Consider the following 112,538-nt stretch of genomic DNA (forward strand, 5'->3'; position numbering starts at 1 on the left):
ACGATGAGGGCGTTGGGCTATCCAGGTCGTGGAACTTTGACAGCATGGGTTCGAGAAGCGTTTCCAGAGACGAGGACTTCGATGGTCGGTCGCTCCTGGCGTCCGACCTATCCCGAGGCGTTGAAGCAAGTCGCGGTCATTGCTCTTTGCAGTGGAGAGGAAAGCGCCCAGCAAGTGGCCGAGCGGCTAGGCGTATGCCGGCCGACGTTGCACGCTTGGAAGAATGAGTTACTCGGTCATGAGGCTGCCTCATCCATGAAACGCCGCAAAGCCTATGCGCCAGCGCCCGAGCGTGAAGAACTCGAGCGACAGCTTGAAGCCCTCCAGCGCGATATCCGCCAATTGCAACTCGAACACGATCTGCTGAAGAAGGCCAATGAACTGCTAAAAAAAGGCCTGGGCGTCGATCTGCAACTCCTGAGTAATCGGGAGAAGACACAGCTGGTTGACGCCCTCAAAGATACCTATCGATTGTCAGAACTGCTTTTGCAGCTGGGGATTGCGCGAAGCTCGTACTTCTACCATCGCACCCGAGTGAACTTGGAAGACAAGTACGTCACCATCCGTCGCAACCTGACGGAAATATTCGAAAGCAACCATCGCTGCTACGGCTATCGCAGACTGCAGGCGTTGCTTGCCAGGCAGAGTGTGACAATATCGGAAAAGGTTGTGCAGCGATTGATGAAACAAGAGCGTTTGGTCGTAGTCAGACCACGGCGACGGCGTTTTGGCTCGTACCTGGGAGAAATCAGTCCTGCGCCCGAGAACCTGATCAACCGCGATTTCCGTGCGAAAACACCGAACGAGAAATGGCTCACGGACATCACTGAATTCCAAATTCCCGCCGGCAAAGTGTATCTGTCGCCGATCATAGATTGCTTCGATGGCATGGTGATCAGTTGGTCAATTGGAACACAATCCGATGCGAGGCTGGTCAATAGCATGTTGGACGCCGCCATCGAGACAGTTACCGACGGCGAACGCGGGACAATCGTCCATTCTGACCGTGGAGCCCACTATCGCTGGCCGGGTTGGCTTACCCGGATCAGCGATGCGAAGATGGTTCGTTCAATGTCCCGCAAGGGCTGTTCGCAGGATAATGCCGCGTGCGAGGGCTTCTTCGGTCGATTGAAAACGGAACTCTTCTATCCCCGAGACTGGAAGACMGTCACGATCGAACAGTTTGTCCACGAGGTTGATGCCTACATCCAATGGTACAATGAGAAGCGCATCAAATTATCACTGGGGTCGCTCAGCCCGATTGAGTATCGAAGAAGTCTCGGCCTTAACGTATAACTCAGTCCAAGTTTTTATCCGCACCCCCAGGTGTTCGATTTTCGTCGCAAAGCTCCCATATGATGACAGGAAGCCAAAGGGAGATCGGATTATGTCGAACAAAAACACCTTTTTTGCTGCGCGTCCCGTCATCCGCAGTCTGGCGGCGGTGGCTCTGGTTGCGCCGGTTCTGGCCACATCCGGAGCAGTGGCGCAGGAAAGTGGCCGCTATCGTCTCGAACAGACCGAAACCGGCTATGTGCGTCTCGATACCAAGACCGGCGCGATTTCTGTTTGCACTGAACAGTCGCAGGGCCAGATGATCTGCAAGATGGCGACGGAAGATCGCGAGGCTTATGAAAACGATCTGGCGGATTTGCAGGATCGCGTGAAGGTGCTGGAAGACCGGCTGGCTGCCATCGATCAGAAGGGCAGCGGCAACACGGCATCTAGCCTGCCGAGTGAGCAGGAGTTCGAACAATCCATGAGCTATATGGAGCGCTTCATGCGCCGTTTCATGGATATTGCCAAGAGTTTCGAGAGCGAGCCGGATAAGCCCGCCGAAACAACGCCGACACCGCCCGGTGGGCGAACCTGATCAGGACTGAATAGCAAAAAGGCGCCGAATGGCGCCTTTTCCGTATGTGGCTCTAGGCTGCGAAGCGCTTTGTCGCTTCGATCAGCTCATGCACGATGCCCGGCTCGGTCACGGCATGGCCGCTATCCTCGACGATCTTCAGATCAGCTTCCGGCCACAGTTTCTTAAGCTGCCATGCATTGATGAATGGCGTGCAGATATCGTAGCGACCATGCACGATCACGCCCGGAATATGCCGGATACGCTCGACATTGCGCAAAAGCTGGTCGTCGGAATCGAGGAAGCCGCGATTCTGGAAATAGTGGCATTCGATGCGCGCAAAGGCGATTGCATATTCATCCGCGCCGAAGGCATCCACGCGCGATGGGTCGGGCAGAAGCGAGATCACCGAGCCTTCCCAGCGCGCCCAGCGACGGGCGGCTTCCAGCTGCACTTTCGGGTCACGGTCCGTCAGGCGCTTGTAATAGGCGGCAATCATGTCGCCGCGCTCGGCTTCCGGAATATGGTCCTGATAGGCTTCGAAGTGATCCGGGAAAATGATGCTGGCGCCGTTGGTATACATCCAGTCGATTTCAAACCGGCGCAGCATGAAGATGCCGCGCAACACCGCTTCCGACACGCGCTCCGGGTGGGTCTGGGCATAAGCGAGGCCAAGCGTCGAACCCCAGGAGCCGCCGAACACCTGCCATTTATCAATGCCGAGATGCGCGCGGATATGCTCCATATCGGCCACGAGATCCCAGGTGGTGTTTTCGCGCAATTCGGCATGGGGGGTGGAGCGACCGCAACCGCGCTGGTCGAACAGGATGATGCGATAGCGCTCCGGATCGTGCAGGCGGCGCATGGCGGGCGTGATGCCGCCGCCGGGGCCGCCGTGAATCATGATCACCGGCTTGCCATCCGGGTTGCCGCACTGCTCAACATGGATGCGATGCAGCGGTGACACCTGCAGCATCTCTTCCTTGAAGGGTTCAATCTCGGGATAAAGCGTATTGCGCGTCATGAAATGCCTTCTGGTTCCCGCCCTCTGCTCACGTGTCTGGCGGGGCCTGTGTTTTTAATTGCCGGCGCAACCCTACCACACAATGCGGCCACATGGCGGCAATGAGAAATGCGAAAACACGTTAGCAACGTGATTTTTGGTTGCTCAGGATAAAAATAGGCATAAAAACTTGATTGGTCGCATTGGATGCACCGCACGGGGAGGAACCACTTGAAATTGGCGCGCGAGGCACATGCACTTTATCATCGCTGACGATCACCCGCTTTTCCGCGGCGCATTGAGACAGGTTCTCTCGGGACAATCCGAAAACGTGGAGATTGTCGAAGTTGGCGATTTCGATGCTGTCAGGAAACTGGTTGCCGAACGCGACGATATAGACCTTCTGTTGCTCGATCTGACGATGCCCGGCGGCGCAGGTCTTTCAGGGCTGGTCGCGCTGAAGGCGCTGCAACCGGCCCTGCCGGTGGTGATCGTATCGGCCACGGATGACGCCGCCACCATCCATCATGCGGTGGAACTGGGCGCATCGGGCTTCATTTCCAAATCGGCCAGCATGGAAACCATCGGCGAAGCGGTTCGCGCCGTGCTGGCTGGCGATATCTGGACGCCGGAAGGGATCGATCTCGATCACCCGAAAGACCCGGAAATCGAAGGGCTGATTGCGCGCCTGCGCACGCTGACGCCGCAGCAGACCCGTGTGCTGACCATGCTTGCCGAAGGTCTCCTCAACAAGCAGATCGCCTATGAGCTGAGCGTGTCGGAAGCGACCGTCAAGGCGCATGTTTCGGCTGTGTTGCAGAAGCTTGGAGTCGATAGCCGCACGCAGGCCGTCATTCTGCTGTCGCGCATCGGCAATGATGTAATCAGCAGCTGATCCAGTTTTACTGCGCAGCCGTCTGTGACGAGCTGCTATCCTGTCGCGCATGATAGAAGTGCGACAGCAGCGAGCGCAGTGCTGCCGGACGAAGCGGCTTGTTCAACAGGGTAATATTCTCTTCCTCGGCGCGCTGGCGCACTTCCTTGGATCGGTCGGCGGTCAGCAATATGGCCGGTATTTCCGTTTTGAAATGCTCACGCGTGTAGCCGATCATGTCGATCCCGTTTTCATGGATCAGGTGATAATCCGCAACGATCACATCCGGCGCGGTGCTGCGATTGGCGCAGAAAGCTCTCAACGCAGCCCCGCTGCGCAGCGTCGTCACGTTGCAGCCCCAGCCGGAAAGCAGCGTTTCCATGCCGGATAGAATATCGGCATCATTGTCGATGCACAGTACATCGAGCCCGGTCAGTTCCAGCGCGCGTGCATGGCCGCGACGGCTCCTGGTTTCCGCCACCGGAACCGGCTCGTTTGAGACGGGAATGCGCAAGGTGAAAGTGGTGCCTTTGCCCTGAACCGAGCGCACCGACAGCGGAAATGCCAGCAGCCGGGCAATGCGGTCAACAATGGACAGGCCAAGCCCCAGCCCTTCCGCCTCACGCATGCCTTCATCAAGGCGGGTGAATTCACGGAAAACGAGCTTGAGCTTGTGTTGCGGAATACCGATACCGGTGTCGAGCACCTGCAACTCCACAAAAGCGCCGCGCCGCCGGACGCCAAGCAGCATGCCGCCGCTGCGGCTATATTTGATCGAATTGGAAACAAGGTTCTGGATCAGGCGGCGCAGCATGTTGCGGTCGGTTTTCACAACGATGCTCGACGGCACCACGCGCAGTTTCAGCGCCTTTTTGCGTGCCAGCGGCGTGAAATCAGTTGCGATCTGGGTCAGCAATTTGTCCAGTCGGAACACCGAGACTTCCGGCTTCAGCGCTCCCGTATCGAGGCGCGAAATATCCAGCACCATGCCCAGAATGGCCTCGACCGCTTCCAGCGAGGAATCGATGTTGCGGGCAAATTCGCTGGTTTCAGAACGCCCCAGTTTTTCCGACAGCGCGGTGGAATAGAGGCGGGCGGCATTGAGCGGTTGCAGAATGTCGTGGCCAGCGGCAGCGAGAAAGCGCGTCTTGCCGAGATTGGCCTCTTCGGCGGCAGCCTGCGCACGCGCCAGCTCCTGGTTCACATGCGTCAGCTCCGCTGTGCGGTCGGCCACACGCTGTTCCAGCATTTCGGCGGCTTTCTGGCGCATCAGGTCCGCTTCGACAGCGGCGGTGATGTCGGTATAGGTCGCGACGATGCCGCCATCCGGCATTGGATTGGACTGGATTTCCAGGGTCTTGTCGGTGGATTTCATCTTCATGCGCAACGGCTTGCGGCTGGCCGTCAGCGAATGAATGACATTGGCGCGCATATTGAAGGCTATGTCTTCGCGACGGGTCAGATGCTCGACGATTTCCGAAACCGGTATGCCGACCTGCATCACCTCGTCGGGCAGGTTGAGCAGGGTGCGGAACTGGCGGTTCCAGAAGGCCAGCCGGAAATCCTTGTCGAACACCGTGATGCCCTGTTCCATCTGGTCGAGCGCGATCTGCAGCAGATCGCGGTTTTGTTGCAGTGCGGCGGAAGCGTCGTCAAGAAGCTGGCGCGCATCTCGCCCGGAAGCATCGTTGCGTTGCAAAAGCAGCGACAGAACAAGCCGCGCCGACGTGGTGCCGACCGCCGTGCCGAGCAATTGTTCGGCATAGCGGATCAGAGGCGTGTCCACCGTCATGCCCGGATCGAGCCTGCGCTGTTCGTGGCCTTCGAACCGCAGGAAGGCGCGCTCGACACGCTCGGAGCCGAGATAGCGCGCCATGGTGGCTTTCAGTTCGGCGACAGTGACTGTGGTGCGGAAGCGCTTCAGGGTTGGCGCGGCGATGGAATAGCGCGGCAGGAAGATGCTGGCCTGAATGCGCTCCAGCGGCGTTGAGGCACGCGACAGCGAACCGAGAACATAGAACAGCGTATTGGCGGCAAGGCTCCAGATCACGCCATTGGTCAGCGGCAGCGCATCGGTGCCGAACAGCGCTTCGGGGCGCAGCGCCGTGAAGCCGAGAAAACCGTCGCGCAAGATGGCGGCGTCTTCAGGCGCCATGGTTGGCAGCAGCAGCGTATAGGCCCAGACGAGGAAGCCCGCCGAGAGGCCAAGCATCGCGCCGCGCCCGTTGGCATTGCGCCAGAACAGGCCGCCGATGAAGGCCGGCGCAAATTGCGCAATAGCAGCAAAGGACACGAAACCGATCGAGGCGAGATGGATGTTGTTGGAGGTGAAACGATAATAGGCGAAGGCAAGCGCCAGAATGGCGATGATCGTCACGCGCCGGGTGTTCAGGATGACCTTGGTGAAGTCAGGCTGTTCGGCGGGATGGCGCTTGGCCATGCTGCGGATGAAAAGCGGCAGCACGAGATGGTTGGAAATCATGATCGAAAGCGCCACGCAGGCGACGATCACCATGGCGGTTGCAGCGGACAATCCGCCGAGGAAGGCAATAAGCGCCATCCAGTGCGCTTCGGCGGCAAGCGGTAGGGCCAGCACGTAAAGGTCGCCGCTGACCGTGTTGCCGAGCGTCATCACGCCGATCAATGCAATCGGAAAGACGAAGATATTGATCAGCACCAGATAGACCGGGAACAGCCAGGATGCGGTGCGCAACTCCTTGTCGCTGCGGCTTTCAACAACCGTGACGTGGAACTGGCGCGGCAGCATGATGATGGCCGCAGCACTGAGAGCCGTCTGGATGATCCAGGTGCCGATGGAGGTCTGGTAGTGGAAGGCCTTCAGCGCATCCGTGGATTGGGAAACCTGGCTGATGAGCTGCGAGGGCGAGCCGAACAGAAAGAAGGTGCAGGCGAGACCGACCGTCAGAAATGCACAGAGCTTGATGACGGATTCCACCGCAATGGCGAGGATCAGCCCGTTCTGGTGTTCGGTCGCATCGGTATGGCGCGTGCCAAACAGGATCGCGAAGACGGCCAGCACCGCAGCGACGGCCAGTGAAATATCGCCGAAGATGAAGGCCGGCGGGGCGAGGGTGCGGCCATAATGGTCCATCACCAGCCCGACGCTGCCCGCAACCGCTTTCAGCTGCAAGGCGATATAGGGGATCGACCCAACCGCGGCGATGCAGGTGGCAAGTGACGCCACGCCGAAACTCTTGCCGTAACGGGCGGCCAGAAAATCGGCGATGGAGGTGATGCGCTCCGCCTTGGCCAGTCGCACGATATGGCGCAGCAGCCGGTTACCGAGCGTGAAAACCAGAATGGGGCCGATATAGATGCCGAGAAACTCCAGTCCGCGCTGTGCGGACAGGCCGACCGAGCCGAAAAAGGTCCAGGACGTGCAATAGACCGCGAGGCTCAGCGCATAGACATAGGGACGCGGCGCACTGTTCCAGCGCGACGATCTGCGGTCACCGATACTGGCGACAGCAAAGAGAAGCAGCAGGTACAAGAAGGCAGCGCCGATGATTCCCCAGCCTTGCATAGGCGGTTTTATTCCTCTCCCAGGTCTTCAAGTCTGTTTGACGCAAGCACTTTCACGCCATGCACGCAAGAATATTGATGGAAAACCGGATGTTTTACCGGCGGATACACGTGTTTATCTTTTCTTTGAAGATTTTCGAATACAAACTGCGAGCACATCCTGAAAAGTGTGAAACGGTTTTCGGATGGGATGTGCGTGAAAACAAATATTTGGAGCGGCAAGCTGATTCAATCGGATCGAAATGCGCTCTGAGAGTGTGTCGGGATATGTGCGGTTTCGCAAAGATTGTGGAATCGTGCCTCTCTCGACAATTGAATGCAGTATAGTTTGATAGAACGGTTCTTCGAGCCTCCCCCAGTCAGGAGCAGTTCTATCGTTCACCGTCAGAGCTATCTGACGCCAGATTAATTCGACGAGCGCACCGCAACAACGACGGCCCGGTTATGCAGTCGCACTCGTGAGGGAGACAGGCTAATGTTGAAAGAATTCAGGGAATTCGCTCTCAAGGGCAATATGGTCGATCTGGCCATCGGTGTGATCATTGGCGGCGCTTTCGGTGGCCTCGTCAATTCCATCGTCAACGATATCATCATGCCGATCATCGGTCTGATTACCGGCGGTATCGACTTCTCGAACATGTTTATCCAGCTTGCCGGTGAGCCGAAGAGCACCTTGGCCGCCGCTCGTGAAGCCGGTGCGACCGTTGCTTATGGTAACTTCGTCACCCTGCTGATCAATTTCCTGATCATCGCCTGGGTTCTGTTCCTCGTCGTCAAGGGCATGAACCGCATGAAGAAGAAGGAAGAAGCAAAGCCTGAGCCGGAAGCCCCGCGCGAGGAAGTGCTGCTGACGGAAATCCGTGATCTGCTTTCCAAGAAGGCCTGATCGGGATTTTTTCTTTCGGGATGCAAAGCGGAGCCTGCAAAGGCTCCGTTTTCTTTTGGGCATTCATCAATACCGATGATCGGATCATCACAAAATGCCGAGTGATTTTGTGATCGGGTCTTGCTAAGGCCGATATACACATACCAAGCAGCGCAGGATCATTATGACACTTTTAGCCAGTCTCCGCCGCGAAGCAGCGCAAGCGCCAGAAAGCGGCATTGTCGCCGTTGCCAATCATGGCCGAGGCCGCGAGGGTCTCATTCCGTTGTGGGTTGGCGAGGGCGATCTGCCGACGCCGGATTTCATTCGCGATGCGGCACAGAAGAGCATCACCGACGGCGAGACCTTCTATACCTGGCAGGCCGGTATTCCCGAACTGCGCGAGGCGTTGGCCCGTTATCATGCGCGTCATTTCCCGCTGCCCCTGAAGCAGGAGAATTTCTATGTCACCGGTTCCGGCATGCATGCCATCGAAATGGCGCTGACGGCGACAGTCGGTGCGGACGAGGAAGCGATCTATCTGTCCCCGGCCTGGCCGAATTTCGTCGGCGCGGCTGGTCTCGCAGGTGCAGTGCCCGTTGCGGTCGAACTGGAATTCGGCGCGAATGGCTGGGTGCTCGACCCGGAGAAAATCGCTGCCGCCATCACGCCGCGCACGCGCGCGCTGTTCATCAATACGCCGTCCAACCCGACCGGATGGACCGCTGATCGCGAGACGCTGCGTTTCATCCTCGAACTCGCGCGCAAGCACGGGCTCTGGATCATCGCCGACGAGATCTATACGCATTTCTATTATGGCGGCGGCCATGCCCCGTCCTTCATGGAAATCATGGAGCCTGACGACCGCATCATCTTCGTCAATTCCTTCTCGAAGAATTGGGCCATGACGGGCTGGCGCGTGGGTTGGATGACCGTGCATCCTTCCGTCGGTCCTGTGATCGAAAACATGATCCAGTATTCCAATTCCGGCGTGGCGCCGTTCCTGCAGCGCGGTGCAGTGGCGGCGCTCGATCAGGGCGAACCGTTTATTGCCATGCAGGTGGAGCGCGCCCGCGCCACCCGCGACAGGCTGTGTTCGGCCTTGCAGGCAACCGGCAAGGTGCGCCTCACGCCGCCGCAAGGCGCATTTTATTTGTTCTTCGGCGTTGAAGGCGTGACGGATTCCGTCAAGGCGGCCATCGATATGATCGACCGGGCCAATGTGGGCCTCGCACCGGGCAGCGCCTTCGGACAAGGCGGAGAGGCGTTCTTCCGCCTTTGCTTCGGTCGTGCGCCGCATCAGATCGACGAGGCCGCAGCGCGGCTGGTGAAGTGGATCGAGCAGCTTTAATCTAAAATAAAAGGCCGGTGAAAACCGGCCTTTTTTCATTCAGCACTTTGCGAAGCGCTTAGCCGCCCGCCTTGGAAACCATCAGCGGCACAACGCGCTCAGAACTGGCTGCCTGCGGGGCATCGTTTTCGGCAAAGGGAATGCCAAGCGCGTTCCAGACTTCCAGCAACGCATCCTTCAACCCGTCGATCAGCGCATCGTCATGCAGCGGCGACGGCGTGATGCGCAGGCGTTCGGTGCCGCGTGGCACGGTCGGATAGTTGATTGGCTGGATATAGATGCCATGCACATCGAGCAGCCGGTCGCTGGCCTTCTTGCAAAGCTCGGGATCGCCGACCAGTACGGGCACGATATGCGTGTCCGAAGGCATGACGGGCAGGCCCGCTGCCGAAAGCACGTCCTTGGCCTGCTGCGCCTGACGCTGCTGGCCATTACGTTCGACCTGCGATGCCTTGAGATGGCGGATCGAAGCAGTTGCAGCCGCTGCTACCGATGGCGGCAGGGCGGTCGTGAAGATGAAGCCCGGCGCATAGGAGCGAACAGCGTCGATAATGGCGCGTGAGCCCGTGATATAGCCGCCCAGCGCACCGAACGCCTTGGCAAGCGTGCCTTCGATAATGTCGATGCGGTGCGCCAGACCATCGCGGTCCGTGATGCCGCCGCCGCGCGTGCCGTACATGCCGACGGCATGAACTTCATCGATATAGGTCATGGCATTATACTTGTCGGCCAGATCGGCAATCTTTTCGATTGGCGCAATATCGCCATCCATCGAATAGACGGATTCGAACACGATCAGTTTGGCGCGCGCCGGATCGGCGGCCTTCAAAAGCTGTTCCAGATGCTCGACGTCGTTGTGGCGGAAAATCTTCTTCTCCGCGCCCGAGCGGCGCACGCCTTCGATCATCGAGGCGTGGTTCAGCTCGTCGGACAGGATCAGGCAGTTTGGCAACAGGCGCGCAATGGTCGAGATCGAGGCTTCGTTGGAAATGAAACCGGAGGTGAAAACCAGACCGGCTTCCTTGCCGTGCAGATCGGCCAGTTCGGCTTCCAGCTCAACCAGCGGATGGTTGTTGCCGGAAATGTTGCGCGTGCCGCCAGCGCCGGAACCCGCATTGCTTGCGGTGTCGCACATGGCCTTGATCACGTCGGGATGGTGACCCATGCCGAGATAGTCATTGGAACACCAGACGGTGATTTCACGGGCCGTGCCGTTGTTCCGCCAGATCGCGCGGGGGAAACGTCCGACGATGCGTTCAAGATCGGCGAAAACGCGGTAACGCTTCTCGGCGTGCAACTGATCAATCGCTTCTTCGAAAAACCGGCGATAATCCATCATGCGCTCCTTAGAGGGCCGCGCGTCCTTCCGGGCGCACAAAACTCGCTCTAACTATTTGATTCGACGCACCGTGTTTCCGAAAAATCGCTCCCGATTTTTAGGCCGATGCGCTTGTCTTTGCCTTAACTAGCGCTTTTGGCCTTTGTCGTCCATGGCGCGGTTGCGGGCAATTTGCCACGTTTTATTGAAGCAGCATTGATCGAGATCAAGCAAATGCAGCCAAAAGAGCAAGGATGGCAGATATCGGTGTTCACGCATTCTTGTCGTGACATAACACAGCGTGATTCGTGCGGGCATAGATTTGCCAGCAAAAAACACCAATATGTCGCTGATTAGTTCCCCGTGAAAGACAGCCCACTTATGAAGTCCGCTTTGCCGCCCATGCACTATCCAGCGTCAAACGAGTTGGATTGGGCCGCCTATTGGCGCGCCTCGTCGGCACAGCAGTTCAAGTTGCGCTGGCGTCATGCGCGGCTGTCTGTTCCCAAAAGACGCAGCAAGGCCAATCTGATTGCGTCGTCTGGAAGTTTTGCGGCTTTGCTGCCGGACGATCTGCCGCTGATCTGCGTGGTGCGCAATGCCGCCGCTTATCTGAATTCGTTCCTGCGTTATTATCGTGCGCTGGGTGTCACGCGTTTCATCGTGGTGGATGACAAGTCGGATGACGGGACGGCTGAGATTCTCGCCAATGCCGCCGATGTCGATCTGTTCGTTTCCGATGTTCGCTATGCGGAGGCCAATCGCGGGCGGGCCTGGCGCGATGCGATATTCAATATTTACGGCCGCCGCCGCTGGTATTTTTCGGTGGATGCCGACGAGTTCTTCGTCTTTCCACGCATGGAACAGCGCAGCCTGCGCGACTTCATTCAGGAACTGGAAGCGAGCGGAATCCGGCGCTGTCTGGCGCCGATGATCGACATGTATCCCGCCGGTCTGCTGCGCGACGGCGTATTTGTTGATGACGGAACGCAATATCCGTTTGAAGTGTCGTCACATTTCGATGGCGATGGTTACACGGTGCAGCAGGAGCGCTTCGGCGTCGCCGTGCGCGGCGGTCCGCGCCAGCGCCTTTTTGGACGCAGCATGCGCCTGTCCAAGTTTCCGTTGATCTGGGTCGACCATAAGACCGACTACCGCCGGGGCAGTATTCACGGGCCGGGCCCTTGCTTCCGCAACTATTTGCCTGTCACCGGCGCGCTGCTGCACTACCGGTTTTCGTCGCGCTCGGTTGAAGAGTTCCAGCGGATTGCGTCGGAAGGAAGCCACGCAGGCGGATCGGAGCATTACAAAGCTATCGTCGGAAGCGGCCGGTTTTCCGACGACCTGTCGCTGGTCTATTCCGGCTCCGTTCAATATACGGGACCGGAATGTCTGGTCGAACGCGGCTTTATGGTGGATTTGCAGAAGCGGTTAGCTAATCATCCTGCGATGAAAGCTTCGGTTTGATTGCTAATCTGAGTTTGATCATGGGATTGGCTTCGCTTTGACAGAATCTAAATTCAATGATCGCGATCACCTTGGTTACGGACGCTGGCGAGCGTGATTGTTCGCCATAACGCGCGAACGCCTCTTTTTATTATAGTGCGATTGTGAACGGCGAGATGTGAACCAGCCCAGCGCAAGGGCTGAGTGACACGCCAAGACGAGCTGGATCTAAGCGAATTTAACTCGCCTTGGGCTGCTGCAAGCGCCGCCTGCAGATTTAACACCTTGCTTTCGGTCTCATTGCGCAAGGCGGTTTCCTGCGTAAGCGCATTTTGCAAAGCCGCCGCCGTGTTTTCAAGGCGCCCCATTTCAACATGAGGAATTCTCAGGACATTGGACAATTGTCCCCGCGTCACATTGGTCTTGCGTTCGCGACTGACGGGCCACTGATGCTTGTCCGTTTGGAACAGGTCCATGTCTATACCGTGCGCTGGGAGACCAGTGACGGAAAGAGCATAGTTGAGCGATAATTGGTCTCTTCGTGAATAGCGAAGTATCTGTTCGTACCATAGGCGCATTGCTTCGCGTAGGTGGGCGGTGTGTCGGCGCGCCATAAAATTGGTCGCGTATGGCTTTTCTTCCAGTACGGCAGGACGTACTGCTGCATAGGTGATCATCTGTTCGTAAATGCGTGATGGATCGTCGTAGCCAGCGGCGTCGACGGCGTCGAATTCGCCTGCGACGCTCTCGCGATAACCATGCAACGGAAGTGTAAAATCCGCATCGGCGAGCCACTCATCAAGAATAGACTCAGGCGTTGCGCGAAGAACTATGGAATTGTCGATCCATAAGGACTCATCATATTCGCCCAATATGTCCGGTCCCATAACCTTCAGATACCGAGCGCTGCGAATAGTGTCCCTCGGGAATCTTGGTTCAATCAACCGAATTTCCCAACTTTCGCTGACAAGAGCCGGGTCATCTGTGAAGCAGATGAAATCGATTTTGCTGCTGTCTGCGACGGGTTGTTCGTTGAGAAGTTCATATGCACCAATGAGTGCCGTGTACACCACACGTCTCGGAGCCGTCTCCGTTGAATTTGGGTGATCAAGTTTGTGCGTCTGGAGTCCGCCGTTATCGGCTGGCATCTGAAACAGTACTGTATCGTTGATGATCGTATCGGAACTAACCAAGAGAGCATCTTGTAAATATAGTGAAAGGTCAGAAATTTGATGTTCCAGGCGGCTGGGGTTAGCACCGTCTAGTTTGACGATTTTCTCCGAATGCTTTTCCAGAACATAGAGTGAATAATCTTTTGCAAGTTTCGATATTTCTGTGGGGCGCATATGTAGAATTTCGAGTACGACTGCCCAATTTGCGGCTTGCTCGAAGAGCTTCTTTGCACCTGCCAGCACGGAAAACTCGTGGCCCTCGACATCAATTTTGATGCAGATATTCGTTGGCTGGATATCCAGAAATTCATGATCCAGCGTAGTTACGGCGACGGAAATATCGGAATGCCTATGATTATGACCAAAAACCGTCTCGTCTGTCTCTTTCGGTAGACCGGAAGTTCCAGACCAGTCTTCATCGACCACAAAAATGGTCGATTCCTTAACAGCCTCGGCGACAGCCCGTTCGATGAGTCGGACGGGTGTTCCACTCTCGGATAGCGTCTTCCTCAAATAAGGAAGTATGCGTGGGTTCGGTTCAAATGCAACGATTTCTGCTTTAACGGGTAAATCAGCTGAAACCAGCATCTCCCCATAATTGCACCCGACATCAACCACGTAGTCCCACGGACACAGCTTCAACGCGACATTCCAAAGGGCCAAAGAATACGGGGCCAATGTCCCATCGGAACCCGCAAGTTGTTCACCGCGCTTATCGGTGGGATCAAAGTAAATCCGTTTCCCAGATCTATTGATAATGCTTTGGTCGATTTGCATCGGTGAATTACCTAAATTGTTGTCACTGCGATTCTGTAAATTCCGATTGTCTAAATTAGACATTACGCAGTTAGATCGGGCACGAATCAGTAGGGCGGACTCACATTTTATGAGCCCAACGCAGACTAAGAATATCTAAAGCTAACCCAGCAGGCACTTCCGCAGGAACTGTAGCCATATATCATTACGCCGGATCGTCAGGCGCGGGATGCCGAATGGATCGTCTGTTGGTTTTGCGCGGCGTCTTTCCGTCGTGGTCGCATATTTATAGCCTGCCTGCTCGACGATCTTGCGCGTTCTGTCATTTTCGCCGCCATAGGGATAGGCGAAGGAGATCACTTCCTGCCCGAGCATATCCTCGATCTTTTCGCGGGATTGCCGGATCTGCACTTGCGCCTCTGCATCGCTGGCCTCACGCAGATTGATATGGTCGAGCGTGTGGGAACCCACCTCGTGACCGAGCGCGGCCCATTCCCGCATTTCGGTGGCGCTCATGCAATTGGCCCGCGCCACGCCGATTTTCTGATCCCAGAGGTTGAAGCCGCCGATCTGGTTGGCGACGAAGTAGTTCGTGGCGGTGAAGCCATGCTCCTGCAAGACAGGCAGTGCGTTACGGAACACATTTTCAAAGCCGTCATCGAAGGTGATGACCGCGACTTTGCCCTTTCTGCCGCCATAGATGTAGGGCAGCGCATCCTTGAACGACAATCCCTGGTAACCGAGGCGTTTCAGCCAGGTCATCTGGCTGCGAAAGCGGTCGGGATGCACGGTCATGCTGCGAAAAGGCGCCTTGTGCCGGGGCGGAACATCAATCTGGTGATAAAGAAGAATTGGAACTGACAAGGCAATCCTCACGAGAATATTCCAGCAAAGCTGCGCGGTTTCGCGGGTCGCGACATGCGCAAGACAAATAGCTAGGGCAGTTCTATTTCAAAGGAAACCGCTTTATCCTTTAAGAGAGCGGGATTTGATTTTCCAGCGATAGAGCGGACGCAGGATTTCCCGCTTCAGCTTATCAGGCAGTGAACGGGATTTCTGGATAGTGCTGCCACCTAATCGCACTGACACTTCGCGTACGCCACCGGGCAGGACGGAAAGCGGCTTCAGCCCCGTCACCCAGTTCATCTGCGCCGTGGTGTCCACCGGCCGGTCAAACGTCTCGGTCGCGGCCAGCAGCCGTCTTGCAGCCTCGCGCCCGACAAGCTGGGCGACCATGCCAAGGCCAACCGGTACAGGCAGGATAACACGGACGCCATCGATATTCAGCACTTCCCGGCCCGTTTCCCGTTCGCGGAAGGGGAAGCGGATGAAACTGTCATGGTCGACGAGTTGCAAAGCAGCTTGAAAAGCCGCTGCAAATTCCGGCGTCAGCTCGACATCGTCTTCCAGCACGAAACCAGCGTCGATCTTCTGATCGACAATGGCTTGCCATGCCTTGCGATGCGACAGAAAGCAGGCAATCTCATTGGTGCTGAGGGGGAAGGGGTAGTGCGGCTTGTGCACCGAGCGACGATAGACGCGCTGGATGGTGTCTTCATCAAGCACGCGCCCGTCAATGGCGTCGATCACTTCCGCCCGCATTGGCAGGCTTTCAATGAGCTGCGCCACCTGCGGCTGACGATCGCTCGCCCGCTTCAGATGGATGATGAAAGCCTTGACGGCCCTCTTCGGGCCGTCTTCCAATGCCACAGAACCGGCCCTCTTTGGGCCGTCTGGTTTTTGCTGCGCAGCAGGCTGTTGTGATCCGCCTTGCGCTGGAGATTCATGACGCGTTTCGTTCATGGCATCTATGTAGCGTGGAGCCGGTTAAAAAGCTGTAGGATTTTCGCGCGATCAAGGCTGGCGATCAGATCGGCTTCCAGCCCGGTTCAACAATGTCTGCCTCGGCGCGCCAGAGATCGGCATAATCGACATTCTGCCAGTCCTTGAACCACGGACCACCGCTCGTGTAATGCACGACTTTCGGCAGGCCGTGTTCCGGCTTTTCGTTCCAGCCTTCAAGCCAGTTATATTCGGTCGGCAATGCGCCGATTTCATCGTCGGCAGCCCATTGCATGCGATGCAGGAAAGCGCCCGTTTCGCGGTTGACGAGTTCCGGCGTCAGCTGGCGCGTCGAAGGATGTTCGCAGTTGAACAACATGCAGGACGACCAGTTCTTGCGCGGATAGGTGGTCTGCACCTTGCCGTCCATCTTGACGCTGTCTTTCGGCTGATAGTCGTGCTGAACGCAATAAACCGCCTTGGACGGGTCGTTATAGGCCTGCAATCCGGCAATATCGCCGAGAAACAGGAAGTCGCAATCGCAGAACAGCGCCCAGCCCTTATAGCCCGCAAGCCACGGGGTGAAGAAGCGAGAATAGGTGAATTCCGTGGAGGCCAGCGGATCGATGTCGCGCGTATAAACGCCCTGATCAACCAGATCCTGCAGCTTGATCGGTACAATCTCGAGCGGAATGGAAGAATGCTTCAGCGCCGAGGCCTTGGCGACTTCATAAGCGATCGGTTCGCGGGAATCCCAGCCAATAAAAATGCGTAACGGTTCAGTCATTCAAATACTCCTTTAACGAGATCTGCTGCCAAGACCCGAGCTAATCGGGTTATTCGATGATACTGATGCGTCCGGAGGCAACTTTCTTTTCGACCCAGCCGCGTTCGTCGCCCCATGTGTGTCGCTTCCAGCCTTCCCAGGTGAAACCACACAGCTTCACGTCCCAGCTTTCGGCTGGGCATTCGCCCAGCATGTGCCAGATGCCGAAAAAGCCGGTGCTCGGAAACACCTTGCTCAAGTTCTCTTCGCCGACACCCAGTTCCTTGCAGCCGTCAATGTAGAACTGCGGTGGCATGAGGCGGATTTCCTTGCCAGCGCCGCCCACGACCTCGATGGTCTCGACGGTCCAGTCGGAACGCCGTCCCTTGAGGCGCGAGAGAATGTTCGGCTTGGGGTGGTAAAGGCGCATGATGCTCGGGTGATAAGCGAGCATCACTTCCTTCGCGGCCTTGAATGTCGGGGTCTGCACAAAGCCCGGATCGCGCAGGCGGCGCTGCATCGGTTTGCTGGAGGTCGCCAGTATCAGAAGGTCGGTCCGGGAGCCGCTCATGCCGATAGACTGCTTGGGCTCGTTGAAACGAACCACGAAATCCGCCGCATCGACCTCGCGCGACAGGTCGCGGGGGAGGGGAGCGTTACCGACTATAATGAGCGTTTTTTTCATTCTTACCGGCTTGCATCGACTTTAGAAGGCACTCGACCTCCCGTCTAACCGGAAAAGTTTCACTTTAAAAGAGTAACCTAAATTAGAAGAAAAATTATTTGAGCTAAATTTGTAGGATTTCGCCAATCACATTGCAGCCATGCAGTAACTGCACTTCTCAAAGAAGCGGGAAAAGCGGAAGCTCAATTTTGGGAGGAAGATAAAAACAAGGGGAATATCGCCATGAGCCTTCCAATCAATCTTCGTACCCAATTCAATCGCTGGATGCAGTATTGCGAAAACCTGCGTGAGCTTGAAAGCTGCAGCGACCGCGAACTGAGCGATCTCGGCCTCAGCCGCAACGACATTCGCCGTGTGGCGCGCGAAGCTGCCTACGCAGCCGCCTGATCATGCCGACAGAAGGAGCCGCACGCGTTCGGCTCTATACCGGACGCGCGCTCCAATCGCGATTGATTAAGTCAGCCGTTAAACATCTCCGGGCTTCTTGAAGCGGACGTGAATATCGTCGCCCGCAAGGTCGAAGCCGGCATAGTTGCGCTGGAAGGCGATCAAGGCGTCATTGACGCCCTTGGAATAGTCGTCGTCCTGCACTTCGATATGATGCCGGTAAAGGATCCTGTCGCCTTTGTAGAATATAACCTGACCGTCCATCATAGCCTCCTTCTTAGTTGATAAGGGTCAAGACGGAACGCCGCCGGATGGCGCGTAGCGTAGGCGTCTATTTGAGATAGGCGCTGCTTCGCGCGCTTCAAGGTTTTTTTGAAGTTCCACTACTAGCAAGTGTGAGCCAAGCTCGCGCCGCATGGGACAGAAACGCGCCTTTGCGCCAGATCAGAGCCATGTTCCAGTTCATGTCCGCATCGGTGATTCTCTGAATGCGGACGCCGGAATGATGGCGTTGCTCGGCGATCATCAGGGGCAAAAAGCCGACGCCCATGCCCGCCGCCACCAGTTCGACGATGAAATCGATCTGACTGGAGCGGACCGCGACATTCGGGGCAAAGCCATGCTGCTGGCAGGCATCGAGGATAATATGATTGAGTGCGAAGCCGCTTTCAAAAAGAATGAAGGGCAAGCCTGCGATCTGGTCCAGCGTGACGCCGTCGCCGGAAGCCGCCTCATGGGTCGCTGGGAGCAGGGCCACGACAGGTTCGCAACGCACGTCCTGCCACTCGAAACTGTCTTCGACCGGCAGAAGCGATGCGGCAAGCTCGACATCACCCGCCAGCAGAAGCTCTTCCAGACGGCGGCTGCCATGCTCGACCAGCTGAATGTCGATATCCGGGTAAAGTTTGGTATAGGCGGCGAAGACCGGCGCGAACAACATGCTGGAGCCGATGGGCGGCAGTCCGAGACGCAGGAGGCCGCGTTTCAGGCCGCGCAATTCACCAAGCTCCGCCAGCAGATCGTCTTTCTCGGCCAGCATGGCCAGGGCGCGGCGATAAACGATATCGCCCGCCGCAGTCAGGCGCGGCGGGGTGGCGTCGCGGTCGAGCAGGGCAAGGCCCAGCTCTTCCTCCAGCTGCTTCACCGCTTTGCTGACCGTGGACTGGGTCGCGTGAATAGCTCTGGCCGCAGCGGAAAACCCGCCCTGGCGCACCACCTCCACAAATGCCTGAAAGCTCCTCAAGTTCATGAGCTATTCTATATCGGAATAGCTGCAATGAAATCAATTCATTTCTAGAATAAGCCAAGACAGCCTATATTGATCCTCAACAACAGACCGAATGCAAACGGGCAACGGCCCGGGAAGAAGCCCATGAACGCCTCCAGAAATGCTCATACTCTTGCTGTCCGCTTCCGCTATGCGCTGCACCACAGCCGCATGATGCAGATTGCGACGCTGGTCGGCTTCTGGCTGGCAGGTGAAGCCTTCGTGCGCGCGGTCGGTCTGCCCCTGCCGGGTGGTATCATCGGCATGGGACTGGTGCTGGCGCTGCTGTTGAGCGGTCGCGTCAGCCTGTTCAGCATGAAGCGTGGCGCGGAATGGTTTCTCGCCGAGATGCTGCTGTTCTTCGTGCCTGCGGTTCTGGCGATCCTTGAGCACCGCGAACTGATCGGCGTGCTCGGTCTCAAGATCATGGCTGTCATCCTGCTTGGCACGCTGACGGTGATGAGCGTCACCGCATTGACGGTAGACCTCTGCTATCGCTGGAGCCTTCGTTATGCTGCCAAGTAACCCCTTCGTGGCAACGCTGTTCTGGTCAGCGGCCACGATCCTGCTTTATCTTGCGGCAAAGCGCGTTTATCGCCGCTTTCCCATGTGGTGGCTGACGCCTTTGGCCGTCACGCCGCTTCTGCTGATGGGGTTGGTCGTTGCGCTCAACGAAAATTATCGCGGCTATTTCGGCGCCACGCATTGGCTGGTGGCGCTACTCGGCCCTGCAACGGTTGCCTTCGCAATTCCCATCTATCAGCAGCGCGCGACGATCCGCCGGTACTGGCCGGTTCTGCTGGCTGGTGTGCTGGTTGGCAGTTCGTCGGCCATGGCTTCGGCCTGGGGATTGGCGCATCTGCTCGGTCTCAACGAGGCGATCAGCCTCAGCCTGATGCCGCGTTCGATGAGCACGCCTTTTGCGATGACTGTTTCGGGTGATATTGGCGGCACGCCGGACCTGACCGCCATCTTCGTGGTGCTGACCGGCGTTTTCGGTGCGGCGCTCGGTGAAATGATGCTCAACTGGCTGCCGCTGCGTTCGACGCTGGCGCGCGGCGCACTGTTCGGCATGGGCGCGCATGGCGCTGGCGTGGCGAAGGCCCACCAGATCGGCAGCGAGGAAGGTTCCATCGCCGGTCTCGTCATGGTGCTGGTTGGACTGGTGAATGTGCTGGCTGCGCCACTGATCGCGCAATTCCTGTAAGTTTCTGTTATATCAAGATAAAACAACCTGAACAGGCGCCCGTTTTGCGGGCGCCTGTGCAATTTTGGCGACTGCCTGTTTCTTGAGCATTGTCGAATTTGCATAACTGACATGCATTATTAACCGTTGTTGAAAAATGAGCCACCGGTTAGAACTTGGACATCGAGTTCACTCCTCCTCCCAGAACTCGATACCGGAATACGGCACTCCTCCTCCCAGCCGTATTCGAAGATCAGGCCGCGCATCCTCCTCCCGCGCGGCCTTTTTCTTTTTCTGAACCTCCCCAGACAAGCACTGTTCCCGTACCGCCGCTTTGACCGTATGCGTTGACAATCCGTCACCGCATAGCCCCATGGGCAATCCGCGCTGGCTATACTATCTCTCCTGCAACGCATGAGGCGTTGGATAATGCGTGAAAACAAACAGATAGAGCGGTTCCGATGATTCCCTTAAAACAGGGACCGCTCTCGGGAGATCGCAATCATGACCAGTGGCATCCATCATCTCACGCTGATCACGCGCAAGGTGCAGGCGAATGTCGATTTCTATGCGGGCTTTCTGGGTCTGCGTATCGTCAAGCGGACGGGCGGCTTCGAGGATGCGGAGCAGCTGCATCTGTTCTATGGCGACCGCTCCGGCACGCCGGGCTCCCTGATCACCTTTCTGGTCTGGGAAGACGGTTCAAAAGGCCGCGTCGGTCACGGACAGGTCAGCGAAATTGCGCTTTCCATCGACCGCACGGCCATTGGCTTCTGGCTGGAACGCGCCTTGCGTTATCACGTACAGTCCGAGGGGCCGGTGCAGGAATTCGGCGAGCCGGTTCTGCGGTTGCGCGATCCCGATGGTGTAATCGTCAAGCTGGTCGGCACCGATCTGGCAGCCAATGATCCGTGGTCCGGTGAGGGTATTCCGGCTGAATTCGCCATTCGCCGGATACGTTCCGCGACCATCCTTTCGGAACAGCCAGAACAGACTGCCGCTTTCATTGAGCGCTATTTCGGCTTTCACCGTCGGGGGAAAGAAGAAACCATCGACCGGCTTGTGTCGGATTCCGGCGACGCCATCGATGTGCGCGATGCGAGCGGCTTCTGGCCCGGCATTCCGGGGACCGGCATTGCCGATCATGTGGCCTTTCGCGCCAGCGCAACCGACGATGTGACAATGCTGGAAAAGGAGCTGTCGAAGCTCAATTCCAGCGAGGTCAACGTGCATGACCGCAAATATTTCACCTCGCTCTATGTTCGGGAACCGGGCGGAACCCTGTTCGAATTTGCCACCGACGCCCCCGGTTTCACCGTGGACGAGCCGGTGGAAACATTGGGGCAGCTTCTGTTCGTGCCGCCGGGCAATGAGAAGCAGGCCCAAGCGATCCGCGCCCGCATGCCGCAATTCGGCCTGCCGGGTGAGGAGCGGGTGATCTATCGCGATCTGCCCTTCGTCCATCGTGTTCATCTGCCGGAAGACCCGGATGGCAGCACGCTGATTCTGCTGCATGGTTCGGGCGGTAATGAGAATGATCTCATGCCGCTTGCCCGTCTTGCCGCGCCGCGCGCTAGGCTTATCGGTGTTCGCGGTCGCAGCACGGAGGAAGGTATTCAGCGCTGGTTCCGCCGTTTCGATCAGAAGCGGTTCGACCAGAAGGACATCCGGTTCGAAGCGGAAGCCTTTGAGGCTTTCGTTGAGGGTGCGATTGCGGCCTATGACATCGATGGGGACCGGCTGGCCTTTATCGGCAATTCCAACGGGGCAAATCTGCTCGCGGCCTTCATGCGGCTTCATCCGCATATCGTCCACAAGGCGGTTTTGCTGCGTGCTTCGGAAGTGCTGGAGGAACAGCCGGATGCCGATCTGTCCGATGCTTCCGTTCTTCAGTTGAACGGCGCAGCCGATCCCTTCGGCGATGCTTCGGGCGCATTGGCAAAGGCGCTGCGGGACGATGGTGCCGATATCGATGTTCGCGCAATCGAGGGCTGGCATGGTCTGACCGACGACGATATTCGGGTCACAGCTGAATGGCTGAAACAGAAACTCTGAGTGCTTGTCGATCAAATAACGAAAAGGGCCGCCGGATCTCTCCGGCGGCCCTTTTTACTTTTTAGTCTAATGGCTTGAGGCCCTTTTCGATGGCTGCGCGCTTGCTTTCCAGAAAAGGCGGCAGCGACAGGCTTTCGCCGAGGCTCTCCAGCGGTTCGTCGACGGCAAAGCCCGGACCGTCGGTGGCGATCTCGAACAGGATGCCATTCGGTTCGCGGAAGTAGAGCGAACGGAAATAGTAGCGCTCGACTTCCCCGCTGGACGGCACCCGCAGCGACCGCAGGCGTTCGACCCATTCCTGCATGCTTTCCTGATCGGGCGTGCGGAAGGCGACGTGGTGCACGGCACCCGCACCCTGCCATGCTGTTGGCAGGTTTGGCTGTACGGCGACATGCAGTTCGGCGGCCGCACCGCCCGGTCCCATGGAGAAGACATGGACATGGCCTTCGCCATCGGGCGAGGCATAGTCGCCGGTCTCGCTCATGTTCATCAGCTTTTCGAGCACGATCTTGGTTGGCGCGAGGTCTGGAACGCTGAGCGTGATCGGGCCGAGGCCGCGAATCTGCCTATCGGCTGGAACAGGGCTTCTGTCCCAGCTATGGGCATCGCCCGCGCCGCCATCGTCGGTCAGCCGTAAACGCTGGCCTTCCGGATCTTCGAAATCGAGCACGGCGCGGCCGGCCACTTCAAAAATATCACCGGTTTCGATGCCTTGTTCGTTCAGGCGCTTGCGCCACCAGTCGAGACTTTCGACGCCATTTACACGCAGACCCGTGCGGGCCACGCTGTTGGTGCCGCGGCGTTCGCGCTCAACCGGCCAGTCGAAGAAGGTGATGTCGGTGCCCGGCGATGCCAGACCATCGGCATAGAACAGATGGTAGGCGCTGGTATCGTCCTGATTGACGGTCTTCTTGACGAGCCGCAGCCCGAGCGTATCGGTATAGAAGCGACGGTTGCCCGGCGCATTGGCGGTGATAGCCGTCAGGTGGTGCAGTCCGGTAAGTTCCAAAGCCATGATTGCCTCCTTTGTTCAGGGAGTTACGTTTGCTGTTGGTCCCTATATCGGCGGTCAGGGTGTTCGCGAAAAGTGTTAGTTGCTGAACAGTGTGTAACCGATAAGTCGCAGCCGGCCTGCGATCGTTCTGCGGGTGATAAAAGGGGCTTGGCAGATCTTTTCCGGTAAAGAATATGTTAACCTGCAAAATTCGCAGTGTAAAAGAAACTCGGGTTTATTGACGTGGCGCGTCTTGGCTTCCAGAAATCGGTTCTGATTTTTGGTTGAAGCGGTGGCGTAAAGGGAGCTTGGTTTTGCAGAGCATGTTTCGTCGGGCTGTGCCTGCATTGCTTGTTTTGATGACACTGCTCGCAGGCTGCGCCGGCCGCCCTGAAGGCGTGCTTCTGCCTGTCGGCGACGTGACCACGCCCGGAGCGACCAAGGTCGACCTCCTCGTCGCGACCACCCGTCGCCCATCCGACAATCCCGGTATTCTCTTCTCCGGCGAGCGCGACAAGCTGGTCTCGATCAATGATATCGTCGTGTCCATTCCGCCGGAAAAGAACCGCAAGGCGGGTGAGGTGCAATGGCCGAAGAAGCTGCCGCCCAATCCGCAGACCGATTTTACCACCGTCAGCGTGACGCCGATCAAGACCGATGTTGAAGTGGCGGGCTGGGTTCGCCCGCATCTCACCAAGAGCCGTCGCGTGATGGTGTTCGTGCACGGCTTCAACAATACGTTCGAGGATTCCGTCTATCGCTTTGCGCAGATCGTGCACGATTCCGGAGCCGATGTTGCGCCGGTGATTTTCACCTGGCCATCGCGCGCCAGCGTGTTCGACTATAATTACGACAAGGAAAGCACCAATTATTCCCGCGATGCGCTGGAACAGGTGCTGCGCGCCATTGCCCGCGAGCCGGAGGTGAAGGACATCACCGTCATGGCCCATTCCATGGGCAGCTGGCTGACGGTTGAAGCGCTGCGCCAGATGGCCATCCGCGACGGACGTGTGAATGCCAAGGTCACAGACGTCATTCTGGCATCGCCCGATCTGGACGTGGACGTGTTTGCCAAGCAGTTTTTGGCGATGGGCAAGGATCATCCGCGCTTCACGCTGTTCACCTCGCGCGACGACCGCGCGCTTGCGCTGTCGCGGCGCATTTCGGGCAATATCGACCGTCTGGGCCAGATCGATCCGTCCATCGAGCCTTACCGTTCGGGGCTTGAGCAGGCGGGCATTACCGTCATCGATCTCACCAAGCTCAAATCGGGCGATAGGCTCAACCACGGCAAATTTGCCTCCAGTCCCGAGGTCGTGCAGCTGATCGGCCAGCGTCTTGTCGCGGGGCAGACCATCACGGATTCGCAGATCGGCCTCGGCGACCGTCTGGGTGCGGTGGCGATTGGCACGGCGCAGGGCGTCGGTACGGCGGCCTCCCTTGTGGTCACAGCGCCGATTGCCGTGTTCGATCCGAACACGCGCAAGACCTATGACGAGCAGATCGACCGTTTCGGTCGTGCTGTCGGCAATACGGTGGGGGCCGTGGCGACGCCCCAATAAGCAGCTAAATACGCCCTGCCTTCTCTGTTGTCATATCTGAGCTGACACGGTAGGACTCGCGGCCAAGCATTTTGAGCCGCATTAATGCAACGCCAGATGTCTCATTTGGCTGCATAATGCGCTGGCCGCGAGGAGGAACGCGCATGCAGATTATCCGCACCATCGAGGAGTTGCGGCAGGTTCTGGCGCCTGCGCGTCGTGCGGGCAAGCGCATCGGCTTCGTGCCGACCATGGGCTATCTTCACGAAGGCCATCTGGAACTTGTTCACCGGTCGCGTGCCGACAATGACGTGACTGTCGTGTCGATCTTCGTCAATCCGCTGCAATTCGGCGCGAATGAAGATCTCGACAAATATCCGCGTGATCTGGAGCGCGATGCCACTCTGTTGCGCGGAGCAGAGGTCGATTACCTCTTCGCGCCAGCAGTCAGCGACATGTATCCGCGCCCGATGCAGACCGTGGTGGATGTGCCCACCCTTGGCAACCAGATGGAAGGCGAGGCGCGTCCCGGCCACTTCGCCGGTGTCGCAACGGTAGTCAGCAAGCTCTTCAATATCGTTGGTCCCGATGCTGCCTATTTCGGCGAAAAGGACTTTCAGCAGCTCGTCATCATCCGCCGTATGGTGGACGACATGGCCATTCCCGTGCGTGTGGTTGGCGTCAAGACCGTGCGGGAGGATGACGGGCTCGCCTGTTCGTCCCGCAACGTTTATCTGTCGCCGGAGCAACGCGCTGCCGCCATTATCGTCCCGAAAGCGCTCGACGAAGCCGAGCGGCTTTATCGGTCCGGTGTGGACGATCCTGACGCGCTGGAAGCGGCAATTCGTGCGTTTATCGCCACAGAACCGCTGGCGACGCCGGAAGTTGTGGCGCTGCGAGACCCCGAAACGCTGGAACGCCTGACGGCGGTGCAAGGGCGGCCCGTGCTGATTGCGCTGTTCGTGCGGCTTGGCACAACGCGACTTCTCGACAATCGCGTCATTGCGCATGTCGCACAGGAAGAGGCGGCCTGAGATGAGCGCACCCGTCAAACAGAAGCGACTGACGCCGAAGGCCATTTCGGCCCTGAAGGGCGAACGCCCGATTGTCAGTCTCACCGCCTATACGACGCCGATTGCGCGGCTGCTCGATCCGCATTGCGACCTGCTGCTGGTGGGGGACTCGCTCGGCATGGTGCTTTACGGCATGGATTCCACCCTTGCTGTCACGCTCGATATGATGATCGCCCATGGGCAGGCGGTGATGCGCGGGGCCGAGACGGCTTGCGTCATCGTCGATATGCCGTTTGGTTCCTATCAGGAATCGAAGGAACAGGCGTTCCGCAATGCCGCCCGCGTGATGCAGGAAACCGGCTGCGACGGCGTCAAGCTCGAAGGCGGCGAGGAAATGGCCGAAACGGTCGATTTTCTGGTCCGGCGGGGCATTCCGGTGTTCGGTCATGTCGGCCTGATGCCGCAACAGGTTAATACGGTCGGCGGTTTCCGTTCGCTCGGACGTGATGACGATGAGGCCGACCGCATTCGCCGCGATGCGCAGGCTGTCGCCGATGCCGGTGTGTTTGCGCTGGTCATTGAGGGCACAGTAGAGCCGCTGGCGCGCGAGATTACCGCATCGCTTTCCGTCCCGACGGTTGGCATAGGCGCGTCGGCTGCCTGCGACGGGCAGATATTGGTTTCTGACGATATGCTGGGGCTGTTTCAGGATTTCACACCGCGCTTCGTGAAGCGCTTTGCGCAATTGGCGCCGCAAGTGTCCGATGCGGCGAAAGCCTATGCCGAGGAGGTGCGGGCGCGCACATTCCCGGGGCCGGAGCATGTTTTCGGCGCTAAACCGAAAACTTAACCCTTAAATTCTGTGCCGTATGGCGGTAGCGCCTTGTAATTATTCGTCAATCGCGTTCAATGTCGGAAGTGTTTTCCGGAGTTGCTGTGACCGACGATATTGCCCATACCGAACTGATTGCCGTGCTGGCCGCCGTAACTAGCGAACAGCCGCGCGTCATGACTGTGCGACAGGGGCAGGCTCTGCCATCCGGCCCGTTCGAAAGCGAACACCGTTCGTTGCAATCCGGTCTGCGCGCCTGGGTGCAGTCGGAAACCGCGCATCCGGTCGGTTATCTGGAGCAGCTCTACACTTTTGCCGACCGTGACCGTCACGCACAGGGCGAACGCATCATCTCGATCAGCTATCTCGGTCTCGTGCGCGAAAGCGATGCGGCGGCAGGGCAGGCGGGCTGGCGCGGCTGGTATGATTATCTGCCGTGGGAAGATCACCGTCAGGGTGAACCGGCCATCATGGAGCATCTCAACAATGCGCTCCTTGTCTGGGCTTATCGGGCCGAAACGCCGGAATTGACGGCGCAGCGCATGCGGCGCATCTCGTTCACCTTCGGCTTTGACAATGGAGAGTGGGGTGGGCGCTGGAACGAAGACCTTGTGCTGCAACGCTATGAGCTGCTGTTCGAGGCAGGACTGGTGGCGGAAGCCGGGATGAAGGAAGACGAGAACGGTCGCTCCATGTTTGCCGATCATCGCCGCATCCTTGCCACGGCGATTGCGCGGCTGCGCGCCAAGATCAAATATCGCCCGGTGGTGTTTGAATTAATGCCGGACAGTTTTACGCTTTTACAACTCCAACGGACTGTCGAAGCGCTGGCGGGCCTGCGCCTGCATAAGCAGAATTTCCGCCGCCTGATCGAGCAGCAGGATCTCGTCGAGGAAACCGGCGAAAGCGACAGCGAAACCGGCGGTCGCCCGGCGAAACTGTTCCGTTTCCGCTACTCGATTGTCGAGGAACGCGCCCTTTCCGAGCGCCATCTGGCCGGAGCCAAGCTGCCAATCTCCCGCGATTGACAATATACTCGAATCGAGTATAAGTTCGTAAACATGAAATACTCAAATTGAGTATAAATGGGCATGCCAGCGTATTTCCAGCAAAGGCGCAAAACGCTCGCGCGTGACGCTGATGCGTAAACGCATGCCGAAGAGCTGGGAGGCTCGCACATGAACGATCATGTTTCCGTTTCGCAACTCTATGACCGCGTGGCCAAGGTACTGCCCAAAGCGGAGTGGCTGGGCTTCGAAGACGATGTCGCGGCCATTCTCGAGCTGAAGAAAAAGCGCAATGCCGTCATCCTTGCGCATAATTACCAGACGCCGGAAATCTTCCACTGCGTGGCCGATATTGTCGGCGACAGTCTGGCGCTGGCGCGCAAGGCTGCGGAGGTCGATGCCGATGTGATCGTGCTGGCGGGTGTGCATTTCATGGCCGAGACGGCCAAGCTGCTCAATCCAGGCAAGACAGTGCTGATCCCCGATATGGCAGCTGGCTGTTCGCTGGCCGACAGCATCACGCCGGAAGATGTGGCGCTGCTGCGCGAGGCGCATCCCGGTGTGCCGATCATCACCTATGTCAACACATCTGCTGCCGTGAAGGCGGCATCCGATATTTGCTGCACCTCCGGCAATGCCAAAAAGGTGGTGGAATCGCTTGGCGTGCCGCGCGTGCTGATGATCCCCGACGAGTTTCTGGCGCAGAATGTGGCGCGCGAAACCGATGTCGAAATTCTCGCCTGGCATGGCCATTGCGAGGTGCATGAGCGGTTCACTCCAGACGATATCCGCGAATTGCGCGAAAGCCACCCCGGCGTGGTGGTTCTGGCGCATCCCGAATGCCCGCCGGAAGTGGTGGCGGTCGCCGATTTCGCCGGTTCCACGGCGGTTATGTCGGACTATGTTGGCGAGAAGAAGCCGCAGCGTGTCGTGCTGTTGACCGAATGCTCGATGAGCGACAATGTTGCCGTTGATCACCCGGATGTCGAGTTCATCCGCCCGTGCAATCTCTGCCCGCATATGAAGCGGATCACGCTCGCCAATATTCGCGATGCGCTGGAAAACAATCGCCATGAAGTGACTGTCGATGCCGCACTGATGGAGCCTGCCCGACGCGCCGTCGAGCGGATGCTGGCGGTATGACTACGACTCCGGTCCTTGTCATTGGCAGCGGTCTTGCCGGTCTGATGACGGCGCTCACGCTGTCTCCGCAGCCGGTGTTGCTGGTGACAGCGGGAAGCCTCGGCCTGTCCGGTTCCAGCACGCTGGCGCAAGGCGGTATTGCCGCAAGCGTTGGCGCGGATGACAGCGCGGCACTGCATCTGGCCGATACGATTGCGGCTGGCGACGGCCTGTGTGACCGGGGCGTGGCTGCCGAAATCATAGCAGCAGGCGCAGACGTCGTTGCCGCGCTGGAAGCCCATGGCGTGCACTTCGACCGCAAGGCGGACGGTTTATTTTCGCTCGGTCTGGAAGCTGCCCACAGCCGCCATCGCATTGTGCATGTGGATGGCGATGCGACGGGCGCGGGCATCATGCATGCTCTGACTGCCAAGGTTCTGGCGACGCCTTCGATCACCGTCATGGAAAACACCCGCGCCCTACGCCTCATCCGGCAGGATGGTCGTGTCGTCGGTGCTTGTCTTGAAAATGTCGGCCCGGTTGCAGCAATTGCCGTGGTTCTGGCGACGGGCGGGATCGGCGGACTTTATAACGCAACAACCACGCCGCTCGGCAACCTAGGACAGGGGGCCGCTTTGGCAGGTCGCGCAGGCGCTGTGCTTGCCGATATGGAATTCGTGCAATTCCACCCGACCGCGCTAGCCGTTTCCGCGCCGCGTCTGCCGCTGATCAGCGAGGCGGTGCGCGGGGAGGGCGCTCAACTTGTCAATGATCGCGGCGAGCGCTTCATGGCGGATGTTCCGGGCCGCGAGCTTGCGCCCCGTGATGTGGTGGCGCGCGCCATCGGCAGCGAGATTGCACAAGGGCGCAAGGTCTATCTCGATGCACGCACGGCTCTGGGTGCGCGTTTTGCAACGCGGTTTCCCGGTATCGATGCGCTTTGCAAACAGTATGGCATCGATCCGTCCCGCGATCTGATCCCGGTCAGACCGGCTACGCATTACCATATGGGCGGCATCAGGACCGACGCCGACGGGCGCAGCAGCCTGCCGGGTCTCTGGGCCGTGGGCGAAGCGGCCTGCACCGGCCTGCACGGCGCCAACCGGCTTGCCAGCAACTCGCTGCTTGAAGCCGCCGCCATGGGGCTGCGCGCCGCCCGCGCGCTCGGCGATGAAGAGGCGGTCGCCGTGCGGCATCCCGTGCCAGTCAGCCTGCCGCAGAGTGCTGATCCCGAACCGGTACGGCGCATTGTTTCCAGCCATCTTGGCCTGCTGCGTGATGAAGAAGGTTTGCGTTCTGCAATCACCACCCTTCTCCCCCTCGCGGAGACCGACGATGCCGCAGCCGTGGCGCTGGTCGCTGCGGTTGCGGCATTTGAACGGCGCGAGTCGCGCGGCAGCCATGCCCGCACCGACCACCCGCAGAAACACGCGGAGGCCAAGCGTCGCTTCCACACTTTCGAGACGGCATTCGCGCTTGCCCGCGACATCGCCGCCCCCGAACGCTTACTTCAACGAATTCCAAGGACTGCATGATGAACCTGCCGCGCTTGTCTCCGCTTGTCGTCGAACCGCTGGTGCGCGCCGCACTTCTGGAAGATCTGGGGCTCGCTGGCGATATTACCAGCAATGCGGTGGTGCCGGAGGATCACCGCTCGGCCATGCTGTTCAGCCTGCGCCAGCCGGGCGTCATAGCCGGGCTGGATGTGGCTGAAATGGCGTTTCGTCTGGTCGATCCGGATGTCACATTTGAACGTCTGGCGCGGGACGGTCAGTCACTTGAAAAGGGTGCTGATGTCGCCCGCGTTTCCGGCTCCTCCCGCTCCATTCTGGCGGGTGAGCGGACCGCGCTCAATTTTCTCGGTCACCTCTCCGGCATTGCCACGGCCACGGCCAATCTGGTCAAGGCGGTTCAGGGCGCCAAGGCTACCATCGTCTGCACGCGCAAGACGACGCCGGGGCTGCGTGCCTTGCAGAAATATGCGGTGAGGGCAGGCGGCGGCATGAACCACCGTTTCGCGCTTTATGATGCGGTGCTGATCAAGGACAATCACATCGCGGTCGCCGGTGGCGTGCGTGAGGCCATCGAACGTGCCAAGGCCGGTGCCGGTCACATGGTCAAGATCGAGGTCGAAGTCGATACGCTGCAACAGCTCGACGAAGCCATGGCGACGGGCGTGGATGCGGTGCTGCTCGACAATATGTCGCCAGCGCAATTGCGCGAGGCGGTATCGGTGATCGATGGACGCGCTATTTCGGAAGCTTCCGGCGGCATCACGCCGGAAACAGTGGCGGCGGTCGCTGCCAGCGGGGTCGATCTGATCTCGGTTGGCTGGACCACGCACAGCGCGCCGAACCTCGATATCGGGCTCGATTTCGAAGAGCTGAAATGAAAAAAGGGAGGCGATTGCCTCCCTTTTCTATTTGCAGAACTGCAAAACTTATTTTTCGACGAAAGCCTTTTCGATCACGAAATGACCGGCTTCGCTCTGGCTGCCTTCCTTGAAACCGCGCTCTTCCAGAAGCTGCTTGGTTTCAGCCAGCATTTCCGGGCTGCCGCACAGCATCACACGATCGTCTTCCAGATTGAGTTCCGGCATGTCGATATCGGTGAAAATCTGGCCGGAGCGAATGAGGTCGGTCAGGCGTCCGCGGTTCTTGTAAGGCTCGCGGGTGACGGTCGGGTAATAGATGAGCTGCTTTGCGGCCATCTCGCCGAGGAATTCGTCCTGCGGCAATTCGTTGGAAATGAAATCCGTATAGGCCAATTCTGCTACCTGACGCACGCCATGAACGAGAATGATCTTCTCATAGCGCTCATAGGCTTCCAGATCGCGAATGATCGACAGGAACGGCGCGAGGCCAGTGCCGGTCGAGAGCAGCCACAGGTTCTTGCCGGGCTTCAGATTGTCATAGAGCAGCGTGCCGACCGGCTTCTTGGACAGGATGATCTGGTCGCCAACTTTCAGATGCTGGAGCTTGGAGGTCAGCGGACCGTTCGGCACCTTGATCGAGAAGAATTCCAGCCCGTCTTCGTAGAGGCTCGAGGCAATGGAATAGGCGCGGGTGAGCGGCTTGCCGTTCACTTCGAGGCCCATCATGATGAACTGGCCGCTCTGGAAGCGGAAGCCCGGATCACGCGTCGTACGGAAGGAAAACAGCGTGTCGGTCCAGTGATGGATGTCGGTGACGGTTTCCTGATTAAAGTTGCTGCTCATCTTCGGAACTGTCTCTGTTGTTCTCCGGCGCCACGCTTGGGAGGACGGCGCCTTATGGATTGGGTCGGTTGGTTTGGTCTTTATCGGTCATTGCTGCGGCCCGCCCGCATAGATGCAACTCCGTGGAGTTTGCATCCTGAGCAGGCGGGCCGCTTTGATCGCAATCAATATAAGCGCGTCAGGCTGCCTTCAGGGTGGCTTCCGCGAATTCGTAGTTGGCCAGCTTGTCGAGGAAGTTCGTTACATAGTCAGGCCGACGATTACGGAAATCGAGATAATAGCTATGCTCCCAGACATCAAGCCCTAATAGCGCCTTGCCTTCGCCGGTTGCCAGCGGATTGGAGCCATTTGGCGTCTTGGTGACCTTCAACTTGCCGTCATTGGCCAGAACCAGCCACGCCCAGCCCGAGCCGAACTGGCCGACAGCCGCCGTCTTGAAGGCTTCCTTGAACTGGTCGACGCCGCCGAAATCCTCGACGATCTTCTTTTCCAGCGCGCCCGGAAGGCGTCCGCCGTTTGCCGACAGGTTCTGCCAGAACAGATCGTGGTTCCAATGCTGGCCGGCATTGTTGAAGACCGGAGCGAGATCGGCCTTGTCTTTCGCAAAGAGCACGATTTCCTCAAGCGACTTGCCCTTGAGCGCATCGTTCTTCTCGACGAAGCCATTCAGCGCCGTTACGTAGGCCTGATGGTGCTTGCCATGGTGCAGCTCAAGTGTTTCGGTGCCCATGCCGACGCCTTCAAGAGCGTTGGTCGCATAGGGAAGCGGAGGCAAGGTGAAGCTCATTTTAGACTCCTTGATATACAACTATCTTGATAATTCAGTTCGGATCGCTTAATTTAACAAGATAATGCTTCTTTAAATCGAAAACAGGCAATATGTCAAGGAATGACTTTCTAAATACGGACCTTTCGGGAGCACGTTCGCCCGCAGAACGCATCATGCTGGCGCTCAAGATGCGCGGTGCGCAGACGGCTGCCGCAATCGGCGACCATCTCGGCACGACCGGCGAGGCGGTGCGCCAGCAACTGGTGCGGCTGGCCGAGGAAGGTCTCGTCGCGCCGCATTCCGTTTCGCAGGGCGTTGGTCGCCCCTCGCAGTTCTGGGATCTGACGGAAACCGGCAATAAGCGCTTTCCCGATACCCATGCCGATCTGACCGTGCAGCTGCTGCATTCCGTGCGCACCATCCTTGGTGAAGACGCGCTGGAAACGCTGGTTGCGCATCGCGAGACGGAAACCCGCCGCCAGTATCATGCGCGCCTCAAGGACATGGAGTTCGACGAGCGCGTCAAGGCGCTTGCAGATATCCGCTCGACCGAAGGCTATATGGCCGATGCCGAGCGGCAGGAGGACGGTTCGTGGCTTTTTGTCGAGAACCATTGTCCCATCTGTGCCGCTGCCGATGCCTGCCAGGGTTTTTGCCGGGCCGAGCTTCAGGTTTTTGAAGCGGTTCTCGGCCCGGATGTGTCTGTTGCCCGCACCGAGCATATTCTGGCCGGGGCGCGGCGCTGCGCCTATGTTTTTACCCCGGCCAGTCCTTCCTGATCAGCACGATGCCGCTTGCGGCTGTCTTGCGCTGCGCACCAAAGCCAGCGCGGACAGGAATGCGAGCGTCGACATGACGGCAAAGCCGGAGAACAGCCACATGGCGGCATTGGCGGTGCCTGCAAATCCGCCCGGATTGCTGAGCCCTGCCATATTGGCGATCATGCCTGCCAGCGATGCGCCGAGCGCAGTGGTGAAAAGCTGCACGGTGGTGACGGAGGCCGATGCCAGATTCTGGTCGTCCGCATCGGCGCGTTTGAAAATACGCGTCAGAAGATGCGGCCATGTCATGCCCACGCCAAAGCCGATGACCGCCAGCGCCAGACAGATCGGCAGCAGGCTGACCCAGTGACCGTCGCTGCCGACGGGGACCAAAGCGGCAAGCGTGACCATGCCTGCTATACCCATCAGCGGCGCGGCGATGATCACCCGGTCGACGCGACCGGAGGAAACACCTGAAGAACCGATGGAGCCGAGGGTCCAGCTTCCGCCCATGATGGCGGCCAGATAACCGGCGACCAGGGGCGACTGGTTGTGCAGCACCTGGAAGAACAGCGGCACGAACACTTCCGCGCTCGTTACCGAAGCGCTGAGGAAGGCGAGCGTGAGATAAAGCGCGCCGAGGCGGTGAAGGCTGAACGATCCTTTGGGAAGAATACGCCGTGACGAATTGCGCTCGATGATGAAGAGCAGGAGCAACAGCACGACAGCCAGCGCGACGCCTGCGGCATTCATGACGGCATTGACCGAAATGCTGGCGGCTGAAACGGCAAGCACTGCCGCCGTCAGCAGAATGAGCTGTGGCCAGGCCAGTGGTGCGCGGCTGCCAGCATCGCCTGAGGCGCGTGGCAGCACAACCATGGCCATGATGGCGAAGATGCCGATCACCGGCGCCAGCGACCAGAAGGCGGCGCGCCAGATGCCAAGTTCGGCGAAGATGCCGCCGATCGCCGGACCAACGAGGGTTGCAACGCCCCACATGCCGGAAACAAGGCCAATCGCGCGGGGCCACAGGTTTTCGGGGAAGACGATGCGGATCATCGCATAGGAAAGGGCCAGCATCATGCCGCCGCCAAGGCCCTGCACGGAGCGCCCGGCCAGCATGACCGGCATAGATGGCGCGAGCCCGCAAGCCAGCGTACCGGCTGCAAAAATAATTGCCGCCATCAGATAGGCGCTACGCGGACCCGCTTGCGATAGCAGGCGTGGAACGAGCGCTGAACCGAGAATAGATGCCGTCACGAACAGGGCCGTGTTCCAGGCATAATAGTCCATGCCGCCAATATCGGCGACGACCGTTGGGAGGATGGTCGTCGCGATGAAGACATTGATGGCGTGCAATGCGACGCCGCCGACAAGGGTGAGCGACCGGATGGCATTCTTACCGGCAAACAGGTCTCCCCAACCGGCGGGCTGGCCGCTAGCGGATGTTTGGTCCTGCATGATTTTTTCCTTACACATCTGAATAACCGGACATTGAGGGCCAAAAATGCCCCTCGATCCGAACTGCATGCCAATCGCTACGCCTGCCCCTGTAATTTGTCAAGCAAATGCTTGTTTAATTATCCGGGCGACTTTTCAGGCAATGATAGAGCCGTCAATCGGGCGCAGGAAGCAGGGCCTGTGCACAAAGACTTTCAATCAAAACAAGGGAGAAGCTTGTAAGGGGTTCAAATTCTGGCGAAAAGCTCTATATCAGGGCCAACCGTTGAAGGCAGGGCAGCCAAAACAGAAGTGATCCGCGACAGCTTATGGGGAAATTTTTCTCGATGGCGCTGTGGCGGATTTGTGTTTCTGTCACAAGCTTCCTATAAGCCTTTGAATAATTCCAGAAGAAGCGTCTGACGTTTCTTCCCAACGTGGCGACCAGCCTTGCTGGACAGGCCAGATTTCCCCATTGGACGACCCGAAGAGCCATGATCCAGACGCCTTATTACCTGATCGACAAGACCAAGCTGAAGCGCAACATGGAAAAGATCGCCCATGTGCGCGAGAAATCCGGTGCGAAGGCGCTTTTGGCGCTGAAATGCTTCGCGACATGGTCGGTGTTCGATTTCATGAGCCAGTATATGGACGGCACCACCTCGTCCTCGCTCAATGAAGTGCGTCTCGGCCACGAGAAATTCGGCGGCGAAACCCATGCCTATAGCGTTGCCTATGCCGATCACGAGATCGACGAAGTCATCGCCAATGCCGACAAGATCATCTTCAATTCCATTGGCCAGCTGGAACGCTTTGCCGATAAGGCGGCGCATATCAAGCGCGGCCTGCGTCTTAATCCGGGAGTGTCGTCATCGAGCTTCGATCTCGCCGATCCGGCGCGTCCGTTCAGCCGCCTTGGTGAATGGGATGTGGCGAAAGTCGAGACGGTCATGGACCGCGTCACCGGCTTCATGATTCACAACAATTGCGAAAATTCCGATTTCGGTCTGTTCGACAAGATGCTGACGGAGATCGAAGACAAGTTCGGCTCGCTTCTGCACCGGGTTGAATGGGTCAGCCTTGGCGGCGGCATTCATTTCACCGGTGAGAATTATCCGGTCGATGAATTCTGCGCGCGTCTGAAGGCGTTTTCGGAAAAGTTTGGCGTGCAGGTCTATCTGGAGCCGGGCGAAGCCTCGATCACCAAGACCACGACGCTGGAAGTGACGGTTCTCGACACGCTGTTCAACGGCAAGAACCTCGCCATCGTGGATAGCTCGATCGAAGCCCATATGCTCGATCTGCTGATCTATCGCGAAACCGCGAAGATGGAGCCGAATGAAGGCGAGCATCGTTACATGGTCTGCGGCAAGTCGTGCCTGGCGGGCGATGTGTTCGGCGAGTTCAACTTCGGTCAGGAGCTGAAGGTCGGCGACCGTCTCTCTTTTGCGGATGCGGCCGGTTATACGATGGTCAAGAAAAACTGGTTCAATGGCGTGAAAATGCCTGCGATTGCCGTGCGTGAACTTGATGGCACGGTCAATGTTGTCCGCGAATTCACCTTCGCGGATTTTGAAGGGTCGCTTTCCTAAAGATCCTGTTGCGGCTTCACGCTGCAACGAACTCATGTGTTCCGAATGAGAAGGCAATCGGGACGGTCAATAGATGGCGGGAAACCGCTGGAAGAGGAAGCATCGACAGAAAATGAAGAAGAACGTTCTCATTATCGGCGCCGGGGGCGTGGCACAGGTTGTTGCACATAAATGTGCGCAAAACTCTGACATATTGGGCGATATCCATATTGCGTCCCGCACGGTTGAGAAATGCCGCAAGATTATCGATAGCGTGCATGAAAAGAAGAGCCTCAAGACCGAGGTGAAGCTGGAAGCGCATGCGCTGGATGCTCTGGATGTTGAAGCCACCAAGGCTCTGATCCAGAAGACGGGCGTTCAGATCGTCATCAATGTCGGCTCGGCCTTCCTCAATATGTCGGTTCTTCGCGCCTGTATCGATACGGGCGTTGCCTATATGGATACGGCCATTCACGAAGATCCGAAGAAGATCTGCGAAACGCCGCCATGGTATGGCAATTATGAGTGGAAGCACCTCAAGGAATGCGAAGAGAAGGGCATCACTGCCATTCTCGGCATCGGCTTCGACCCCGGTGTGGTCAACGCCTATGCGCGTCTGGCCGCTGACGATTATCTGGATGAAGTGAAGTCCATCGATATCGTCGACATCAATGCCGGTTCGCATGGCCGCTGGTTCTCGACCAATTTCGACCCGGAAATCAATTTCCGCGAATTCACCGGCACGGTCTATTCCTGGCAGGAGGGTGCCTGGCAGTCGAACAAGATGTTCGAAGTCGGCCACACGTTCGATCTGCCCGTCGTCGGTCCGAGCAAGGCCTATATGACCGGCCATGATGAAGTGCATTCGCTGTCCAAGAACTATCCGAATGCGGATGTCCGTTTCTGGATGGGCTTTGGCGATCACTACATCAACGTCTTCACGGTTCTGAACAATCTCGGCCTCCTGTCCGAACAGCCGGTCAAGACCGCTGAAGGTCTGGAAGTCGTGCCGCTCAAGGTGGTCAAGGCTGTACTGCCCGATCCGTCGTCGCTGGCGCCGGACTATACGGGCAAGACTTGCATTGGCGATTTCGTCAAGGGCACCAAGGACGGCAAGGAGAAGGAAGTCTTTATCTACAACGTTGCCGACCATAAGGACGCTTACAACGAAGTGGGTTCGCAGGGCATTTCCTATACCGCTGGCGTTCCGCCGGTTGCGGCTGCAATTCTGATCGCTTCCGGTGAATGGGACGTGAAGAAGATGGTCAATGTGGAAGAGCTGAACCCGAAGCCTTTCCTGAACATCCTGAACCATATCGGCCTGCCATCCCGTATCAAGGATGAAAACGGCGACCGCGCGCTGGACTTCGCGTGAGGTTATAGCTTTACGCTATCGAAAAACCCCGCTTAGGCGGGGTTTTTTATTGCACACTTTGTTCTTGCTTCAACCGGCCTTCATCCTGAGGAGGCCCGCAGGGCCGTCTCGAAGGATCGAAGGAGCGAAGAAACGAGGGCGTGGGAGACCAGCGTTGCGTTGCCCGTTCCATCTGGACCTCGCCCTTCGAGGTTGCGCTTCGCTCCGCACCTCAGGGTGAGGGGTGTGGCGCTCGATAAGGAGGTCAGAAGAGCGGCGGCAAAGAAGGTGCGCCTGAATATTATTCGCCCCGGGGCCAGGTGTCCGACAGGCGATATCCGCCCGGAAACGGATCACTGGGATCGAGCATCAGCTGCGAAGTGCCTGTCACCCATCCGCGACCGGAAATGATCGGGCTGATGGCGGGTTTGCCGCCAAGCTCGGTCAGCCTGTCCAGCCGGCAGTGAAACTCTGTGCCAAGCACAGATTTGCCGACGAAGCGCTCACCCACTTTCATCTGGCCCTTGGCGTGCAGCACGGCCATGCGTGCCGAGCAGCCGGTGCCTGTCGGCGAACGGTCGAGCTTGGCCGGACGGATCGCCACCGTGTTGACGCCCGTCAGAACATCGCCTTCGCGCGTGACCGGCTCGGTGATCTGGCAAAACGAAATGTGGTTCCAGTCCTTTTCCGGGTGGCGAAAACCGAGCTGCTCATTGGCGGCCTTGGTAATCTTCACGCCGATCTCGGCCAGTTCACGCGCCTGACCCGGCTCGATCTTCATGCCGATCTGCGCGGCCTCGATAAGGACGAAACTGTCGCCGCCATAGGCCGTATCGACGGTGACTGTGCCCAGCCCTTCGACTTCAAGCGGTGCATCCAGCCGGTCGGCGAAAGACGGCACGTTGCGCACGCTGATGCGCTCGGCCTTGCCGTTGCGGCACTCGGCTTCCACCTCAATGAGGCCGCCGGGCGCTTCCAGCACCATGCGCGTCACCGGCTCCTGCATCGGGATAATGCCGCTGTCGAGCAGCACAGTTGAAACGCAGATCGAATTCGAACCGGACATTGGCGGCGTATCGGCAGGCTCCATGATAATGAAGCCCATCTGCGCACGCGGGTCTTTCGGCGGCACCAGCAGATTGATGTGACGGAACACCCCGCCGCGCGGCTCGTTCAGCACGAAATTACGCAGGGTTTCGTCACTGGCGATGAAGCGCGATTGCTCCCACACTGTTTCCCCCGGAGGCGGCGCGACACCGCCGACGATAACATCGCCGACTTCGCCCTCCGCGTGACAGCCGACAATATGGATGACCTTGGTGCTGCGCATGGGGAACCTCGCAAAATACAACAAGTATATTTGTAACTAGGTCCAGCGCCGGGTCAATCATTTATCGGGCGGTAAAGGGCGCTTTCACAGCGACTGTGAAAACTGGTTTCCCGGCGTGTCAGCTCGTTAGAATTTACGTCTCAAGATGTGTTGCTCTTTTAAGCAAGTCTGATATCCATGTGCTGCTAAATTGTGCATATCGATGCGCAGCCCGCTTGGCTCCGGATCAATTTCAGGAACATGCAAAACGTTCCCCATTGAAATTGAGCAACCCGAAAAGCTGGGGCGCCGTTGTTTTTGAAAAGCAACGCGCGGCTCTTAGCCGGCATGGGACGGTCGATGATCGTAACGCGACGCCACTCTCCTCAGATTGACCCGGTCTCTGAGTCTTTGATGTCTCGGCGCGTGGTTTTCAGGTTTTGAATCATCCGGCGGAGTGACGGCTCCCGGGGTGATTCAGGGGAGTGGAATGTGAGCAGTACAACCAATGTGGGCTTTCATGAGCCCCATCAAAACAGCGTGCAGCGTTTGCGCAGGGAACTTTCCGCGGCGCTGAAACTTGGCTGGCCGCTGATCCTGACCAATGTTTCGCAGGCCGCATTGACGGCAACCGACATTATCTTCATCGGGCGTCTGGGCAAGGATACGCTGGCCTCGGCGCTTCTGGCAACGAGCTTCTACCACACGCTGGTCATCTTCTCGATGGGACTTGTTTCGGCTGTCATGCCGATGATCGCCATCGCGCTCGGCAAGAACCGCCATTCGGTGCGCGATGTGCGCCGTACGGTCCGTCAGGGCTTCTGGACGGCGATCATCATCTCGATCCCGATCTGGGTCGTGCTGTGGCATTGCGAGGAGATATTCCTGTTCCTCGGACAGCAGCCGGATATCGCAGCGCGCTCGACCGACTTCATGCACACGCTGCAATGGGCGCTGCTGCCTTATCTCTTCTACATCGTGTTGCGCTCGTTCTTCGCGGCGATGGAAAAGCCCATGTGGACATTGCTGATTGCAGGCGCAGCGATCGGCTTCAACGCGCTGGCCGGATGGACGCTGATCTTCGGTCATTTCGGATTTCCGCGCATGGAACTGCACGGCGCTGGTATTGCAACCACGCTTTCCAGCACCATGATGTTCCTTGGCATGGCGGCGATCACGCTGCGTCATCGCCGTTTCCGCCGCTATCACCTGTTCGGCCGGTTCTGGCGTCCCGACTGGCCGCGCCTGCGCGAGCTGTGGCGCATCGGTTTTCCGATGGCGCTGACCTTCGTGTTCGAAACTTCGATCTTCTATGCCGCTGTCGTCATGATGGGCCGGATTAGCGCGACCGCCATGGCGGCCCATGCGGTGGCGATCCAGATCGCGTCGCTCAGCTTCATGGTGCCGCTCGGTTTCGGGCAGGTGGCGACCGTCCGCGTCGGACGCGCTTATGGTGCGGGCAATCCCAGGGCGGTGGCTTATGCGGGCTGGAGCGCCTATGCGCTGGGTGTTGGCTTCATGATGATCATGGGTCTCCTGATGGTGCTGATCCCGCGCCTGTTCATTGGCGTGTTTCTCGATCTGCATGATCCGGAGAATCTGGCCGTCATGGAACTGGCCGTCAGCTTCCTTGCGCTGGCCGCTCTGTTCCAGACGGTTGACGGCGCACAGGCGGTCGCTGCGGGCATGTTGCGCGGTATGCGTGACACCCGTGTTCCGATGTTTCTGGCGCTGCTTGGCTATTGGGGCGTCGGGCTGCCGCTCGGCGCGCTGCTCGCCTTCAAGTTTGGCATGGGCGGGCAGGGCATCTGGCTTGGCCTTGCTGCCGGTCTTGGCATTGTTGCCGTGATGATGACTTTGCGCTGGCGCAGGCATCTGGCCCATATTTCCAGAACGCTTGCGTAAAACAAAAATGCCGTACGGCCTGAAGGTCGTACGGCATAGTTGCATGCTGCGGATATCATACCGTATCCGCGATTACTTCGTCAGGGCAATAATGCGATCAAGCGCGCTGCCGAAGCCCTTCAGGGAAATCTTAAAGGCAACCGGCTGGCTTGGGCTGAGAGCCGTTGCCGTCACGTTAATATTGGCCCCCGCCTTGATGGCTGCAACCTGCTTCGCATCAAAGCTGATTGGCGTGAGGCAGCCCTGCGGAAGGCAGGTGGAGAATGCCAGGTTCGGCCCAGCTGCATCATCAAACTTGATGGCCGCGCCTTTGGCCATATCAAGGCCGAACGGCATCAGGATGACGCCGTCAACCTTGCCGCCCGCAACATTGCGCAGCTCGACGGTCAAGACACGCTGGCCGGTCTGGGAGCTATTTTGGTCCTGACGGATCGCGCAGACGCTGGTGTCTTTCTGCGTCTGGCAGGAGACGGTCCAGTCCTGATAGGTTTCCTGCAGGGTGCTTGCGCCGCCCGGAAGGGGGGCTGCAAAAGCAGGCGTTGCCAGAAGTGCTGCCAGCGTGCAAGCAAGGCCGAGCGCGCGATGGTTTTTCATAAATATATTTCTCTCTAAAAACGATCTTTTGAAGCCTGTTACCCAAAAGGGGACTTTGAAAATTTATTGAGCACAATTCAGCTGTGCGTTCAACTACATTCCCGTCAAATTATCTTGTTTCTGCGAATAATCGTAAAAGGTTATCGAAGTCTAATATAGTCTTCACTGCAATGTTTGCTTGAAAATAGCGGGGCGGCAGTTGTGACCGACAGGTATCCGGCGCGTTTTGGCCGGATACCCTGTTGAAACGATAGTCTATCGCGTCAGTTTCATATGGCGGTTCACGTCCTTGTACAGCAGATAGCGGAACTTGCCCGGACCGCCCGCATAGCAAGCCTGCGGGCAGAAAGCGCGCAGCCACATGAAGTCACCGGCTTCAACTTCCACCCAGTCCTGATTGAGCCGGTAGACCGCCTTGCCTTCCAGCACATAGAGGCCGTGCTCCATGACATGGGTTTCAGCAAAAGGGATCACGCCGCCCGGCTCAAGGGTAACGATGGTGACATGCATGTCGTGGCGCAGATCGTTCGGATCGACAAAGCGCGTCGTCGCCCAAACGCCATTGGTGTCCGGCATGGGCGAGGGGGCAATGTCGTTTTCATTGAGGAATAGCGGATCCGGCACATCGAGCCCGTCCACATATTCATAGGCCTTGCGGACCCAGTGGAAACGCGCGGTCTTGCTGGCGGTGTTGCGCAGGCTCCAGCCGCTCTTGGGCGGCAGATAGGCATAGCCGCCTTCGGTGAGCGTGTGGGTCTTGCCTGCAATGGTGACGGTCACTTCGCCTTCGACCACGAACAGAACGCCCTCGGCACCGTCATCAAGTTCGGCGCGGTCGCTGCCGCCGCCCGGCTGCACTTCCATGATATATTGCGAGAAAGTCTCGGCAAAACCGGACATCGGACGCGCAATCACCCACAGTCTGGTCTTTTCCCAGAAAGGCAGGAAACTGGTCACGATATCGCTGAACGTGCCTTTCGGAATGACGGCATAGGCTTCCGTGAACATGGCGCGGTCGGTCAGAAGCTGCGTCTGCGGCGGCAATCCGCCGGTCGGTGCGAAATAGGTGCGGGTCATTTTCCTGTTCCTGATCAGTAAAGTGTCTCTGGAAGGATGTCCTTCAGTCGCAAGAGCGCGATGCGCTCGACTTGCGCGCAAGCGGTAGCGAATTCGGTCTCGCGGTCATTGGCGACGCGGCGCTGGAACGTGTCGAGGATTTCCTTCTTGTTGCGCCCCTTCACGGCGATGATGAAGGGAAAGCCGAATTTCTGCGTATAGGCATCGTTCAGTTGAGTGAATGTCTGCTTTTCCGCATCGGTCAGTGCGTCCAGACCAGCACCGGCCTGTTCGGCGGTGGATTCTGCGGTCAGGCGTTTGGCCTGCGCCAGCTTGCCGGCGAGATCCGGGTGGGCATTCAAAACGCCAAGCCGCTCTTCGGGCGAGGCCGCGCGGAAGATTTTCGTCATTGCACCGGCAAGACCGGAGGCCGTGTCCTCGGCGGCGGCGAAACCTGCATCATAGGCGCGCTCGGCGATCCACGGTGAATGCTCGAAAATGCTGCCATAGCGGGTCACGAAATCGGCCTTGCTGGCCTTGGATGGCACCACATCGGCCACTTTCGGCTTGTGATGTTCGTGCCAGTGATTGGCAATGTCGATACGCTTGGCGACCCAGACCTTGTCATGGCTCTGGACATAATCGAGGAAACGTTCAAGTGCTGCTGCGCGACCCGGACGTCCGACGAGACGGCAATGCAGGCCGATGGACAGCATCTTTGGCGCGCCTTCCGCGCCTTCGCGGTAAAGCACGTCGAAGGCGTCTTTCAGATAGGTGTAGAACTGGTCGCCGGAATTGAAACCTTGCGGCGTTGCAAAACGCATATCGTTGGCGTCGAGCGTGTAGGGCACGATCAGATGCGGACCTTTGGGCCCCTTGACCCAATAGGGCAGCTCATCGGCATAGGAATCGGCGGAATAGACAAAGCCGCCTTCTTCCATCACCAGCTTCAGCGTGTTGTCGGACGGCTTGCCTTGATAAATGCCGAGCGGGCGCGAGCCGGTGACTTCGGTGTGCAGGCGCACGGCTTCGCGAATATGCTCGCGTTCCACCTCTTCCGGCACGTCCTTATATTCCCACCAGCGCAGGCCGTGGCTGGCGATTTCCCAATCGGCTTCCTTCATCGCGGCGACGGCTTCGGGATTGCGCGCCATAGCCAGCGTCACGCCATAGACGGTGACGGGCATGTTGCGTCGCGTGAAGGCGCGCCAGAGACGCCAGAAGCCGGAACGCGCGCCATATTCGTAGATGGATTCCATGTTGAGGTTGCGCTGGCCGTTCCAGGCCTGTCCGCCGACGATTTCGGACAACAGGCATTCGGACGCCGCATCGCCGTCGAGAATGCAGTTCTCGGCGCCTTCTTCGTAATTGACCACGAATTGGACGGCTATATTGGCCCCACCGGGCCAGCGCGGATCAGGTGTGTTCCGGCCATAGCCGATCAGATTGCGTGGGTAACTCATGCCATATCCCCTTGATGTCAGCGCCAGCGCGCTCCGAAAACCGTTGGACGGTATGCGGATCACGCTTTGGTTTTGCCCATGATAATAAAGATTTGCGGTGTGAATTCCCCTTCAAAATTTTGAAAGACATCCAATGAGAAAGCTCTTTCTTAATGCCGAATAAGGCGGAATACTTCACGATGGGAACAAAAGCGGGAACGCCGCCGGTCTGCCATATAAATGTGCTTTGATAGCAAAAACGGTACTGGCAAACCGAGTGAAATCAGCGACTTGCAGCGGATCCGTTTCATGAACAAGGTTCATGGGCCGGAGAATCGCGCAAGGGGTCAGGAGTGCAAATGGGTCAGGGACATCACGGCGATGAGGGCAAGACGGGTCGGTTGACGACCCATGTGCTCGATACGGTCAGCGGCAAACCGGCTGCGGGATTGCGTATCGAACTGCGCCGGATCGAGAATCACACGCCACACAGCATCAAGGAAATCCGCACCAATCAGGACGGGCGCAGCGGCGAGCCGCTGCTTGCCAATGGCGACCTGCAACGCGGCTCCTATGAACTCCTGTTTCATGTCGGCGAATATTTCGGCAAGGACGAAGACGGCGTGCCGTTCCTTGACGTCGTGCCGTTGCGCTTTGGTGTTTCCGATGAAAAGGCGCATTATCATGTGCCGCTTCTGGTTTCGCCTTTTTCCTATTCGACCTATCGCGGGAGCTGAGCAGGATGGTTCAGTCTGTGAGAAACAGAATATGTTTTCTTCTCAATGGCGAGCGGGTTGAACTCGACCGGGTTTCGCCAACGGAAACGCTGCTCGATTATTTGCGTCTGGCCTGCAAGCTGCGCGGCACCAAGGAAGGCTGCGCCGAAGGCGATTGCGGCGCTTGCACGGTGCTGGTCGGCAAGATCGTGGGCAGCGAGCTGGTTTATGAAAGCGTCAATGCCTGCATTCGCTTCGTCGGTTCGCTGGATGGCTGCCATGTCGTGACGGTCGAGCATCTGCGCGGGGCCGATGGCGGCCTGCATCCGGTGCAAAAGGCGATGATCGACTTTCACGGCTCGCAATGCGGCTTCTGTACGCCGGGCTTCGTCATGTCGCTTTACGGGCTGTGGATGCGCAATCCCAAGCCCGCCGATCCGGCCATTGAAAAGGCGCTGCAAGGCAATCTCTGCCGCTGCACTGGCTATGAGGCGATCATTCGCGCCGCTCGCGCCATTTCCGATTACGGCAACACGACGGACGATCCGCTGGCAGCAGAACGCGCTCATGTGCTCGAACAGTTGAAATCCATGCGCGACGGTTCGCGGGTCGAAGTGGGCGAGGGCAAGGACCGTCTGGTCGTACCTGCCGATCTCGATGATTTCGCAGCGCTGCTGGCCGATGAGCCGAAGGCGACCGTGGTGGCCGGTTCCACTGATGTGGGCCTCTGGGTCACGAAGATGATGCGTGATATTTCGCCGGTCGTCTTTATCGGCCATCTCACGGAATTGCGGGTCATCTCCGAGGACAACAACGTCGTCACCATTGGCGCGGGCGTGACCTATACGGAAGCGTTCTCTTTCCTCGCCAGGCGCATTCCGCAGCTCAGCGGTCTCATCAACCGCATCGGCGGGGAACAGGTGCGCAATATGGGCACCATCGGCGGCAATATCGCCAATGGTTCGCCGATTGGCGACACGCCGCCGCCGCTGATCGCGCTGAATGCACGTCTGACGCTGCGCAAGGGCGATAGCCGCCGCACCATTCCGCTTGAAGATTTCTTCATCGCCTATGGCAAGCAGGACCGTCAGCCCGGTGAATTCGTCGAGGCGGTGCATGTGCCAATCCCGGCGGAAGGCAACCACTTTGCGATCTACAAAGTGTCCAAGCGTTTCGAGGAAGATATCACCGCAGCGCTGGGAGCATTCCACATGACGCTCGATACGGCAGGCAAGGTCGCTTCCATCCGCATCGCCTATGGCGGCATGGCAGCGACACCGAAACGCGCCTTTGCGGTTGAGGCGGCGCTTTTGGGCCAGCCATGGACCGAAGAAACGGTGGATGCGGCAATCGGTGCCTATGAGCAGGACTATCAGCCGCTCAGCGATATGCGCGCCACGGCGGATTATCGTCTGATGGTCTCGAAGAATTTGTTGCGCCGTTTCTACGCCGAAACGCAAGGTCAAGCCGAACCCTTGCGCGTTCAGCATATCGAAGCGGTTTGAAGGAGGCAGGCATGAATAAACATCCTGCAAGCACGATCAAAGCCGCCGCTATCAAAGGTAGTGTCGCCACCGATCAGAGGCATGATTCCGCGCATAAGCACGTGACGGGTGATGCGGTCTATATCGACGATATTCCGGAACCGGAAGGCACGCTGCATGTCGGTGTCGGCCTTGCGTCGGTCGCCCATGCCAATATCAAGTCTGTCGACCTTTCCGCCGTGCGTGCAGCGCCCGGCGTTGTCGATGTGCTGACCTATAAGGACATTCCCGGCGAAAACGATGTCTCGCCGTCCGGCATGCATGACGATCCGATCTTCGCGGTGGATACGGTACAGTTCCACGGGCAGCCGATCTTTGCCGTCATTGCCCGCACCCGGGATCAGGCCCGCCGCGCCGCGCGTCTGGCCAAGGTTGAATATGAGGAAATGCCGGGCCTGTTTTCCATTGCAGGCCTTGATGGCGCCAAGGACCGTCTTGTCTTCACGCCGCTGACGCTCAATCGCGGCGATGCCCGCAAGGCCATCGATGATGCGCCGCGCAAGGTGAAGGGCCGCATGATGGTTGGCGGTCAGGACCATTTCTATCTCGAAGGGCAGGCTTCGCTGGCTGTTCCCGGCGAAGACGAAGATGTCACCATCTATTGCTCCACGCAGGGACCGAGCGAAACGCAGCATCTGGTCGCCCATGCGCTGGGCGTGCCGAGCCATTCGGTCACGGTTGAAGTGCGCCGCATGGGCGGTGGCTTCGGCGGCAAGGAAACGCAGGCCAATCAATGGGCTGCCATTGCCGCTATCGCTGCCAAGAAGCACAAGCGCGCGGTGAAAATCCGTCTCGACCGCGACGAGGACATGACCGCCACGGGCAAGCGTCATGACTTCATGATTGATTACGAGGTCGGTTTCGACGACGAAGGCAATATTCTGGGCGTCGATTATATGTTCGCGCTCAATGCAGGTTTCTCGGCGGACCTTTCGGGACCAGTCGGGGATCGTGCGCTGTTCCATTGCGACAATGCTTATTTCTTCCCGGCAGTGCATGCGCAATCCGCGCCGCTTTACACCAACACCGTGTCCAACACCGCTTTCCGCGGCTTTGGCGGTCCGCAGGGCATGGTCGGTGCGGAACGCGTCATCGAGGAAGTGGCCTTTGCGGTCGGCAAAGACCCGCTCGACATCCGCAAGCTCAATTTCTACGACGCGATGGGGACGGAAGGCGCGACGCGCAATATCACGCCCTATCACCAGAAGGTGGAAGATTGCATCATCCAGCGCATCGTCGCCGAACTGGAAGAGAGCGCCGATTACGCCGCGCGGCGTGAAGCTATCCGCGCATTCAACGCCAAAAGCCGCACTGTGAAGCGCGGCATGGCGCTGACGACGGTAAAATTCGGCATCTCCTTCACCAAGACCGAGTCCAATCAGGCCGGTGCGCTGGTGCATGTCTATAATGACGGCTCGGTGCATATGAACCACGGCGGCACCGAAATGGGGCAGGGACTCCATCTGAAAGTGGCGCAGGTCGTGGCGGAAGAATTCCAGATCGATCTCGACCGGGTGAAGATTACCGCGACGACAACCGCCAAGGTGCCGAACACCGCACCGACGGCGGCATCGTCGGGCGCAGATCTGAACGGCATGGCGGCGCAGGATGCCGCGCGCCAGATCAAGAAGCGGCTGATCCGTTTTGCAGCCGAGCAGCATCAGGTGCCGGAAGATCAGGTTGTCTTCCTGCCCAACCGCATTCGCGTCGGCAATCAGGAAATCAGCTTCAACGAATTGGTGAAGCAGGCCTATATCGGCCGCGTACAGCTTTCTGCTGCCGGGCATTACAAGACACCGAAAATCCACTGGGATCGCGCCAAGGGCAAAGGCCATGCCTTCTATTACTACGCCTATGGCGCGGCCTGTTCGGAAGTCTCGGTCGATACGCTGACCGGCGAATATGTGGTGGAACGCACCGATATCCTCCACGATACCGGACGGTCGCTCAACCGTGTCATCGATATCGGCCAGATCGAAGGCGGCTTTGTGCAGGGCATGGGCTGGCTCACCACCGAGGAGCTGGTCTGGGACAATAAGGGGCGGCTGCGCACCCATGCGCCGTCCACCTACAAGATTCCGCTGGCGTCCGACCGGCCCAAGATTTTCAATGTGGCGCTGACCGACTGGTCTGAAGCCTATGAACCGACCATTCATCGCTCAAAGGCGGTGGGTGAGCCGCCGCTGCCGCACGGCATGTCGGTGCTTTATGCACTGTCGGATGCGGTGGCGAGCGTTGCCGATCACAAGATCAGCCCGCGTCTCGATGCGCCAGCCACGCCTGAGCGTGTGCTGATGGCGATCGAGCGGCTGCGCACGCAAAAGGGGTAGCACCATGAGCAGCGGCACGCTGGGCAGGCGGGACGATATCCGGGCTTTCCTGAACCGTCGCCACGACAGCGTGCTGGTGGAGGTCACGGATGTGAAGGGTTCTGCGCCACGCGATGCGGGGGCCTGGATGCTCGTCGCCCGCGACATGATCTTCCGCACCATCGGTGGTGGACAGCTCGAATATATGGCTATCGACCATGCCCGGAAAATACTTGCTGGTGGTCGCGATTCACCGATGGATGTGCCTCTGGGGCCGGAGATCGGCCAATGCTGCGGTGGGCGCGTGGCCTTGAATTTCAAACGCGTCAATCGCGGCCTTGCGGATGAACTGGTCAGCAAGGTCGATGCGGAAATCGCCACCCGCCCGCATGTCTATGTCTTCGGTGCAGGCCATGTCGGCGATGCGCTGGCCTATGCGCTTTCGCTGACGCCGGTGCGGGTGGTGCTGGTGGATACGCGCGAGGCCGAGCTGATGGCTGTCGACGCGCCGGGCGTTGAAACCTGTCTCGCGGCGATGCCGGAACAAGTGGTGCGCTCCGCGCCGCCGGGCAGTGCGTTCATCATCCTGACGCATGATCACGCGCTTGATTTTCTGATCGCCGCCGAGGCGCTGCAACGCCGCGATGCGATCTATGTCGGCATGATCGGCTCGAAGACCAAGAAGGCGACTTTCAAAAATTGGTTGAAACGCGAGTTCGGCAGCGATGATCTGTTTGAAGATCTGATCTGCCCGGTCGGCGGCGCGGTCGTGAAGGACAAACGGCCCGAAGTCATCGCAGCCCTTGCGGCGGCCGAAGTGCTGACCGCCGTTTTGACCACAAGCAAGGTCTCGCAGCCTGCCTGATTTGGCAGGCCGGTTTTTTAAGCCAGCGCTTCCCGTATGAGCCGCTGGCAGCGCTCCGTCATGAAATCGATGATCAGACGCACCTTTGGGTCCTGAAAACGCTTGTGCGGATAGATCGCCGCAAGCTGGATCGGTGCCGGCGGCGTGCTTTCGAGAAGCGGTATCAGCCGACCGTCGCGGAGATATTCCTTCACCTCGAACAGCGGCTTGTTGATGATGCCGCGCCCGCCCAGCGCCCATTGCGTCAATACGTCGCCATCATCGGAATCATAAGGCCCGGTGACTTCGAATTTGCGAAGACCTTCCGATGTTTGAAGCGACCAGTAATATTCCTTCGACCCCGGAAAACGCAGCAGCAAACAGTCATGCGTGTCGCCCAGAAGCTCTTCCGGCGATTGCGGAACCCCATGTTTTTCAAGATATTGCGGCGCAGCGCAGATCACGCGCTCACAATTCAGGATGCCGCGCATGCGCAAGTTGGAGTTTTCCAGAACCCCGAGTTTGAAGGCGACATCCACGCTTTCGCTCATAATGTCGATCTCGTGGTCAGATAGTCGCAGGCGCACTTCAATGTCCGGATATTTGTCGTGAAACTCCGGAATGCCCGATGCGATGAGCCTGCGGCCAAGCCCCAAAGGCGCGGTGATGCGAATCGATCCCTTGGGATTTTTCGCAAGTTCCGCGACCGCTGCTTCCGCCTCATCCACCGCTTCGAGGATTTTCAACGCGCCGTCATAGAATATGCGGCCATGCTCGGTCGGGGTCAGCTTGCGCGTGGTACGGTTGAAGAGCCGGACGCCAAGATGCTTCTCCAACTCCTTGATTCGATTACTCGCAACCGCTGGCGAGGCGCGCTGGTCGCGCCCGGCGGCAGAAAGATTTCCCAATTCGACAACGCGCACGAAAACGCGCAGATTATCAAGATAAGACATGCGTCCCCTCCACGATTGTCTAGTTTTTTTTGAAAGTGATGGTCGTGTTGTGACGTTCCCTCGGACGCAAAGCTTTGGCACATAATAGGATAACGAACAATGGGGCGAACAATGGGAGTGCCTGATGTATGATTTTGCCGTAGCCTGGGACTGGCTGGGCTTCGCAGCGCGGTGGCTGCATGTCATTACCGCGATTGCGTGGATCGGCTCGTCTTTCTACTTCATCGCGCTTGATCTTGGTCTGCGCCAGCGTCCCGGCTTGCCGGTTGGCGCTCATGGCGAGGAATGGCAGGTCCATGGCGGCGGCTTCTATCACATCCAGAAATATCTGGTTGCGCCAGCCGAAATGCCGGAACACCTCACCTGGTTCAAATGGGAATCCTACGCCACCTGGCTGTCGGGCTTCACGCTGCTCTGCATCGTTTATTACACGGGCGCTGATCTTTACCTGATCGATCCGAATGTGCTCGATGTGTCTGTTCCGGTTGCTATCGCGATTTCCATCGGCTCGCTGGCGTTTGGCTGGGTCGCCTATAACACGATCTGCAAGCTGATGCTGGGCAAGAGCGATACGCTTCTGATGGTCATGCTCTATGTCGTGCTGGTGTTCGTGGCCTGGGGCTATACGCATCTGTTCACAAGCCGCGCGGCCTTCCTGCATCTGGGCGCTTTCACGGCAACGATCATGTCGGCCAACGTGTTCATGATCATCATCCCGAACCAGAAAATCGTGGTGGCCGATCTCATCGCCGGTCGCAAGCCGGATCCGAAATACGGCAAGATCGCCAAGCAGCGCTCGACGCATAACAACTATCTGACGCTGCCGGTTCTGTTCCTGATGCTGTCGAACCACAATCCGCTGGCTTTCGGCACGCAGTATAACTGGATCATCGCATCGCTGGTGTTCCTGATGGGCGTGACCATCCGCCATTGGTTCAACACCCAGCATGCCCGTAAAGGCAAGCCGACCTGGACCTGGCTGGTGACGGTCATCCTGTTCATCATCATCATGTGGCTTTCCACGGCCCCGAAGATTCTGACCGGTCAGCCGGAAGAGCAGAAGGTTTCGGCCTTGCAGGAAAGCTTCATTTCGGACCCGCACTTTGGCAAAGTGCGGGATACCGTTTTGGGACGCTGCGCCATGTGTCACGCGGCGCAGCCGGGCTGGGAAGGCATGATCACGCCGCCAAAAGGCGTGACGCTTGAAACGGACCGGGAAATCGCCGCCCATGCGCGCGAAATCTATTTGCAGGCCGGTCGCTCCCATGCCATGCCGCCCGCCAACGTCACCGGGGTAACGGATCAGGAGCGCCAGCTTCTCGCCTCCTGGTATGAATCCGCTACTGCTGGAGCAAAGTAACAATGACCAGACTTCTCATCCGTGGCCGCGTTCTGACCTTTCGCGATGAGCCGCAAAGTCTCGATGACAGCGCTTCCTATCTCTATATCGAAGATGGCGCCATTTTGGTCGTAGACGGACGCATTGCGCGCCTCGGCGATTACGCCGAATTAAGCGCGGAAGCGGGCAGCGATGTGAAACTGGCCGATCATCGCCCGCATCTGATCCTGCCGGGCTTCATCGATACGCATATCCATTATCCGCAGACCCAGGTGGTCGCGTCCTATGCCGCCAATCTTCTGGAATGGCTCAACACCTATACATTCGTGGCCGAACAGAAATTCGCCGATGAGCAGCACGCGGAATTCATCGCCGAGCGCTTTCTGGACGAGCTGATCCGCCATGGCACCACCACGGCTGTCGCTTACTGCTCGGTGCATCCGCAGAGCGTCGACGCCTATTTCCGCGCTTCGCAGTACCGCAACATGCGCATGCTGGGCGGCAAGGTGATGATGGACCGCAACGCGCCGCCCGCCTTGTGCGACACGGCGCAATCCGGTTACGACGACAGCAAGGAACTGATCGCGCGCTGGCATGGCAAGGACCGCCTCGACTATGTGATCACGCCACGCTTTGCCATTACCTCGACCCCGGAACAGCTCGAAGCCAGTCAGGCGCTGGCCCGTGAACATCCCGAATGCTTTATCCAGACGCACCTGTCGGAGAACCACGACGAAATCGCCTTCACCAAGTCGCTCTATCCGGATGCGCCGGATTATCTCGGCATTTACGAGCATTACGGGCTTTTGGGAAACAAGACGCTGCTTGGCCATTCCATCCATCTGGAAGAACGCGAAGTGGGCGTGATGGCGGAAACCGGCTCGGTGGCCGTGTTCTGCCCGACCTCGAACCTGTTTCTCGGTTCCGGCCTGTTCGATCGTGATCGTCTGAAGGCGTCGGGCGTGCGCATGGCTGTGGCGACCGATGTCGGCGGCGGCACCAGCTTTTCCATGCTGCGTACCATGGACGAGGGCTACAAGATTTTGCAGTTGCGCGAACAGCGTCTGAACCCGTTCCAGTCCTTCTACATGATGACGCTTGGCAATGCCCGGGCGCTGTCGATGGAAGACAAGATCGGCACGCTGGACGAAGGCACGGAGGCCGATATCGTGGTGCTGGATTCAGCCGCCACATCGCCGATGCGCTTGCGCATGGCGGCAGGTGCGACGCTGGAACAGGAGCTGTTCCTGCTGCAAACGGTCGGTGACGACCGCGCCATTGTTGAAACCTATGTGGCGGGCAAGCCGCTCAAGGCGGAACTCGCCTGATCTGCCAATCCTTGGAGGAGGATGGCCCGCGGCGGAGCGATCTGCTGCGGGTCTTTTGTTTTAAAGCTCTTCCGGCCGCTTGCCGCCAATGGCGCGGGTCAGTTGATCGGCGGTCGAGCGGATGAGCGGCCCCAGCTCTTCAAGCTTCTTCTTTGGCAGGCGCACGGCCGGGCCGGAAACGGAAATGCCTGCAATGCCCTCGCCATATTCGTTGAAAATCGGCGCGGCGATGCAGCACATGCCGAGCGTATGTTCCTCGTCATCGATGGACCAGCCGCGCATGCGTGTCGCCTGAATGTCTTTCAAAAGTGCGGGCAGGCCATCGAGCGTGCGCTGGGTGAAATGCTCCAGCATTTTTCCCGAAAGCGCGCGGGCAATTTCGCCATCCGACCACGTTGACAGAATTGCCTTGCCGATGCCCGATGCGTGGATCGGTCCGCGCCGCCCGGGACGAAAGAAGGCGCGCATCGGCGCGTGACTTTCGATCTGCGAGATGAACACGACATCGCCTTCGTCCTCGACGCCGATATTCGCGGTCTCGCCGCTGGTTTCCATGAGCTGCTTTAAATAGGGGCGCGCCAGCGTGCCCAGCTTGCGGAAACGGCGAAAGGCATTGCCAATCTCGAAAGCCTTGACGCCAATGGTCCAGTCGCCTGTTTCCACATCGTGGGAAACCATGCCGTGGTTGGCGAGCGAGGATAACAGACGGTGCACCGTGGAAGGGGCCATGCCGCTCGCGTCAGCAAGGTCCGTCAGGGTCGAGCCGTCATTATCGGCGATCAGCGCCAGAAGCTTGAGGCTGCGGTCCAGAACCTGCACGGATGAGGGCGCTGCATTCTCCGCCGCCTTGCGGCCCCGCTTTGCTTTGGCCTGTTCCATCACCCGTCTCCGAATCCCGCCTGAACTTCAGAGTTACCACTATCGCATCCATTGTCAGTCGGAAAGGCGCAGAGGGTATAGCCGATTATCTCCATTCCGTTGAAAATCTTTATTTCCATATAATGGTATGCATTTCCATTTTTAAATTATAGCTTTTGTAAATGGAGAATGTTTCCATAGGAGGATTGGCCATGGCCAGAATGCGTGCAGTCGATGCAGCCGTGCTTGTGCTGGAGAGGGAAGGGATCAATTGCGCTTTCGGCGTGCCGGGCGCGGCTATCAATCCATTTTATTCGGCGATGAAAGCGCGCGGTTCGATCCGCCATATCTTGGCGCGTCACGTTGAGGGCGCTTCGCATATGGCCGAAGGCTATACGCGGGCAAAGCATGGCAATATCGGCCTGTGCATCGGCACCTCCGGCCCGGCGGGCACGGATATGATCACCGGCTTGTATTCGGCATCTGCCGATTCCATTCCGATCCTCTGCGTGACGGGTCAGGCGCCACGCGCACGTCTCGACAAGGAAGATTTTCAGGCGGTCGATATCGCCAAGATCGCAGCGCCCGTCACCAAATGGGCGGTCACGGTCATGGAACCGGCGCTGGTGCCATTTGTCTTCCAGAAGGCGTTTCATATCATGAAGTCGGGCCGTCCCGGTCCGGTGCTGATCGATCTGCCAATCGACGTGCAGATGGCCGAAATCGAGTTCGACATCGACACCTATCAGCCGATGCAAGCCTATAAGCCAGCCGCCACGCGGGCGCAGGCCGAAAAGGCGATTGCCATGCTGAACGCAGCGGATCGTCCGTTGATTGTCGCAGGCGGCGGCATCATCAATGCCGATGCGTCGGATCTTCTGGTCGAATTCGCTGAGATCACCGGCATTCCGGTCATCCCGACCCTGATGGGATGGGGCGTCATCCCGGACGATCACCGTCTGATGGCGGGCATGTGCGGTCTTCAGACCTCGCACCGTTATGGCAATGCCAATCTGCTGGCTTCCGATGCGGTCATCGGCATCGGCAATCGCTGGGCCAACCGGCATACCGGCAATGTCGATACCTATCGCAAGGATCGCACCTTCATCCATGTCGATATCGAACCGACGCAGATCGGGCGCGTCTTTGCGCCAGATTTCGGCATCGTGTCCGATGCGGGCAAGGCGCTGAAGCAGTTGCTCGACGTCGCAACCGAATGGAAGGCGGCAGGCAAGCTACGCGACTGGTCCGGCTGGGCGAAGGAATGCGAGGGCCGCAAGCGGACCATGCTGCGCAAGACGCATTTCGACCAGACGCCGCTGAAACCCCAGCGGGTTTATGAGGAGATGAACAAGGCTTTCGGTCGTGACACCTGCTATGTCACCACCATCGGCCTCAGCCAGATTGCGGGCGCGCAGTTCCTGCATGTCTATCGCCCGCGCAACTGGATCAATTGCGGACAGGCTGGCCCGCTCGGCTGGACCTTGCCTGCGGCTCTGGGTGTCCGCGCTGCCGATCCAAATCGGCCCATCGTGGCGCTGTCGGGCGACTATGACTTCCAGTTCATGATCGAGGAACTGGCGGTCGGCGCGCAGCACAAACTGCCTTACATCCATGTCGTCGTGAACAATTCCTATCTCGGCCTGATCCGTCAGGCGCAACGTGGCTTCAACATGGATTTCGAGGTCAGCCTTGCCTTCGACAACATCAATGCGTCCGGCGATGCGGAGAAGGGGTACGGCGTCGACCATGTGGCGGTTGCCGAAGGCCTCGGTTGCAAGGCAATCCGGGTGCGCAGTCCCAACCAGTTTGCAGAAAGTTTCGAGCAGGCCAAGGCGTTGATGCAGGAGCATCAGGTGCCGGTCGTGATGGAATTCATTCTGGAACGCGTCACCAATATTTCCATGGGAACCGACATTGATCAGGTGGTCGAGTTCGAGGAACTGGCCGAACGCGGCGAGGATGCGCCGACTGCGATAGCCGCGCTTCTGGATTAGAGCGTGAAGATTTCACACCTCTCTGTCGCTTCGCTACCCCTCCGCCCCTCATCCTGAGGTGCGGAGCGAAGCGAAGCCTCGAAGGACGAGGGCAGGCGCAGTGCATTTTCCCTCGCCCTTCGAGACGCCTCCCTTCGACAAGCTCGGGAGGCTCCTCAGGATGAGGGAAAAGAACAACGTTGAGAGTTATTCCGGGAAAAGCGTGAGACGTTTCTTCGTTCGGAATTGCCTAAAAAAGGAGGCGGAAATGCCAAGATTTGCAGCCAATCTCACCATGCTTTTCACCGAAGCGCCCTTCATGGATCGCTTCGCGCTGGCCGCCAAGGCGGGGTTCACCGGGGTGGAATATCTGTTCCCCTACGAGTTCAACCGGCATGAGCTGAAGGCCGCCCTTACCCGTCACAATCTGGCGCAGGTGCTGCACAATTTGCCTGCGGGCAATTGGACGGGTGGCGAGCGCGGCATCGCGGTGCTGCCGGATCGTGTAGACGAATTCCGTCGTGGGGTGGCCGACGCCATCGATTATGCCACGACGCTCAACTGTTCGCAGGTCAACTGCCTTGCCGGTATCGCGCCGCAGGGCATCGACCCGGATGTGATGCGGGCGACTTTCGTCAGCAATCTGCGGCTGGCGGCGAAGGAACTGGGAAAGCACGGTATCCGCCTGCTGATCGAGCCGATCAACCATTACGACATTCCGGGTTTCTATCTCAACACCGTGGAGCAGGCGGTTTCGATTATCGACGAGGTGGGCAGTAATAACCTGTTCATCCAGTATGACCTTTATCACCAGCAGCGCACACGTGGCGAACTCGTCGCCACCTATGAGCGCTACAAGCCGCTGATCGCGCATGTGCAGCTTGCCGACAATCCGGGACGCAATGAGCCCGGCACCGGCGAGATTCATTATCCGAACGTCTTCGAAGCGCTTAAGGCAGCGGGCTACAAGGGCTGGATCGGCTGTGAGTACAAGCCGAAGACCACCACCGAGGAAGGTCTGGGCTGGTTCAGAGCATTTCCAGCAAAAGTGCGAAGCGGTTTTGCGTTGGATAATGCGTGAAAACAAAGACTTATATGAAGCTGAACGGCTGAGCGCTTAAATTGCATAGGGAGATATAGAATGGCCAAGATCGGCTTTATCGGACTGGGTATCATGGGCAAGCCGATGGCGCAGCATTTGCAAAATGCAGGCCACCAGCTTTTCACCTCGAAGCATAGCCAGCCGCCGCACAAGGACCTGCTGGCTGCGGGGCTGACGGTTCTCGATACGCCCAAGGCGGTGGCCGCGGAATGTGAAACGACCATCCTCATGCTGCCGGATACGCCGCAGGTGGCCGAAGTCCTTTTCGGCGAAAACGGCGCGGTTGAAGGCCTGGGCAAGGGTAAGACGCTCATCGACATGAGCTCGATTTCGCCCATCGAGACGAAGGAATTTGCGAAAAAAGTTCGTGCTGCCGGGGCTGAATATATCGACGCACCGGTATCGGGCGGCGAGGTCGGCGCGAAGAATGCCAGCCTCTCCATCATGGCTGGCGGCGCGCAGGCAAGCTTTGACGCGGCGCTGCCGCTTCTCAAGCTTATGGGCAAGAATATCACGCTGGTCGGTGATTGCGGTGATGGCCAGACCACCAAGGTCGCCAATCAGATTATCGTGGCGCTCAACATCGAAGCGGTTGCCGAAGCGCTGGTTTTTGCATCAAAAGCGGGTGCTGATCCGGCAAAGGTGCGCGAAGCGCTGATGGGTGGTTTTGCCTCCTCGCGCATTCTCGAAGTGCATGGAGAGCGCATGATCAAGCGGACCTTCGATCCGGGTTTCCGCATCTCCCTGCACCAGAAAGACCTCAATCTGGCGCTTCAGGGCGCGAAGGCTCTGGGCGTCTCGCTGCCTAACACGGCCACGGCGCAGGAACTGTTCAATTCCTGCGCGGCGCATGGTGATGACGGTCTCGACCATTCGGGTCTGGTGCGCGCGCTGGAGCGTTTGGCCAATCACGATGTCGCCTGAGCGTCAGGCCTGATCGGTTCTCTGGAGGGGAGAGCGTGGAGCTGGTTATCTGGAGGGAGATGGCCGGCTCCATTGATTTTATGTGCCGCGCGGGGAATAGTGCCGCCGTTGATTTGTGAAGCCGGGATTCTCATGACTGCCACAAGCGCCATCGCCGATCCGAAGAAATTCCTGACCAGCCTTTTCGACGCCGCCGTGGCGGCTGCCGATCCCGAACTGGTCATCCGCGCCAATTTGCCCGCCAAGCCAAAGGGGCGCACGATCGTAATCGGCGCTGGCAAAGGCTCCGCACAGATGGCGGCGGCTTTGGAAAGGGCCTGGGATGGCCCGCTCGAAGGCCTCGTGGTGACACGCTATGGCTATGGCACGCCTTGCGAACGCATCGAGATTATCGAGGCGGCGCATCCGGTTCCGGATGAAGCGGGACTTGTGGCATCCCGGCGCCTGTTCGAAGCCGTATCGGGTCTCACGGAAGACGATCTCGTGGTGGCGCTGATATCCGGTGGCGGCTCGGCGCTGCTGCCGTCGCCCCCGGAAGGGCTGACGCTGCAAGACGAAATTGCCGTCAACAAGGCATTACTGGCGTCGGGTGCGCCGATCTCGGCCATGAATGCCGTGCGCAAGCATCTTTCGACCATCAAGGGCGGACGCCTTGCCGCTGCCGCCCATCCGGCGCGGGTGTTCTCACTGGTCGTCTCGGATATTCCGGGCGACAATCCCGCATTCGTGGCCTCTGGCCCGACCGTGCCGGACAAAACCAGCCGCGATGATGCGCTCAAGATCATCGAACGCTACCGGCTGGAATTGCCGGCGGCCGCACTTGCCCATATTCGCGGCGAAGGAGCGCATGCGCCAAAGCCGGATGACGCGGTTTTCGCGCAAAACGAAGTGCGGGTGATTGCATCTGCCGCCGTATCGCTGGAAGCGGCAGCGAAAGAGGCCGCCCGGCACGGCGTTGAAGCGGTGATCCTGTCGGATGCCATGGAAGGGGAATCGCGCGAAGTGGCGCATGTCCATGCAGCAATTGCGCGGGAAGTGGTCGAACGCGACCGTCCGTTCAAAAAGCCGGTGGTCATTCTGTCAGGCGGCGAAACCACAGTCACCATTCGCGGCAAAGGCGGCAAAGGTGGGCGCAACAGCGAATTTCTGCTGTCTTTTGCGCTCGATATTGATGGCTATGCCAATATCCATGCGCTTGCCGCCGACACGGACGGGATCGACGGTTCGGAAGACAATGCCGGTGCTTTTGCCGATGGCAGCACGGTTTCACGTCTGCAAAAGGCGGGCGAGGATGGTGCGGCGCGCCTCAACAACAACGATGCATGGACGGCCTTTGACGCCATCGGCGATCTGTTCATCCCGGGTCCGACCGGCACCAATGTCAACGATCTGCGCGCGATTTTGATAACGGCGTAGTGTCGTCGTCGAGCAATATCCGGTTCGCCGCGCCGTCGAGGTCTTCATACTGGCCGTTTTTCAACGACCAGAGAAAGGCTGCCAGCCCCACCGCGCCCATCAAAAGGGCGACGGGGATGAGAAAGAGAAGCCCGCTCATTTGTGCGCTTCCTTGACCACGGTAACCGGCGTGGTGCGTGTCTGCGCCTGCTGCTTCTGCTTTCCGGCTTTCAACCGCAACGCGTTGCTGACAACCACGATGGACGACAGCGACATGGAAAGTGCTGCCACCAGCGGCGTGACATAGCCGAAAATCGCAATTGGCACGGCGATGATATTATAGCCGATGGACAGCGCGAAATTCTGGCTGATCAGCCGACCTGCCTCCTTGGAGACCGCAAAGGCCAGCGGCACGGCGGCGAGGCTCTCACGCAGAAACACGAAGTCGGCGGCATTGCGCCCGATATCGGCAGCAGTTGCCGGGGCCATGGAAACATGGGCTGCGACCAGGGCCGGCGCGTCGTTGAGGCCGTCGCCAACCATCAGCACCTTGCGACCTTCGCCGGAAAGCGCCTGCACGAGTTGCGACTTGTCGGCAGGCAGCACCGCGCCGCGATAATCATCGACATCCAGATAATCCGCGAGCTTTCGGACGGCTGGCAATCGGTCGCCGGAGATGATGCCAAGCTTCAGCCCATCCTTTTTCAGGGCAGCGATAGCGGCGGCTGCGTCTTCGCGCGGGCTGTCCTCGAAATGGAAGGTTTCGACCAGCATGCCGTCGATGGAAAGACAGGTTTCCGGGCCGTTTGAAGCGGTTGCATCGGCCATGCCGCCAGCCCATTCGGATTTGCCGAGACGATAGAGTTTACCGTCGATTTCCGCCTCGATACCCGATCCCGGAACTTCCTCGATCCGGGTGAAGGCGCTCATCGGCCCCTGACCGGAAAACTGCGCCAGCGCCCGCGACAGCGGATGGCGGGAATAGAGCGACAGCTCGGCGGCGATTTCGAGATAGTGCGTATTGATGCTTTCAAGGCCGATCAGGCGCGGCTGACCGAGTGTCAGCGTACCGGTCTTGTCGAAGATCGCGGTATCGATCTCGGCCATGCGTTCCATGGCGGAGCCGTCCTTGATCATGATGCCGTTCTCGAACAGGCGGCGCGCTGCGACCACCTGCACAATCGGCACGGCCAGCGCCAATGCGCAGGGGCAGGTGATGATCAGCGTGCAGATGGCGATATAGATCGAGCGGTACCAGTCGCCGCCGGTGTAGACCATCCAGCCTGTGAAGGCGAGGAAGGCAATAGTGTGCACCATCGGCACATAGAGTTCGGAAGCGCGGTCGGCGAGGCGGCGATAATAGGCGCGTCCGCCTTCAGCCACATCCATCAGGCGCACCATTTCGGCAAGGAAGGAATCCTTGGCTTCCGCCGTTGCCCGAATGACGAGCGGCGTGGAGAGGTTCAGCGTACCGGCGCGAATATCCGAACCGGGGCCGACCGGCACCGCATCGCTTTCGCCGGATGCAATGGCGCAATCGAGTTCGGAGCGGCCTTCCTCAATTCTGGCATCCACCGGCACGCGCTCGCCAGCCGCCAGAATGATGCGCATACCGGGGCGGATTTCATTGACCGGCAGATAGTTCCGCTCGCCATTGTCGGCGATCACCACCGCGCCACGACTACCAAGCTGCGCCAGACCACGCACGGCGGAACGGGCGCGGGCGCGCATCATATAGTCGAGCGTACGACCGATCAGCAGGAAGAACAGAAGCGTCACCGAGGCATCGAAATAGGCATGATGACCATGGTTCATGGTCTCATAGATGCTCATTGCAAAGGCAAGCGAGATGGCCAGCGCAATCGGTACGTCCATGTTCACACGCCTTGCGCGCAGCGCGTTCCATGCGGAAACATAGAAGATGCGGCCCGAGAAGATCAGCGTCGGCAGGGCGATCAGGCCGGAGACCCAGTGAAACAGGTCGCGGGTTGCTGCATCCGCGCCCGACCAGACAGCGACGGAAAGCAGCATGACATTGCTGGAGGCGAAAGCCGCGACACCAAGGGCGATCAGCAGGCGCGTGAAGGCAGGGTCCTTCTCCTGCCCCATGTCGAAAATATGCGCTTCATAACCGAGGCGACGCAGCGGATCGACGACATTGGGCGGCGTTTCGCCGTCCTTCCAGCGGATCGCGACCCGCCGCGCAGTCAGGTTGACGCGCACATAGGCAACGCCAGCGATCTGTGCCAGCGCTTCTTCTATCGTCTTGATGCACAATCCGCAGTGAACGCCCGGCACCGACAGGTCGAGCTGGCGCAGCCCGTCGCCGAGCGTGCGGCTGGCAAGCTGCATTTCATCCGGGGAAACGGTCTGGATGACCGTCGCGATCTGTGCATTCTCGACGCAGCAGCTCATAACAGCTTCCCGTTCTTGATCAGAACGCGGACGATATGGCGATAGGGGTCTTCCAGACCGGCATCGGCGTTGATTTCCATGACCCATGCGCCATCAGCAAGGTCGATGCTGGCGCCGAGCACGCCCGCTTCCCGGGTGGCAAGTGCTGCCCTGGTATCGTTCACATCGCCAACAGGACGCTTGAACTCCACCGTTCCGCCCGTCACTGCAACCGGCTTGCCGTCGCGGTCGGTGAGCCGCCAGGTAAAGACACCCCCGGCATAGGCGGGCGTCGACTGCCAGTTGAGGGCTGCCTGTTCCTTGCCGGTCTGGGCCTTTTCGTTGAATTCCTGGCTCGCGACATAGGAATTGGCGACGACCAGCCCGCTCCAGCTGTGAATGGCGAGATAGGCCATCGTCACATTGACGGCGATGATCACCCCGAAAAACGCCACCATGATGCCCAGCATATGCCAGCCGGTGAATGTGCCTGCCGAATTTGCGGATGCAGTCTCGGTTTCTGCCGACATTATCGTCCCTCCGGAGCCATGAAGGTTGCCTTGTAGCGGGCGTGTTCAGCGCCGTCCGCGTCGCGCACTTCGATTTCGTAATCCTTGCGGTGATCCGAGATGGCGCTGTGCGGCAAGGTCACAAAGACACGCAATGTCTTCAGTCGGTCGGGTTCGACGGGCACGGCATAATTGCCGTCTGTATCTGCCGTCTCGTCCTGCACGGTCAGCGTCGCGCCGGGCAATCCTTCGATGGACAAGCGGAAGGTGCGCGGCGTCGGGATCATGTTGAGCAGCTTGACCGTATAACCGTTGCGGATCGAACCGTCCGACAGAAGCACATATTGCGGGTTGCGGTCGTGCAGGACGTTGATGCCAATGCGCTGGCGCATCGACAGCGAAATGACCAGTGTAAGGCCGATCAGCGCCCAGACGATGAAATAGAACAGGCTGCGCGGACGCAGTACTTTGCCCCATGACAGGTTCTGCACCTTGTCGGAGAGCACATTGGGCGCAGCGTAAACCCGGGCAGGGGTGATGGGCATCGTCCCGTTGTTGGTGGCAAGCGCCATATTGGCGTCGTAGTCGGCCAGCGTCGCATAGGAGATGAGGCCGCGCGCCTTGCCGATCTTGTCCATCACCGAATTGCAGGCATCGATGCACAGCGCGCAGGTGATGCATTCAAGCTGCTGGCCGTCGCGAATGTCGATACCCATCGGGCAGGCGGCCACACAGGCATTGCAATCCACGCAATCACCGACGGATTCCCCGGTGGCGATTGCCTTCTTGGCATGGCGCGAACGCGGTTCGCCGCGCCAGTCATTATAGGTCACGGTCAGCGAATTCTCATCGAGCATCGCGGCCTGAATGCGCGGCCAGGGGCACATATAGGTGCAGACCTGCTCGCGCATCAGCCCGCCCAGCGTATAGGTGGTGGCGGTGAGAATGGCGACGGTGAAATAGGCAACGGGCGCTGCCTGTCCGGTCAGGAAATCGAGCAGCAGGCTTGGCGCATCGGCGAAGTAGAAAATCCACGCGCCGCCGGTCAGAACGCCGATCAGGAGCCAGACCGAATGTTTCGTCACTCGCTTCCAGATCTTGTCGAAGGTCCACGGCCCCTTGTCGAGTTTCATGCGGGCGTTGCGGTCGCCTTCGATGGCGCGTTCCACCACGAGATAGAGATCGACCCAGACAGTCTGCGGGCAGGTATAGCCGCACCATGCGCGGCCCGCGACGGAGGTGACCAGAAAAAGGCCGAGGCCCGCCATGATGAGCAGGCCCGCGACGTAATAGAATTCCTGCGGCCAGATTTCGATGAAGAAGAAATAGAAGCGGCGGTTGGCGAGGTCGATCAGCACGGCCTGATCTGGCGCATAAGGCCCGCGATCCCAGCGCAGCCATGGCGTCAGATAGTAGATGCCCAGCGTGATGAGCATGACGAGCCATTTGAAGCGCCGGAACTCACCCTGAACGCGCTTCGGAAAAATCTTGACCCGCGCCGCATAAAGCGACTGCCGCGTCTTGGGGGAATTCACTGCCTGAACGTCGATACGTTCGACTTGCTCTGACATTTTATGCTCCTAGGGAGGAGAAGGGAGTAGGGGAATAGGGGAGTAAGGGAGTATGAAAAAAGGGGAGCGACGCTGCGGGCCTTCACAACCAAAACATACCCCCCTATTCCCCTACTGCCTTACTCCCCTCTCTTCATTCTCCCCCGCCCAGCGAATGGACGAATATCGCCAGCTGCTTGACGGTTGTGTCGCCGAGGCGCGGTTCCCATGCGGGCATCACGCCGTGCTTGGGATGCGACACCTGACGGATGATTGCGTCTTCGCCGGAACCGTAGAACCAGATCGCATCGGTCAGGTTCGGCGCACCGAATTCGCGGCTGCCCTTGGCGTCGGCGCCGTGGCAGACAGCGCAGTTTTCCGAGAAGACCTTCTGGCCTGCGGGAACCATCGACGGATCGTGCGGTGTGCCGGTCAGGCTGACCACATAGGCTGCCACATCGCGGATTTGCTGCGGTTCCAGAATGTCGGCGTAAGCGGGCATCTCGGAAGCGCGCGTATCCGCGTCGTCCTTCGAACGGACGCCGTGACGGATGGTCGTCAGGATTTCGTCGATGGAACCGCCCCACAGCCAGTCATCGTCGTTGAGGTTCGGATAGCCGGGTGCACCCTGCGCGCCAGAGCCATGGCATTGCACGCAGTTGACGCGGAACGCGGCAGCGCCGCCTGCAATGGCGAACTGGCGCAGGTTTTCATCGGCCAGAATCTCATGCACATCCTTGGCCTTGATCTGGTCGAGAATGCCCTGCTTTTCCGCCGCTACCTGGCGCATGTCTTCCTGCAATGCGCCGCGGCTCGACCATTGGGTCAGCCCCGCAGTCGAGCTGGAAATCAGTGGCCATGCCGGATAGGCGATAGTGTAGCCGATCGCGAACAGGATGGTGGCGTAGAAGGTCCACAGCCACCAGCGCGGCATCGGGTTGTCGAGTTCGCGGATGCCGTCCCATTCATGGCCGGTGGTCGAAACACCGCTGACGTCGTCGATATGCTTATCAGTCATTTGCGTCATCCTTGAACGGAATGGCTTTCACCTCGTCGGCGATCTTCTTGCTGCCGGGACGGAACACATAGAAGACGGTGATAACGAAGAAGACCGTCATGCCGAGCAGGCCCCAGCTGTCGGCGAAGTGGCGCATGGCGTTGTAATCCATGGGAAGCTCCTATCGCGCTTTGGGGGATTGATCGTAGGTCGAGAAATCGACCAGCGTGCCGAGCATCTGGAGATAGGCGACCAGCGCATCCATCTCCGTCAACGCAGCCGGATTGCCGTCGAAATCGCCGAGCTTGGCCTTGGGATAACGCCCCTCGACGCCGGATGTGTCGGCTTCGGGATCGGCCTGCGCCTTCAGGTCGGCCAGCGCATTGTCGATCATGTCCTGCGTATAGGGCACGCCCACCGCGACATTGGCCTTGAGATCGGCGGCAATGTTGTTGGCGCTCAGCGGCGTATCCTTCAGGAAGCCGTAGCTCGGCATGACCGACTCCGGCACCACATCGCGTGGGCGGATCAGGTGCTGGACATGCCATTCGTTGGAATAACGGCCCCCGACGCGGGCGAGGTCCGGCCCCGTGCGCTTGGAGCCCCACTGGAACGAATGGTCATACATGGATTCCGCTGCAAGGCTGTAATGCCCGTAGCGTTCCACCTCGTCGCGGAAAGGGCGGATCATCTGGCTGTGGCACAGATAGCAACCTTCGCGCACATAGATATTGCGCCCCGCAAGCTCGAGCGGTGAATAGGGACGCATCCCCTCCACCTTCTCGATGGTGTTTTCGAGATAGAACAGTGGCGCGATTTCCACGATGCCGCCAATCAGCACCACGGTCAGCGATCCAACCAGCAGCAGCGTTGCGTTCTTTTCGATTACGGCGTGTTTTTTCAGAAAGGACATGTGTGTTCGATCCTTATTCCGCAGGCTGCATCGCTGATGCCGGCTTGGCCGGGGTTGCGCCGGCAATCGGCGCCTCATCGCGCAGGTTTCCGCGAATGGTCTGATAGACGTTCCAGGCCATGACGAGACCGCCCGTGAGGTAGAGCAGGCCGCCGGTCACGCGGATGACGTAGTAAGGGAACATCGCGGCGACCGTTTCTGCGAAGGAATAGACGAGGAAACCCTGATCGTCGTATTCACGCCACATCAGGCCCTGCTGGATACCCGCAACCCACATGGCGGCGGCGTAGAGCACGATGCCGAGAATGGCGAGCCAGAAGTGCCAGTTGACCATGCGCACCGAGTAGAGGCGCTCACGGTTCCACAGTTTCGGAGCCAGATAATAGATCGCGCCGAAGGTGATCATGCCGTTCCAGCCAAGCGCGCCGGAATGAACGTGACCGATGGTCCAGTCGGTATAGTGCGACAGAGAATTGACCGCCTTGATCGACATCAGCGGGCCTTCGAAGGTCGCCATGCCGTAGAAGGCGATGGCAGCCACCATCATGCGGATGATCGGATCGGTGCGGATCTTGTCCCATGCGCCCGAAAGCGTCATCAGGCCGTTGATCATGCCGCCCCAGGACGGCATCCACAGCATGATCGAGAACACCATGCCCAGCGTCTGCGCCCAGTCGGGCAGTGCGGTATAGTGCAGGTGGTGCGGACCGGCCCAGATATAGAGGAAGATCAGCGACCAGAAGTGGATGATCGACAGGCGATAGGAATAGACCGGACGGTTCGCCTGCTTCGGCACGAAATAATACATCATGCCGAGGAACGAAGTGGTCAGGAAGAAGCCGACGGCATTGTGGCCGTACCACCATTGCGTCAGCGCATCCTGAACACCCGAGAAGGCGGAATAGCTCTTGGTGCCCAGGAAGGAGACCGGCACGGCAAGGTTATTCACGATGTGCAGCATGGCGATGGTGATGATGAAGCCGAGGAAGAACCAGTTGGCCACATAGATATGCGGCTCCTTGCGCTTCAGCACGGTGCCGAGGAACACCACCAGATAGGCGACCCAGACGATGGTCAGCCAGATGTCGACATACCATTCCGGTTCGGCATATTCGCGGCTTTGCGTGATGCCGAGCAGATAGCCGGTGGCGGCCATGACGATGAAAAGCTGGTAGCCCCAGAACACGAACCAGGCGAGATCGCCACCGAACAGGCGGGCGCGGCAGGTGCGCTGCACCACATAGAAGGATGTGGTGATGAGCGCGGTGCCGCAGAAGGCGAAAATGACGGCGGAAGTGTGCAGCGGGCGCACGCGACCGAAGTTCAGCCATGGTTCCAGATTGAGATCGGGAAAAGCGAGCTGCGCGGCGATAACAACGCCGACGAGGAAGCCGACAACGCCCCAGAACACTGTCGCAATCAGGCCGTAGCGGATCGGACCGTCCATATAGACGGACTGATCCGTCTTTTTCGGCGTCAGACCGTAATCGGCGTTGCGCAACAGAAGAATGGTGAAAATGGCGAGCACGACGAACAGAATCCACATATGGGTTCTGAACAGCTCGTCATGGGAAAATCCGGCCAGGAGAACGGCAAAAAGCGCTCCCAGACCGGATAGGACTGTTCCAGCGGCGTAGTTCATGAAATCCCCTCGCAGCGCGTAACGAAGACCGCCCGTCAGGGGCAGTTGTAGCGACAGGATTTCTATCGGCGCTCAGTGGCGTGCTGTCATTGATCCTAATCAACGACGATTTTCTAGGGAGGGAACCGATCTCAGACGTCAGGCGATTGGCACCGTCAGCGTGGCGCGAAGACCACCATCGGGACGGTTCACCAGATCGAATGTGCCTTCCATCCGCGTGACCGCCATTTGCACAATGGCAAGGCCGAGGCCGCTGCCATTGTCCTGCCGGTGCTTGCCGCGGAAAAAGCGCTCGGTGACATGCGGCATTTCGATATCGGGAATGCCGGGGCCGCTGTCTTCAACGGTCAGGGTGAGGCGGCTGTCCGCGACGGTAAAGCCGCAGCGCACAAAACCATCCGGTGGTGAATGCAGTACTGCGTTTTCGATCAGGTTACGCGCCGCCAGCGTGAAGAGATGCGGGAAGGGCATCTGCACGAGTGGCATGCCTTCCAGCAATTCGATGGCGACGCCGCGTTGTGCGCCGAGCATACGCATATCGGTGGCGATGGTGTGCAGAAGCTTGCAGGCCGGTTCCGGCGTCGGTGTTTCGGTTTCGTCTGAAGTTTCAAGCGCTGCAAGATCGAGCAGCTGACCGACCAGCCTGCTGGTGCGGTCCACACCGGCTGCAATCTGGCGCACCGCATTGGCGCGCACGGCTTCGTCCTTTGCGCTCTCGGCGATCTGCGCCTGCGTCTTCAGACCGGCGAGCGGTGTCTTCAGCTCATGAGCGGCAAAAATCGCGAAGTTGCGCTCGCGCTCGCGTGCTTCCTCGACGCGGTGAAACAGCCCGTTCAGCGCTGTTACCGCAGGGGCGATTTCCTTGGGCAGATTCTCTTCCGGCAGCGGGCGTAAATCCTGTGCCTGTCGCTTCGACAGAACGGAGGCAAGGCTGCTCAACGGGTTGAGCCCGCGCCGCACGCAAAGCCAGATCATGCCTGCCAGCAGCGGCAGCACCAGAAGGGCAGGCACGACCAGCCCCGTCACCACATTGCGGACCAGTCTTTCGCGGACATAGAGACTGTCGCCGACCATCACGCGCAGACCAAGCTGCGTGTTTTCAACCGCAAACACCCGCCAGCGTTCGCCAGCGACAACCGTGTTGGAAAAGCCGTTCGCAACGCTCGTCAGCCTTGTAACGGGCGCGCTTTCCGAACGCCCGACCAGCTTGCCGTCCAGCGCCCAGATCTGGCAGAAAAGCTGCCGGTCATAGTCGGAAAATTCCGGCATGGGCTTGAGTGAAAGCTGGCCGCCATCGCCATCAGGGCCGACTTCCACGCGGTGATCGCTCAAAAGCGAATTGACCATGCGCGCGGCTTCCATCAGGCGCGCGTCCAGAACCTTTTCCAGTTGGGCCTGGGTGGTGGTGTGAATCCAGACCACGGCAACCAGCCAGACGATGCAGGTTACACCAATCAGAATGCCGGTCAGACGGCCACGGATCGAACTCATGCGCAGGCCCCCGCCAGACGATAGCCGACACCGCGCACGGTCTCGATGAAATCGGAGCCAAGCTTGGAACGCAGGTGGTGGACATGCACCTCCACCGCATTGCTTTCCACTTCTTCCTGCCAGCCATAAAGCGCTTCTTCCAGCGATGATTTGGAAAGCGTTGCATTGGGGCGCTCCATCAGCGCGCGCAGGATTGAGAATTCACGCCGCGTCAGCCGCAGCGGTTCGCCCTTGAAGCGCGCCGACATTTCCGCCGGATCAAGCTCGACGCCGCGCCATTCCAGCATGGCATTGGCGCGACCAGTCCCGCGTCGCGCAATGGCGCGCACCCGGGCGGCCAGTTCATGCAGGTCGAACGGTTTGCCGACATAGTCGTCGGCGCCGGCGTCCAGCCCCGCGATACGTTCGGGCACCTGATCGCGGGCGGTCAGAAGCAGCACCGGCGTGTCGTCGCGTCCGCGCCGCATGGTCTTCAGAATGTCGAGGCCGGACCCGTCCGGCAGCATGAGATCGAGCACGACAGCATTGTAATTTTGCGCTGCAAGGGCTGCTTCGGCATCGCCGCAGGTCGAGACCGCATCCACGGTGAAACCGGCAATGCCCAAACCAACGGACAACCCGTCGAGCAGGATTGCATCGTCTTCAACCACCAGAATGCGCATCGATCTTCCTGTTTTTGCCTTGTTGTCGTTTTAAATCGGCCCGGCTTGTCGCTGTCCCAGCTTAAGGCTGCCTTAAGGTGGCGGCGGCATTCGCCTTTTGCAACATAATCAATTTTCTACGAATCAGTTCGGAAAACCGGAATGCGTCTTTCTGCGAGCCTTGTGAGTTTCGCTCTCCTGATCTTCACGGCGTTCTCGTCAGCCTTTGCCGCTGGCCCCTTGCCGGTGAACGAAGCCTTTCGTCTTGGCGTGACGAAGGATGCCGATGGACGCCTTGTGCTCGGCTGGACCATTGCCGAAGGCTATTATCTCTATCGCGATCATATTGCCGCCAAGGACGACAAGGGCAATGCGCTCGATGTCGATACGCAGCCCGGCATCGCCAAGGACGACCCGAATTTCGGCAGGCTCGAAGTCTATTATCGCCATGCGAGTGCCAGCCTGAATGCGCAAACCGCGCCGGTGGAAATCACCTATCAGGGCTGTCAAGAAGACGGCATCTGCTATCGGCCTGAAACGCGGACAGTCGACCCGGTGACGCTGGCCGTTTTAAGCCAGATGGGCGCCCTGGCCAAGGCCCAAACCCAGTCTTTCGCGCAAGGCACTGCTTTCACGACTGCTACGCCCCGGATGGCTGCAAGCACCGCCAATGAAAGCAAGGCTTTTGCGCTCGCGCCTGAAAAGGGCATGGTCGAAAACCTGCTGGCTGAGGGCGGCACGGGCTTTGTCATCGCGGCCTTTCTGGCGTTCGGGGTGCTGCTGGCCTTCACGCCTTGCGTTTTCCCGATCTATCCCATCGTCGCCGGAACGCTGGCGCGCGAAGGTGAAAAGCTGACGGCAAAACGCGGCTTCGTCCTCTCCTCCATCTATGTGGTCAGTCTGGCTTTGGGCTTTGCGCTGGTGGGGGCGATCGCTGGCTGGTCGGGGCAGAACCTGCAAATGGTCCTGCAATCGAAATGGACGGCACTTGCTCTGGCGGCGCTGTTCACCTTGCTGGCCGTGTCGATGTTCGGCCTGTTCCAGATCCAGCTTCCAAGCCGGTGGGTCAGCGCGGTTTCCGCGCAGACCGGCCAGCGTACAGGCTCCAAGCGCTCCGCCGCCGTGCTCGGCTTCTCGTCGGTGCTGATTGTCGGCCCTTGCGTGACCGCACCGCTGGCGGGCGCGCTTCTCTATATTGCACAGACGGCCAATGTCGCGCTGGGTGCGGGGGCACTCTTCGCGCTGGGTATCGGCAAGGGCTTGCCGCTGATCGCTTTTGCGACCCTTGGCGCGGGCACGCTGCCGCGCGCAGGCGCATGGATGGAAACCGTGAAGCAGATTTTCGGCTTCGGTTTTCTGGCAACCGCGATCTTCATGGCTGCACCGCTTTTGCCTTCGGGCGTGGATATGGCGCTCTGGGCCATTCTGCTGTTCGGCGTGGCAAGTTTTGCCTTCCTTAAAGTGCCGGGGCATAGCGTTGTGGCTCGCACGATAGGTGCGGCAGCCTTCGTCTACGCAACCATCCTGATGCTCGGCCTTGCGTCTGGCGGCAGAGATCCGTTGCAACCGCTGGCCGTATTCGCTAACCGTGGCGACAACCAGAGTATGGCCGAGCTGCGATTCGCGCCGGTCGATACGGTTTCTTCCCTTCAGGAGAAGCTTGCGACAGTGGAAGGCTCGCGCCCGACGCTGATCTATTTCACGGCGGATTGGTGCGTGAGTTGCTCCACCGTGGAAAAGCGCGTGTTGCCGGATGCCGATGTGAAGAAAAGCCTGAACGGCTATCAGCTCATCAAGGCTGATATTTCCGATCTCACTAATGGCAATGCGGACCTGATGGCGAAGCTGAAAGTGGCTGGCCCGCCGACGATGATTTTCTTCGACAAGGCAAGCCGCGAGCGGGAGGGGACGAGACTGGTGGGCGATGTCACGTCTGCCACCATTGCCCGGTCGGCCGGTCTCACCACCGATGGCCGGATGTAATTGCAGAAACAAGGATTGAAGATGATGCCGGGGGCTTGGACTATTATGAAGCGCGGGGACGATAGATACCGTATTGCAGCGCGACTGTTGCGCATTGCCACCATCGCTGTGCTGCCGCTGGCAGCTGCCGCTTGCACGACGACTTCCGCCGAGCAGCCGGTCGCGGTCATCATGCCCCAGCCTGTTGTGGCAGAACCGCAGCCGGTGCAAGTCGCAGCCGTCGCAGAACCGGAAGTGCAGACGGCGCGCAGCGAATATGAAGTGATGTACGGCGCTGTCACCGACGGCAATAATTTCATTCCTGCGCTCGATGTGAACAAGATTGCCGAGCGCAACCTGCGCAAGCAGGTCGATTATGCGACCGATCATCCGGTCGGCACCATCATTGTCGATCCCTATGCGCGCTATCTTTATCTCGTGCAGCCGGGCGGCAAGGCCATGCGCTATTCGGTCGGTGTCGGCCGCGCCGGGCTGACCTTCAAGGGCGAAGCCAAGGTTGCTTATAAATCACAATGGCCGCGCTGGACCCCGACCGCCAACATGATCAAGCGCAATCCTGACCATTATGCGAAATACGCCAATGGTCTGGAGGGCGGTATCCGCAATCCGCTTGGCGCCCGCGCGCTCTATCTTTATCGCGACGGCAAGGACACGCTCTATCGCATCCATGGCACCAATGAGCCGTGGTCGGTCGGCAAGGCGGCGTCCTCGGGCTGTATCCGTCTTTTCAATCAGGACATTCTCGATCTCTACAAGCGCGCCCCGACGGGTGCCCGCGTTGTGGTGCTCGACAAGTCCCAATCTGGCATGGGAGCTAGTTCATGATAAACCGCCGTCAGATGCTGGCTGTTTCAGCCGGGACCATTGCGACACTCGGATTCTCGGGTGCGCAGGGTCTGGCACAGGCCGTTCCGACCGTGGCCGAGGTTCTCTACGACAAGGAAATCCCGGTTCTCGGTAATCCGCATGGCAATGTCACCATCGTCGAATATTTCGACTATCAGTGCCCCTATTGCAAAAAGGGCCATGGTGAACTGATGCGCGTCGTCAAGGATGACGGCAATGTGCGGCTGGTTCTGAAGGACTGGATCATTTTCGGCGATATGTCGGCCTATGCGGCGCGGCTTGTTCTGGCTGCGGAAAAGTCCGGCAATTACGTCAAGGCCATGGAAGCGCTGATGGCCACGCCGGGCCGTCTGACCAAGGAACAGGTTGATACGGCCATGAAGAAGGGCGGTCTCGACGCTGCCAAGCTTGAAGCGGCCTATAAGGCTGATTCCAAGCGGATCAATGGCATTCTCGAGCGCAACATGAATCAGGGTGAAGCGTTCAATTTCAGCGGCACCCCGTCTTTTGTCATCGGCACCAAGCTCTATGGCGGCGTGATGAAGCAGCAGGAACTGATCGCGGCTATCGCGGATGCGCGTAAATCCTGATCGCTGGTATCGAGCGATATTTCGGCAAAAGCGGGTCTTCGAAGGCCCGCTTTTTTCATTTCGAATTTGAAAGCAAGCAGCGGAGTGTGACCGCCCTTGTAAGGTCCTATGTCTGGTTCATATAAAGAAGGAACACGGACATGAACCTTATGACCCTCAAAACGCATGATCCCGATGAAAGCCGCTGGCAGAAGGTGCTCGGACGCGACAAGGCGTCGGACGGAGCCTTCGTTTATGCCGTGCGCACCACCGGCGTTTATTGCCGTCCATCCTGCCCGTCGCGGCGCGGAAAACGCGAAAACGTGCAGTTTTTCGATCGTTGCGAAGATGCGGAGCGGGCAGGTTTCCGCCCCTGCATGCGCTGCAAGCCGCATCTGACCGAAACGCTCGCAACGCAGAACAATGCGCGCCATGCCGAAATCGTGGCGGCTGCCTGCCGCTATATCGAGGCAGCGGAAGAAGTGCCGTCTCTGGAAGAAATCGCGGATGCGGTGAAGACTAGCCCGGCGCATTTCCATCGCATTTTCAAAGCCTTCACTGGGTTGACGCCCAAGGCCTATGCGGACGCACATCGTGCAAGGAAAATGCGTGTGGCGCTCGACGCGCCGGAAATCCGCGTGACCGATGCGATCTATGATGCCGGTTATAATTCCAGCAGTCGCTTCTATGAAGCCTCAGACCGGATTCTTGGAATGACACCAAAGGCTTACCGGCAGGGCGGCAAGGACGCCGACATTCGTTTCGCCATTGGGCAATCGGCGCTTGGCGCAGTCCTTGTGGCTGCAAGCGACAAGGGCGTCTGCGCCATCTTGATGGGCGACGATCCGGAAGCACTGATCCGCGATCTGGAAAAACGCTTTCCCAAAGCCAATCTCATCGGGGCTGATCGCGACTTTGAAGACATGATCGCGCAGGTGGTCGGCTTTGTCGAAGCGCCGGGCATCGGTCTCGACCTGCCGCTCGATCTGCGCGGAACGGCGTTCCAGCAGCGCGTCTGGCAGGCCTTACGGGAAATTCCCGCAGGAAAAACAGCGAGCTATACCGATATTGCCGAGCGGATCGGTGCACCGAAAGCCGTTCGCGCCGTTGCGCAGGCCTGCGCTGCCAACAAGATCGCCGTCGCGGTGCCATGCCATCGTGTGGTGCGCAATGATGGCGGACTGTCCGGCTATCGCTGGGGTGTCGAGCGCAAGCGCGACCTCCTGAAGCGGGAGCGTGAAGCATGAGCGGCGACGTGGAAAAGGCGGCGGCAAAAGTCGCCGTCTATGACTGGGACAAGATCGGCGCCGAACTCGACTCATTCGGTACGGCCATTCTCCCGAAACTTCTCTCCGAGAATGATTGCCACAATTTCGCCACGAAATGGCATGATTCCGCCGCATTTCGCACCACCATTTCCATGGCGCGACAAGGTTTTGGACGCGGCGAATACAAATATTACGCCAATCCGCTGCCTGCCTTAATTGGGAGCCTCCGCGCCAGCCTCTATCCGCAGCTCGCACCCATCGCCAATGCGTGGAGCCGGAGAATGTGCAGCGACACCCGCTATCCGCCGACCCATGACGCCTTTCTGGAACGCTGCCATGCAGCCGGGCAGTCGCGCCCGACACCGCTTCTTCTGCAATATGTGGAGGGGGATTATAATTGTCTGCATCAGGACCTTTATGGTGACATCGCCTTCCCGTTACAGGTGGCCATTCTCCTGTCGAAGCCGGGCGAGGATTTTATGGGCGGTGAATTCGTGCTCACCGAGCAACGCCCGCGCATGCAGAGCAGGGCAGAGGTGGTGCCGCTTCAACAGGGCGATGCGGTGATCTTCGCCGTCAACGACCGCCCGGTGCAAGGCACGCGCGGCGATTACCGGGTCAAGATGCGGCACGGCGTCAGCCGTATCCGCTCCGGCATGCGACATACGCTGGGCATAATCTTTCACGATGCGCGATAGGCCGACATAAAGGGTTGAACCGAAATGCGTATTGGCCTTTGATCGCGCAAAGCATTGAAGGAGTCGACCATGAGCGTAACCATCTACGGTATCAAAAACTGCGACACCATGAAGAAGGCGCGCACATGGCTTGAGGACCATGGCATCGACTTTGGTTTTCACGATTACAAGAAGGAAGGGCTCGATGCGGCAACGCTCGACCGCTTCCTGAAAACCGTCGCCTGGGAACAGCTTTTGAACCGCGCGGGCACGACTTTCCGCAAATTGCCGGAAGAAGTGCGCCAGAATGTCGATGCCGCCAAGGCGCGGGCGCTGATGCTGGAACAGCCATCCATGGTCAAGCGTCCGGTGCTCGACAAGGACGGCGTGCTGACGGTCGGTTTCAAGCCGGATCAGTATGAGGCCTTCTTCAAGTCTTGAGCTGCCGGGCTTCTGCCATAGATATCTGCGGATAGGTCTGCCGAAGCGGAGAAAGCCATGCATCAGCGCTTGAACAAGATCGTTCAGCAATGGTCGGTGAGCTGGCGCGATGCGCTGGTTGCTTCCATTGCGGGCGCTGTCGCCTGGCTGATCTGTCAATGGCTTCTCGGCCAGCCGCGGCCGGTCTTTGCCATGGTCACGGCGGTGATCTGCCTTGCGCCCAACCTGCCAAACCACGGCAAGCAGGCCATCGGCGTCATGGTCGGCGTAACGACAGGCGTGGTGATCGGAGAACTGTCGCTTCTGCTGCCGGAAACCATTCCCGTCATGCATATGGCGGTGGTGACCTTCATCGCCATGGTGCTGGCTACGTCGTTCGGCATGGCGCCGGCGATTGCCATCCAGTCCGGGGTTTCGGCCATTCTGGTGCTGGCCATGGGGCCGCAAGTGGCAGGTGTGACGCGCCTGATCGATGTTCTGGTGGGGGCAGGTGTCGGGCTTTTGTTCAGCCAGATTTTGCTGACGCCTGATCCGGTGCGGCTGATCGACAGGGCGGCGCGGGGCCTGCTGGACCGGCTGGCAAACGGGCTGAAACAGGCGGCTATGGCGCTTGATAAACAGGACTCGGTGCGCGCGCAAAATGCGGTCAATCAGTTCACCTCTGCCCATCGGGCTGTCATCGCGCTGGGCGACGGCATTGCACTTGCCCGAAGCAATGCGCGCTGGTCATTGCGCGGGCGGCTGGCGGCGCGCGAAGTGACCGAAATGGCCGGACGTTATGATCGTCGCGGCATTCGTCTTTATGCCTCGGCGCTATTGTTCGGCGAAGCGCTGGGCAATGCGCTGCGCAAGAAGGAGGCTCCCCCGCCGCCTTGGGTCGGCGAGGCGTTGCAGATCATCATTGCCAATTGTTCGCTCGATGAAGGCGTGGTGCCGCAGCGCATTCCGCCCGTGCCGAAGGAAATACCCTTCGGCTGGCGTGATTCCGTGCACCGGCTGGAATCGGTGCAGGATACGCTGTTGCATTTCCTGCATTCTGGAATTCCCGACAGTGTGCCGCTGCGCCCTGCAAAGGAAACGGAAAAGGAAGTCGCCGCGCCGTCAAGCCAGTAGTCACGACGGCGGGTCGTCACGCTTTTCCAGAATGTGATCGACCAGCCCCCAGCTGAGACCTTCCTGCGCGGTCATGAAATTATCGCGGTCCAGCGCGCGTTCAACCTCTTCTTCGGTGCGTCCGCAATGTTCCGCGTAAAGCCGTATCATGCGGCGTTTGGTACGCTGCACCTCCTCGGCATGGATGAAAATATCCGATGCCTGGCCCTGAAACCCGCCCGATGGCTGGTGCACCAGCAGGCTGGCATTGGGTAGCGCTGCGCGGTGGCCGGGTTCGCCCGCCATCAGCAGAAAGGAACCCATCGAGCGGGCGGTGCCCATGCAAAGCGTGTGAACGGGCGCACGGATATAGCGCATCGTATCGTAGATCGCGAAACCGCTCGTCACCACACCGCCGGGTGAGTTGATGTAGAGATTGATCGGCAGCCTGGCATTTTCGGCTTCGAGAAACAGCAACTGGGCGCAGACCAGTTCCGAAACCGTGTCGTTCACCTCACCGTTGAGGAACACGATCCGCTCGCGCAGCAGGCGGGAGTAAATGTCGAATGACCGTTCGCCGCGGCTTGATTGTTCAACGACCATAGGGACGAGTTGCATCGTTTCGCGCATGGCGAACTCCTTTCCAGATTGTCGGATGACGGTCTGTCTTGCGCTAGGCCGCGCGCATCAGCAGCGATCCATTGGCATTGGCTGCAACCGGGGCAGGGCGCTTCAGCCGTATGTCGCTCAGCACATGACTGATCTGTAAGCGCGTGCCGCCCTCACCATTGGGAGCGATGCTGAAAGTGACGGTGCTTTCGAGAAACGGCGGTTCCTTCTCGCGCATCCGATAGGTGATTTCCTCACCGGGTTTGCACGATGCGGCGCTCTGTTCGGCAAGATCGGCTGTGGGAAGCCAGTGCTCCCGGAATTCGGGCGTGCTGATTGCCCGCCAGACTTTCTGTGGCGCGGCATCCAGCTCATAGGTCTGCGCGATATCGGGCTTCGGCGTTTGGCTCTGCTGTTCGGTCATTGGTCCATATCCTTCAGCAAGTCTTTCAGGGCGTCGATACGCGCTGGCCAGTAGGCGCGATATTTCATCAGCCATTGGGCCATCAGCGCCAGACCGTCGGGGTCGACTTCGTAATTTACAAACCGCCCGCGCTTTTCTTCCCGTACCAGTCCGGCGCCGCGCAAAACCGCCAGATGCTGGGACATGGCAGGCTGGCTGATCTCCATGCCTTCGCGCAGCGCGCTGGCATTCAGACTGCCGGTCGCCAGTTTTTCATAGATTGCGCGACGGGTCGGATCGGCCAGCGCCTTGAAAATATCGTTCTCGTTCATGTCTAACACATAAGCACATACTTATGTGATTCGCAAGCCATGATTGGACGCCGCCGAGCGTTCGCGCCTATTTGTCGGGGGAGGTGAACTGCATCGTATAGACACCACCGCCGATCCCTTGCGCCAGCGCGGGAGCCAGTTGCAGCGGCGTACATTTCTGCACGGCTTCAATGGCGGTATCTGCAAAAGCCTTTCTGGCCTTTGCATCGCCCTTCATATTGATCGCCGTGGCGCGCGGCGTGCCGATCAGGCTGCCGTCGCGCTTGAAGCTGAAGCTCAGCGTGACGGATGAGTTCTTTGTACCGGCGGGCGGCGACCAGCAGGCCTGCAATGCCGCACCGACCTCTTCCATGGACTTCAGTTCCGCCGCCTGAACCGCGCCGGCAGTCAGAAAGATGGATGCACACAGACCAGTCATAGAAATGAGTTTTTGAACCGCGATCATTTTGATCTCCCCAAGCGCGATATTTCCACATTGAAGTAGGGCAGTAGGGGAATAAGGCAGTATGTTTTGGTTGCGGACGGCCGAGGCGTTGTTAATCCTATTCCCCTATTCCCCTATTCCCCTATTCCCCTATTCCCCTATTCCCCTATTCCCCTATTCCCCTATTCCCCTTGATCGCTTCCATCAGAAAAATTCAATTGTACGCCCGCGCTTGAGGGGTATTTTGCGGCGCATGACCCAGTTCTCTCCCAAGTCGAACTTTCTCAAGTCAGCTTTTTCCCGTTCGGATATTTCAATGTCATCCTCCCCCAACTCCGCTCAACACCAGACGGCGATCCGTTATGCATTGGGCGGTTTTCTCGCAATGGCGTCTGCAATGGGCATTGGCCGTTTCATCTACACGCCGATCCTCCCGGGCATGATGGCCGATCTTGGCTTCAACGCCGCTGATGCAGGCTTCATCGCTTCCTCCAATTATATCGGCTATCTGCTTGGCGCTGTGGCGGCGGGCTATGGCTGGTCGGCAGGCATTGAACGCGCCAGCGTCATCGCTGGTCTCATCATCAGCGCGGTGCTTTGCGCGGCAATGGCGCTGTTCGACGGCGTCTGGATGTTTGCAGCCATCCGCTTTGCTGCCGGTTTCATCAGCGCGGTGACGATGATCCTTTGCACGGCCATCGTGCTCAGCCATGTGACCGCAGCCGAGCGCAGCGGGCTTGGCGCGGTGCATTTCGGCGGGGTGGGCAGCGGTATTGCCATCTCGGCGGTGCTGGTCGCTGCCATCCGCTTTTCCGGCCTTGGCTGGCGTGCGGATTGGGTCGGTGCGGCGCTGCTTACGCTGGTCATGCTGGTGGGTGTGATCTTTCTGGTGCGCGAAGGGCCGCGCGGCAATGGCGGCAATACACGTGAACCGGCTTTGCCGAAAAGCTTTGCCTTCAACGCATTGGCGCTTGCCTATGGTATTTTCGGCTTCGGCTATGTCATCACCGCGACGTTTCTGATCGCCATCGTGCGCGCCAATGAAGGCGGACCGTTGATGGAAGCAGCCGTGTGGATCGTCACCGGCCTGACCGCCGCGCCATCCATCTGGCTGTGGTCTCCGGCGGCGAAAAAGTTCGGCCTGTTCAATGCTTTTGCGCTGACGGCGCTACTGGAAGCCATCGGCGTTGCTGCCAGCGTCGTCATCGCGCCGCCCGTTGGCCCGCTGGTCGGCGGCGCGCTTCTGGGCATGACCTTCATGGCGCTGACGGCTTTCGGTCTCCAGATTGCGCGGGTTCTGGCTCCGGCATCGCCAAAGCGGGCACTGGCGCGTATGACCGTGTCGTTCAGCATCGGGCAGATTGTCGGGCCGCTGGTCGCCGGTTACATGGCGCAGCGTTCCGGCTCGTTCACCTCGGCCAGTCTCGCGGCAGCGCTTTCGCTGGTGGCTGTTGCTGTCATTGGCGTGCTTGCCGGTCAAAAGGCCAAGTAGGGCGCTAAAAGCAGGAAACTAATGAGGTTTCTGGCAAAATCTTACAAAGATTTAACTGGTAAAGGCACGCTAACAGGCATTCTATGGGGGCGATAACCCCATAGAATCGGGACCCTTTTCGTGTTCGTATCTTTCTTCCCCCGCCCCAAATTGTTCTTTCCGTCTGTCGTGCTCTGGAGCCTGCTGGCTGTCCTTGGCTGGTATATGGGGGGAGAAAATCTTGGGCGCATATTCGGAATGCCGCCAGCAGCTGCGGACGCTGCGCCGATCATCGGCGCCAGCATTTTCTGGTCCGCGCCGTTCCTCTGGTTCTATATCTATTTCGCAGTGGTGACCTTTGCGTTCTACGCGTTCTGGGCAGTGTTCTCGCCGCATCCCTGGCAGCGTTGGTCGATCCTTGGTTCGGCGCTGATCCTGTTCACGACCTATTTCTCCGTGCAGGCCAGCGTAGCGGTGAATGCCTGGTATGGTCCGTTCTACGATATGGTGCAGAAGGCGCTGTCGACGCCGGGTTCAGTCACGGCCAGCGATTTCTATTGGGGCACGGTCGACTTCCTCGGCATCGCCTTCATCGCGGTCACGATCGGTGTGTTGAGCCTTTTCTTCGTCAGCCATTACATCTTCCGCTGGCGTACGGCGATGAATGATTATTACATGAGCCACTGGCCGCAATTGCGTCATATCGAAGGTGCGGCGCAGCGCGTGCAGGAAGACACGATGCGCTTTTCCTCAACGCTGGAACAGTTGGGCGTCAGTCTGGTGAAGGCCGTCATGACACTGATCGCCTTCCTGCCGGTCCTGTTCACCTTTTCAGAAAAGATCAATGAACTACCGATCGTCGGCGTCATCCCGCATGCGCTTGTCTGGGCGGCGATTTTCTGGGCGGTCTTCGGTACAGGCCTGCTGGCGCTGGTCGGCATCAAGCTGCCGGGGCTGGAATTCAACAATCAGCGCGTAGAAGCGGCCTATCGTAAGGAACTGGTCTATGGCGAGGATCATGATGATCGCGCGGGGCCGGTTACAATGCGCGAATTGTTCCGCAATGTCCGGCACAATTATTTCCGGCTCTATTTCCACTATGTCTATTTCAACGTGGCCCGCATTCTCTATCTGCAGGCGGACAATATCTTTCCGACGGTCATCCTCATTCCGTCCATCGTGGCAGGCAAGCTAACCTTGGGCCTGATGAGCCAGATCAGCAATGTGTTCTCGCAGGTGCAGGGTTCGTTCCAGTATCTCGTCAATTCATGGACGACGATCATCGAGCTTCTGTCGATCTACAAGCGTCTGCGCGCCTTCGAGGCGACCATCCATGGCGAGCCGCTGCCGTCGCTGGATCGTGAAAATCTGGAAACACCACAGGGCGTTTAAGGAAGGGCAACGGCACGCTCGTGCTTCGAGACGGCGCTTACGCGCCTCCTCAACATGAGGGTTTGGAAAACGCCGGCTACGACCTGTTCTGCGCAGCGTGGCCGGTGTTTTTGTCGAGGCTGTTCAGATAATCGCCATAGGTGGTGCATTTGACATCGGGCTTGGTGCAGACTTCCGAAACAAGCCGCTCCATGGCCCGCCAGTATGCGCCGTCATTCATCAGCACGAAATGGAAGCCCAGCTGCAAGGGAATGCGCTCGCCGTCATATTGCTTGTCGAAGGCGGTGCGAAACGCCTTATAGGCGCGGTCCTCGAAGGCTGCCGACTGTTCCGGTGCTTCCTTGGCCTTGGAATGGCGGACATAGAGATTGTAATCCATTCCGACGATCGGGCGCTGCGACGGGCCTTCCGGGATCAGCGGCAATCCGAAGGATGCGAACTGGCCTGTGATCTGGGGCAGTTCCGGCCCGCGTGTGACGGATGAGGCCTGATAGCGGAAACCATTGGCCTTCAGCGCGTCCTGCACCGGCTTCGAAGCCGCGAGATAGGGTGCGCGAAAGCCGTTGATGCCGTGCAGCGCGAGGTCGCGCCAGCCGTCCGGCTCGCCGTCGATACCGTTGTTCTTGTAGGCGTCGGCGACGATGCGGCGAAACTCGCCGACTTCCTTGTTCCAGTCCGCGGTGGACCAGCTTGTGCCGTCGAAATGGCCGCAGCCGTGGCTGGCAATCTCGTTGCCCTCCAGATGCGCCTGCCAGATATTGCCAAGCCGGGCCACGACTTCATCATGGGTCTGGGCAAAGCCGACATTGGACGCACCCGCCTTTTTGTGTGGCGGCTGATAGCTGGTGCGGCCTTTCCGGGTCATCAGAAAGACGCAGGACAGGAAATAGGTGAAATGGGCGTTGTTCTTCTTCGCGAGTTCGCGTGAGCGCGTCCAAAGTGCATTGTCATGCGCGCCGTCGAAGGAAATCAGCACATATTGCGTTTTGGCGGCAGCAGCGTCGGCTTCGGCACTCAGGTCCGGCGATGTCGCCCCGGCAGGCGCACAAAAAGCCGTCGACAGGGAAAGAGCGAGAAGGGTTTTGGGGGAGAAAACGCGCATTGCCATCAGATACCGGGAAAATCGGATGCCGGGAAGGGGGATATGACCTCGCTATCCCTTGAATATGGCGAAGGTCGGACCGAAATTCACTTTTACGCGGGGCTTGATCTGCTTATTTCGCAGACGGGTCTTACATATGGCGACAATTCCGACTAAAAGCGCCAGAACATCTATTTCGTAAACCAGATTCAAGAACAATGGCAGGTCCATGGCAGACGACAGTTTCATTCGCGAGGTAAACGAAGAACTCCGTTCGGAACGGGCGAAGCAGGTCTGGAAGAATTTCGGCCCGATCGTGATCGGTGCTGCCGTTGCCGTCGTTCTGGGCACTGCTGGCTGGGTCGGTTATCAGCATTGGACCGACAGCAAGGCGTCTGCATCCGGTGACAAGTTCCTCGCGGCGCTTGACCTTGCATCGGCAGGCAAGAACGACGAAGCGCTTGCCGCGCTCGACGATCTGGAGAAGACCGGCTACGGTTCCTATCCGGTTCTGGCGCGCCTGCGCGCGGCTTCGGTACTTGCTGGCAAGGGCGACGCAGCTGGCGCCGTGAAGGCCTTCGACGATATCGCTGCCGACAATGCCGTGCCGGGCCCTCTGCGTGATGTGGCTCGCCTGCGTGCGGGCTATCTGCTGGTCGATAGCGGTTCTTATGACGATGTCGCCAAGCGCGTCGAAACCCTGTCTGCCGATGGCAATTCGATGCGCTCCAGCGCGCGCGAAGCCCTTGGCCTTGCGGCCTGGAAGGCCGAGCGCTACGACGATGCGGCTAAGTTGTTCAAGCAGATCGCCGATGACGGTTTGGCACAGGCCAATATCCGCCAGCGCGCTAACACCATGCTGGATCTGATGCGCAGCGCAGGCGTTGCGGCACAAAGTTAAACAAAGGCTACCTTCGGGGCTGGTCTTGAACCGGCCCTGTTTCTTTCTGGAGTAATTTTCGTTCATGGGTTTCACTCTCGCTATCGTCGGGCGTCCCAATGTCGGCAAGTCCACGCTGTTCAATCGTCTCGTCGGCCGCAAGCTGGCGCTGGTGGACGACCTGCCGGGCGTCACGCGCGACAGGCGCATCCATGACGCCAAGCTCTACGACCTCAAGTTTCAGGTAATCGACACGGCTGGTCTCGAAGAGGCCGCCAACGACTCGCTGGAAGCGCGCATGCGCGCCCAGACGGAAGCCGCCATCAGCGAAGCCGATGCGGTTCTGTTCGTGGTCGATGCCAAGAACGGCCTGACGCCTGCCGACAACACCTTTGCCGAACTGGTGCGCCGTTCCGGCAAGCCGGTGGTGCTGGTGGCCAACAAGGCCGAAGCGCGCGGCGCGCAGTCGGGCCTTTACGACGCCTTCCAGCTCGGTCTTGGCGAACCGTGCCCGATTTCGGCTGAACATGGTCAGGGCATGCCCGACCTGCGTGACGCCATTGTCGAACTTCTGGGCGAAGAACGCGTCTTTGCCGATGAGAAGGAAGCCGAAACCGCAGACGAAGTCTTCACGCCGAAAGCTGTCGGCGAGCTGATCGGCGACGACATCGAAGATCCGGATGAAGAAGTCATCCCGGCCTATGATGCGACCAAGCCGCTGCGCATTGCCATTGTCGGACGCCCGAATGCGGGCAAGTCCACGATGATCAACACGATGCTCGGCGAAGATCGCCTGCTGACCGGCCCGGAAGCGGGCATTACCCGTGACTCGATTTCGGTCGACTGGGAATGGCACGGTCGCAAGATCAAGCTGTTCGACACTGCCGGTCTGCGCCGCAAGTCGCGCGTGCAGGAAAAGCTGGAAAAGCTGTCGGTCGCCGACGGCCTTCGCGCCATCCGCTTTGCGGAAGTGGTGATCATCGTGCTCGACGCGACGATCCCTTTCGAAAAGCAGGATTTGCAGATCGCCGATCTGATCATCCGTGAAGGTCGCGCACCGGTCATCGCCTTCAACAAGTGGGACCTGATCGAAGACCGCCAGATGGTTCTGGCCGATCTTTACGAAAAGACCGCCCGCCTTCTGCCGCAGGTGCGCGGACTTCGCGCCGTGCCGATTTCGGGCGAACGCGGACAGGGTCTCGACAAGCTCATGGAAAATGTCGTGAAGACCCATGAGATCTGGAACCGCCGTATTTCTACCGGCCGCCTCAATCGCTGGCTGGAAGGCGTGATCGCCCATCAGCCGCCGCCGGCCGTTTCCGGTCGCCGCCTGAAGGTGAAATATATGACGCAGGTGAAGACCCGCCCGCCGGGCTTCGTCGTGTCCTGCTCGCGCCCCGATGCGATGCCGCAATCCTATGTGCGCTATCTGATCAACGGCCTGCGCGAGACCTTCGACATGCCGGGCGTGCCGATCCGCCTCGCGCTGCGCACCTCGGACAATCCGTTCGCCGGTCGCGCCAAGAAGAAGCGATAAGCATGATGCAAAAAAGCCCGGAGCGATCCGGGCTTTTTCTTTTGACGCTATTGAACAGACGGCATCATGCCTTTGGCAGCACGAATTCGACACGCCGGTTCTGGGCGCGACCATCGGGATTGTCCTTACCCTCTATGTCGTTGGGCGCGACAGGTTCGCTTTCGCCACGCCCTTCCGGTTTCAGGCGTGCTGACGGCACGCCATTGCCGACTAGAAACTCGACAACCGCTCCGGCACGCGCTTTCGAAAGCTTGAGGTTGTAGCTGTCGGAACCTTTTGAATCCGTATGGCCGACAACCTGCACGGTGGAATCCGGTGTGCTGTCCAATATCTTGACGACATCGCCCAGTGTGGACTTGGCCTTAGCCGTCAGCTTGGCGCTGTCGAAGCCGAACAGGATATCGCTCGTGACAGACAGGACGATGCTGTTATCTGTCTCGCGCATCATGATGTTGCCGCTCTTCTCGACAATCTGTTGCGCTGCGCCCGAAAGGCCGCGTGCGTTGCCATCCGTGCCGCCCGATGCTGAAACCAGATCGCGGATTTCCGGCACAAGATCACGAATATAGGCGCTCTTATCCGTATTCAGCCCTGCATCCTGCGCTGTTCCGACAGATGGCAGGCACAGCGCAGCAAGGCTGATGAGACCGTAACGGGTCAATCGATGGATCGTAGCCATTGGCTGTTCCCCCTATTCGGCGGGAACGGCGAATGGTCCGAGCGGCTCGACCCCCTTGATATAGAGCGTCACCTTCTGGTCTTTCGGCGGGGCCGGAAAGACGCCATGCCAGACGCCGACCACAGGCCCCTTGCCGAACAGCGAAACGGAGGTGGGCGTGAGCGGCTTGCCCTCGGAGTCCTTCAGCAGCAGATACTTCTTGTCGCCAGCGAGAAGGTAATAATCGTTCTCGTACTCCTTGTCCGACATGGAGCTGTAAAGCGTCGAGGAAACGTTGTCGCCTTCCGTGGCATTCTTGAAGCGAACCTTGACGGTCAGCTTGTCACCGTCGCGTATGGCGCCGCTGACCTCGGCGGTAACCTGACCGCTGCTGTGATAGCCGGTTGCGAGCGGCTGGCCCGCTGCTTCTTCAGCCAGCGCTGCAAAGGGCAGGGCGCTTGCAGACAGCAAGACGGTGGCGAGAAGTGTACGTGAGAGAAACGCCATGAGTATCGCTTTCATTTGTTGGACAGCCTGGAGCATTATGCAGTCGGACGAAATCACCCGGCGTTGCATTCATGCGGTGAGAACAAATAAGGGAGCAGTTCAGGCGGTGTCATTAGAACAGATTTGGACGGATTATGCTCTGAAAGGTGAACCACTCCGGATGCGGGGTCGAAACCTAACAGTCTGAAAACAAAAATTCTATAAAGTTTCAAAAAACCTACAATCTTTTACTTCAAACTTCTTTTCCGTTCGTTACATGACGGATTGGGGCCGGTGTTTCAGGTATTTATTTTCGCGTCGATCTCATCCATTGGCATCAAAACGCACATTAACGGGTTGAGCTTGGCCGTCGCGGCTGCTAATCCGCCCGCTCCCCGATTTTCTCCCAAAAGGTGCAGTGATGACGAAGGCTGTTGAGAGCCCATTTGATGGCGTGACATTAGGCATCGATTTCGGCACAACCAACACGGTTCTGTCCGTTGCCAGCCCCGATGGTTCGGCGGCCGTGCTGAGCGTCGTCAAGGATGGCGCCGACGTGACTGGCTATCGCTCGATCCTCTGTTTCTGGCAGGATCGCGAAACCGGCGAACGCACGGTAGAAAGCGGCCCATGGGCGATGGATGCTTTTGTCAACGCACCGCATTCGACGCGCATGCTGCAATCCTTCAAGACCTTCGCGGCGTCGAAATCCTTCACCGATACGCCGGTCTTCGGCAAGCGCTTCAAGTTCGAGGATATTCTGACGACCTTTCTCGAAACGGTTGCGGCGCGTCTCGGCGACCGGCTGCCGCCCAAGGGCAATCGCGTGGTGATCGGGCGTCCGGTTATTTTCGCAGGCGCCTCGCCGGACGAGGAGCTGGCGATGCAGCGCTATGAAAAAGCATTTCGCGCTTTCGGCTTTACCGACATTCACTATGTCTATGAACCGGTGGCGGCGGCCTATTTCTACGCGCAGGAATTGAAGGCGGATTCAACCGTTCTGGTGGCCGACTTCGGCGGCGGCACGAGCGACTTTTCCATCGTGCGTTTTGAAGTGGGCAAGGGCGGTCTTTCCTTCACACCGATGAGCCAGACAGGTCTTGGCATTGCAGGCGATACATTCGACTATCGCATCATCGACAATGCGGTTTCACCACTGCTCGGCAAGGGCACGGAATACAAATCCTTCGGCAAGCGCCTGACCATGCCGAACCATTATTACGCAAATTTCGCGCGCTGGAACACGCTGTTCCTGATGAACTCGCCCGCGACGATCCGCGACCTGACCGAACTTGCCAAGCAGGCGGTCGAGCCGGAAGCGCTGGAGCATTTCATCAATCTCATAGAGAACGATTACGGTTACGAGATTTATCGCGCCGTTTCGAACCTCAAGGTCCGGCTGTCATCCGAGCGCATGGCGGAACTGCATTTCAAGGCGGATGATTTTGAAATCCGCTCCGATATCACCCGCAACGATTTCGAAAACTGGATCGCCGAGGATGTGCGCCAGATCGAGCAGTCGGTGGAAGAGGCCGTCGACAAGGCCGGAATTCAATCCGGCAATATCGACCGTGTATTCCTGACCGGTGGTACGTCCTTCGTGCCGGTCATCCGCACTGTGTTTGAAAGCCGCTTCCCCGATGCGGCGGTGACCAGCTCCAACCAGTTCGATTCCATTGCCACCGGTCTGGCGCTGATCGGTCAGGATGCGGATATCGACCGCTGGTCCGTCAAGTGATTGCTGAAGGTGCATTGTCCTGACGGGTGTCGTCAGGACGCTGTCGCCGTATCGGCAAAGCAGCTGGCAACCTTGTCATTCGCACCAAGCTTCTTCGCCCATTTGACCAGCTCCGGCACCTCACTTCTGTCAGCCATGCCGCCCCAAACGTCTTTGAGTTTCGGCGTCTTGCCTGAGAGGTTGAAGAAGAAATAGCCGGGGTCCGCGACCAGAACATCGGCATAAACGACGGCCCAGTCGCCGCTCTTCATGAATGTCTCGATGGTGATGGCGGTTGGTTTCACTTTCTTGCGAAAGCTCTTGGCAATCAGGGCTGTGTAATCGGCCCGCTGTTGCTTGGTCAAACTGGCGGTAACCCCGTCGCAAGGCGACTTGGCGACGGCGCTTCCCGCGAATGCCAGAACCACCATTGCAATGAAACCACCTATACAGGCCGACTTGAAAACGGCTGTCATCCTTCCCCTCCAAACGTGTGTCATCCCGTTCGGTGAGCATAGCCGGATTATGCGGAAGCGATAGAGCTTTAGGGCAGGATTTCGATCGGCGTGCCGTTTGGCACTTTTGCCCAGATGTCGCGCATTTCGGCGTCGGTGACGGCAATGCAGCCATCGGTCCAGTCCCACAAATGGTGCATGGATGCCAGCCAGCCCCAGCCGTTCGGCAGGCCATGGATCATGATATTGCCGCCCGGCGCATAACCGCCCGCCGCGGCTGCCCGCTGATCCTCTTCGTTCGGATAGGAAATATGCAGGCTCAGATGCGCCATCGAACGCGGATTGCGCCAGTCGATGACATATTGCCCTTCCGGTGTCTTCTCGTCACTCTCGCGCTGCTTGTGGCCGCCATCGCCATTGCTGCCAAGCGATATGCGATAGGTGCCAATCGTCTGGCCCTGGCGCAGCAGGGTCATCTGGCGGCTGGCCTTTTCAACACGGATCGCATCGGCCTGCTGTTCTGCCGGCGCGGCGACGGGAGGCTCGACGAGGCTGACCCGCGCCATGACCTTGGTATAGCCAAACAAAGCGATAGCAATGAGCACGACGGCAGCGAGAGTTTTCTTGATCATGATGTCCGCTCTGACCCGAATATGCGCAACGAAGAGATGAAGTGCTTTTCACAGATGATTGGGGCTTTCACAAGTTCATTGTGAACTATGGTTGACGCCGATAAGGTTCGGCTCCCAATCAATTCACGCGCCATGGAGCAACGTCTTGTCTATGCTGAACAATGTCGAAGCCGCGTCCGAACGATTTACGGATCGTTTGCGGCAGAGCACGGAACCCTTCTGGACACAGGCAGTGACGCATCGTCTGGTCCGGGAAATCTATGCTGGAACAGCATCGAAAGACGTGATGACGCGCTATCTGGTTCAGGATCATCGTTTTATCGATTGTTTCCTGTCCTTGCTGGGCGGTGCGCTCGTCAATTGCGACAGGATGGACGCGAAGCTGACCTTGGGGCGCTTCATTGGCATGATCAGCAATGACGAGAATTCCTATTTCGAGCATGCTTTCGAAACGCTGAAGGTCGATGACGCAACGCGCTTCGATACACCCGATGCGACGGCGACGACCGGATTCAAGGCGCTGATGCTGGAAGCTGCAAAGTCCGGCTCCTATGCTGCTTGCCTGTCTGTGCTGACCGTTGCTGAGTGGCTTTATCTCGACTGGGCAGACAAGGCGCCGAAGCCGCTGCCGGAGGATTTCGTTTTCGCCGAATGGATCATCCTGCACGACAATCCATATTTTGTGGAATTCGTCGGCTTTCTGCGTTCAGAACTCGACCGTGTCGGCCCGGCGGCTGCATCAAAGTGCGAGGATTTTTTCCGGCGGGCAGTGGAACTGGAGAAAGCCTTTTTCGACGCGGCCTATGAAGCTGAACCTAATCAGTAGAAATAACCTTCAGGCACTCGTCGATTGTCGTCTTACAAACCGGCGTTTGCGCCTGTTCCTGCTTGTTGTTGAGCCAGTGTTTATAGACGATGCGAAACTCGACATCCTTATAAGTATAGGTTCTTGCCCGGGATTTGATGCGGCTTTTCTCAAGCGCGTCACCGGTTATCACCATATGCAGTGACAGCCGCTTGAAGACCCATGGCTTCGCGCCCTTCGGATGTTCGACAACCTCGACATGATAATAGGGGTCGCCAACCGTTTCATCCGGCGTGACGTGTACTGCCGCCCAGCGCGTGACTTTCGGCGTATCCGCGAAAATGAGCTCGTCTTCGCGTTGAAGCTCTGCCTTGGCCGTGACCGGCAATAGCGAGAGCATGGAGAGGAGGGCGGCAAATATCTGTCCGGGTTTCCAGCTACGCATCGCGGCTCCTTATCGGTAATCTGCGTGTAGATTTTTGACGAAATAACTTTCGTCCCGTCAGGTCATTTCTGTCCCTTGTCACCCGCTCGCGCCAAAAACGCAATGAAAACAAACGCCGGGCTGACGGCGTTAATTCTAAATTAATCAATCTTTTCAATTAGTAAACGGAAGCCCGTTAACGATACATCAAGGTTAATACTCCATTATCAGCGTTGTTAAGCATATCCCGAAATGCGTGAAAACGCGGCTCGGACACGATGTGCGCGAGAACAACAGAAGTCTGTGTGAGTGGAGTGTGCGGTGCGTCTTGTGTCGATACGAGCGCTGTTTGGTCGTCGGAAGACCGTCGCTGAGCCGGTATGGCATTATCCTGTCACGGGCTATTGCCCGGAAGAGGGCCGCTATTATGCCGTGCGCGCGAAGCCGCGCCACATCGCCCGCAAGCCGCAGCGCCTGATCCCGCTGGTGCTCACAGCTTTCGCCTATCTCTTTAATTCCAATGCGATTGCCTTTCAGGATATGGCGAGCCTCGTGCCTTCCGCCGATCTTGGCACGCATCGCTGGACGGCTTTCGTCGCCAAGGCGCCCGTTGGCTCCGTGCATCAGGCGGAAATGCCTTTTGTCGACGCAACGACGGTGACCGGCAGCATTGCGACCAACGGCATTGAAGTGCCGGGCATCGGTCGTGTGGCGCTTTCAGGCGGCAAGAAGACCGCAAAGCTCGGCCCGGATGATCCAAATCCGGATGAAAACCGCATCAACCGTACCGATAAGACGGGCCGCCTTGTCTCGGTCAAGCCAAAGGCGCCAGCCAAGGCGTTCACGGCGGGCAGCATGTTCGACAAGATCAGCATGATCACCCGTCCGCCGGAAAAGACCGATACGCAGATGGCTTTCTCCAGCAAGCTCGAAGGCAAGGAAATCGGCATCACCATGGCCTTCCATGCCGTGAAGCCGCCAAAGCCGAGAGCAGAAATGCCGGTGCAGCTGGCCAAGCTGATCACCAACGACCAGCCGGATGTGCTGGCGCTGGGTTATGCGCCATCCGCGCCTGATTATGGAAAAACCTCTCCCTTCGAGAGCATCCTGAAACCGGATCCGAGCGCGGGGCGGTTTGTCCCGCCGATCGGCGATGAAGATCATGGATGGGCGGCAACTCCGTTGCCGCCTTCGGCATTTAGTGCGAGCGAACAGAAGTGTCTTGCCGAAGCGGTCTATTTCGAAGCGCGCGGCGAGACGGTCAAGGGGCAGGTGGCTGTGGCGCAGGTGGTGCTGAACCGCGTGCGCAATCCGGCCTATCCGAACACGATCTGCGGTGCGGTCTATCAGAATCGCGACTGGCTCAATGCCTGCCAGTTTTCCTTTGCCTGCGATGGCCAGAAGCATCGTGTAACCGAGATGCCGCAATGGCGCATGGCGCAGCAGGTGGCAAAGACGGTATCGTCCGGCCAGATCTGGCTGCCGGAAGTGGGTTCAGCCACACATTATCATGCGACCTATGTGAAGCCCTTCTGGGCGCCGACCATGAAGAAGCTGACCAAGATAGGCCTTCATGTGTTCTACCGCACCTATGGCGGCGGCTGGAGCTGATGTTCTGACGGGATGCAGCTCAACGTCTGCGATCTGCTGGGGATAGCGGCAACGAAAAAGTGAAGGATTCGCGCCACATTCTTCGTCTTTGGGCGGAAAATGAGTCGCACCATTCGCTATCCAATTGTTTTTTAAGTATAAAAAACCTTCTGGAGCAGTGCCTTCACCGCCTTGACTAGCGGGCGGCGTGTCAATATGTTGCGCGCAACTTGGAAATGGGGTTGTGAACCTGCCTTTCTTGAAAAAAGGAGCTGCCAATGGCACGGGGAATTGAGCCCGAAAAGCCATCCGGTGCTGTCAAGGATGGGCAAGGGCAACCTGCTTCCGGGGGGCTGGATCAGCGTTTGAACCGTCTTGAGGCCGAATTGGTCAAGAAGGGCATGTTCAAAAAGCCAGCTTCCGAGGAGGAGCGGTCGGAAACGGCAAGTTCGGTCGCGCAGGCCATGAAGCTTTCCAGCGAGTTTATCGCGGGAATCGTGGTGGGTGCGGTGCTTGGCTGGTTTATCGATCGTGTCGCCGGCACGTCGCCTTGGGGATTGATCGTATTTCTCCTACTGGGCTTCGCAGCGGGTGTCCTCAATGTGCTTCGTTCCGTAGGTTATGTCGCCGATCAAGGCGGCATTAAGACTAACGCGGAAAAGAGTGACAGGAAATAAGCCTTGGCGGACTTTACGGTAAAGTTCGTTCAAGTGTAAGTGATAGGCGGGCCGGATGCATGTCGGGCCCCGAGACTGAAACGCCTTCGGGTAGACCAGGTCGCCTTAGGGCAGACTAAATCGCCTTAGGGTAGGCCAAATCGCCTTCGGGCAGGGAAGACAGACGAGGTTAAGGTGGCGAACGATCCGATCCATCAGTTCCAGATTTCTCGGTGGATTCCCATCGATGTAGGCGGCGTTGACCTGTCGTTCACGAATGTTTCGGCTTTCATGGTCGCAACTGTCGTGGTCGCTTCGGGCTTCCTTTATCTGACGTCGTCGGGTCGCGGTCTTATCCCGACCCGTCTGCAGTCGGTTTCGGAAATGGCCTATGAATTCGTGGCGACAAGCCTCAGGGATTCGGCCGGGTCGAAGGGCATGAAGTTCTTCCCCTTCGTTTTCTCGCTGTTCATGTTCGTGCTGGTCGCGAATTTCATCGGTCTCTTCCCTTATTTCTACACTGTAACCAGCCAGATCATCGTGACGTTCGCTCTCGCGTGCCTGGTCATTGGTACGGTCATCATCTACGGTTTCTTCAAGCACGGTTTTGGCTTCCTCAAGCTGTTCGTGCCGAGCGGTGTTCCCGGCATTATCGTGCCGCTGGTTGTCGCCATTGAAATCATCTCGTTCCTGTCGCGTCCGATCAGCCTCTCGGTTCGTCTTTTTGCGAACATGCTTGCAGGCCACATCACGCTCAAGGTTTTCGCCGGCTTCGTTGTTTCGCTGGCAGCCCTTGGTCCGATCGGCGTCGGCGGCGCGGTTCTGCCGCTCATCATGACGGTTGCGATCACCGCACTCGAATTCCTCGTAGCCTTCCTCCAGGCCTACGTGTTTACCGTTCTCACCTGCATGTACATCAACGACGCAGTACATCCGGGACACTGAGTTCAAACCGGCGGGCGACCGCCAGAACTGAAATCCGCGCTTATATTTCAATCCAGAAGGAGCTTAACATGGAAGCGGAAGCAGCAAAGTACATCGGCGCCGGTCTCGCCTGTTTCGGTATGGCCGGTACGGCTCTCGGCCTCGGCAACATCTTCGGCCAATACCTCTCCGGCGCTCTGCGCAACCCGTCCGCTGCTGACAGCCAGTTCGGCCGTCTGGTGTTCGGTTTCGCCGTTACGGAAGCTCTGGGCATCTTCTCGCTGCTCATCGCGCTTCTGCTCCTCTTCGCCGTCTAATAAACGGTTTAAGAGTCTGGCCTGCCGCGATCTGTATCTTGAAATGCAGCGCGGCTGGCCTTTGCATATGACGTCTGAGTAGGCATGATCCCGGAAGACGGGAACCGGTTTTCGGATCAGGTCATGCTGGATTTAAGGGGAAATCTGGATGTTCGTGTCCACGGCGTTTGCCCAAACCGCCACCGAATCGCAACCGGCACCAGCTGCTGGCGAGCACGGCGCAGCCGATGCTGTGCACACCGAAACCGGGGTCGCGCACGATGCCGGACACGGCAGCGGCGTATTCCCTCCGTTCGATTCCACCCATTACGCCTCACAGGTTCTGTGGCTGGCGATCACGTTCGGTCTTTTCTATCTGTTCATGTCCCGCGTGGTTCTGCCGCGCATCGGCGGCGTGATCGAGACCCGTCGTGACCGCATTGCTCAGGATCTCGAGCAGGCTGCCCGTCTCAAGCAGGATGCCGACAACGCCATCGTTGCTTATGAGCAGGAATTGGCCCAGGCCCGCACCAAGGCTGCTTCGATTGCTGAAGCCGCTCGCGAAAAGGGCAAGGGCGAAGCAGACGCCGAGCGCGCTGCTGCTGAAGCCACTCTGGAAAGCAAGCTCAAGGACGCCGAAGACCGCATCGCTGCGATCAAGGCCAAGGCCATGAGCGACGTCGGCACCATCGCCGAGGAAACCACGGCTGAAATCGTCGAACAGCTTCTGGGCACCAAGGCCGACAAGGCTTCGGTAACAGCCGCTGTCAAGGCCGCGAACGCCTGAGGAGAGGTCAATGGACGCTACATTTTGGGCACTTGTTGGCCTCATCATCTTCCTGGCGATCCTCGCCTATCTGAAAGTTCCGGCTATGGTCGGCCGTTCGCTCGATGAGCGCGCCGAACATATCAAGAAGGAACTGGAAGAAGCCCGTACGCTGCGCGAAGAAGCACAACAGCTTCTGGCTGAATATCATCGCAAGCGTAAGGAAGCCGAAAAGGAAGCCGGCGATATCGTCGCTGCTGCCGAACGCGAAGCCAAGGCTCTTCTCGAAGATGCCAAGCGTGCGACTGAAGAATATGTGGCCCGCCGTAACAAGCTGGCCGAACAGAAGATTGCAACCGCTGAAGTCGACGCTATCAATGCCGTCCGCGCTTCGGCAGTGGATCTCGCCGTTGCTGCCGCTGGCAAGCTTGTCGCTGACAAGGTTGACACGAAGGTCTCCGGCGGTCTGTTCAAGGACGCACTGGTTCAGGTCAAGTCGAACATGAACTAAGGTTTTCGCGACCTTTAGAGTTTTGAAATGCCGCCTGAAAGGGCGGCATTTTTGTTTTGTAAGACTCGGAGGGGGCACCAATGGGGCGGTGCATACCAGTGGAATAGTGGATGAGCCATTCGCGGGCACACGGGCATTCGAAAAGAATGATGCTACCGGCGGCAACGGATGACACAACCGGGCGATCTGGTTGATCGCTTACAAGGGCGCCTGATAATCCGCTTGGATTGGATTGATGCAGTTTCCAGTGTGACGCGTCTATCTTTTCCAATCGAAGTTGGACAGGAATCAATCCAGTGGACTTATTTTCGTGCCGGCATTTCTCTCTACGAGATGCGCTTAAGTATGAGGCTCAAAGCGTCCTTTGATCGGTGCGAATGTATAGCGGTGAAGGCCGGGCACCGGACCGTCGCTTTCAATGGCGGCACGGTGGCGGGCGGTTGCATAGCCTGCATGAACTTCCATGCCATAGACCGTGTGTACGCTGCCTGCGCGTTCCATCATGCGGTCTCGCGTTACCTTGGCGACGATGGAGGCCGCTGCAATCGACACGGAGCGCTGATCGCCTTTCACAAGGGCGGAACCGGGGCAGGGCAGGCCGGGCGGAACATCACGCCCATCAATCAGTGCGTGGCATGGCTGCAAGATCAGCCCATGCACGGCACGGCGCATGGCTTCCAACGCGGCTTTCCGAATGTCGCTGACATCGATGCTGCGTGCGCTGAGACTGGCAACCGAGACGCTTATGGCCTTTGCGAGAATTGTCTCATAGAGAGCATCACGTTTGGCTGCATTGAGGCGTTTGGAATCGTCCAGTCCGTCGGGAACATCGCTTGCATCCAGGAGCACGGCAGCAGCCACGACCGGCCCGGCCAGAGGCCCGCGTCCCGCTTCATCAATACCGACAATATGACGAAGCCCCCGCGCCAGCAGCCTCGCTTCTTCAGAGAAGTCGGGCACTAGCGGAATATCGAAGAGAAGGGGAGAATCAGAAGCCGTGCGTTTCATAAGGTGGCGATGTTCGCATTGCCTCCGATTCTCCGCAAGGTCCTGCCAAGAGGAATGGTGGCGGGAAGCAGGACCTTATCCGCCTGAGGGGGACAGGCGGAAGCCGATTTGGACTTCGGTTGCGTCTCGATCCAACAGGATCTGATCGGTGCTCTAAGTCCTTTTTACAGAAAGCGTGATTTTACCGATCTCCGTGTTTTACTCTGGTTCAATTGCGCTTGAGTCCGCATGTCGCGTGGTTTCAAAACAACGACAGCTGCTTGCCGCCTTTCTGTACGGGTTCGAACAGATCGGTGCGCAGGTGTTTGCGCTGTGTGTTGAAGCCGAGCTTGCGGGCGGCGATCTCGAATCTGCGGCCGATCTGCCAGGCGTAAGGGCCGGTGCCGCGCATCCGCTTGCTCCATTCGGCATCGTAATCCTTGCCGTCACGCATGGAGCGCACCAGCGACATCACATGCCGGTAGCGGTCCGGATAATTGCGCAGCAGCCAGTCCTTGAAAAGGGGCGCCACTTCCAGCGGCAGGCGCAATAGCACGTAGCCAGCCTCGCGCGCGCCTTGCGCATAAGTCGCATCGAGGATGCGTTCGATCTCGTGGTCGTTGATGCCTGGAATAACCGGCCCCATCATCACCGAAGCCGGAATGCCCGCATCGGTGAGCTTGCGGATAGCCTGAAGGCGCAGGCTCGGCGTCGAAGCGCGCGGCTCCATCGTGCGCGCCAGATGTGCGTCCAGCGTTGTCACCGAAAGAGCGACTTTGGCGAGACCCTTTTCAGCCATGCGGCTCAATATGTCGATATCGCGCACCACAAGGGCTGACTTGGTCACAATGCCGACAGGGTGGTTGGCCGCTTCCAGCACTTCGAGAATTTCGCGCATGATGCGCCATTTCTTTTCGATCGGCTGGTACGGATCGGTGTTCGTGCCAATGGCGATGGTTTTCGGCTGATAGCCTGCCTTGGCCAGTTCGCGCTCAAGAAGGCGCGGGGCATCCGGCTTGGCGAACAAACGAGATTCAAAATCGAGACCGGCAGACAGGCCCATATAGCTGTGGGTCGGGCGGGCAAAACAATAGATGCAGCCATGCTCGCAACCGCGATAGGGATTGATCGAACGGTCGAAGCTGATGTCGGGTGAATCGTTGCGGGTGATGATCGTGCGCGGCTTTTCCACCTGAACATCGGTGTTGAAAGCAGGCAGTTCCTCAAGCGTTGTCCAGCCATCGTCGAAATCCTGACGCGTGGTCGGCTCGAAGCGTCCTGTCGGATTGATGCCCGCACCACGCCCGCGCCGTCGGCTGTGATCGATGCGCATTCCCGCTTCGCCGACAAGCGCATTGGCATGCTCCGCACGGCCATTGCCGAATGCGGCTACATCGGCCTGCTTGATGATATCTGCGTGCTGGATCGCTGCCATCTTCATCTCCCTGCGGAGCTTCAAAGCATATCCGCCCAAGCGTCTGACGGCTTGCATGCGGCGGTGCTTCTGGTAATTGTCCGACTCTGTCTGATGAATCTATTCCTATCCGAAGAACAAGAACAAAGCAAGAACATACTGCGTTCCGCTTTCCGTTCACGCCGTGTTGATATATGAAGCGCCCATGCTGTCTGTGATCATTGAAACACTGAATTCCGAAAAGCCTCTGGCTCACACATTGTCGGCGCTCGTGCCCGCAGTGGTGGAGGGGCTGGTGCGGCGTGTTCTGGTGATCGATGAAGGATCTTCAGACGAAACCGCATTGGTTGCGATTGGCGCGGGATGCTCGTTCAGCGATGGCACCGATATGGAAGCGGCTCTCAGCGAAATCCGCACGCCATGGGTTCTGGTTCTCGCTCCGGGCGCCACACCGCAGGAAGGCTGGGAAGAAGTCGTTCGCCGCCATATGGACGGCGAAGGCGCTCCAGCACGGTTTACACCTGCCGGAGACGGCAGGTTGGGCGGTCTGAAGGCTGCATTGTTTGGCGGTGGAGCGACGCTTGATGCCGGGCTTCTGGTTCGGCTGGAGACGATCAAGCCGCTGCTTCTCGACGGCATGGCCTTCGCGCAGTTGCCGCGCCAGTTGAAGCCGGCGCGCCTCAGGCATGGCATCTATCCGCCGGAACGGGATTGAAGCCTGAAATAGAAAAAGGCGAAGCCGAAGCTTCGCCTTTTCACGAGATAGCAGCTCTCGCCGATATCCTGATTAGTTCTGGTAGCTCGAAGGCGAAGCATCGCCAAAGCGATGAGCAGAACCGTCCTGATACGTCGAGCCCGTGTTGATCGTGGCGGTCGCGGTGTGATCAACGGTCTGCGAAGCAACCGGCGTGCGGTCGTTTGCATAGAGATCAGCAGGCTCGCCTACATGCGGGTTTTCAGCAAAAGCAGCACCGGCGCTAAGGGCAACGGCAACGGCAGCAAGAGCAAACTTTTTCATTTTCAAATTCCTTTAAAGATCGCCCTTCGGATGGCGCCCGAACCAATCGGGAGCAAGTGAGGGCACCCGGGTGGCTAAGGCACCATCCTTCGGGGAGATAACTGTTGGGGGCCGGGTTTGTGATTGAGGCCCGGCGCGGGCGTCAGCAGCGTTTCTGCGCGACGCCCGTTATGCGGTCAGGCTGGATTAGTTCTGGTAGCTCGAAGGCGAAGCATCGCCGAAACGGTTTGCAGAACCATCCTGATACGTCGAACCCGTGTTGATCGTGGCGGTTGCGGTGCGATCAACGGTCTGCGAAGCAACCGGCGTACGGTCGTTTGCATAAAGATCAGCAGGTTCGCCAACATGTGGGTTTTCAGCAAAAGCAGCGCCAGCGGAAAGAGCAAGGGCAGCGGCAGCAAGAATGAGCTTGTTCATTTTGGTATTCCTTTTGAATTGCCGCGCGAACGACACCCGGTCAATAGGGCCTGTTCGGGGCGTCCCTAGTGGCCTGTATGCCATCCATAGGGGAGGGGAAATTAACGGAGGGCCGGGATTGCTTGGGAGGGTTCCGGCCATGTGGGCGTCAGCGGCATTGCTGCGCGACGCCCATTATGTGGTCAGGCTAACTTAGTTCTCAAAGCTCGAAGGCGAAGCGTCGCCAAAGCGGTTTGCAGAACCATCCTGATAAACCATGCCCTTGTGGGCAGTGCTGATCGCAGCGGTTGCGGTGCGGTCAACGGTCTGTGCAGCAACCGGGGTGCGGTCGTTTGCATAGAGGTTGTCAGGTTCGCCAACATATGGGTTTTCAGCGAAGGCAGCGCCGGCGCTTAGAGCGAGGGCAGCGGCAGCAAGAACAATCTTTTTCATTTCCTATCTCCTTGGAAACTGGAGCGGCGTTTCTTTTTCGTCGTTCCGATGCACCTGAAATGGGTGACAGTGGGGAAAAGTTCCAGTCACGAAAATGTTTTATTAATCACACATTCGTGCTCGTTAATATTTGGAAACAATTAGAAATAAGAAAAATAATCCCTCAAATTCAATATGTTGATTGATATACCAGCATTCACATGTCCGTTATATGGCATTTTTTGTTCATAAATCGCGAACAGAGTGTACGTGTTTATTGTCCAATCAATGTGAACAGTAGCTAGCTTCTGAATAGGATGTTATCGACTATCGAGGGGGAATGGATTTCTACAAGCGGTCCGCATGCGTCGCGTCGCTGAGAATCAGAGTGAATCACGACAGGCGTGATAAGGTTGTCAGTTTCTACGAGGCGGTTGTGCCGGTCGCGATGACAAACCAGTCCGGCTTTTCGGCGTGCATGCGGGCAGCGGCTGTCTGCAAGGCGGCATCGTCGGCGAAGATCGCAAAGCAGGTCGCGCCGGAACCCGACATCTGGGCGTAAAGCGCATCGCTGGCGCGGAGCAAAGCAAGCTTGTCACCGATCTGCGGCGCAAGGCCAAGTGCTGGCGACAGAAGATCGTTGCGGGTGGTGCCAAGATAATGGCAGAGCGCGGCGAGTTCGCTTTGGTCGGGTGGCAACAAGGCAGGATTGTCCCGCTTGTCGAGCGCGCGGAACACGTCGGGCGTGGCAAGCGCTGTGCCGTCATTGACGAGCAGCAGCGGCAGGGCCGGAAGGCCGGTGACAGGGGCTAGGTCTTCACCGATGCCGCGCGCGGTCAGCGGTGTTCCATGCGCCGCACCATGCAGGCACATGGGCAAATCAGCGCCAAGCGCCAGACCGAGTGCTGCCAGCGTGTCGAAGTCGCAATTCAGCCCCCATAGCGTATCGAGGGCAAGCAAGGTTGCCGCCGCATCGCTGGAGCCGCCGCCAATGCCCGACGCAATGGGCAGGTTTTTTTCAAGGTGAATGGCAACGGGCGGCAGATTGCCTCCGGCATGCGCTCGCAATGCATCGCGCGCCTTGATCACCAGATTGCCGCCATCCAGCGGGACAGAAACGGCGAAAGGCCCGCTGACCGTGAACTGGTCTTCCGGGGCGTCAGCAACCGTAATCGTGTCGCCAAAGCGTGCAAAGGCCACCAGCATGTCGAGCAAGTGATAGCCGTCGTCGCGCCGCCCGGTGACGTGCAGTGCAAGGTTGATTTTCGCCGGGGCAAGACGGGTAACAGACCGGCTGGCAGCGGGCAGGGCGCGCAACAGAGTGTCGGTCATCGAGGTTAAGCGGATCAGTCTTTCTTGACGTAATATTCGCCGGTCTTCGGGTCCTGCACCAGCGTGCCGTTTGCACGGTTCTTCGCTTCCTTCTCGGCCTGACGGACACGCTGCGAAACACGAGTAGCCTCACGCTTGAACGAGCGGTAGCCGTACCACGCGGCGATGGCGATCAGCAGCAGAAAAATGAGCTGTGGCATGGCCAAGTCCCTTCGGCTCGCGCATTGGCCCGCAAGGTTTGCCCCGGCTTATGCGCATGATGTGTGTGTGCGGGCGCGCCCTGATTGCGCCCTGTCATTTCTGACATCTTATCATGGGGAAGCCCAATAATTCAAAGGCCATAGCGGCCCCAAAGCGCTTTTTCTTCGACAACAGAAAGTAAGCCGTCTCCAAGATGGGCCGCAATTTCCGCTGGTTCGATGCCGGATAGTGCCGATGAAAGCGCCATGCCGACGCCGGGCACCTTGCGGCCAAGCAGTCCGCGCTGCGGCTGGATCAGCTTCAGTTCGATCTTGTCGCCATAGGTCTTGCGCAGGAAACTGCGCATGTCGCCCAGACCGTCGATGAGGCCGAGCTGCAATGCCTTGGTGCCGGTCCAGAACAGGCCGGTGAAAAGATCGGATTCTTCGGCAAGCTTACTGCCGCGCCGCTCCTTGACCATGTCGATGAAGGTTTCATGGATTTCGAGTTGCAGCGATTTCAGCCGCTCGATGTCCGCCTTCTTTTCCGGCTGGAACGGATCAAGCGTGACCTTGTTGCTGCCAGCCGTATAGACGCGCCGCTCGACGCCGATTTTCTTCAACAATTCCGGAAAGCCGAACGAAGCCGACACCACGCCAATGGAGCCGACAATCGACGATGGATCGGCGATGATCTCGTCGCCTGCAAGCGCAATCATATAGCCGCCGGATGCAGCCACATCCTCAACGAAGATGAAAACCTTCTTCTGGTGTTCGGATGCAAGATCACGGATGCGACGATAGATGAGGCGCGACTGCACCGGCGAGCCGCCGGGTGAGTTGAGCGAAATCGCCACCGCAGGCGCATGCTTGTTGCTGAAAGCCTTTTCCAGAACGGCGGCGGTGGATGCCAGCGACAGGGAAGGGCGCAGCGCGGACCCGCCGGTCATGATGGCGCCATGCAGGCGCACAACGGGAATTTCGATTGCGGCATTGCGAAAGCGGCGCGGAACAAGGCGCGTCAATAAACCGGGCAAGACAAACTCCGAACTGGATCAACTATTGGAAACTAGAGCGCGTTTCGATCTGATGGGATCAGATCGGCGCTCTAATTCTTTGTTTTAACGCGCATCTTTCCGAAAACCGTTTCACACTTTTCGGGATGCGCTCTAATGTAGGAAGCAATCTGGGAAACACAAAGAAAACTGTCCGAAAATTTACATCTTCGGACAGTTTGAAATTGAGTTCGATCAGCTTTTCGCGGGTCTGGCCACAATTCGCAACAGCCCGTATCCGAATATGGCCGAGAGGGCGGAACCGGCCAGAACGCCGATTTTCGTTTCGGTCTGCATGAGATCGGACGGGAAGGACAAAAGCCCGATGAAGATGCTCATCGTGAAACCGATGCCGCACAGAATGGCGACGCCGTAAAGCTGTGCCCAACTCGCACCCATCGGCTTTTGCGCAAGGCCGCTCTTGATGGCGAGCCAAGCCGCGCCGAACACGCCAAGCTGCTTGCCGACGAAAAGACCGAGCAAGATGCCGAGCGTCAGCGTGTCGCCGAACACGGAACCATCAAGGCCGCTAAAGGAAATGCCCGCATTGGCAAAGCCGAAAATCGGCACGACGATGAAGGCGACCGGCTTTGCCAGCGCATGTTCGAGTATATGCAGGGGCGAACTCATGTCGTCTGGCTTGCCGGGCGCGGCCTTCAGCGGGATCATCAGCGCGGTCACGACACCGGCCACGGTGGCATGAACGCCGGAATTGAGCACAAAGAACCAGAGAATCGCGCCGCCGATCAGATAGGGCAGAAGCTTCATCACGCCCATACGGTTCATCGCGAATAAGGCAATAGCGGTTACAAAAGCCCCGCCCAGATAGGGCATGGAGATTTCCGCCGTGTAGAAGATGGCGATGATGACGACGGCGGCAAGATCGTCGAGAATGGCGAGCGTCGCCAGAAAGACCTTGAGGCTAGACGGCACGCGCGAGCCGAGCAGCGACAGAACACCGAGCGCGAAGGCGATATCGGTTGCGGAAGGCACTGCCCAGCCGCGCAGCTTTTCGGGGTCGTTGAAATTCAGCGCCGCGAATATGAGGGCAGGCAGGATCACGCCGCCTGCCGCGGCAATGCCCGGCAGCATCCGGTTTGGCCAGCTGGCAAGCTGACCGTCGATGAATTCGCGTTTGATTTCCAGCCCGACCAGCAGGAAGAACACCGCCATCAGGCCGTCATTGATCCAGTGCGCAAGGCTCAGCGGGCCGATATAGACGTGAAGAGCGTCGAAATAGGTTTGTGAAAGAGGTGAATTGGCTACGATGAGCGCAAGCGCTGCCGCTGCCATCAGCACAAGGCCGCCAGCAACCTCGCTATCCAGAAAGCGTCGCATGATTGATATGGGGCGAGCGGAATTTGGACTGTGGTTCATCGGTCTCCTTAAAGAAACGTTCAGGTGATTTGTGGCGCATCCACTTCGTAGAGCACAAGGTTGCGGTCCGTGATGCCGAGTGTCGGCCATGTCGAACGCCAGTCGGCAATGTGCCCGGAGGCAAAATGTTTGTCCAGCGAAGCCCGATCCAACCATAGCTCTTTTACATGGATAAGGCCGGGGTCGAGAATATCGGCGGCATAGGCATATTCGATGCAACCGGCCTCGGCGCGGCTGGCCTCGATCATGCGCTGCATGGCAGGGCGCGCTTCATTCAAATTCGCAGCAGGCAGCCGAACGGTTCCGACGATAAGCAGCACGGGTTTATTCTCCGGGGATCAAAAAAGCGCGGTCTGGCCATTATTGATGGCATCTGCGCGGGGCGTAAAACCGTTTCCGCTGTCGCCATGCAGGATAAGCGGCGGCATAAACGACAGGCCAGCGCGACTGCCACGGGTTCCTGTGACGACGATACGGATTGCCGCCGCATCGCCACGCGGATGCACCGGCACGATATGCAAACCGCCGAAACGTCTGGCAAGCGATTCCAGAATGGGCGCGATGGAGCCCGGCCGTGCGATGATGGCAATGCCACCGCCCGGCCTGACGATGGCCGCTGCCGTGCGCACCCATTGCTCGAACATGCCGTCCGGCATCACATGCGCTTCCGCCTTGAGCGGGTCGGGCGTGCGCCGGTCCGCTGCTTCGTTGAAGGGCGGGTTCATGATAGCGAAATCGAAGCTGTTATCGGCAAGGCCTGCCGCAATGCGGGCTTTCCCGGCCAGTGCCACATCGGCTTCGACAATCGATACGCGGTCGGTGAGCGCTTTGTTGAGCGGATGAGCGATGGTTTTTCTGGCAAAACCGACCATCAGGCCGGACCGCTCGACAAGAGTGATCCGGCTTGCCGGACACCGGGCCGCAACTGCAAGACCAGCAGCACCGGCGCCGCTGCCGAGATCCGCAAGCCGCCCGGCAAAACCGCCCGGCACCGCGCTTGCGAGGATCATCGCATCGACGCCGGAGCGATGACCTTTCATTGCCGGTTGTACGAGATGAAACGCGCCGCGATGAAAGACATCGAGCGTTTCTTCAATCTCGTTTTCGGCGGTCAGGCTCATTTATCGCGCAGTTCGTGTTCAATCTCGGCATCGATCAGGATTTGCCGTGCTTCGTCCAGCTGATCTTCGCTGACCAGAAGGCGGCGCGGCAGAACGCCCAGCGATCCCTCGATAATGCTCATATTGGTATCGGCGATGAAATAAGCTATTCCCGCCTCCTTCATCAAGGCTTCGGCGAAAGACAGCAGGACGGAATCGTTGGTACGGATGAGTTCGATCATTTGCACACTGTGTAGCCAATGCACCGCATTGACAACTGCTTCCGTCAATGTTGAACAGGCTGTGAAGGCACGGAATGCGTCTTGAGCATTCCGCCGCGCTTAAATATGGTGGCGGCCCCATCAAGGAGTAATGGCATTGGGTGTGGTTCTGAATCTCGACGACAAGAAAAAGCAGACAGGATCGGTGCAGCCGCTTGTCGACCTGACGAAGGCCGATATGGCGCGTGTGAACGAAATGATCCTGTCACGTGCCGGATCCGACGTCGAAATGATTCCCGAAGTCGCCAATCATCTGATCTCGTCGGGCGGGAAGCGCCTGCGTCCGATGATGACGCTCGCCGCTGCCCGCATGTTCGGTTACGACGGCGATGGTCATGTGCGTCTCGCAACCGCTGTCGAATTCATGCACACGGCAACGCTGCTGCATGATGATGTGGTGGACGAAAGCGATCTGCGTCGCGGCAAAAGCACTGCCCGCATGATCTGGGGCAACCAGGCCAGCGTTCTCGTCGGCGACTTCCTGCTCGGTCAGGCTTTCAAGATGATGGTCGATGTCGGTTCGCTCGATGCGCTCGACGTGCTGGCGACGTCCGCTTCGGTGATTGCCGAAGGCGAGGTCATGCAGCTTGCCGCCGCCAAGAACATGGAAACCACCGAAAACGAATATCTGGCGGTCATCAAGGCCAAGACGGCGGCACTTTTCTCGGCTGCTGCCGAAGTCGGCCCGATCATCGCCGGTGTGCAGCGCTCGGATCGCGCAGCTTTGCGCGATTACGGCCTCAATCTCGGTCTTGCTTTCCAGCTGGTTGACGATGCGCTCGATTATGGCGGTTCGGCTGCCGATCTTGGCAAGAACACGGGCGACGATTTCCGCGAAGGCAAGATCACGCTTCCCGTCATTTTGAGCTACCGCCGTGGCACCGATGAGGAACGCGCTTTCTGGAAGCACGCTATCGAAGACGGCGCGAGCGACGATGCATCGCTGCAAAAGGCCATTGGCCTGATGACCAAGCATGGCGCGATTGCCGACACGGTGCAGCGCGCGCGTCACTTCGGCGAGATTGCCCGCGATGCTCTGGCACCGCTTAAGGCAACGCCGGAAAAAGATGCGCTGATCGAAGTCATCGATTTCTGCATCAGCCGCGTGAACTGAGTTTCCGGACGTCTTTCGCGTTTTTTGGATATTTTCCAACAGGGATCGATCAAGAAAAGCTTTCCATCACAGATGCTTTTCTTGCCCCCTCATCCCAAAAAGGCCATGCTTGGCGTGCCTGTTCCGTTAAGGTCAGAGCGCGGTGCGTTGGAGGCAATCGGCGATTCGTTGCCGATTCCGCATATGGGAATTTGAGAAGAGGATAGGGCTTCATGCGGCATGGAATGAAACACGGCCCGCTTTATGGTTTGCTTCTTTCGCTTCTGGCGGGAATTGCAATGCCTGCCAGCGGAGCATTGGCCAAGACGGCTGCCGATCCCGCTCCTATCGTTACGCCTGCTGTTCGGGCCGGTTCCTTTGCAGGCGCCTATCTTGCGGGCCGCACAGCCGAAGCCGACAATAATCTCTCCACAGCCGCCGATTTCTATCGTCAGGCGATGGCCTTCGATCCGGGTAACAGTCAGGTCAAGCAGGACCTGCTTCTGGTCCTGTTGACGGAAGGCCGTTTCAAGGACGCGCTGCCGCTTGCGTCCGAATTGCAGAATACACCGGATATAGAGCGCTTCTCCCGCGTTGCCCTTGCCATCGACGCCATTTCCAAAAAACAGTACCGCAAGGTCGGTCCGCTTCTGATGCTGTCCATGCAGTCCGATATGGACCGGCTTGCGACCGGCTTCATGAATGCGTGGGTCAAGGTCGGGCAGGGCAATCCCAAGCAGGCGCTGGCCGATATCAAGAAGATGGAAGGCCCCGAATGGTATGGCCTGTTCCGCACCTATAATTCCGCTTTGATCGCCGATCAGGCCGGGATGAAGAAGGAAGCGGGCGATTTTTACCAGCAGGCGCTTGATGATCGTCCCGGTGGCAGCGCCGCACCCGACACCTATGAACGCATCATCATGGCTTATGCCTCGTTCAAGCTGCGTCAGGGCGACAAGGACGGCGCAATCCAGCTTCTCAAGGATGGCGAGGAGCTTTTGAACGGTCGCATGACCCTGACCGAACTGCGCGAGCAGATCGAGGCAGGGCGAAAAATCGACCGTTTGATCGAGACGCCGCAGCAGGGCGCGGGTGAAGTGCTCTATACGCTTGGCACCGCAATCAATCGCAGCGGCGCGGAGGCTTTTGCCAAGCTTTATCTGCAACTCTCGCTGCCGTTGCGTCCGGGCAATGACGCTACCCTGTTCCAGCTTGGCGATATTTCGGCAAAGCTGCGCCGTCCGGAAGCGGCGGTGGAATATTATGCGGAAGTGCCGGAAACCTCGCCTTATCGCCGCGATGCCGAAATGCAGCGTGCGCTGAACCTTGCCGATAACGACAAATCTGCCGAGGCCATCGAGCAGTTGAAGATATTGCTGGGCCGCGACAAGACTGACATCCGCACCTATCTGGCGCTGGGCGGTGTTTACGCACAGGACAAGAATTTCGCGGAGGCCGCCAAGATTTATGATGGCGCCGTCGAACAGATCAAGACGCCGGAACGCAAAGACTGGCCGGTCTTCTACCAGCGCGGCATCGCCTATGAGCGCCTGAAGCAGTGGGACAAGGCGGAGCCGAGCTTCAACAAGGCGCTGGAGCTTTATCCTGATCAGCCGCAGGTGTTGAACTATCTCGGTTATTCCTGGGTTGACATGGGCATCCATCTCGATCGTGCGCTGGATATGATCAAGAAGGCTGTCGAACTGCGTCCGCAGGACGGTTACATCGTCGATTCGCTGGGCTGGGCCTATTACAAGCTCGGCCGTTACGACGAAGCGGTGGTGGAGCTGGAAAAGGCCGTGAAGCTGCGTCCGGAAGATCCGACCATCAACGATCATATGGGCGATGCCTATTGGCGTGTTGGCCGTCAGCTTGAAGCGACGTTCCAGTGGCACCATGCGATTGCGGGCAAGCCGGAGCCGGAAGACCTCGTCAAGATCGAGGAAAAGCTGAAGAAGGGCCTGCCCGACGTTCCGGGACAGTCTTCCGCCGATGCGACAAAGCCCGGTGAGAAGAAGCCGGATCAGCCGAAACCGGAAGAACCGAAGCAGGACACGCCTGCCGTCGCGCCAGCGCCGGAAAAGCCGACGACGGACTAAAAGCGGCAGGCACGTTCGGTTTCAGGGCGATGTGACACTGAAACCGGCAGCCTGTGCTTGACCCTGCGGTGCTGATGTATGATCTGGCAGGATTTTTATCCGAAAACCGGTTGCCACTTTTCGGAAATCCTGCTTAGACCGGGCCATCATTTCAATAACGAGGCCCAGCCCGGTGTCTAATTCGTCCAGCATGTTGCCAGCACATATGCATCCCACCCGTTCCTTTCAGGGCCTGATCCTGACGCTCCATCACTATTGGGCGGAACATGGTTGCGCTATTTTGCAGCCTTACGACATGGAAGTGGGTGCGGGTACGTTCCATCCGGCAACCACGCTGCGTTCGCTCGGGCCGAAGCCGTGGAAAGCTGCTTATGTGCAGCCGTCGCGCCGTCCCAAGGATGGCCGCTATGGCGAAAACCCCAACCGGCTGCAGCATTATTACCAGTATCAGGTCATCATCAAGCCGTCGCCGCCGAACCTTCAGGATCTCTATCTCGGTTCACTGAAGGCCATCGGCCTTGATCCGACGCTGCATGATGTGCGTTTCGTGGAAGACGACTGGGAAAGCCCGACGCTCGGCGCCTGGGGTCTTGGCTGGGAATGCTGGTGCGATGGCATGGAAGTGTCTCAGTTCACCTATTTCCAGCAGGTCTGCGGCATTGAATGCTCGCCGGTTGCCGGTGAGCTGACCTATGGTCTCGAGCGCCTCGCCATGTATGTGCAGGGCGTGGACAATGTCTATGACCTCAATTTTAACGGTCTCGAAGACGACGAAAAGCTCACCTATGGCGAAGTGTTCCTGCAAGCTGAGCAGGAATATTCCCGTTACAATTTCGAGATGGCCGATACGGAAATCCTGCATCGCCACTTCATCGATGCCGAGCGCGAATGCGAAGCCATTTTGAAGGCTGGCAGCACGGGCGAGGGTTCGCTGCACAAATGCGTGCTCCCGGCCTATGACCAGTGCATCAAGGCATCCCACGTATTCAACCTGATGGATGCGCGCGGCGTGATCTCGGTTACCGAGCGCCAGAGCTACATCCTGCGCGTCCGCAATCTCGCGCGTCAGTGCGGCGAGGCATTCCTTCTGACGGATGCCGGTGGTTTCAATTTCAAGCGTGAGGGCGAGTAATGCCTGACTTACTTCTCGAACTCTTTTCCGAGGAAATCCCGGCCCGCATGCAGCGCAAGGCTGCCGGCGATCTGAAAAAGATGATCACCGATGGTCTGGTCGAAGCCGGTCTCACCTATGAAGCAGCGACCGCTTACTGGACGCCGCGTCGTCTGACGCTCGACATCCGTGGCCTGACCGTGCGTTCCAAGGACGTGCACGAAGACATCAAGGGCCCGTCGGTCACCGCACCGGAACAGGCCATTCAGGGCTTTCTGCGCAAGGCCGGTCTCACCGATGTCGCGCAGGCGCATGTGCATTCCGATCCGAAGAAGGGCGATTTCTATGTTGCCCATCTGACGAAGCCGGGCCGCCCGGCGGAGGAAATTGTCGCCGAACTCGTGCCGCAGACGATCCGCAATTTCCCGTGGCCGAAATCCATGCGCTGGGGCGCGGCTTCGGCGAAGCCGGGTGCATTGCGCTGGGTGCGTCCGCTGCAATCGATCCTGTGCACCTTCGGCCCTGAAACCGAAGAAACCGTGGTTATCGATTTCGACGTTGACGGCATCAAGTCCGGCAATCTCACCTATGGTCATCGTTTCCTGAGCGACGGTCAGGCGATCAAGGTGCGTCGCTTCGACGATTATGTCGAAAAGCTGGAAAAGGCCTTTGTGGTGCTCGACGCCGAACGCCGCAAGGAAATGATTTCGCAGGACGCGCATAATCTTGCCTTCGCGTCGGGTCTCGAACTGGTCGAGGACGAGGGGCTTCTGGAAGAAGTATCCGGTCTGGTCGAATGGCCGGTCGTGCTGATGGGCGAGTTCGAGGAAGAGTTTCTGGCGATCCCGCCGGAAGTCATCCGCCTTACCATCCGCGCCAATCAGAAGTGCTTCGTCACCCGCAAGCAGGGCGAAACCGAAGCGCTATCCAACCGGTTCATTCTGGTGTCGAACATTGCCGCGCGCGATGGCGGTACGGAAATCGCTTACGGTAACGGCAAGGTCGTGCGTGCACGTCTGTCGGATGCGCTCTATTTCTGGCACACCGATCAGCACGATCTGCCCGACCTCGACAAGCTGGCCGCTTCGGCGGAAAAATTCGGCCTCGATCTGAAGAAGCCGCTTGATCAGCGCATGGCACGTCTGGACGGCCTGAATGTGACCTTCCATGCGAAACTGGGCACGCAAGGCGCGCGCGTTGAGCGTATCCGCGAACTGGCTGCACAGATCGCGCCGCTGGTCGGCGCCGATCCGAAGCTTGCCGCACGTGCTGCCGTTCTCGCCAAGGCTGATCTCCAGACCGAAGTTGTGGGTGAATTCCCCGAGCTTCAGGGCGCGATGGGCCGCAAATATGCGGTGCTTCAGGGCGAAGACGATGCTGTCGCCGCAGCGCTTGAAGAACATTACAAGCCGCAAGGTCCGTCCGATGTCGTGCCGAAGGAACCGGTATCGGTTGCTGTCGCACTGGCCGACAAGCTGGATACGCTGGTCGGCTTCTGGGCCATTGATGAAAAACCGACGGGTTCGAAGGACCCATACGCGCTGCGTCGTGCAGCCCTCGGTGTGATCCGGCTTCTGCTGTCGCAGGACTGGAAATTCCCGCTGCTGCCGCTGTTCCGTTCGGCCTTTGCTGCGCTGGAAAAAGGCGTGGTCCAACGCAAGCTGCGTGAATTCGAAGCAAAGCTCGCTGGCGAAAAGTCTGGCGATGTCGATGGTGAGCAGGATATCGACAATGCGTTGCGCAACTACGAGATTGAGGTTCGTGCCGAAGCCGACCGCAGTGCTGAGCCGGTGCTGGCCGATCTTTTGTCCTTCCTTCACGACCGTTTCAAGGTACATCTGAAGGAAGAGGGCGCACGTTACGACGCCATTGACGCCGTGCTGACGCCGGAAGCCGACAATCTGCTTCTGGTCGCACGCCGTCTGGAAGCGCTGATCGTCTTCATCAATGAGGAAGACGGCAAGAACCTGCTGGCAGGCACCAAACGCGCCGCCAATATTCTGGCAGCCGAAGAGAAGAAGGGCACCAAGGTCGCCACGAGCGTCGATGCCGCGCTTCTCAAGGTGGACGAGGAAAAGGCGCTGTTCGAAGCGGTTACGCTTGCATCAAGCGAAACCGAAGCGGCAATCGCCCGCGAAGATTTTTCGGGCGCGATGCTGGCGCTCGCCAAGCTGCGCGGCCCGGTCGATACGTTCTTCGAAAAAGTGCTGGTCAATGATGAGGACGAAAATGTCCGCGCCAATCGTCTGGCTCTGCTCGACCTGATCCGCACGGCCACCGGCAAGGTTGCGGATTTCTCCAAGATCGCAGGCTGATAGCCCGTGCATAGGAATAGAAATGGCGCCATTACGGCGCCATTTTCGTTTGTGGGTTACTGAAGGCTTGGCCGAAGTGCCAGCGAACTCAGGTCGACTTCCCCGGAAGCGCCAGCCCATGGTTCGCCGACAACACGTACCGGCTTGGCGGGATCGAAGTCCGGCATCTTCTGTTCGGTTGGGGCGGCAGCGGGCGTTACGGCAGGCTGTTCCTGCGCGTCTTCCGGCAGAGGCTTGCCCTGCATGCGCGCCATATAGGCGCGGGCACGCTTGCGCCGCGCTTCTATTTCCTTCAGCGCTTCGGCTTCAGCCTCTTGTCGCTGGTTGCATGTGCCGCAGACAGGCAGCCCGTTGGCTCCCATCCGGTCATAGCCGATATAGTCGATGGAACCGACCTCATAGGTCGTTCGCGCAGGTTCCGCCCCGTTGGCAGAGGCCACAACAGGCAGTCCGGCGATAGTCAGCGAAATGGCGATAAATCGCGATAACATTATTCACCTCAAGCATGAATAATATCATCCTGCCCTAAAAAAGCTAACAAAACGCAATTTTCCGGGCCGCGTTGCCATAAATGTGCACGCGGCGGATCGCCTGTTTGCTTGCGCACGGCTTCGCGCTTGTGTAGGCAGAAGGCGCTCCTATCTATGCGTGCATCTTGTCCGAAAACCGCTTTGCACTTTTCGGGATGCACTCAACTTGGACGCCCGAGAGGCGGAAAACCAGTGTCAGATGTAATGAAATTCGATGATGAGGCAGTTCAGCGCGCGGTGGAAATCCTGCGGCGCGGCGGCCTTGTCGCCATCCCCACCGAAACCGTCTACGGCCTTGCTGCCGATGCCTCCCATGGTGAAGGCGTTGCGGGAATTTTCGCCGCCAAGGGGCGTCCGCAGTTCAATCCGTTGATTGCCCATGTCAGCGGTATCGCCATGGCAGAGCGCTACGTCACCTTCGATCCGCTGTCGCGCAAGCTTGCGGAATTGTTCTGGCCTGGTCCGCTGACCATCGTGCTCCCGCTCAAAGACCGTCAAGAAACAGATCGTCCGATCCATCCACTTGTGACGGCGGGACTGTCGACGCTTGCCATCCGCATGCCGCATGGCCGCGTGCAGGAGGTTATCACAGCGCTGGACAGCCCGGTGGCGGCACCGAGCGCCAACACGTCCGGACGTATCAGCCCGACCAGTGCTGAAGCGGTCGCGGGCGATCTTGGCGACAAAATTGATCTGATCCTCGATGCGGGCCCATGCGGGGTTGGTGTGGAATCGACCATCGTGAAGGTCGAGGGTGACACTGTGCGTCTGTTGCGCCCCGGCGGGCTTGCGGCAGAAGACATCGAAGCTGCGATTGGCAGAGCCTTGCTGCGCACCGAACAGACCGAGGCCATTCAGGCGCATATCATCGCGCCGGGCATGATGGCCTCGCATTATGCGCCGGATGCGTCGATGCGGCTTGCGGTCGGTAATGTGCAGCCGGACGAAGCGCTGCTGGCTTTCGGGCCGTTGCGTGTAGCCGGAGCCGAGACGGCAAAGGCCGTGCTGAACCTCAGCGCGGATGGCAATCTGCGCGAGGCGGCCAGCAATCTTTTCGATTTCATGCGCAAGCTCGACGCCACCGGCGCCAGCACTATTGCCGTTGAACCCATTCCTTTTGACGGTCTCGGCGAGGCCATCAATGACCGTCTGAAACGCGCCGCCGCACCGCGCTAAAGCATTTCCAGCAAAAGTGCGAAGCGGTTTTGCGTAGGATAATGCGAAAGATAAAGAT

The 112,538-nt window shown here is 58.6% G+C and carries 109 protein-coding genes and 1 pseudogene; 56 read left to right on the forward strand and 54 right to left on the reverse strand.

What is annotated here, in order from left to right; genetic code table 11:
- Both ACTJKP_RS07030 and ACTJKP_RS07035 read left to right on the forward strand, forming a co-directional pair.
- On the forward strand, positions 1–1,296 hold a 1,296-nt coding region (locus tag ACTJKP_RS07030; protein ID WP_440630145.1), incomplete at its 5' end, for an IS3 family transposase.
- Positions 1,297–1,387: 91 nt separating this feature from the next.
- On the forward strand, positions 1,388–1,873 hold the full coding sequence (locus ACTJKP_RS07035; RefSeq protein ID WP_440630146.1) for a hypothetical protein: 486 nt from the start codon (positions 1,388–1,390) through the stop codon (positions 1,871–1,873).
- Between the two features lie 52 nt (positions 1,874–1,925).
- Here ACTJKP_RS07035 and pip read toward each other — a convergent pair whose 3' ends face one another.
- Complete coding sequence (gene pip, locus ACTJKP_RS07040) at positions 1,926–2,876, reverse strand: prolyl aminopeptidase (protein WP_078337920.1); 951 nt, start codon at positions 2,874–2,876, stop codon at positions 1,926–1,928.
- A 232-nt stretch (positions 2,877–3,108) separates the two neighbouring features.
- On the opposite strand from pip, the gene ACTJKP_RS07045 reads away from it, so the two are divergent.
- Positions 3,109–3,750, forward strand: coding sequence for a response regulator (locus tag ACTJKP_RS07045; RefSeq protein ID WP_182519314.1), 642 nt, complete (start codon positions 3,109–3,111; stop codon positions 3,748–3,750).
- Positions 3,751–3,757: 7 nt separating this feature from the next.
- Here the strand turns inward: ACTJKP_RS07045 and ACTJKP_RS07050 are convergent, their stop codons facing one another.
- Complete coding sequence (locus ACTJKP_RS07050; protein ID WP_440630147.1) at positions 3,758–7,273, reverse strand: PAS domain-containing hybrid sensor histidine kinase/response regulator; 3,516 nt, start codon at positions 7,271–7,273, stop codon at positions 3,758–3,760.
- A gap of 474 nt (positions 7,274–7,747) precedes the next feature.
- On the opposite strand from ACTJKP_RS07050, the gene mscL reads away from it, so the two are divergent.
- Complete coding sequence (mscL, locus tag ACTJKP_RS07055) at positions 7,748–8,158, forward strand: large conductance mechanosensitive channel protein MscL (protein WP_440630148.1); 411 nt, start codon at positions 7,748–7,750, stop codon at positions 8,156–8,158.
- A 163-nt stretch (positions 8,159–8,321) separates the two neighbouring features.
- A complete protein-coding gene (locus ACTJKP_RS07060; RefSeq protein ID WP_440630149.1) occupies positions 8,322–9,488 on the forward strand; it encodes a pyridoxal phosphate-dependent aminotransferase in 1,167 nt (388 codons plus the stop codon).
- 58 nt (positions 9,489–9,546) lie between these two features.
- Here the strand turns inward: ACTJKP_RS07060 and hemA are convergent, their stop codons facing one another.
- A complete protein-coding gene (gene hemA / locus ACTJKP_RS07065) occupies positions 9,547–10,824 on the reverse strand; it encodes a 5-aminolevulinate synthase (RefSeq protein WP_440630315.1) in 1,278 nt (425 codons plus the stop codon).
- Positions 10,825–11,187: 363 nt separating this feature from the next.
- Here hemA and ACTJKP_RS07070 point away from each other — a divergent pair, with 363 nt between their 5' ends.
- Entirely contained in the window at positions 11,188–12,273 is a 1,086-nt protein-coding gene (locus ACTJKP_RS07070; protein WP_440630150.1) for a glycosyltransferase family 2 protein, read from the forward strand.
- Between the two features lie 53 nt (positions 12,274–12,326).
- Here ACTJKP_RS07070 and ACTJKP_RS07075 read toward each other — a convergent pair whose 3' ends face one another.
- The 5 genes from ACTJKP_RS07075 to ACTJKP_RS07095 form a co-directional block, all read right to left on the reverse strand.
- Positions 12,327–14,201: an FkbM family methyltransferase gene (locus ACTJKP_RS07075; RefSeq protein ID WP_440630151.1), complete on the reverse strand. Its 1,875-nt coding sequence runs from the start codon at positions 14,199–14,201 to the stop codon at positions 12,327–12,329.
- A gap of 141 nt (positions 14,202–14,342) precedes the next feature.
- Positions 14,343–15,044, reverse strand: coding sequence for a polysaccharide deacetylase family protein (locus tag ACTJKP_RS07080; protein ID WP_440630152.1), 702 nt, complete (start codon positions 15,042–15,044; stop codon positions 14,343–14,345).
- 102 nt (positions 15,045–15,146) lie between these two features.
- The gene (locus tag ACTJKP_RS07085) at positions 15,147–15,983 is read right to left on the reverse strand and encodes a glycosyltransferase family 25 protein (protein ID WP_078337930.1); all 837 of its coding nucleotides are present in this window, start codon (positions 15,981–15,983) and stop codon (positions 15,147–15,149) included.
- Positions 15,984–16,047: 64 nt separating this feature from the next.
- Positions 16,048–16,749: a glycosyltransferase gene (locus ACTJKP_RS07090; protein WP_078337931.1), complete on the reverse strand. Its 702-nt coding sequence runs from the start codon at positions 16,747–16,749 to the stop codon at positions 16,048–16,050.
- A 49-nt stretch (positions 16,750–16,798) separates the two neighbouring features.
- On the reverse strand, positions 16,799–17,413 hold the full coding sequence (locus ACTJKP_RS07095) for a hypothetical protein (RefSeq protein WP_440630153.1): 615 nt from the start codon (positions 17,411–17,413) through the stop codon (positions 16,799–16,801).
- Positions 17,414–17,635: 222 nt separating this feature from the next.
- Between ACTJKP_RS07095 and ACTJKP_RS07100 the strand changes: the two genes are divergently transcribed.
- Entirely contained in the window at positions 17,636–17,800 is a 165-nt protein-coding gene (locus tag ACTJKP_RS07100) for a DUF1127 domain-containing protein (RefSeq protein ID WP_210261360.1), read from the forward strand.
- Positions 17,801–17,878: 78 nt separating this feature from the next.
- Here the strand turns inward: ACTJKP_RS07100 and ACTJKP_RS07105 are convergent, their stop codons facing one another.
- Complete coding sequence (locus ACTJKP_RS07105) at positions 17,879–18,064, reverse strand: hypothetical protein (protein WP_078337933.1); 186 nt, start codon at positions 18,062–18,064, stop codon at positions 17,879–17,881.
- Positions 18,065–18,161: 97 nt separating this feature from the next.
- The gene (locus tag ACTJKP_RS07110) at positions 18,162–19,049 is read right to left on the reverse strand and encodes a LysR family transcriptional regulator (RefSeq protein ID WP_440630154.1); all 888 of its coding nucleotides are present in this window, start codon (positions 19,047–19,049) and stop codon (positions 18,162–18,164) included.
- A 123-nt stretch (positions 19,050–19,172) separates the two neighbouring features.
- On the opposite strand from ACTJKP_RS07110, the gene ACTJKP_RS07115 reads away from it, so the two are divergent.
- The 3 genes from ACTJKP_RS07115 (at position 19,173) to ACTJKP_RS07125 (ending at position 22,308) form a co-directional block, all read left to right on the forward strand.
- A complete protein-coding gene (locus ACTJKP_RS07115; RefSeq protein WP_078337935.1) occupies positions 19,173–19,592 on the forward strand; it encodes a CidA/LrgA family protein in 420 nt (139 codons plus the stop codon).
- Entirely contained in the window at positions 19,579–20,274 is a 696-nt protein-coding gene (locus tag ACTJKP_RS07120) for an LrgB family protein (protein WP_078337936.1), read from the forward strand. The genes ACTJKP_RS07115 and ACTJKP_RS07120 overlap by 14 nt, the downstream gene beginning before the upstream one ends.
- Before the next feature lie 483 nt (positions 20,275–20,757).
- Entirely contained in the window at positions 20,758–22,308 is a 1,551-nt protein-coding gene (locus ACTJKP_RS07125) for a VOC family protein (RefSeq protein ID WP_440630155.1), read from the forward strand.
- A gap of 61 nt (positions 22,309–22,369) precedes the next feature.
- Here ACTJKP_RS07125 and ACTJKP_RS07130 read toward each other — a convergent pair whose 3' ends face one another.
- Positions 22,370–23,323 (reverse strand): ring-cleaving dioxygenase, encoded by a 954-nt coding sequence (locus ACTJKP_RS07130; RefSeq protein WP_113533695.1) that lies wholly within the window; start codon positions 23,321–23,323, stop codon positions 22,370–22,372.
- A gap of 302 nt (positions 23,324–23,625) precedes the next feature.
- Between ACTJKP_RS07130 and ACTJKP_RS07135 the strand changes: the two genes are divergently transcribed.
- From ACTJKP_RS07135 to nadC, 7 genes are all read left to right on the forward strand, one after another.
- Positions 23,626–24,864: an alpha/beta hydrolase gene (locus tag ACTJKP_RS07135; protein ID WP_440630316.1), complete on the forward strand. Its 1,239-nt coding sequence runs from the start codon at positions 23,626–23,628 to the stop codon at positions 24,862–24,864.
- Positions 24,865–25,007: 143 nt separating this feature from the next.
- The gene (gene panC / locus ACTJKP_RS07140; RefSeq protein WP_440630156.1) at positions 25,008–25,877 is read left to right on the forward strand and encodes a pantoate--beta-alanine ligase; all 870 of its coding nucleotides are present in this window, start codon (positions 25,008–25,010) and stop codon (positions 25,875–25,877) included.
- Between the two features lies 1 nt (position 25,878).
- Positions 25,879–26,706 carry a 3-methyl-2-oxobutanoate hydroxymethyltransferase gene (gene panB, locus ACTJKP_RS07145; RefSeq protein WP_440630157.1) on the forward strand — a complete coding sequence of 276 codons (828 nt, stop codon included), beginning with the start codon at positions 25,879–25,881 and terminating at the stop codon, positions 26,704–26,706.
- Positions 26,707–26,765: 59 nt separating this feature from the next.
- Positions 26,766–27,716 carry an NUDIX hydrolase gene (locus ACTJKP_RS07150; RefSeq protein ID WP_078337943.1) on the forward strand — a complete coding sequence of 317 codons (951 nt, stop codon included), beginning with the start codon at positions 26,766–26,768 and terminating at the stop codon, positions 27,714–27,716.
- A 150-nt stretch (positions 27,717–27,866) separates the two neighbouring features.
- Positions 27,867–28,838: a quinolinate synthase NadA gene (gene nadA / locus ACTJKP_RS07155; RefSeq protein WP_138786027.1), complete on the forward strand. Its 972-nt coding sequence runs from the start codon at positions 27,867–27,869 to the stop codon at positions 28,836–28,838.
- Positions 28,835–30,352: an L-aspartate oxidase gene (locus tag ACTJKP_RS07160; protein WP_440630158.1), complete on the forward strand. Its 1,518-nt coding sequence runs from the start codon at positions 28,835–28,837 to the stop codon at positions 30,350–30,352. Before nadA ends, ACTJKP_RS07160 begins: the two co-directional genes overlap by 4 nt.
- Positions 30,352–31,209, forward strand: a complete 858-nt coding sequence (gene nadC, locus ACTJKP_RS07165) for a carboxylating nicotinate-nucleotide diphosphorylase (protein ID WP_440630159.1) — start codon at positions 30,352–30,354, stop codon at positions 31,207–31,209. Before ACTJKP_RS07160 ends, nadC begins: the two co-directional genes overlap by 1 nt.
- Before the next feature lie 48 nt (positions 31,210–31,257).
- Here nadC and ACTJKP_RS07170 read toward each other — a convergent pair whose 3' ends face one another.
- Both ACTJKP_RS07170 and ACTJKP_RS07175 read right to left on the reverse strand, forming a co-directional pair.
- Entirely contained in the window at positions 31,258–32,034 is a 777-nt protein-coding gene (locus ACTJKP_RS07170; RefSeq protein ID WP_078337945.1) for a ferredoxin--NADP reductase, read from the reverse strand.
- Between the two features lie 178 nt (positions 32,035–32,212).
- Positions 32,213–32,821 carry a superoxide dismutase gene (locus ACTJKP_RS07175; protein ID WP_078337946.1) on the reverse strand — a complete coding sequence of 203 codons (609 nt, stop codon included), beginning with the start codon at positions 32,819–32,821 and terminating at the stop codon, positions 32,213–32,215.
- 155 nt (positions 32,822–32,976) lie between these two features.
- Here ACTJKP_RS07175 and ACTJKP_RS07180 point away from each other — a divergent pair, with 155 nt between their 5' ends.
- Positions 32,977–33,582, forward strand: coding sequence for a helix-turn-helix transcriptional regulator (locus ACTJKP_RS07180; protein ID WP_440630160.1), 606 nt, complete (start codon positions 32,977–32,979; stop codon positions 33,580–33,582).
- Here the strand turns inward: ACTJKP_RS07180 and ACTJKP_RS07185 are convergent, their stop codons facing one another.
- Positions 33,583–35,025 (reverse strand): MFS transporter, encoded by a 1,443-nt coding sequence (locus tag ACTJKP_RS07185; RefSeq protein ID WP_440630161.1) that lies wholly within the window; start codon positions 35,023–35,025, stop codon positions 33,583–33,585.
- A gap of 473 nt (positions 35,026–35,498) precedes the next feature.
- On the opposite strand from ACTJKP_RS07185, the gene nspC reads away from it, so the two are divergent.
- Together nspC and ACTJKP_RS07195 are read left to right on the forward strand one after the other, a co-directional pair.
- Entirely contained in the window at positions 35,499–36,596 is a 1,098-nt protein-coding gene (gene nspC / locus ACTJKP_RS07190) for a carboxynorspermidine decarboxylase (RefSeq protein ID WP_440630162.1), read from the forward strand.
- 112 nt (positions 36,597–36,708) lie between these two features.
- Entirely contained in the window at positions 36,709–37,950 is a 1,242-nt protein-coding gene (locus tag ACTJKP_RS07195) for a saccharopine dehydrogenase family protein (RefSeq protein ID WP_078337950.1), read from the forward strand.
- A 15-nt stretch (positions 37,951–37,965) separates the two neighbouring features.
- Here the strand turns inward: ACTJKP_RS07195 and ACTJKP_RS07200 are convergent.
- Both ACTJKP_RS07200 and ACTJKP_RS07205 read right to left on the reverse strand, forming a co-directional pair.
- A pseudogene (locus tag ACTJKP_RS07200) lies at positions 37,966–38,231 on the reverse strand (hypothetical protein).
- Positions 38,231–39,259, reverse strand: coding sequence for a trans-3-hydroxy-L-proline dehydratase (locus ACTJKP_RS07205; protein WP_440630163.1), 1,029 nt, complete (start codon positions 39,257–39,259; stop codon positions 38,231–38,233). The pseudogene ACTJKP_RS07200 and the gene ACTJKP_RS07205 overlap by 1 nt, the downstream one beginning before the upstream one ends.
- Before the next feature lie 471 nt (positions 39,260–39,730).
- On the opposite strand from ACTJKP_RS07205, the gene ACTJKP_RS07210 reads away from it, so the two are divergent.
- Positions 39,731–41,143 carry an MATE family efflux transporter gene (locus tag ACTJKP_RS07210; RefSeq protein WP_113533691.1) on the forward strand — a complete coding sequence of 471 codons (1,413 nt, stop codon included), beginning with the start codon at positions 39,731–39,733 and terminating at the stop codon, positions 41,141–41,143.
- Positions 41,144–41,215: 72 nt separating this feature from the next.
- Here the strand turns inward: ACTJKP_RS07210 and ACTJKP_RS07215 are convergent, their stop codons facing one another.
- From ACTJKP_RS07215 to puuE, 3 genes are all read right to left on the reverse strand, one after another.
- Entirely contained in the window at positions 41,216–41,737 is a 522-nt protein-coding gene (locus ACTJKP_RS07215; protein ID WP_440630164.1) for an invasion associated locus B family protein, read from the reverse strand.
- 255 nt (positions 41,738–41,992) lie between these two features.
- On the reverse strand, positions 41,993–42,814 hold the full coding sequence (locus ACTJKP_RS07220; RefSeq protein WP_440630165.1) for a bifunctional allantoicase/(S)-ureidoglycine aminohydrolase: 822 nt from the start codon (positions 42,812–42,814) through the stop codon (positions 41,993–41,995).
- Between the two features lie 14 nt (positions 42,815–42,828).
- Positions 42,829–44,256: an allantoinase PuuE gene (gene puuE, locus ACTJKP_RS07225; protein ID WP_440630166.1), complete on the reverse strand. Its 1,428-nt coding sequence runs from the start codon at positions 44,254–44,256 to the stop codon at positions 42,829–42,831.
- Positions 44,257–44,594: 338 nt separating this feature from the next.
- Between puuE and uraH the strand changes: the two genes are divergently transcribed.
- From uraH to xdhC, 4 genes are read left to right on the forward strand one after another with little or no spacing between them, the layout of a single operon-like run.
- Entirely contained in the window at positions 44,595–44,972 is a 378-nt protein-coding gene (gene uraH, locus ACTJKP_RS07230; RefSeq protein WP_078337955.1) for a hydroxyisourate hydrolase, read from the forward strand.
- 5 nt (positions 44,973–44,977) lie between these two features.
- Entirely contained in the window at positions 44,978–46,456 is a 1,479-nt protein-coding gene (gene xdhA, locus ACTJKP_RS07235) for a xanthine dehydrogenase small subunit (RefSeq protein ID WP_440630167.1), read from the forward strand.
- Positions 46,457–46,467: 11 nt separating this feature from the next.
- On the forward strand, positions 46,468–48,825 hold the full coding sequence (xdhB, locus tag ACTJKP_RS07240) for a xanthine dehydrogenase molybdopterin binding subunit (RefSeq protein WP_440630168.1): 2,358 nt from the start codon (positions 46,468–46,470) through the stop codon (positions 48,823–48,825).
- Positions 48,826–48,829: 4 nt separating this feature from the next.
- Positions 48,830–49,669: a xanthine dehydrogenase accessory protein XdhC gene (gene xdhC / locus ACTJKP_RS07245; RefSeq protein ID WP_078337958.1), complete on the forward strand. Its 840-nt coding sequence runs from the start codon at positions 48,830–48,832 to the stop codon at positions 49,667–49,669.
- 17 nt (positions 49,670–49,686) lie between these two features.
- On the opposite strand, the gene ACTJKP_RS07250 is transcribed toward xdhC, so the two are convergent.
- Positions 49,687–50,601: a LysR family transcriptional regulator gene (locus ACTJKP_RS07250; RefSeq protein WP_078337959.1), complete on the reverse strand. Its 915-nt coding sequence runs from the start codon at positions 50,599–50,601 to the stop codon at positions 49,687–49,689.
- Between the two features lie 124 nt (positions 50,602–50,725).
- Here ACTJKP_RS07250 and ACTJKP_RS07255 point away from each other — a divergent pair, with 124 nt between their 5' ends.
- Complete coding sequence (locus ACTJKP_RS07255; protein WP_199055263.1) at positions 50,726–51,961, forward strand: urate hydroxylase PuuD; 1,236 nt, start codon at positions 50,726–50,728, stop codon at positions 51,959–51,961.
- 2 nt (positions 51,962–51,963) lie between these two features.
- A complete protein-coding gene (guaD, locus tag ACTJKP_RS07260) occupies positions 51,964–53,268 on the forward strand; it encodes a guanine deaminase (protein WP_440630169.1) in 1,305 nt (434 codons plus the stop codon).
- Between the two features lie 60 nt (positions 53,269–53,328).
- Here the strand turns inward: guaD and ACTJKP_RS07265 are convergent, their stop codons facing one another.
- Positions 53,329–54,147, reverse strand: coding sequence for an IclR family transcriptional regulator (locus ACTJKP_RS07265; protein ID WP_440630170.1), 819 nt, complete (start codon positions 54,145–54,147; stop codon positions 53,329–53,331).
- 191 nt (positions 54,148–54,338) lie between these two features.
- On the opposite strand from ACTJKP_RS07265, the gene gcl reads away from it, so the two are divergent.
- The 4 genes from gcl to ACTJKP_RS07285 all read left to right on the forward strand — a co-directional run bounded on the left by gcl (position 54,339) and on the right by ACTJKP_RS07285 (position 59,544).
- The gene (gene gcl, locus ACTJKP_RS07270) at positions 54,339–56,123 is read left to right on the forward strand and encodes a glyoxylate carboligase (protein ID WP_440630171.1); all 1,785 of its coding nucleotides are present in this window, start codon (positions 54,339–54,341) and stop codon (positions 56,121–56,123) included.
- Positions 56,124–56,370: 247 nt separating this feature from the next.
- Positions 56,371–57,183, forward strand: coding sequence for a hydroxypyruvate isomerase (gene hyi, locus ACTJKP_RS07275; protein WP_440630172.1), 813 nt, complete (start codon positions 56,371–56,373; stop codon positions 57,181–57,183).
- 60 nt (positions 57,184–57,243) lie between these two features.
- The gene (locus ACTJKP_RS07280) at positions 57,244–58,128 is read left to right on the forward strand and encodes a 2-hydroxy-3-oxopropionate reductase (protein ID WP_440630173.1); all 885 of its coding nucleotides are present in this window, start codon (positions 57,244–57,246) and stop codon (positions 58,126–58,128) included.
- 132 nt (positions 58,129–58,260) lie between these two features.
- Positions 58,261–59,544 carry a glycerate kinase type-2 family protein gene (locus tag ACTJKP_RS07285; protein WP_440630174.1) on the forward strand — a complete coding sequence of 428 codons (1,284 nt, stop codon included), beginning with the start codon at positions 58,261–58,263 and terminating at the stop codon, positions 59,542–59,544.
- Here the strand turns inward: ACTJKP_RS07285 and ccoS are convergent.
- From ccoS to ACTJKP_RS07335, 10 genes are all read right to left on the reverse strand, one after another.
- Positions 59,510–59,683, reverse strand: coding sequence for a cbb3-type cytochrome oxidase assembly protein CcoS (gene ccoS / locus ACTJKP_RS07290; RefSeq protein WP_182519350.1), 174 nt, complete (start codon positions 59,681–59,683; stop codon positions 59,510–59,512). The genes ACTJKP_RS07285 and ccoS overlap by 35 nt on opposite strands.
- Entirely contained in the window at positions 59,680–61,938 is a 2,259-nt protein-coding gene (locus ACTJKP_RS07295; RefSeq protein ID WP_440630175.1) for a cation-translocating P-type ATPase, read from the reverse strand. Before ACTJKP_RS07295 ends, ccoS begins: the two co-directional genes overlap by 4 nt.
- The gene (locus ACTJKP_RS07300; protein WP_078337969.1) at positions 61,935–62,447 is read right to left on the reverse strand and encodes a FixH family protein; all 513 of its coding nucleotides are present in this window, start codon (positions 62,445–62,447) and stop codon (positions 61,935–61,937) included. The genes ACTJKP_RS07295 and ACTJKP_RS07300 overlap by 4 nt, the downstream gene beginning before the upstream one ends.
- Complete coding sequence (ccoG, locus tag ACTJKP_RS07305; RefSeq protein ID WP_440630176.1) at positions 62,447–63,997, reverse strand: cytochrome c oxidase accessory protein CcoG; 1,551 nt, start codon at positions 63,995–63,997, stop codon at positions 62,447–62,449. Before ccoG ends, ACTJKP_RS07300 begins: the two co-directional genes overlap by 1 nt.
- Before the next feature lie 133 nt (positions 63,998–64,130).
- Positions 64,131–64,994, reverse strand: coding sequence for a cytochrome-c oxidase, cbb3-type subunit III (gene ccoP / locus ACTJKP_RS07310; RefSeq protein ID WP_078337971.1), 864 nt, complete (start codon positions 64,992–64,994; stop codon positions 64,131–64,133).
- The gene (locus tag ACTJKP_RS07315; RefSeq protein ID WP_078337972.1) at positions 64,987–65,145 is read right to left on the reverse strand and encodes a cbb3-type cytochrome c oxidase subunit 3; all 159 of its coding nucleotides are present in this window, start codon (positions 65,143–65,145) and stop codon (positions 64,987–64,989) included. The genes ccoP and ACTJKP_RS07315 overlap by 8 nt, the downstream gene beginning before the upstream one ends.
- Positions 65,146–65,154: 9 nt before the next feature.
- Positions 65,155–65,886 carry a cytochrome-c oxidase, cbb3-type subunit II gene (ccoO, locus tag ACTJKP_RS07320; RefSeq protein WP_440630177.1) on the reverse strand — a complete coding sequence of 244 codons (732 nt, stop codon included), beginning with the start codon at positions 65,884–65,886 and terminating at the stop codon, positions 65,155–65,157.
- 13 nt (positions 65,887–65,899) lie between these two features.
- Positions 65,900–67,528 carry a cytochrome-c oxidase, cbb3-type subunit I gene (gene ccoN, locus ACTJKP_RS07325; RefSeq protein WP_078337974.1) on the reverse strand — a complete coding sequence of 543 codons (1,629 nt, stop codon included), beginning with the start codon at positions 67,526–67,528 and terminating at the stop codon, positions 65,900–65,902.
- A 138-nt stretch (positions 67,529–67,666) separates the two neighbouring features.
- Positions 67,667–69,019: an ATP-binding protein gene (locus ACTJKP_RS07330; RefSeq protein WP_440630178.1), complete on the reverse strand. Its 1,353-nt coding sequence runs from the start codon at positions 69,017–69,019 to the stop codon at positions 67,667–67,669.
- Positions 69,016–69,681 (reverse strand): response regulator, encoded by a 666-nt coding sequence (locus tag ACTJKP_RS07335; protein WP_182519358.1) that lies wholly within the window; start codon positions 69,679–69,681, stop codon positions 69,016–69,018. Before ACTJKP_RS07335 ends, ACTJKP_RS07330 begins: the two co-directional genes overlap by 4 nt.
- Positions 69,682–69,822: 141 nt before the next feature.
- On the opposite strand from ACTJKP_RS07335, the gene dsbD reads away from it, so the two are divergent.
- From dsbD to ACTJKP_RS07370, 7 genes are all read left to right on the forward strand, one after another.
- Positions 69,823–71,643 carry a protein-disulfide reductase DsbD gene (dsbD, locus tag ACTJKP_RS07340; RefSeq protein ID WP_440630179.1) on the forward strand — a complete coding sequence of 607 codons (1,821 nt, stop codon included), beginning with the start codon at positions 69,823–69,825 and terminating at the stop codon, positions 71,641–71,643.
- 45 nt (positions 71,644–71,688) lie between these two features.
- Positions 71,689–72,468 carry a L,D-transpeptidase gene (locus ACTJKP_RS07345; protein WP_440630180.1) on the forward strand — a complete coding sequence of 260 codons (780 nt, stop codon included), beginning with the start codon at positions 71,689–71,691 and terminating at the stop codon, positions 72,466–72,468.
- Positions 72,465–73,079 (forward strand): DsbA family protein, encoded by a 615-nt coding sequence (locus ACTJKP_RS07350; RefSeq protein WP_280991620.1) that lies wholly within the window; start codon positions 72,465–72,467, stop codon positions 73,077–73,079. The genes ACTJKP_RS07345 and ACTJKP_RS07350 overlap by 4 nt, the downstream gene beginning before the upstream one ends.
- A 140-nt stretch (positions 73,080–73,219) precedes the next feature.
- The gene (gene ada, locus ACTJKP_RS07355) at positions 73,220–74,305 is read left to right on the forward strand and encodes a bifunctional DNA-binding transcriptional regulator/O6-methylguanine-DNA methyltransferase Ada (RefSeq protein WP_440630181.1); all 1,086 of its coding nucleotides are present in this window, start codon (positions 73,220–73,222) and stop codon (positions 74,303–74,305) included.
- Complete coding sequence (locus tag ACTJKP_RS07360) at positions 74,302–75,024, forward strand: 2OG-Fe(II) oxygenase (protein WP_440630182.1); 723 nt, start codon at positions 74,302–74,304, stop codon at positions 75,022–75,024. The genes ada and ACTJKP_RS07360 overlap by 4 nt, the downstream gene beginning before the upstream one ends.
- 69 nt (positions 75,025–75,093) lie before the next feature.
- On the forward strand, positions 75,094–75,444 hold the full coding sequence (locus ACTJKP_RS07365) for an ArsC family reductase (protein WP_440630183.1): 351 nt from the start codon (positions 75,094–75,096) through the stop codon (positions 75,442–75,444).
- 57 nt (positions 75,445–75,501) lie between these two features.
- Entirely contained in the window at positions 75,502–76,557 is a 1,056-nt protein-coding gene (locus ACTJKP_RS07370) for an FUSC family protein (protein ID WP_440630184.1), read from the forward strand.
- Here the strand turns inward: ACTJKP_RS07370 and ACTJKP_RS07375 are convergent, their stop codons facing one another.
- The 4 genes from ACTJKP_RS07375 to ACTJKP_RS07390 all read right to left on the reverse strand — a co-directional run bounded on the left by ACTJKP_RS07375 (position 76,558) and on the right by ACTJKP_RS07390 (position 78,325).
- Entirely contained in the window at positions 76,558–77,166 is a 609-nt protein-coding gene (locus tag ACTJKP_RS07375) for an ATP-dependent Clp protease proteolytic subunit (RefSeq protein ID WP_440630185.1), read from the reverse strand.
- Positions 77,167–77,209: 43 nt separating this feature from the next.
- Complete coding sequence (locus tag ACTJKP_RS07380) at positions 77,210–77,569, reverse strand: SRPBCC family protein (RefSeq protein WP_440630186.1); 360 nt, start codon at positions 77,567–77,569, stop codon at positions 77,210–77,212.
- Positions 77,566–77,880, reverse strand: coding sequence for an ArsR/SmtB family transcription factor (locus tag ACTJKP_RS07385; protein ID WP_078337986.1), 315 nt, complete (start codon positions 77,878–77,880; stop codon positions 77,566–77,568). Before ACTJKP_RS07385 ends, ACTJKP_RS07380 begins: the two co-directional genes overlap by 4 nt.
- A gap of 67 nt (positions 77,881–77,947) precedes the next feature.
- Positions 77,948–78,325 carry a hypothetical protein gene (locus ACTJKP_RS07390; RefSeq protein WP_151588782.1) on the reverse strand — a complete coding sequence of 126 codons (378 nt, stop codon included), beginning with the start codon at positions 78,323–78,325 and terminating at the stop codon, positions 77,948–77,950.
- A 295-nt stretch (positions 78,326–78,620) separates the two neighbouring features.
- Here ACTJKP_RS07390 and ACTJKP_RS07395 point away from each other — a divergent pair, with 295 nt between their 5' ends.
- Complete coding sequence (locus ACTJKP_RS07395; protein ID WP_440630187.1) at positions 78,621–79,796, forward strand: YbfB/YjiJ family MFS transporter; 1,176 nt, start codon at positions 78,621–78,623, stop codon at positions 79,794–79,796.
- A 120-nt stretch (positions 79,797–79,916) separates the two neighbouring features.
- Positions 79,917–81,167: a peptide antibiotic transporter SbmA gene (gene sbmA, locus ACTJKP_RS07400; protein ID WP_440630188.1), complete on the forward strand. Its 1,251-nt coding sequence runs from the start codon at positions 79,917–79,919 to the stop codon at positions 81,165–81,167.
- 76 nt (positions 81,168–81,243) lie between these two features.
- Here sbmA and ACTJKP_RS07405 read toward each other — a convergent pair whose 3' ends face one another.
- The gene (locus ACTJKP_RS07405) at positions 81,244–82,269 is read right to left on the reverse strand and encodes a polysaccharide deacetylase family protein (protein ID WP_440630189.1); all 1,026 of its coding nucleotides are present in this window, start codon (positions 82,267–82,269) and stop codon (positions 81,244–81,246) included.
- A 208-nt stretch (positions 82,270–82,477) separates the two neighbouring features.
- On the opposite strand from ACTJKP_RS07405, the gene ACTJKP_RS07410 reads away from it, so the two are divergent.
- Both ACTJKP_RS07410 and der read left to right on the forward strand, forming a co-directional pair.
- Positions 82,478–83,149 carry a tetratricopeptide repeat protein gene (locus tag ACTJKP_RS07410; RefSeq protein WP_113534691.1) on the forward strand — a complete coding sequence of 224 codons (672 nt, stop codon included), beginning with the start codon at positions 82,478–82,480 and terminating at the stop codon, positions 83,147–83,149.
- 64 nt (positions 83,150–83,213) lie between these two features.
- A complete protein-coding gene (gene der, locus ACTJKP_RS07415; RefSeq protein ID WP_078337988.1) occupies positions 83,214–84,665 on the forward strand; it encodes a ribosome biogenesis GTPase Der in 1,452 nt (483 codons plus the stop codon).
- Positions 84,666–84,729: 64 nt separating this feature from the next.
- Here der and ACTJKP_RS07420 read toward each other — a convergent pair whose 3' ends face one another.
- Together ACTJKP_RS07420 and ACTJKP_RS07425 are read right to left on the reverse strand one after the other, a co-directional pair.
- Positions 84,730–85,344 (reverse strand): OmpA family protein, encoded by a 615-nt coding sequence (locus tag ACTJKP_RS07420; protein ID WP_440630190.1) that lies wholly within the window; start codon positions 85,342–85,344, stop codon positions 84,730–84,732.
- A 12-nt stretch (positions 85,345–85,356) separates the two neighbouring features.
- Positions 85,357–85,845 (reverse strand): hypothetical protein, encoded by a 489-nt coding sequence (locus tag ACTJKP_RS07425; RefSeq protein WP_440630191.1) that lies wholly within the window; start codon positions 85,843–85,845, stop codon positions 85,357–85,359.
- 385 nt (positions 85,846–86,230) lie between these two features.
- Here ACTJKP_RS07425 and ACTJKP_RS07430 point away from each other — a divergent pair, with 385 nt between their 5' ends.
- Positions 86,231–87,547: an Hsp70 family protein gene (locus tag ACTJKP_RS07430; RefSeq protein ID WP_113534692.1), complete on the forward strand. Its 1,317-nt coding sequence runs from the start codon at positions 86,231–86,233 to the stop codon at positions 87,545–87,547.
- Between the two features lie 32 nt (positions 87,548–87,579).
- Here ACTJKP_RS07430 and ACTJKP_RS07435 read toward each other — a convergent pair whose 3' ends face one another.
- Complete coding sequence (locus ACTJKP_RS07435) at positions 87,580–88,002, reverse strand: hypothetical protein (RefSeq protein ID WP_440630192.1); 423 nt, start codon at positions 88,000–88,002, stop codon at positions 87,580–87,582.
- Positions 88,003–88,070: 68 nt separating this feature from the next.
- Entirely contained in the window at positions 88,071–88,613 is a 543-nt protein-coding gene (locus ACTJKP_RS07440) for a L,D-transpeptidase family protein (RefSeq protein WP_440630193.1), read from the reverse strand.
- Positions 88,614–88,764: 151 nt separating this feature from the next.
- Here ACTJKP_RS07440 and ACTJKP_RS07445 point away from each other — a divergent pair, with 151 nt between their 5' ends.
- Positions 88,765–89,439: a TenA family protein gene (locus ACTJKP_RS07445; protein ID WP_440630317.1), complete on the forward strand. Its 675-nt coding sequence runs from the start codon at positions 88,765–88,767 to the stop codon at positions 89,437–89,439.
- On the opposite strand, the gene ACTJKP_RS07450 is transcribed toward ACTJKP_RS07445, so the two are convergent.
- The gene (locus ACTJKP_RS07450; protein ID WP_440630194.1) at positions 89,429–89,863 is read right to left on the reverse strand and encodes a DUF5086 family protein; all 435 of its coding nucleotides are present in this window, start codon (positions 89,861–89,863) and stop codon (positions 89,429–89,431) included. The two genes, ACTJKP_RS07445 and ACTJKP_RS07450, sit on opposite strands and share 11 nt — an antisense overlap.
- Positions 89,864–90,163: 300 nt before the next feature.
- On the opposite strand from ACTJKP_RS07450, the gene ACTJKP_RS07455 reads away from it, so the two are divergent.
- The 6 genes from ACTJKP_RS07455 to ACTJKP_RS07480 all read left to right on the forward strand — a co-directional run bounded on the left by ACTJKP_RS07455 (position 90,164) and on the right by ACTJKP_RS07480 (position 94,585).
- A complete protein-coding gene (locus ACTJKP_RS07455; protein WP_078337995.1) occupies positions 90,164–91,453 on the forward strand; it encodes a cell wall hydrolase in 1,290 nt (429 codons plus the stop codon).
- Between the two features lie 257 nt (positions 91,454–91,710).
- Entirely contained in the window at positions 91,711–92,109 is a 399-nt protein-coding gene (locus ACTJKP_RS07460; protein ID WP_440630195.1) for an AtpZ/AtpI family protein, read from the forward strand.
- Between the two features lie 174 nt (positions 92,110–92,283).
- Positions 92,284–93,033 carry a F0F1 ATP synthase subunit A gene (locus tag ACTJKP_RS07465; protein ID WP_078337997.1) on the forward strand — a complete coding sequence of 250 codons (750 nt, stop codon included), beginning with the start codon at positions 92,284–92,286 and terminating at the stop codon, positions 93,031–93,033.
- Positions 93,034–93,101: 68 nt separating this feature from the next.
- On the forward strand, positions 93,102–93,329 hold the full coding sequence (locus ACTJKP_RS07470; protein WP_002963544.1) for a F0F1 ATP synthase subunit C: 228 nt from the start codon (positions 93,102–93,104) through the stop codon (positions 93,327–93,329).
- A 148-nt stretch (positions 93,330–93,477) separates the two neighbouring features.
- A complete protein-coding gene (locus tag ACTJKP_RS07475) occupies positions 93,478–94,095 on the forward strand; it encodes a F0F1 ATP synthase subunit B (protein WP_440630196.1) in 618 nt (205 codons plus the stop codon).
- Positions 94,096–94,105: 10 nt separating this feature from the next.
- Positions 94,106–94,585 (forward strand): F0F1 ATP synthase subunit B, encoded by a 480-nt coding sequence (locus ACTJKP_RS07480; protein WP_078337999.1) that lies wholly within the window; start codon positions 94,106–94,108, stop codon positions 94,583–94,585.
- 339 nt (positions 94,586–94,924) lie between these two features.
- On the opposite strand, the gene ACTJKP_RS07485 is transcribed toward ACTJKP_RS07480, so the two are convergent.
- Together ACTJKP_RS07485 and ACTJKP_RS07490 are read right to left on the reverse strand one after the other, a co-directional pair.
- Positions 94,925–95,593, reverse strand: coding sequence for a ribonuclease HII (locus ACTJKP_RS07485; protein WP_440630197.1), 669 nt, complete (start codon positions 95,591–95,593; stop codon positions 94,925–94,927).
- A gap of 241 nt (positions 95,594–95,834) precedes the next feature.
- Complete coding sequence (locus tag ACTJKP_RS07490) at positions 95,835–97,007, reverse strand: PA0069 family radical SAM protein (RefSeq protein ID WP_440630198.1); 1,173 nt, start codon at positions 97,005–97,007, stop codon at positions 95,835–95,837.
- 184 nt (positions 97,008–97,191) lie between these two features.
- Between ACTJKP_RS07490 and ACTJKP_RS07495 the strand changes: the two genes are divergently transcribed.
- The gene (locus ACTJKP_RS07495; RefSeq protein ID WP_440630199.1) at positions 97,192–97,701 is read left to right on the forward strand and encodes a glycosyl transferase; all 510 of its coding nucleotides are present in this window, start codon (positions 97,192–97,194) and stop codon (positions 97,699–97,701) included.
- A 72-nt stretch (positions 97,702–97,773) separates the two neighbouring features.
- Here the strand turns inward: ACTJKP_RS07495 and ACTJKP_RS07500 are convergent, their stop codons facing one another.
- The 10 genes from ACTJKP_RS07500 to ACTJKP_RS07545 form a co-directional block, all read right to left on the reverse strand.
- Positions 97,774–98,004, reverse strand: a complete 231-nt coding sequence (locus tag ACTJKP_RS07500) for a hypothetical protein (RefSeq protein ID WP_078338003.1) — start codon at positions 98,002–98,004, stop codon at positions 97,774–97,776.
- Positions 98,005–98,190: 186 nt separating this feature from the next.
- On the reverse strand, positions 98,191–98,421 hold the full coding sequence (locus tag ACTJKP_RS07505; RefSeq protein WP_440630200.1) for a hypothetical protein: 231 nt from the start codon (positions 98,419–98,421) through the stop codon (positions 98,191–98,193).
- Between the two features lie 192 nt (positions 98,422–98,613).
- Positions 98,614–98,853 (reverse strand): hypothetical protein, encoded by a 240-nt coding sequence (locus ACTJKP_RS07510; RefSeq protein ID WP_440630201.1) that lies wholly within the window; start codon positions 98,851–98,853, stop codon positions 98,614–98,616.
- A gap of 402 nt (positions 98,854–99,255) precedes the next feature.
- On the reverse strand, positions 99,256–100,164 hold the full coding sequence (locus tag ACTJKP_RS07515; protein WP_440630202.1) for a 4-(cytidine 5'-diphospho)-2-C-methyl-D-erythritol kinase: 909 nt from the start codon (positions 100,162–100,164) through the stop codon (positions 99,256–99,258).
- Between the two features lie 14 nt (positions 100,165–100,178).
- Positions 100,179–100,364 (reverse strand): hypothetical protein, encoded by a 186-nt coding sequence (locus tag ACTJKP_RS07520; RefSeq protein WP_078338007.1) that lies wholly within the window; start codon positions 100,362–100,364, stop codon positions 100,179–100,181.
- A gap of 131 nt (positions 100,365–100,495) precedes the next feature.
- Positions 100,496–101,380: a S49 family peptidase gene (locus ACTJKP_RS07525; protein WP_440630203.1), complete on the reverse strand. Its 885-nt coding sequence runs from the start codon at positions 101,378–101,380 to the stop codon at positions 100,496–100,498.
- Positions 101,381–101,593: 213 nt separating this feature from the next.
- A complete protein-coding gene (gene nhaA / locus ACTJKP_RS07530; RefSeq protein WP_440630204.1) occupies positions 101,594–102,775 on the reverse strand; it encodes a Na+/H+ antiporter NhaA in 1,182 nt (393 codons plus the stop codon).
- Between the two features lie 20 nt (positions 102,776–102,795).
- The gene (locus ACTJKP_RS07535) at positions 102,796–103,095 is read right to left on the reverse strand and encodes a putative quinol monooxygenase (RefSeq protein WP_440630205.1); all 300 of its coding nucleotides are present in this window, start codon (positions 103,093–103,095) and stop codon (positions 102,796–102,798) included.
- Positions 103,096–103,113: 18 nt separating this feature from the next.
- Positions 103,114–103,896 (reverse strand): tRNA1(Val) (adenine(37)-N6)-methyltransferase, encoded by a 783-nt coding sequence (locus ACTJKP_RS07540; RefSeq protein ID WP_440630206.1) that lies wholly within the window; start codon positions 103,894–103,896, stop codon positions 103,114–103,116.
- Positions 103,893–104,117 carry a putative signal transducing protein gene (locus ACTJKP_RS07545; RefSeq protein WP_078338010.1) on the reverse strand — a complete coding sequence of 75 codons (225 nt, stop codon included), beginning with the start codon at positions 104,115–104,117 and terminating at the stop codon, positions 103,893–103,895. The genes ACTJKP_RS07540 and ACTJKP_RS07545 overlap by 4 nt, the downstream gene beginning before the upstream one ends.
- Before the next feature lie 136 nt (positions 104,118–104,253).
- On the opposite strand from ACTJKP_RS07545, the gene ACTJKP_RS07550 reads away from it, so the two are divergent.
- The 4 genes from ACTJKP_RS07550 to glyS all read left to right on the forward strand — a co-directional run bounded on the left by ACTJKP_RS07550 (position 104,254) and on the right by glyS (position 110,774).
- Positions 104,254–105,270 (forward strand): polyprenyl synthetase family protein, encoded by a 1,017-nt coding sequence (locus tag ACTJKP_RS07550; RefSeq protein ID WP_078338121.1) that lies wholly within the window; start codon positions 104,254–104,256, stop codon positions 105,268–105,270.
- 212 nt (positions 105,271–105,482) lie between these two features.
- Positions 105,483–107,348 (forward strand): tetratricopeptide repeat protein, encoded by a 1,866-nt coding sequence (locus ACTJKP_RS07555; protein WP_440630207.1) that lies wholly within the window; start codon positions 105,483–105,485, stop codon positions 107,346–107,348.
- Positions 107,349–107,553: 205 nt separating this feature from the next.
- Complete coding sequence (locus tag ACTJKP_RS07560) at positions 107,554–108,480, forward strand: glycine--tRNA ligase subunit alpha (RefSeq protein WP_440630318.1); 927 nt, start codon at positions 107,554–107,556, stop codon at positions 108,478–108,480.
- The gene (glyS, locus tag ACTJKP_RS07565) at positions 108,480–110,774 is read left to right on the forward strand and encodes a glycine--tRNA ligase subunit beta (RefSeq protein ID WP_440630208.1); all 2,295 of its coding nucleotides are present in this window, start codon (positions 108,480–108,482) and stop codon (positions 110,772–110,774) included. The genes ACTJKP_RS07560 and glyS overlap by 1 nt, the downstream gene beginning before the upstream one ends.
- 56 nt (positions 110,775–110,830) lie before the next feature.
- Here glyS and ACTJKP_RS07570 read toward each other — a convergent pair whose 3' ends face one another.
- The gene (locus ACTJKP_RS07570; protein WP_440630209.1) at positions 110,831–111,265 is read right to left on the reverse strand and encodes a hypothetical protein; all 435 of its coding nucleotides are present in this window, start codon (positions 111,263–111,265) and stop codon (positions 110,831–110,833) included.
- Between the two features lie 243 nt (positions 111,266–111,508).
- On the opposite strand from ACTJKP_RS07570, the gene ACTJKP_RS07575 reads away from it, so the two are divergent.
- Positions 111,509–112,480, forward strand: coding sequence for an L-threonylcarbamoyladenylate synthase (locus tag ACTJKP_RS07575; RefSeq protein ID WP_440630319.1), 972 nt, complete (start codon positions 111,509–111,511; stop codon positions 112,478–112,480).
- Positions 112,481–112,538 lie beyond the last annotated feature (58 nt).

Source organism: Brucella sp. 22210 (assembly GCF_052045675.1).
Lineage (GTDB): Bacteria > Pseudomonadota > Alphaproteobacteria > Rhizobiales > Rhizobiaceae > Brucella.

Excerpts from the sequence above, each read along its gene's own strand:
- ACTJKP_RS07035 (WP_440630146.1), top strand. The coding sequence starts at position 1,388 with ATGTCGAACAAAAACACCTTTTTTGCTGCGCGTCCCGTCATCCGCAGT.
- pip (WP_078337920.1), bottom strand. The coding sequence starts at position 2,876 with ATGACGCGCAATACGCTTTATCCCGAGATTGAACCCTTCAAGGAAGAG.
- ACTJKP_RS07045 (WP_182519314.1), top strand. The coding sequence starts at position 3,109 with ATGCACTTTATCATCGCTGACGATCACCCGCTTTTCCGCGGCGCATTG.
- ACTJKP_RS07050 (WP_440630147.1), bottom strand. The coding sequence starts at position 7,273 with ATGCAAGGCTGGGGAATCATCGGCGCTGCCTTCTTGTACCTGCTGCTT.
- mscL (WP_440630148.1), top strand. The coding sequence starts at position 7,748 with ATGTTGAAAGAATTCAGGGAATTCGCTCTCAAGGGCAATATGGTCGAT.
- ACTJKP_RS07060 (WP_440630149.1), top strand. The coding sequence starts at position 8,322 with ATGACACTTTTAGCCAGTCTCCGCCGCGAAGCAGCGCAAGCGCCAGAA.
- hemA (WP_440630315.1), bottom strand. The coding sequence starts at position 10,824 with ATGGATTATCGCCGGTTTTTCGAAGAAGCGATTGATCAGTTGCACGCC.
- ACTJKP_RS07070 (WP_440630150.1), top strand. The coding sequence starts at position 11,188 with ATGAAGTCCGCTTTGCCGCCCATGCACTATCCAGCGTCAAACGAGTTG.
- ACTJKP_RS07075 (WP_440630151.1), bottom strand. The coding sequence starts at position 14,201 with ATGCAAATCGACCAAAGCATTATCAATAGATCTGGGAAACGGATTTAC.
- ACTJKP_RS07085 (WP_078337930.1), bottom strand. The coding sequence starts at position 15,983 with ATGAACGAAACGCGTCATGAATCTCCAGCGCAAGGCGGATCACAACAG.
- ACTJKP_RS07090 (WP_078337931.1), bottom strand. The coding sequence starts at position 16,749 with ATGACTGAACCGTTACGCATTTTTATTGGCTGGGATTCCCGCGAACCG.
- ACTJKP_RS07095 (WP_440630153.1), bottom strand. The coding sequence starts at position 17,413 with ATGAAAAAAACGCTCATTATAGTCGGTAACGCTCCCCTCCCCCGCGAC.
- ACTJKP_RS07100 (WP_210261360.1), top strand. The coding sequence starts at position 17,636 with ATGAGCCTTCCAATCAATCTTCGTACCCAATTCAATCGCTGGATGCAG.
- ACTJKP_RS07105 (WP_078337933.1), bottom strand. The coding sequence starts at position 18,064 with ATGGACGGTCAGGTTATATTCTACAAAGGCGACAGGATCCTTTACCGG.
- ACTJKP_RS07110 (WP_440630154.1), bottom strand. The coding sequence starts at position 19,049 with ATGAACTTGAGGAGCTTTCAGGCATTTGTGGAGGTGGTGCGCCAGGGC.
- ACTJKP_RS07115 (WP_078337935.1), top strand. The coding sequence starts at position 19,173 with ATGAACGCCTCCAGAAATGCTCATACTCTTGCTGTCCGCTTCCGCTAT.
- ACTJKP_RS07120 (WP_078337936.1), top strand. The coding sequence starts at position 19,579 with ATGCTGCCAAGTAACCCCTTCGTGGCAACGCTGTTCTGGTCAGCGGCC.
- ACTJKP_RS07125 (WP_440630155.1), top strand. The coding sequence starts at position 20,758 with ATGACCAGTGGCATCCATCATCTCACGCTGATCACGCGCAAGGTGCAG.
- ACTJKP_RS07130 (WP_113533695.1), bottom strand. The coding sequence starts at position 23,323 with ATGGCTTTGGAACTTACCGGACTGCACCACCTGACGGCTATCACCGCC.
- ACTJKP_RS07135 (WP_440630316.1), top strand. The coding sequence starts at position 23,626 with ATGTTTCGTCGGGCTGTGCCTGCATTGCTTGTTTTGATGACACTGCTC.
- panC (WP_440630156.1), top strand. The coding sequence starts at position 25,008 with ATGCAGATTATCCGCACCATCGAGGAGTTGCGGCAGGTTCTGGCGCCT.
- panB (WP_440630157.1), top strand. The coding sequence starts at position 25,879 with ATGAGCGCACCCGTCAAACAGAAGCGACTGACGCCGAAGGCCATTTCG.
- ACTJKP_RS07150 (WP_078337943.1), top strand. The coding sequence starts at position 26,766 with ATGTCGGAAGTGTTTTCCGGAGTTGCTGTGACCGACGATATTGCCCAT.
- nadA (WP_138786027.1), top strand. The coding sequence starts at position 27,867 with ATGAACGATCATGTTTCCGTTTCGCAACTCTATGACCGCGTGGCCAAG.
- ACTJKP_RS07160 (WP_440630158.1), top strand. The coding sequence starts at position 28,835 with ATGACTACGACTCCGGTCCTTGTCATTGGCAGCGGTCTTGCCGGTCTG.
- nadC (WP_440630159.1), top strand. The coding sequence starts at position 30,352 with ATGAACCTGCCGCGCTTGTCTCCGCTTGTCGTCGAACCGCTGGTGCGC.
- ACTJKP_RS07170 (WP_078337945.1), bottom strand. The coding sequence starts at position 32,034 with ATGAGCAGCAACTTTAATCAGGAAACCGTCACCGACATCCATCACTGG.
- ACTJKP_RS07175 (WP_078337946.1), bottom strand. The coding sequence starts at position 32,821 with ATGAGCTTCACCTTGCCTCCGCTTCCCTATGCGACCAACGCTCTTGAA.
- ACTJKP_RS07180 (WP_440630160.1), top strand. The coding sequence starts at position 32,977 with ATGCTGGCGCTCAAGATGCGCGGTGCGCAGACGGCTGCCGCAATCGGC.
- ACTJKP_RS07185 (WP_440630161.1), bottom strand. The coding sequence starts at position 35,025 with ATGCAGGACCAAACATCCGCTAGCGGCCAGCCCGCCGGTTGGGGAGAC.
- nspC (WP_440630162.1), top strand. The coding sequence starts at position 35,499 with ATGATCCAGACGCCTTATTACCTGATCGACAAGACCAAGCTGAAGCGC.
- ACTJKP_RS07195 (WP_078337950.1), top strand. The coding sequence starts at position 36,709 with ATGAAGAAGAACGTTCTCATTATCGGCGCCGGGGGCGTGGCACAGGTT.
- ACTJKP_RS07205 (WP_440630163.1), bottom strand. The coding sequence starts at position 39,259 with ATGCGCAGCACCAAGGTCATCCATATTGTCGGCTGTCACGCGGAGGGC.
- ACTJKP_RS07215 (WP_440630164.1), bottom strand. The coding sequence starts at position 41,737 with ATGAAAAACCATCGCGCGCTCGGCCTTGCTTGCACGCTGGCAGCACTT.
- ACTJKP_RS07220 (WP_440630165.1), bottom strand. The coding sequence starts at position 42,814 with ATGACCCGCACCTATTTCGCACCGACCGGCGGATTGCCGCCGCAGACG.
- puuE (WP_440630166.1), bottom strand. The coding sequence starts at position 44,256 with ATGAGTTACCCACGCAATCTGATCGGCTATGGCCGGAACACACCTGAT.
- uraH (WP_078337955.1), top strand. The coding sequence starts at position 44,595 with ATGGGTCAGGGACATCACGGCGATGAGGGCAAGACGGGTCGGTTGACG.
- xdhA (WP_440630167.1), top strand. The coding sequence starts at position 44,978 with ATGGTTCAGTCTGTGAGAAACAGAATATGTTTTCTTCTCAATGGCGAG.
- xdhB (WP_440630168.1), top strand. The coding sequence starts at position 46,468 with ATGAATAAACATCCTGCAAGCACGATCAAAGCCGCCGCTATCAAAGGT.
- xdhC (WP_078337958.1), top strand. The coding sequence starts at position 48,830 with ATGAGCAGCGGCACGCTGGGCAGGCGGGACGATATCCGGGCTTTCCTG.
- ACTJKP_RS07250 (WP_078337959.1), bottom strand. The coding sequence starts at position 50,601 with ATGTCTTATCTTGATAATCTGCGCGTTTTCGTGCGCGTTGTCGAATTG.
- ACTJKP_RS07255 (WP_199055263.1), top strand. The coding sequence starts at position 50,726 with ATGTATGATTTTGCCGTAGCCTGGGACTGGCTGGGCTTCGCAGCGCGG.
- guaD (WP_440630169.1), top strand. The coding sequence starts at position 51,964 with ATGACCAGACTTCTCATCCGTGGCCGCGTTCTGACCTTTCGCGATGAG.
- ACTJKP_RS07265 (WP_440630170.1), bottom strand. The coding sequence starts at position 54,147 with ATGGAACAGGCCAAAGCAAAGCGGGGCCGCAAGGCGGCGGAGAATGCA.
- gcl (WP_440630171.1), top strand. The coding sequence starts at position 54,339 with ATGGCCAGAATGCGTGCAGTCGATGCAGCCGTGCTTGTGCTGGAGAGG.
- hyi (WP_440630172.1), top strand. The coding sequence starts at position 56,371 with ATGCCAAGATTTGCAGCCAATCTCACCATGCTTTTCACCGAAGCGCCC.
- ACTJKP_RS07280 (WP_440630173.1), top strand. The coding sequence starts at position 57,244 with ATGGCCAAGATCGGCTTTATCGGACTGGGTATCATGGGCAAGCCGATG.
- ACTJKP_RS07285 (WP_440630174.1), top strand. The coding sequence starts at position 58,261 with ATGACTGCCACAAGCGCCATCGCCGATCCGAAGAAATTCCTGACCAGC.
- ccoS (WP_182519350.1), bottom strand. The coding sequence starts at position 59,683 with ATGAGCGGGCTTCTCTTTCTCATCCCCGTCGCCCTTTTGATGGGCGCG.
- ACTJKP_RS07295 (WP_440630175.1), bottom strand. The coding sequence starts at position 61,938 with ATGAGCTGCTGCGTCGAGAATGCACAGATCGCGACGGTCATCCAGACC.
- ACTJKP_RS07300 (WP_078337969.1), bottom strand. The coding sequence starts at position 62,447 with ATGTCGGCAGAAACCGAGACTGCATCCGCAAATTCGGCAGGCACATTC.
- ccoG (WP_440630176.1), bottom strand. The coding sequence starts at position 63,997 with ATGTCAGAGCAAGTCGAACGTATCGACGTTCAGGCAGTGAATTCCCCC.
- ccoP (WP_078337971.1), bottom strand. The coding sequence starts at position 64,994 with ATGACTGATAAGCATATCGACGACGTCAGCGGTGTTTCGACCACCGGC.
- ACTJKP_RS07315 (WP_078337972.1), bottom strand. The coding sequence starts at position 65,145 with ATGGATTACAACGCCATGCGCCACTTCGCCGACAGCTGGGGCCTGCTC.
- ccoO (WP_440630177.1), bottom strand. The coding sequence starts at position 65,886 with ATGTCCTTTCTGAAAAAACACGCCGTAATCGAAAAGAACGCAACGCTG.
- ccoN (WP_078337974.1), bottom strand. The coding sequence starts at position 67,528 with ATGAACTACGCCGCTGGAACAGTCCTATCCGGTCTGGGAGCGCTTTTT.
- ACTJKP_RS07330 (WP_440630178.1), bottom strand. The coding sequence starts at position 69,019 with ATGAGTTCGATCCGTGGCCGTCTGACCGGCATTCTGATTGGTGTAACC.
- ACTJKP_RS07335 (WP_182519358.1), bottom strand. The coding sequence starts at position 69,681 with ATGCGCATTCTGGTGGTTGAAGACGATGCAATCCTGCTCGACGGGTTG.
- dsbD (WP_440630179.1), top strand. The coding sequence starts at position 69,823 with ATGCGTCTTTCTGCGAGCCTTGTGAGTTTCGCTCTCCTGATCTTCACG.
- ACTJKP_RS07345 (WP_440630180.1), top strand. The coding sequence starts at position 71,689 with ATGAAGCGCGGGGACGATAGATACCGTATTGCAGCGCGACTGTTGCGC.
- ACTJKP_RS07350 (WP_280991620.1), top strand. The coding sequence starts at position 72,465 with ATGATAAACCGCCGTCAGATGCTGGCTGTTTCAGCCGGGACCATTGCG.
- ada (WP_440630181.1), top strand. The coding sequence starts at position 73,220 with ATGAACCTTATGACCCTCAAAACGCATGATCCCGATGAAAGCCGCTGG.
- ACTJKP_RS07360 (WP_440630182.1), top strand. The coding sequence starts at position 74,302 with ATGAGCGGCGACGTGGAAAAGGCGGCGGCAAAAGTCGCCGTCTATGAC.
- ACTJKP_RS07365 (WP_440630183.1), top strand. The coding sequence starts at position 75,094 with ATGAGCGTAACCATCTACGGTATCAAAAACTGCGACACCATGAAGAAG.
- ACTJKP_RS07370 (WP_440630184.1), top strand. The coding sequence starts at position 75,502 with ATGCATCAGCGCTTGAACAAGATCGTTCAGCAATGGTCGGTGAGCTGG.
- ACTJKP_RS07375 (WP_440630185.1), bottom strand. The coding sequence starts at position 77,166 with ATGCGCGAAACGATGCAACTCGTCCCTATGGTCGTTGAACAATCAAGC.
- ACTJKP_RS07380 (WP_440630186.1), bottom strand. The coding sequence starts at position 77,569 with ATGACCGAACAGCAGAGCCAAACGCCGAAGCCCGATATCGCGCAGACC.
- ACTJKP_RS07385 (WP_078337986.1), bottom strand. The coding sequence starts at position 77,880 with ATGAACGAGAACGATATTTTCAAGGCGCTGGCCGATCCGACCCGTCGC.
- ACTJKP_RS07390 (WP_151588782.1), bottom strand. The coding sequence starts at position 78,325 with ATGATCGCGGTTCAAAAACTCATTTCTATGACTGGTCTGTGTGCATCC.
- ACTJKP_RS07395 (WP_440630187.1), top strand. The coding sequence starts at position 78,621 with ATGTCATCCTCCCCCAACTCCGCTCAACACCAGACGGCGATCCGTTAT.
- ACTJKP_RS07405 (WP_440630189.1), bottom strand. The coding sequence starts at position 82,269 with ATGCGCGTTTTCTCCCCCAAAACCCTTCTCGCTCTTTCCCTGTCGACG.
- ACTJKP_RS07410 (WP_113534691.1), top strand. The coding sequence starts at position 82,478 with ATGGCAGACGACAGTTTCATTCGCGAGGTAAACGAAGAACTCCGTTCG.
- der (WP_078337988.1), top strand. The coding sequence starts at position 83,214 with ATGGGTTTCACTCTCGCTATCGTCGGGCGTCCCAATGTCGGCAAGTCC.
- ACTJKP_RS07420 (WP_440630190.1), bottom strand. The coding sequence starts at position 85,344 with ATGGCTACGATCCATCGATTGACCCGTTACGGTCTCATCAGCCTTGCT.
- ACTJKP_RS07425 (WP_440630191.1), bottom strand. The coding sequence starts at position 85,845 with ATGAAAGCGATACTCATGGCGTTTCTCTCACGTACACTTCTCGCCACC.
- ACTJKP_RS07430 (WP_113534692.1), top strand. The coding sequence starts at position 86,231 with ATGACGAAGGCTGTTGAGAGCCCATTTGATGGCGTGACATTAGGCATC.
- ACTJKP_RS07435 (WP_440630192.1), bottom strand. The coding sequence starts at position 88,002 with ATGACAGCCGTTTTCAAGTCGGCCTGTATAGGTGGTTTCATTGCAATG.
- ACTJKP_RS07440 (WP_440630193.1), bottom strand. The coding sequence starts at position 88,613 with ATGATCAAGAAAACTCTCGCTGCCGTCGTGCTCATTGCTATCGCTTTG.
- ACTJKP_RS07445 (WP_440630317.1), top strand. The coding sequence starts at position 88,765 with ATGCTGAACAATGTCGAAGCCGCGTCCGAACGATTTACGGATCGTTTG.
- ACTJKP_RS07450 (WP_440630194.1), bottom strand. The coding sequence starts at position 89,863 with ATGCGTAGCTGGAAACCCGGACAGATATTTGCCGCCCTCCTCTCCATG.
- ACTJKP_RS07460 (WP_440630195.1), top strand. The coding sequence starts at position 91,711 with ATGGCACGGGGAATTGAGCCCGAAAAGCCATCCGGTGCTGTCAAGGAT.
- ACTJKP_RS07470 (WP_002963544.1), top strand. The coding sequence starts at position 93,102 with ATGGAAGCGGAAGCAGCAAAGTACATCGGCGCCGGTCTCGCCTGTTTC.
- ACTJKP_RS07475 (WP_440630196.1), top strand. The coding sequence starts at position 93,478 with ATGTTCGTGTCCACGGCGTTTGCCCAAACCGCCACCGAATCGCAACCG.
- ACTJKP_RS07480 (WP_078337999.1), top strand. The coding sequence starts at position 94,106 with ATGGACGCTACATTTTGGGCACTTGTTGGCCTCATCATCTTCCTGGCG.
- ACTJKP_RS07485 (WP_440630197.1), bottom strand. The coding sequence starts at position 95,593 with ATGAAACGCACGGCTTCTGATTCTCCCCTTCTCTTCGATATTCCGCTA.
- ACTJKP_RS07490 (WP_440630198.1), bottom strand. The coding sequence starts at position 97,007 with ATGGCAGCGATCCAGCACGCAGATATCATCAAGCAGGCCGATGTAGCC.
- ACTJKP_RS07495 (WP_440630199.1), top strand. The coding sequence starts at position 97,192 with ATGCTGTCTGTGATCATTGAAACACTGAATTCCGAAAAGCCTCTGGCT.
- ACTJKP_RS07500 (WP_078338003.1), bottom strand. The coding sequence starts at position 98,004 with ATGAAAAAGTTTGCTCTTGCTGCCGTTGCCGTTGCCCTTAGCGCCGGT.
- ACTJKP_RS07505 (WP_440630200.1), bottom strand. The coding sequence starts at position 98,421 with ATGAACAAGCTCATTCTTGCTGCCGCTGCCCTTGCTCTTTCCGCTGGC.
- ACTJKP_RS07510 (WP_440630201.1), bottom strand. The coding sequence starts at position 98,853 with ATGAAAAAGATTGTTCTTGCTGCCGCTGCCCTCGCTCTAAGCGCCGGC.
- ACTJKP_RS07515 (WP_440630202.1), bottom strand. The coding sequence starts at position 100,164 with ATGACCGACACTCTGTTGCGCGCCCTGCCCGCTGCCAGCCGGTCTGTT.
- ACTJKP_RS07520 (WP_078338007.1), bottom strand. The coding sequence starts at position 100,364 with ATGCCACAGCTCATTTTTCTGCTGCTGATCGCCATCGCCGCGTGGTAC.
- nhaA (WP_440630204.1), bottom strand. The coding sequence starts at position 102,775 with ATGAACCACAGTCCAAATTCCGCTCGCCCCATATCAATCATGCGACGC.
- ACTJKP_RS07540 (WP_440630206.1), bottom strand. The coding sequence starts at position 103,896 with ATGAGCCTGACCGCCGAAAACGAGATTGAAGAAACGCTCGATGTCTTT.
- ACTJKP_RS07545 (WP_078338010.1), bottom strand. The coding sequence starts at position 104,117 with ATGATCGAACTCATCCGTACCAACGATTCCGTCCTGCTGTCTTTCGCC.
- ACTJKP_RS07555 (WP_440630207.1), top strand. The coding sequence starts at position 105,483 with ATGCGGCATGGAATGAAACACGGCCCGCTTTATGGTTTGCTTCTTTCG.
- ACTJKP_RS07560 (WP_440630318.1), top strand. The coding sequence starts at position 107,554 with ATGCATCCCACCCGTTCCTTTCAGGGCCTGATCCTGACGCTCCATCAC.
- glyS (WP_440630208.1), top strand. The coding sequence starts at position 108,480 with ATGCCTGACTTACTTCTCGAACTCTTTTCCGAGGAAATCCCGGCCCGC.
- ACTJKP_RS07570 (WP_440630209.1), bottom strand. The coding sequence starts at position 111,265 with ATGTTATCGCGATTTATCGCCATTTCGCTGACTATCGCCGGACTGCCT.
- ACTJKP_RS07575 (WP_440630319.1), top strand. The coding sequence starts at position 111,509 with ATGAAATTCGATGATGAGGCAGTTCAGCGCGCGGTGGAAATCCTGCGG.